Origin of the sequence: Streptomyces sp. NPDC048612, from assembly GCF_043199295.1 — a bacterium.
Classification (GTDB): Bacteria; Actinomycetota; Actinomycetes; order Streptomycetales; family Streptomycetaceae; genus Streptomyces.
Window position 1 is genome coordinate 66,163 of the sequence record NZ_JBICVV010000013.1, and the last position, 110,753, is coordinate 176,915.

A 110,753-nucleotide genomic window follows, 5' to 3' on the forward strand; every position below is an offset into this window, starting at 1 on the left:
CGGTGGGTTGTGGGACGTAAAGCGAAGCAGTCCCACAACCCACCGCCGGAGGCCCGCCACCGCCACCACGACGCAACCAAGCGCCGCGGCGTCGGCCCGCAAAAAACCCCTCCCCACCGAAGGTGGGGAGGGGCAACCACGGCGGTGCCACCCACGCACGTGGGAAGAAGGCCCCCACCGCAGGTGGTTTTCAGCCCGTGAACGACCCCAGATACGCCTCCGTCTTCTCCGGCTCGTAGAAGAAGTTCTCGAAGTCGGACGGGTCGTTGAAGCCGTTGGCGAAGCGGTCGGCGACCGGCTGCAGCTGGCCGGCCGCGCCGATGAGGTTCAGGATGTGCTCCGGCGGCGGCGCCAGCATCGCGTTCGTCCACTTGGTGACGTGCTGGGCGGTGTTCCAGTAACGCTCGAAGGCGGTGTGCATCCAGTCCCCGTCGAAGGGCTGGTCACCGCGCTCCACGATGGAGGCGAGGTAGGACGCGGCGCACTTGGACGCCGAGTTGGAGCCCTGGCCGGTGATCGGGTCGTTGGCGACCACGACGTCCGCGACGCCCAGGACCAGGCCGCCGGAGGGCAGCCGGCCGACGGGGTTGCGCACGGTGGGGGCGTAACGGCCGGCCAGCGTGGCGTTGGCGTCGGTCAGTTCGACCTTGGTGGCGCGGGCGTACTCCCAGGGCAGGAACTTCTCCAGGAGTTCCAGCGTCACGGCGAGGTGCTCGTCGGGGTCCTTGACCCCCTGGAACACGTCCAGCGGGCCGCCGGGTATGCCCTCCCAGAAGAGGATGTCGGCGCGGCCGGAGGTGGTGTACGTCGGCATGACGAACAGCTCGCCGACGCCGGGCACCAGGTTGCAGCGCACCGCGTCGAAGTCGGGGTGCTCGGGGCGCGGGCCCAGACCGTGCACATAGGCGACGGCCAGCGCGCGCTGCGGGGCGTCGTACGGGGAACGCTCGGCGTTGCGGCCGAACATGGACACCAGCTCGCCCTTGCCGGCCGAGACCAGCGTCAGGTCGTAGCGGCTCGCGAAGAAGTCCAGGTCGGAGACGGCCGCGCCGTGGATGACGAGCTGGCCGCCACGCTGCGCGAAGGTCTCCATCCAGCCGGCCATCTTCACCCGCTGGTCGACGGACTGGGCGTAGCCGTCCAGCCTGCCGACCCAGTCGATGGCGCGCTGGGAGCCCTCGGGCGCCTCGTGGCTGCCGGGCGCGGCGACCGAGACACCGAGGCCCTCGATGCGCGGGGCCTGGCTCTCCCAGAAGTTGATCTGGAGGTCGCGCTCGTGCTGGAGCGCGGTGTCGAACATGCACTGTGTCGACATGACCCGGCCGGCGCGGATCTCGTCGGCCGTGCGGTTCGACATGAGGGTGACCTCATAGCCCTGCGACTGGAGGCCCAGGGCGAGCTGGAGACCGGACTGGCCGGCTCCGACGATGAGTATTTTCCGCATGGCGGGGCTCTTCTCTGTTACTGCTGGTGTTCGGGGGAGAGTGTGAGGGGGAGCGCGACCTCGTGGTCCGGTTACTCCGGCGCGGTCTCCAGGGCGTGGCCGACCAGCGCGAGCAGCGACTGGATCACCGTGGTCCGCTCGCGTGCGTCCATGATCACCACGGGTACCCGCGGCGGCACGGTCAGCGCCTCGCGGACGTGCTCGACGGCGAACGCCTCGGTCCCCTCGAAGTGGTTGACCGCGACGACGTACGGCAGTCCGCAGCTCTCGAAGTAGTCGAGCGCCGGGAAACAGTCCTCCAGGCGGCGGGTGTCGGCCATCACGATCGCGCCGATCGCGCCGCGCACCAGGTCGTCCCACATGAACCAGAAGCGCTGCTGTCCGGGCGTGCCGAACAGGTACAGCACCAGTTCCTGGTCGAGGGTGATCCGCCCGAAGTCCATCGCGACCGTGGTCGTGGTCTTCTCCGGGGTGGCGGTCAGATCGTCCGTGTCGGCGCTGGCCTGCGTCATCACCGCTTCGGTCTGGAGCGGGGTGATCTCCGAGACCGAGCCGACGAACGTGGTCTTGCCGACGCCGAAGCCGCCCGCCACCACGATCTTGGTGGCGATCGGCGCCCGCGAACGGTCCGTCTGCCAGCTCTGCAGCCCCGCGTCGGCGGCGCCGGCCGCCGCGTCGGCCTGACCCACGGAACCGGCGGTCGCCGTCGATCCGGCCGATATCGTGTCAGAGCCTGTGAAGTCCACTCAGCACCCTTTCGAGCAGCGCGCGGTCGGGCCGGCCGGAGCCGTGCCCGGTGCCGTAGACGCGAATCTTTCCCTGGTCGGCGAGGTCGCTGAGGAGTACCCGGACCACGCCCAGCGGCATCTTGAGGAGTGCGGAGATCTCCGCGACCGAGCGCATCCGGCGGCAGAGTTCGACGATCGCCCGCATCTCCGGCATGACCCGGTCGCCCCAGCCGCCGGAGGTGAGCTCGCGCCGCTCTTCGGGCGCCTCCAGCGCGGCCACGAACGTCTCGACCAGCAGCACGTGCCCGAACCGCGTCCGGCCACCGGTGAGCGAGTACGGCCGTACGCGTGAGGGTTTCCGGTCCCCGCCTCGCACGGGGAGTTTCTTACTACTCACTTGGCGCTCTCCATCGACTTGCGCAATTCGCTGCGGAGTTCGGGGGTGAGGACATGGCCGGCCCGGCCGACGAACAGCGCCATGTGGTAGGCGATGACGTTCATGTCGCAGTCCGGGGTGGCGTGCACACCGAGCAGCGAACCGTCGCTGATCGACATGACGAACACGCTGCCCTCGTCCATCGTGATCATCGTCTGCTTGACCGACCCGCCGTCCATCAGCTTCGCCGCGCCGTTGGTGAGGCTGCCGAGTCCGGACACGATGGTGGCCAGGTCCGCGCTGGAGCCGCGCGGGCCGTCACCCCCGCCCGGCCGTGCCGCCTCTTCCGGCCGGTCCGGGTCGGACGACAGCAGCAACAGGCCGTCGGAGGAGACCACCGCGACCGAGCGGATGCCCGGCACCTCGTCGACCAGGTTGGTCAGCAGCCAGTGCAGATTCCGGGCCTGACTGCTCAGGCCCTGTCCGTAAGCAATGGGCGCTTGCGCCTTCAATCGCGTGCCTCCTCGACAACGTGGCTCTCTCCCGGGGCCCCCGCTCCGTCGGTGTCCGTCTGTGGGGTGGTCAGCTCCGTTGTGTGTTCGGCGATCTCGGCCTCGACCTCACGTCGGCCGACGCGCGCCCCCGCCTGAAAACCGCCGAGCCGGCGCCGCAGCGCCTCGGCGTTGGCCGCTCCGCTCTTGCGCGGGGCGGTGGGCGCCTGCTGCTGCGCCACGACCTTGGGCGTGCGCTTGGGCAGCCCCATGGAGGTCGTCCGCTGCTTCCCCTCGGACGGGGCGGCAGCGGTCTGTGGGTCGGCCGGTGTACCGGCCGGGGACGGGTCGGCGGGTGCCGCCGCGTCCGTGGGTGCCGCGTCGGTGGCACGGCTGTGCTGGTCCGGGCCGATGGCGTACGGGTCGGCCGCGGGCGCGCCGGACGCGTCGGGGCCGTCCGCCGGTGCCGGGTCGTCGGCCGGGCGCGGCTCCGCACCGGGCTGCACGTGGTCACCGGTGCCCGTGGTGGTGGCGCCGTACGGGCCGGGCGACTGCGGGCCGTACGGGCTCGGTTCGGCCGCGGCGTGGGTGGTCGGGCCGGCCGGCTGCTGCGCGGCGGGCTCCGGTGCCGGTTCGGCGGGGACACCGAGGCCGGCGGCGTCGATCGCGCGCTCAGCGGCGGCGACGAACGGGTCGGCGACGGGCTCGGCGGCGTCCGGGGTGCCGTCCCGGCCGGTGTCCGGTGCGGCGGCGGCCCCGGCGGTCCGCTCGGCGGCCGCGGGGGTGTCCTCGTCCGGGACCCGGCCGGTGTCCTGGACGGCTGCCGCGGCGGGGGCCGCCGGGCCGTCCGCCGGTTCGGCGCCCAGGGCCCGTACGGACCGCGACGGCAGCGCGTTGGAGTTCGCCTCGGCGACCGAGCCGGGCAGGCTCGGGGTGTGCGCCACGTCCTGGGGCGCGCCGGCCGGGGAGGCCGACGGGACCGGGCGGGTGGGCAGGATCGAGCCGGGCAGGACGACGACGGCGGTGACGCCGCCCTGCTTCGCGTCCCGCAGCTGGACCCGGACGCCGTGCCGGGCGGCCAGCCGCACCACGACGTACAGCCCGAGGCCCAGCGCCTCGTCGATGGTCTCCGAGGACGAGGCGGCCTCGACGTCGGTCAGCCGTTCGTTGAGCTCGGCCATCCGCTCCGAGGTCATCCCTATGCCCTCGTCCTGGACCGAGAGCATCACCTCGCCGCTCTCCAGCAGCCAGCCGGACAGCTCCACATGGGCGTTCGGCGGCGAGAACGCGGTGGCGTTCTCCAGGAGTTCGGCGACCAAGTGGCTGAGGTCGTCCGCGGCGAACCCGGCGACCTGGGAGTGCGGCGGCAGCGACTGGATACGGACCCGCTCGTACCGCTCGATCTCACTGATCGCGGCGCGCAGCACGTCCAGCAGCGGCACCGGGCCCTGGTGGTTGGTGCTGTGCTGCTCCGCGCCCGCGAGGACGAGGAGGTTCTCGCTGTTGCGGCGCATCCGCGCGGCGAAGTGGTCCAGCTTGAAGAGGGTCTCCAGCCGCTCCGGGTCCTGCTCGCTCTCCTCCAGCGACTCGATGACGCCGAGCTGGCGCTCCACGAGACCGAGGGTGCGCAGCGAGAGGTTGACGAACCGGCCGTGCACGCCGTTGTGGAGGGCCGCCAGCCGCTCGGTGAGATCGGCGATCTCCTCCTTGAGCGTCTCGCCCTGCTCCTGGAGCACCTCGCGCTCGGCGACCAGCCGCTGCCGGCCGCCGACCAGCCGCTTGCGCTCGCCCTCCAGCTCGGTGGTGCGCCGCGCCAGCTCGCCGACCTGGGCGTGCAGCGCGTTGACGGACCGTACGGCGGCGGCGAACTCGTCGTTGCGGCCCTTGTAGGTGATGGGCTCCTCGTGCGCGGGGTCAGCGGCGACCCGCCGGGCGCCGATCCGCAGCGCGGCGAGCGGCTGGGTCAGGGAGCGGGCGGCCCACACCCCGGCGCCGACGGCCAGCAGCAGGCAGAGCGCCTCCAGACCGATGCGGATCTCCAGCTCCGTGACCGCGTCGTCGCGCAGTCCGCCGAGCCGCTGGATGTCGGCGGTGGCCATGGCCGACTCGACGCCCCGCATCAGTCCGACGCGGTTGGTGAGGGTGCTCTGGACCCGCTGGCGGCTGAGGCGGAGGTCGAGGGCGTCCAGCCGGGGCTGGTCGGTCAGCCGGGTCAGGTAGCGCTCGGCGGTGTTGACGTCGGCGCCGGTGACGGTGCGGTCGTAGCGGTCCCGGGCGCGCTGGCTCGCGGCCTGCTGGAAGTCGCCCACCGCGCCCTGTTCCCGGAGGTGGGCGACCTGGGCGAGGGTGGTGAGCCGGGGCTGGCTGCCGCCCGCGCCGAGCCCGGCGAGCAGCAGCGCACGGGTGCCGGCGGCCTGTTCGGTGGCGCGGCCGAGGGCGGGCAGGGCGCGGGTGTCGGCGTTCGCGGAGTCCGCGCGGGCCGGCAGTCCGCGGGCGATGTCGTCACTGATCGCCCCGAGTGCCTGAATGGCCTCGGTGTAGGCGTTGTAGGCCTGCTCGGCCGATCCGGGCCCCGACAGGGCCTTCTGACGGGTTTGCGGCAGTGCGGCCAGCAGCTTGGCGGCGGCGCGGTACGCGGTGGTGTCGCCGGAGGCGTCCTGGGCCTCGGTGCGCAGCTCGCCGATCTGCCGGTCCACACGGACGCGCTGGGTCCGCGAGGGCGCGTCGCTTCCGGTGCCGCCCCGCCCCGCGGCGGTACGGCTGCCGCGGCCGGCGGCGGCATACGCGGTCATCCCGTCGCGTTCGTCGGCGAGGGAGTGCGCGAGCGCGATGGCGCGGGCGTTCAGCTCGGCGAGATCGACCAGTTGCTGGCCGGTGTTGGCGTCGTCCGCCGTCGCCGCCAGACCGGGGGCGCCGGCACCGAGGACGGCGGCGGCCACCACGGCCACCGCGCCGACGAGCCGGTGGCGCACCCGTGCGGGACGCCGTCCCGAGGGGGTCGTACCGTCCGTCGCGTCCGTTCCGTCCTTCGCGTCCGGGCCCTTGCCAGGAACCGAGCCCTTGCCCGGTCCCGGGACCGAACCGGCCGGTGAACCCGGCTTCCCTGCGCCGCCTCGAAGCCGCATCTTCCGCACCGCTGCTCGCATTCCTGTCTCGCCTGCTCACGCCCTGTGGCGTCGCGGACCCGGCTCGCTCTCCGCTCGCGGAGCGGATCTGCGCGAATGACCGCAGCGCGCACACTTCCGCGAAGGGAAACAGCCCGGCTCTGCGCGTCGCGACGAATGTCCTGACCTCACCCCAATGATCCGGGCAACGACCATTCCACCGGCGCCGCGCAGTGGCTCGGCAACACATGCCCGGCCACCTGAACGAGTGAACATCACTCGGAGTTTGGCCTTCAACTTCCGTGCGCCACCGTTTCCTGCCGCAACCCCGCGCAACCCCCGAACGGGTTTGGAGATGCGTCGCGCTCCTGGAAGGATGCCCGCCCGCACCCGGCCGGACCGGCACTCCTTACCCCCGGTAAACCCGTGGCCCGCCCGGCGCGGATGCGGCGGCGGGCGCCCGCCCGACGGGCCGCGGCCGCCGCCTCCGGCAGACTTCCGGGCATGCACATCGCACTCGCCACCGAGCCCGGCGATCCCCAACGCCCAAACGAGGACTACGCATCGGTAGCGCTGCCCGCTTCCGGTCAGGGCGGCGCCCTCGTCCTGCTGGACGGCGTGACACCCCCGGAGGGGGACGTCGGCTGCGCCCATGGGGTGCCCTGGTTCACCGCGCGGCTCGGGGGCGCAATGCTGGAACTGTCGGTTTCACACCGGGATATGACGCTCACTGAGGCGCTCGCCGCGGCCATCTCCCGGACGGCCGACGGCCACCGGGAGGCCTGTGACCTTTCTCACGTCCGTACTCCACAGGCAACCGTGATCGCCGCACGGTGGTCCGGGGAAACCGTCGAGCACCTCGTCCTGTCCGACTCGGTGCTCCTCCTGGAGCGGGCGGACGGCTCGGTGGAGCCGGTGCGCGACTCCCGGCTGGACGAACTGCCGCCCGCGGTCCGGGAGCTGCGGGCGGCCGTACGGGCGCTGCCCCGTGGTTCGGCGGAACGGGCCGCGGCGGGCCGGGAGTACGTCCGGGCGGTCGAGGCGCTGCGCAACGCGGAGGGCGGCTTCTTCACCGCGGCCGCCGACCCGGCGGTGGCCGCCCGCGCGGTGACCGGCAGCACCCTGCGCAGCGGCCTGCGCTCGCTGACCGCGCTCAGCGACGGCGCCGGGCGCTGGGTCGAGGTCTTCCGGGAGGGCTCCTGGGCGGACTGTGCGGCCCTGGTGTCCGGGCAGGGCCCGCAGGCGCTGATCGACCGGGTACGGGCCGCGGAGGCGGCGGACCCGGCGGGCACGGCGTTTCCGCGCGGCAAGGCGCGGGACGACGCGGCGGTGATTTTTGTGGCGCCGTGACAACCACGGACAGGCGGGGCATGTTTTCCCGCCGCGGGGGAACGGCCGCGCGGCGGTGCGCATCCGGTGACGGCCACCGCACCTGCGGGCAGGGGGATTTCCGCGGGACCCGGACGCCGTCAGGGGGCGGAGCCCGGGCCGTACTACAGCCCGGTTATCCCTCCTCGCCCTCCTTGTCCGCGTTCAGCCGGTGCAGCAGCCGGGCGAGTTCGGCGACCTCGCCGCGGTCCCAGGAGGCGAGGCGGCGGGCGTACCGGGCGCGGCGGCCGGTGCGGACGCGGGTGAAGCGCTCCCGGCCCTCGTCGGTGAGGCGCACCAGGACCGCGCGGCCGTCCGCCGGGTCCGGTTCGCGGGCGATGAGTCCGAGCTGCTCCAGGGCGTGCAGCTGACGGCTCATCGTGGCCTTGCCGACCCCGAAGTAGCCGGCGAGGTCGGTGGCGCGCTGGGCGCCGGCGTCCGCCAGCCGTACGAGGAGGCCGTACGCGGCGGGCTCCAGGTCGGGGTGCACCTCGCGTGCCAGTTCGCCGGACGAGGCACGGGCCCGGCGGAGGAACACCGCCAATTCACGTTCCAGGGCGAGGAACACGTGATCCACACCCGTCGGCTCGCCGGCCGCCGTCGTCCCGTCGGCTCCGGTGTCGTGCACGTCAGCGCCCATTCCCGCGTTTCCTCACCTGAAAGTTTCCGCCCTCGGCGGCCGAAGCCGCAGCTCGGCCAGTATTTCGCAGGATTAGACCAACGGCAGCCCGCCGCCCCTCTTCTGCCCCCTCGGTCTACGCGCGTATCGTCAGGTATGGCATGGCCATACCAAACGGCCGGGGTATCCGCCGCGGCGTCGTGCGCCCCGCCTCTCCGTGTCGGCACGCCGGTGCCATGCCTCAGCTCCTCCCCCCTCAGGTCATCCCACCGAGATCTTCGGAGGCACGTATGTCCGTGCTCAGATCCGGCTCCCCCCACCGCCCCGCACGCTCCCTCGCGACCGTGGCCGGGGTCCTGCTCGCCCTCGTCTCCCTCCTCCTCGGCCTGCCCGGCACCGCCGGCGCCGCGGCCGCACCGCGCGCACCGGAACCCACCCACCCCGGACAGGACTGGGCCGGTTCCCAGATCGCCCGGCACGAGGGCACGGCGGGCGGCGCACCGCCGGCCGCCCCGCTCGCGTCCGTCGAAGGCGTGGACGTCAGCAGCCACAACGGCAACGTCGCCTGGTCGACCCTCTGGAACAGCGGTGTCCGCTTCGCCTATGTCAAGGCGACGGAGTCCACCAGCTACACCAACCCGTACTTCGCGCAGCAGTACAACGGCTCGTACAACTCCGGGATGATCCGCGGCGCGTACCACTTCGCCACCCCCAACACCTCCAGCGGCGCCGCCCAGGCCAGGTACTTCGCCGACCACGGCGGCGGCTGGTCCAAGGACGGCAGGACACTGCCCGGGGCGCTCGACATGGAGTACAACCCCTACGGCGCGACCTGTTACGGGATGAGCGCGGCCGGGCTGGTCAACTGGATGAAGGACTGGTTCGCCACCTACAAGGCGCGCACCGGCCGGGACGCCGTCCTCTACACCTCCACCAACTGGTGGAAGCAGTGCACCGGCAACTCCGCGGCCTTCGGCTCCGTCAACCCCCTGTGGATACCCCGCTACGGCTCCTCGGCCGGCGAACTCCCGGCCGGCTGGGGCTTCCACACCATCTGGCAGTACACCTCCTCCGGCCCGACGGTCGGTGACCACAACCGCTTCAACGGCGCGATGGACCGGCTCCGGGCGCTGGCGAACGGCTAGCAGTCCCCGCAGACGCGACGACCGGCCCGGCTCCTCCGTGGGAGCCGGACCGGCCGTCGTGGCCGTCACACCGCGACCGGTACCTCCGGGGCGGCGCCGTTCGACGCGGGTGTCAGGGCGAGTTCCAGCACCTGGCGGACGTCGGCGACCGGGTGGACCTCCAGGGCTTCGAGGATCTCGGCCGGGACGTCGTCCAGGTCCGGTTCGTTGCGCTTCGGGATGATGACGGTGCCGATACCGGCCCGGTGCGCCGCCAGCAGCTTCTGCTTGACGCCACCGATCGGCAGCACCCGCCCGGTCAGCGAGACCTCACCGGTCATCGCCACGTCCGGCCGGACCTGCCGGCCCGACAGCAGCGAGGCCAGTGCGGTCGTCATCGTCACGCCCGCGCTCGGCCCGTCCTTGGGGACCGCACCCGCCGGTACGTGCAGATGCACACCGCGCTCCTTCAGGTCGGCGACCGGCAGCTCCAGTTCGGCGCCGTGGGAGCGCAGGAACGACAGCGCGATGTGCGCGGACTCCTTCATCACGTCGCCGAGCTGGCCGGTCAGCTGGAGCCCGGACGCCCCGGTTTCCGGATCGGCGAGCGAGGCCTCCACGTAGAGCACATCGCCACCGGCGCCGGTGACCGCGAGACCGGTGACCACGCCGGGCACCGCGGTGCGCCGCTCGGCCGGGTCCTGGGCCGACTCCGGGGTGTGGTGCGGCCGCCCGATCAGCGGACGCAGCTCCTCCGCACCCACCGCGAACGGCAGCTCCCGCTCCCCCAGTTCGTGCTGGGCCGCGACCTTGCGCAGCAGCCTGGCGACCGCGCGTTCCAGATTCCGCACGCCCGCCTCGCGGGTGTACTCCCCCGCCAGCTTGCGCAGCGCCTCGTCCGCCAGGGTCACCTCGCCGGGCTCCAGACCGGCCCGCTCCAGCTGGCGCGGCAGCAGATGGTCCCGGGCGATGACCACCTTCTCGTCCTCCGTGTAGCCGTCCAGCCGGACCAGCTCCATACGGTCGAGCAGCGGCTCGGGGATGGCTTCGAGGACATTGGCGGTGGCCAGGAAGACCACGTCGCTGAGGTCGAGTTCGACCTCCAGGTAGTGGTCGCGGAAGGTGTGGTTCTGCGCCGGGTCCAGGACCTCCAGGAGGGCGGCGGCCGGGTCGCCCCGGAAGTCGGAGCCGACCTTGTCGATCTCGTCGAGCAGCACCACCGGGTTCATCGTCCCGGCCTCCTTGACGGCCCGGACGACCCGGCCGGGCAGCGCCCCGACGTAGGTACGGCGGTGCCCCCGGATCTCCGCCTCGTCGCGGACGCCGCCGAGGGCGACCCGGACGAACTTCCGGCCCATGGCACGGGCGACGGATTCCCCGAGCGAGGTCTTGCCGACGCCGGGCGGGCCGACCAGCGCCAGCACCGCGCCCCCGCGGCGCCCGCCGACCAGTCCGAGGCCGCGTTCGGCCCGCCGCTTGCGGACGGCCAGGTATTCGGTGATCCGCTCCTTGACGTCCTCCAGGCCCGCGTGGTCGGCGTCCAGGACCTCCTTGGCGCCGGCGATGTCGTAGGCGTCCTCGGTCCGTTCGTTCCAGGGCAGTTCGAGGACGGTGTCCAGCCAGGTGCGTATCCAGGAGCCCTCGGGGCTCTGGTCGCTGGACCGCTCCAGCTTGTCGACCTCCTTGAGGGCGGCCTTGCGGACCTCCTCGGGCAGGTCGGCGGCCTCGACCCGGGCGCGGTAGTCGTCGCCCTCGTCCTCCGGGTCGCCGTTGAGCCCGGCCAGCTCCTTGCGGACCGCCTCCAGCTGCCGCCGCAGCAGGAACTCCCGCTGCTGCTTGTCGACGCCTTCCTGGACGTCCTTGGCGATGGACTCGGCGACGTCCTGCTCGGCGAGGTGCTCGCGCAGCGTCTCGGTGGCGTACTTCAGGCGTGCGACCGGATCGGTGGTCTCCAGCAGCCGGACCTTCTGTTCGGTGGTCAGGAACGGCGAGTAGCCGGAGTTGTCGGCGAGCGCCGGCACGTCCTCGATCTGCTGGACGCGGTCGACGACCTGCCAGGCACCGCGCTTGCGCAGCCAGCTGGTGGCCAGCGCCTTGTACTCCGTGACGAGTTCGGCCACCGAGCCGGGCAGAGGGTCGGGGACCGTCTCCTCGACGGTCGTGCCCTCCACCCAGAGCGCGGCCCCGGGCCCGGTCGTGCCGGACCCGATCCGCACCCGGCCCAGACCTCGGATCAGCGCGCCGGGATCACCGTCGGACAGCCGCCCGACCTGCTCTATCCGTCCGAGCGTGCCGAACGCCGCGTACTCCCCGTCGATGCGGGGCACAAGCAGCACCCGCGGTTTGTTACCCGAGGAGGCGGCGGCCTGAGCGGCCTCCACCGCTGCCCGTACGTCCGCGTCGGACAGGTCCAGGGGCACCACCATGCCAGGGAGCACGACCTCGTCATCGAGAGGCAGCACGGGCAGAGTGAGCGATGTGGACGTCGAAGCCATGATCTCCCCTTCGGCAAGCAAGTTGAGCTGTACTCACTCAATGCAGCCGGGGTGAGAGATGTTCCCCCGGGGACGTTCGCTGTGAGCGATCGGGGAGGGCGGGGGATGGGGCGCAGGGAGAAGGGGGTGTGGGAAGGGGTGCCGGCGGCGGGCCGGGGGCCGACGGGCGTGACCGGCGGGCCTGGGGCGCGCGGCGGTACGACTGGGCCGGGGCGCGCGGCGGTACGGCTTGTGCGCGGCGGGGCGCTGCGGTGTGGCTGGGCCCGGAGGGGGCACGGCGGTACGGCCGGCCCCGGGAGTGCGGCTTGGGCCCGGCGGGCGCGCGGCGGTACGGCTGGCCCCGGTGGGCACTCGGCGTTCACCCACCGTCCAGTGGCGGGACCGATCGTCCCGCCATCACCACTACCCCCAGTGGGCGGGGCGGCTCAGGTTCCGCGGCAGTACGGTCGCGGCGTCGCCCTTGGCCGCGTTGAGCTGTGACTGGGTGAGGAAGAGCGCCCCGGTGAGGTCGGCGCCGGAGAGGTCGGCGGCACGCAGGTCGGCACCGATCAGGTCCGCCGTACGGAGATCGGCGCCCTTCAGGTCGGCGGCGATCAGATAAGCCCCACGGAGATTGGCGCCCCGGAGGTTCGCACCCCGCAGGCGCGCCCCCATGAGGTCGGCGCCCCGCCGCTCCTTCTTCCGGCCCGGGACGCCGGCCCGGACGAGTTCGCTGGTGCGCAGCAGCAGGGCGTTGACCTCACCCCGATGGGCGGGCACATCCAGCTCCGTGAGCTCCTCGGCGCTGCCGCGGGTGAGGCGTTCGGTCTTCTCCAGGGCGGCACGCAGCTCGGCGTGGACCGGGCCGGCCGCCGGGCGGGTCAGCGCCTCGGCCAGGTACCAGAGGAGTTCGTGCAGCTGCCGCATGACGGGGAAGACGTCGAACATCCGCCGGGCGGACTCCGGTGCCTGCCGCCAGTCCTGTCCGCCGAAGGTGACCTGGGAGACCTTCTGGCCGGCGCCGAAGCAGTCGAAGACGGTGCAGCCGGTGAAGCCGCGCGGGCGCAGGTCGCGGTGGATGCCGCAGCGGAAGTCGGACTCCAGGTTGGGGCAGGGCGTGCCGGCGTCCTTGTCGATCGCGAAGTCCGCCGAGGCCGCGAACGGCAGCGCGACACAGCACAGTCCGAAGCAGCTGCCGCAGTCGGACTGCAGGCCGAGATCCTCGACGTCCGGGGTCGAGGGCGTGCGCTCTGAGGACACGGGGCGGGTACTCCTACGGCCGGCGGGCACCACAGGAGGCCGTGCCCGGAAGGGAACCCCATTCTCCCAGCCGCCGGGAGGACCGCCGCGCCGGGAGGGCCGCCGCGCCCGCCGGTCGGCTCACCACTCCCGGCCACCACCGCGTCGGGCACCCGGCGTTGTCAGTGGTCGCCCCTAACCTCGGGTGTATGAGCATGATCGGAGAGTACGCACGTGTCACTCCCGCCGAACTCGACCGCGCCCTGGGCGATCCCGAGTGGGCGCTGAAGCTGGTCTGCGGACGGATGGAGGCGGAGGCCGCGACGGCCCCGGAGCCCGCGGCGGCGCGCTGCCTGGACGTCGACAAGGTCTGGGACGCCCTCGGATTCCTGCTGCGCCGCAGGGACTTCCCGGTGGACATCGTCCACGGCGAGCAGGCCGTCCCCGACGCCGACGACTGGGGCTACGGTCCACCCCGCTACCTCACCCCCGAGCAGGTACGGAGCGCCGCCGAGGCACTGGCCGGGATATCCGCCGAGAGCCTGACGGCCGGCGTCGCCCCGGCGGACCTCGCCGCGGCGCGGGTCTATCCGCTGGTCATCTGGGAGCGGGGCGAGCCACTCGACTACGTCCGCGAGTACTACGAGCTGTTGCGGCCGTTCCTCCGCGCCGCGGCGGACGAAGGGGACGCCGTGCTCCTCTGGCTGGGCTAGGACTCGCCGTTCGGGATCACCGGACGGACCCGAGAGGCTCCAGTCGTGGCACGCCCTGAAGGTCACATACGAGCGGGGCAAACAGGGGTGACCCACCCACCAGCCGCCCCCGACGGGTGCGTTCACCGGACCGTCCGACATACTCGTGCCGCATGAACGAGCCATGGGAAACAGCCCTCATTGTCGGCCTTTTCCTTTTTATCGCCGCCTTCTTCGGATTGTTCATCTGGGTCTGGCGGTACGTGAACAAAAGGGATAACCGCAGCCCCCAACAGCTGGAAGAGCTTCTCCAGTTGGTGGAGAGCCGGGGGTGGAGCCACACCGCTTGGGCCCCCGGCGAGGGAGACCGCTACTGCGGGGGAGAGCCGCTCCCAGGGAGCGGCACCAACATCCCCATTTCGGACCAGATCGTCGGCGAATTCCGGGGTCGCGCCATCTGCTGCTTCGAATACAGCACGCAGGGCATGGACGTGGACGGTGCGAACGCGGCACAGCGCTCCACCGTGTTCGCCGTGACGTCGGCGATGTCCGTACCTCGCATGGTCGTCAAACGGCCGCAGGCGCTGGACAAGGCGAACGCACGCCTGGGTGCCCTGTTCGGAGGTGACAAGGTGATAGAGCTCGGCGATCCCGAATTCGACGAGAAATTTCGCGTGATCGCCAATGACGAAAAGGTCGCGCGCACAGTCCTGGCCGGCCCCTTGGCGCGGTTCCTCATGACCGACCCCCGCGCCAAGGACCACCCTCTCCGTTTCCAGGGAAACGATCTGCTCACCTGGCACCGGGGACGACTCCGGGCGGAACAGATCGAGCAGAAGCTGAACTATCTGTGCGACGTCCTGGACCACCAGCCGGCGCAGGTGTAACACACACCCTGAAGGACAGGCGCTCACGAGTGAGTCCCCGCGGATATGGACCGCGGGGACTCACTCGTGAGCGCCGATGTGCGGAGGACTTACGCCGTGTCAGGGCCCGCCGGACGAATGGACCGGACGAACTCCTCGAAGTCGTCCGCGACCTGATCCAGCTGGGACTGCTTGGCCGTCAATGCCAGCTCGATCACCGCATGCTTGGACGGGTCCTGAGCATCGTTCATGAGCAGGTAGACCTGGCTTTGGACCAACTCCACGGGCATCCCGCGCAAGGTGGTGGAGATGCGCAGCGTCTGGGTCAGCGCAGGCACTTCCTGGGTGCCCCCCTGGGCCTGCGTGGCGACGCTCACCGTCGCCCCCTCGCGCAGCCGCTGGACCGACTCGTGCGCGAGTGTGAGCAGGTTGGCTTCGTCCTGGACTTTACCCGCGATCGTGATATTCGCGGTGAACTTGTCCTGCGACTCGGAGTGAAGTGCGATGAAAGCCACTCCGGGAGCACCCACCTCATCGGGGGGTGCCGGCTGCCAGCCCTCCGGCAGTGAAAACTCAATCTTTACCGGCAGCGTGGTCGCCATCGTGGATCAACTCCCTAGTGTGCGAAATGCGAGGCCAGTGTCATCCGAAGGGATTGATGGACTCCAGTCCGTCACCCATTGCGTCGAGGCCGTCACCCACCTTGTCCCCTATGTCGCTGAACGAGTCCGCGACCTTTTGCGGGTCGATCTCGGCCTGGAAACCAACCTTGCCCCCGAGTCCGAGTCCGACGCCCACATCAGCGCCGATGACGAACTTCCCGTCCTTCATGCCGGCATCCGCATGTGCCGCAGCTCCAGCTCCGGCCCACCCTTCAGCAGTGGCGCCGGCCCCGATACCGGCCACGTCCGCGTGGGCACTCGCAGTCGCCTTGGCGCCCGCGAACGCCTCGGCGCCCGCGTGCACTCCATCCTTGCCCACGGATGTGTTCACTTGCGCCTCGGCACCGGCAAAGGCCGTGGCATCCGCCTTGGCAGCGGCCATGCCGTACTCGACGCCGCCCTCCGCGGAGGCCTGCGCCAGGTACGCCTTACCGCCGGCTCCGACCTGGAGTTTGCCGTCGGTCACGGACGCAGCCGCTGTACCCTCCGCCCCGAGAAGCTTGACGCCGGCTTTCCCGGAGACCTTCCCGTCGTCTCCGAACTGCGACTCGCCTTCGGCCTCTTTCTCCCAGGCATTCACCTCGGCCTTCCGCTCCCACAGCTTGACCTCGGAGGCTCGGGGTTTCTTGGCATTGGGATCTTCGGGGCCCGCCGCGCCGAAGTACTTCTTCTTGCTATTCGGCCTGTCCGTCAGTGGACTGGATTCGTGGAGTTCCCTGAGGCTGGCGCTGCTCTTTCCCGATTCCTTTTGCTGCTCGGCAGTCTTGCCCGCCCGTTGCAGCCAGGACGGTGCGTCGGAAGCGCCGCCGGCTGCGTCCTTGAGCTTCCCCGCAGCCGAATCAGCTTCGTCCCGCACATGCTGTCGGGCAGTCCGCAGGATCAGCTGGGCCTGGCTTTCATCGCCGCCGTCCCACAGCTCGATTGCCTCCCGAGCCTTCCCCTGCGCCGCGCTCAACGCCGTGGCGTAACTGCTGACTGCCGCGGCCGCGTCGGACAGCGCATCGGAAGCGTAGAGCCAGTTCTTCTTCTCGCCGGAAAGCTTTTCCCAGAACTGGTCGCTGGCCGCACCGTTCCAGCCGGATATTCGTACGGCGCCGAGCCCGTTTGCGACGGTCTCGAATTTTCCGGATTGTTTCTTCAGAGCCCGCGCGACGCCCTCGACGTCCCCTGCATCGCCCGGGATGAGCCCCTTGGGGTCCTTGGTTTCGCCCAACTCTTCGGTCATGCCCGTCCCCCGTTGTTACAGTCCCGAACCGTTCTTGTGCTGATCGATGTACTTCATGTAGTCGCCGGTATGGGCTTCGTTCTGCTCATAGGTGTCCGCTTGGCTCTTCAGCTTGTCCGAGATATCGCCCGTGCGGTCCCCGAGAACGAGATAGGCCACTTCCCATGTCTCACAGAAAGCTTCGAACTTGTCGGCGAGAATCTTGTCGCCCTGATCGGAACCATCGAATTCGTCATTCAGCGCCCCGAAATCAACCCCCTTGGCCGGGTCAAGGCATTTCAGTACATCCGAAGCCCCAGCCCTGAGCTCATCCGGATCGGCTTTAAAGCCGTCGCCGCTATTGGGCACTCTCGAACCATCCCTAGTGAACACGCGCTCATGACAGGTAAGTTGGCACTGTCGTCCGGCGAATCTATCACCATATGTCGACCCGTCAGCGCAGGGGTGATTCGAAACCCTCCGTCTATAACTAGCCCAAAAATGCCGCACGTTACCCGGATAGGGCTATCGGCAGAATGTCCGGTCCACCCCCTGTCGTGAACGAACGAGATGATCGACCTCAAGCCGATCAATTGGGCGGGCAGTTGGACAATTCCCTTGCCCGGGGTCGGAGAGGGCGAGGGTTGTCACCGGCCCAGTGGCTCCCGCCCGCCGGTCTCGCTTGACGGAGAAAAAGCTGGGCCCGTGCGATCCGGCCGCGCCACAACGCCGCCGAACTCCCCAGCAAATGCAGCGACTTACCCGGACAGCCCCTCAGGCGCCGGTGCTCGCCAAGAGTCGTCACACGAACTCGGTGAGATGCTCTGGTGGGCGTTACCGGTAGGACGAGTCGACGGTTCGCGAGGGTGCCGTACTCGACCGTGGATCGCGGACGATGAGCCGTGGGTGGGCGCCCCCTCCGGGCCTCGGGCGCCCGGGGCTACGGCACGCGGATGCGAAGAGACGCACCAGGCGGCACCTCCGCCCCGGCAGACCGTCGCGGAACGTCCCCTCGCTTCCCGCCTCACGCCCCGTCATGACTGCTACCTTCACGGCATGTTGCAGCGGATGTCCGGAGTTTTCATCGGCGCATTCTTCGGGACGGTGTTCGTCGTCGCCAATGCGCACGACCCGCTGAATCGGGCGGTCGGTATCGCCCTCCGGGTGCTCGCGGTGCTCACCTTTGCCGGGCTGCTCGCGCTCGCGCTGCGGGCGGGGCGGCGCGGACGGCCCGTGGTGGACGACTCGGAGGTGCCTCAGGCGGACTGGTTCCGGGGAAAGTTCGCGTTCGTCGTGGGGGCGGAGGCGGTGCTGCTGGTCGGCGGCAATCTCGCGCTGCGGGCGGCGGGGGCCCCCGAACAGACCGCGGTGGCCTGGATCGCGCTGATCGTGGGGCTGCACTTCGTCGCCCTGATGGCGGTCTGGAAGCGGCGCAGCATCGTCGTCCCCGGCGCCGCGCTGACCGCGCTCGGCGCGACCGGGCTGGGCATGGCGGCCACCTCCGCCGTGGTGTGGGTGCCGTTCGTCAGCGGGGTGCTCTCCGGTGTGGCGCTCCTGGGCGGCTGCGCCTACGCCATCACCCACACCTACCGGGCGACGGCGCGGCCGTAGGGCGTCCTCCCGGCCCGCCCGGGGCCGGGAGCTCAGTACGTCCGCGCGCCCCGCAGGGCGGGGTGGCCCAGGTCGCCGAGGAGCGGCGCGGGTGTGGTGTGGCGGGCGCGCCAGCGGCGCAGCAGCGGCCAGCTCGCCATGCCCAGGGCGAGCGAGAGCAGATGCCCCCAGTCCGTCAGCGGGTCGGCATAGGCGAGCAGATCGGTCACGGCCAGATAGCCGACACCGGCCAGCAGGGGCAGCCGCGACCAGACCGGCAGCAGCCCGGCCAGGGCGCCGGTGCAGGTCATCACGCCGAAGCTGATGCCGTAGTCGAGGCGGTGCAGCGAACTCTCCGGCAGACCGCCGGCGGCGACCGAGAAGGCGACGGGCAGTTCGGTGGCCAGCGTGGCGAGCACATGGCCGCCGAAGAAGACCGCGACGGTCTTCATGGCGCCGATCCGCCGCTCCAGCGCCGTCAGCACGAAGAGGAAGGCGAGGGCGTACGCGGAGGTCATCCCGCCGGCTATCCACAGGGCGCTGGCGACCAGCACCAGCAGCGGGGCCTGGGCGAGGTGCGCGACATCGGTGCTGGAGCCGCGCAGCAGCTCGGAGACCAGCCCCGGGTCGGCGTACTCGGCGAAGAGCGAGGTGAGCGCGAGGAGCACGGCGTAGCCGAGGGTGAAGGGCGTGCCGGCGGGGGTGGGCAGCAGCTGCCCGAGCCGTCGGGGCGCCGCCGCGGCGAGGGCGCCGGGCGCCGGCCCGGCGGCGGTCTCCCGGCCGCCGCGCTGCCGGGGGATACCGGGCAGCAGCCCCGGTGTCCCGGCCGGACCGGTGTCCGGTCGCGGTGCGGCGGCGGGCCGCTGACCGGCCCGTATCCTCTCGGCGGTTCCCAGCAAGCTCACAGTCCGAGGCCCCTTCCGTCCTGGCGCATCCGGTGAGCCACGCCCGTGTCCCTCGGCCGTGAATCTCTGCCTTGCCCTACGTCCCGGACCACCCTGCACGCTCAACCCATGAGGAAGCTGTGAGAGTGAGATCCGTCACATGGGGCAACCCTCGGCGGGGGCCGCACGTCCGGGTGGCCGGTGCCGGATGCGCCCCAAAGGGTTGGACCGGCGCAGGCCGCATTGGCCACCATGGCGCCATGGCTCCCGTGACACCGCTCCAGGTAACGGCCGGCGCCCCCGAGGCCCCGCGCACGCTCGACCGCCGCGAGGGTCCGTACGGCGAGGTGGTGCTGCGGCGGCGGGGCGGGCCCCCCGCGGCACCCGGGACCGACGGCGCCGGCGCCCCCGCGGCAGAGGCGATCTACGAGATCATCGCCAACGGCTGCTTCCTGATGGACACCTCCGACGGCCGGTCCGAGCGGCTGCTGGTCGACGCCGCGCTGGACGCCCTGCCGGCCGGCCGCACCCACCCCTGCGTCCTCATCGGCGGCCTCGGCGTGGGCTTCTCCCTGGCCCGTGCGGCCGGGCAGCCGCGCTGGGGCCGGATCGTCGTCGCCGAGCGTGAGGAGGCGGTCATCGACTGGCACCGCACCGGCCCGCTGTCGGCCGTCTCGGCGGAGGCGCTGGCCGACCGGCGCACCGAGATCCTGCACACCGACCTGATCGCCCACCTGCGCGCGGAGGCGGACCGGGACACCTACGACGCCCTGTGCCTGGACATCGACAACGGCCCCGACTGGACCGTCACCGAGGACAACGACAGCCTCTACTCCCCCGACGGGCTCGCCGCCTGCCGCGACCGCCTGACCCCCGGCGGAGTGCTCGCCGTCTGGTCCGCGCAGCCCTCGCCGGCCTTCGAGGAGGCGCTACGAAATGCCGGATTCAGCGGGGTACATACGGAAGAGATCCCCGTTGTCCGAGGCGTCCCTGACGTGGTCCATCTCGCGCGGAAGGGCGCGTAGCCGACAGTCGCGCCATGCCCGTACGCTGCTGCCCAGCAAGACGCGACCACGCGGGACATGCAGGGGCGGGCGATGGACCAGACTCAGACAACGCAGGGCGGCGCCGCCGCGGCCACGCCGGGAGCCCAGCGCCGGGTCCTGGTCGTGGAGGACGACCCGACGATTGTCGAGGCCATCGCGGCCCGGCTGCGCGCGGAGGGTTTCCAGGTACAGACGGCCACCGACGGCCCGGCCGCCGTGGACACCGCCGAGGCCTGGCAGCCCGATCTGCTGGTCCTCGACGTGATGCTGCCGGGCTTCGACGGCCTGGAGGTGTGCCGCCGGGTGCAGGCCCAGCGCCCGGTGCCGGTGATGATGCTCACCGCCCGGGACGACGAGACCGACATGCTGGTGGGCCTCGGTGTCGGCGCCGACGACTACATGACCAAGCCGTTCTCGATGCGGGAGCTGGCCGCCCGGGTGCATGTCCTGCTGCGCCGGGTCGAGCGGGCCTCGCTGGCCGCGCACACCCCGCGCAGCGGCATCCTCCGGCTGGGCGAGCTGGAGATCGACCACGCCCAGCGCCGGGTACGGGTGCGGAGCGCGGACGTCCATCTGACGCCCACCGAGTTCGACCTGCTGGTCTGCCTGGCGAACACCCCGCGCGCGGTGCTCTCCCGTGAGCAGCTGCTGGCCGAGGTGTGGGACTGGGCGGACGCCTCCGGGACCCGGACGGTCGACAGCCACATCAAGGCGCTGCGGCGCAAGATCGGCGCCGAGCGCATCCGCACGGTGCACGGCGTCGGCTACGCGCTGGAGACCCCGCCCGCATGAGGCGGTGGCCCCACTCCCCGCTGAACGCGCTGTGGCAGCGGATCTGGGAGGGCCTGCGCCCCCTGGACCCGTACCGCTCGGTGAAGGCCGCGCTCGGGGCGCTGGTCAGCGTCTCGGTGATCATCACGACGCTGCTCGTGTTCGTGGCGATGCACTCCGCGACCGAGCTGCGGGTGATCACGATCTTCTCGATCATCGCCTCGCTGCTGATCACCCAGTTCGTGGCCAACAGCCTGACCGCCCCGCTCGACGAGATGACGGATGTCACCCGGTCGATGGCGCACGGCAACTACCGGCGCCGGGTCCGCTCCGGGCGCCGTGACGAGTTCGGTGACCTGGCGAACGCCTTCAACCGGATGGCGGCCGACCTGGAAGCGGTGGACACCCACCGCAAGGAACTGGTCGCCAATGTCTCGCACGAGCTGCGCACCCCCATCGCCGCGCTCCGCGCCGTGCTGGAGAACGTCGTGGACGGCGTCTGCGAGCCGGACCCGGAGACGATGCGCACGGCGCTGAAGCAGACCGAGCGGCTGGGCCGCCTGGTCGAGCACCTCCTCGACCTGTCCCGGCTGGACAACGGGGTGGTGCCGCTGCACTCCCGCCGCTTCGAGGTCTGGCCGTATCTGTCCGGGGTGCTCAAGGAGGCCAATATGAGCCGGGGCGCCGCCACGCTGGCCGGCTCCGGCACCCATACCCGTACGGACGTCCATCTCCACCTCGACGTCTCGCCGCCGGAGCTGACCGCGCACGCGGACGCCGAGCGGCTGCACCAGGTCGTCGCCAACCTCATCGACAACGCGATCAAGCACAGCCCCCGGCACGGCCGGGTCACGGTGCACGCCCGGCGCGGCGAGGGGCCGCAGAGCCTGGTGCTGGAGGTGCAGGACGAGGGTCCCGGCATCCCCGAGGCGGAGCGCTACCGGGTCTTCGAGCGGTTCAACCGCGGCGGCCCGGCCGCCTCGGGCCCCGGCACCGACGGCGGCACCGGCCTGGGCCTGGCGATCGCGCGCTGGGCAGTGGACCTGCACGGCGGGCGCATCGGCGTCGCCGAGTCGCCCCGCGGCTGCCGCATCCGGGTCACCCTTCCGGGGCTGGAATCAGATCGGGGCTGACGGCCGCTGACGTAGGGTCGGTGGTGGAAGCACGTCCTCCGCCGGTGTGGTGGCGATCACTCCTACCCGCACCGAGGCAAACTTCGGGTGTTTCCCGCCCAGTCATGCCCTGAAACCCGACCGGGAATGTGACGTACGCGACGAGTGCCCCTCCCGGCCTGCACCAAGGGTCACAACAGGCGTAGCCTTTATTCCCGCTGTCCACCACCTTAGGAAGCGGAAGAGGGCGGTTGCCGCCGTGTCGCTACAGTCCCCCAACAGCTCGAGCATCTCGACCGACCAAGAGGGGCAGGGAAAGAACCCTGCTGCCGCGTTCGGTCCCAATGAGTGGCTCGTCGACGAGATCTACCAGCAGTACCTCCAGGACCCGAACTCGGTAGACCGAGCCTGGTGGGACTTCTTCGCCGACTACAAGCCGGGCGGCGCCACCGCGCCGGGCCAGGCGGCGGAGGGCTCCCCCGCCGCCCCGGCGCAGTCGTCCGCGCCCGCGGCCGAGCCGAAGCCTGCTGCCGCTGCGCCGGCCACCCCGGCGAAGCCCGCCGCGAGCGCTCCGGCACCGGCGAAGGCCGAGCCGGCCAAGGCCGCCGCCCCGGCGAAGGCTGCCCCGGCGAAGGCCGAGCCGGCGAAGCCCGCCGCGAAGCCGGCCGCCGACGCGGGCGCCGGCCCCGAGCTGGTCACGCTGCGCGGCCCCTCGGCCGCCGTCGCGAAGAACATGAACGCCTCCCTGGAGCTGCCGACGGCCACGTCCGTCCGTGCGGTCCCGGTGAAGCTGCTCTTCGACAACCGCATCGTGATCAACAACCACCTGAAGCGCGCCCGTGGCGGGAAGGTCTCCTTCACCCACCTCATCGGGTACGCGATGGTGCAGGCCCTCAAGGCCATGCCGTCGATGAACTACTCCTTCGCGGAGAAGGACGGCAAGCCGACGCTGGTCAAGCCCGAGCACGTCAACCTCGGTCTGGCCATCGACCTGGTGAAGCCGAACGGTGACCGCCAGCTCGTCGTCGCCGCCATCAAGAAGGCCGAGACGCTGACCTTCTTCGAGTTCTGGCAGGCCTACGAGGACATCGTCCGCCGGGCCCGCGACAACAAGCTGACGATGGACGACTTCACCGGAGTCACCGCGTCGCTGACCAACCCGGGCGGCATCGGCACCGTCCACTCCGTGCCGCGCCTAATGCCCGGCCAGTCCATGATCATGGGCGTCGGCGCGATGGACTACCCCGCGGAGTTCCAGGGCACCTCGCAGGACGCCCTGAACAAGCTGGGTGTCTCCAAGGTCATGACGCTGACCAGCACCTATGACCACCGGGTGATCCAGGGCGCCGCCTCCGGCGAGTTCCTGCGGATCATGAGCCAGCTGCTGCTCGGCGAGAACGGCTTCTTCGACGACATCTTCAAGTCGCTGCGGATTCCGTACGAGCCGGTCCGCTGGCTGCGCGACATCGACGTCTCGCACGACGACGACGTCACCAAGGCCGCGCGGGTCTTCGAGCTGATCCACTCCTACCGGGTCCGCGGCCACGTCATGGCCGACACCGACCCGCTGGAGTACCACCAGCGCAAGCACCCCGACCTCGACATCACCGAGCACGGGCTCACCCTGTGGGACCTGGAGCGCGAGTTCGCGGTCGGCGGCTTCTCCGGCAAGTCCATGATGAAGCTGCGCGACATCCTGGGCGTGCTGCGTGACTCGTACTGCCGCACCACCGGCATCGAGTTCATGCACATCCAGGACCCGCAGCAGCGCAAGTGGATTCAGGACCGGGTCGAGCGCTCGCACAAGTCGCCCGAGCGCGAGGAGCAGCTGCGCATCCTGCGCCGGCTGAACTCCGCCGAGGCGTTCGAGACGTTCCTGCAGACCAAGTACGTCGGCCAGAAGCGCTTCTCGCTGGAGGGCGGCGAGTCCGTCATCCCGCTGCTGGACGCGGTCATCGACGCCGCGGCCGAGTCGCGCCTGGACGAGGCCGTCATCGGCATGGCCCACCGCGGCCGTCTGAACGTCCTGGCGAACATCGTCGGCAAGTCCTACGCGCAGATCTTCCGGGAGTTCGAGGGCAACCTCGACCCGAAGTCGATGCACGGCTCCGGCGACGTGAAGTACCACCTGGGCGCCGAGGGCATCTTCACCGGTCTGGACGGCGAGCAGATCAAGGTCTCGCTCACCGCCAACCCCTCCCACCTGGAGGCCGTGGACCCGGTCGTCGAGGGTGTCGCCCGCGCCAAGCAGGACATCATCAACAAGGGCGGTACGGACTTCACCGTCCTGCCGATCCAGCTGCACGGTGACGCGGCGTTCGCCGGCCAGGGTGTGGTCGCGGAGACGCTGAACATGTCCCAGCTGCGCGGCTACCGCACCGGCGGCACGGTGCACGTGGTCATCAACAACCAGGTCGGCTTCACCGCAGCGCCGGAGTCGTCGCGCTCGTCCATGTACGCCACCGACGTGGCCCGCATGATCGAGGCGCCGATCTTCCACGTCAACGGCGACGACCCCGAGGCCGTCGTCCGCGTTGCCCGTCTGGCCTTCGAGTTCCGCCAGGCGTTCAACAAGGACGTCGTGATCGACCTGATCTGCTACCGGCGCCGCGGTCACAACGAGACCGACAACCCGGGCTTCACCCAGCCGCTGATGTACGACCTGATCGACAAGAAGCGCTCGGTGCGCAAGCTCTACACCGAGTCCCTGATCGGTCGCGGCGACATCACGCTGGAGGAGGCCGAGCAGGCGCTCCAGGACTTCCAGGGCCAGCTGGAGAAGGTCTTCACGGAGGTCCGGGACGCCACGACGGCCCCGGTGGCCCCCGAGGTGCCGCAGCCCAAGGCGGAGTTCCCGGTCCACGTCGACACCGCGATCTCCCAGGAGGTCGTCAAGCGGATCGCCGAGTCCCAGGTCAACATCCCCGAGGGCCGCACCGTCCACCCGCGTCTGCTGCCCCAGCTGCAGCGCCGTGCCGCCCAGATCGAGGACAACACCATCGACTGGGGCACCGGCGAGACCCTCGCCATCGGCTCGCTGCTGATGGAGGGGACCCCCGTCCGGCTCGCCGGCCAGGACTCCCGCCGCGGCACCTTCGGCCAGCGGCACGCGGTGCTGGTGGACCGGGAGACCGGCGACGACTACACCCCGCTGCTCTACCTCTCCGAGGACCAGGCCCGCTTCAACGTCTACGACTCGCTGCTCAGCGAGTACGCGGCGATGGGCTTCGAGTACGGCTACTCCCTGGCCCGCCCGGAGGCGCTGGTCATGTGGGAGGCGCAGTTCGGTGACTTCGTCAACGGCGCCCAGACCGTCGTCGACGAGTTCATCTCCTCGGCGGAGCAGAAGTGGGGCCAGACGTCCGGCGTCACCCTGCTGCTCCCGCACGGCTACGAGGGCCAGGGCCCGGACCACTCCTCGGCCCGGATCGAGCGCTTCCTCCAGCTGTGCGCGCAGAACAACATGACGGTCGCGATGCCGACCCTGCCGTCGAACTACTTCCACCTGCTGCGCTGGCAGGTCCACAACCCGCACCACAAGCCGCTGGTCGTCTTCACGCCGAAGTCGATGCTGCGTCTGAAGGCGGCGGCGTCGCGGACGGACGAGTTCACGACGGGCGGCTTCCGCCCCGTCATCGGCGACTCCACGGTCAAGCCCGAGGACGTCCGCAAGGTCATCTTCTGCTCCGGCAAGGTCTACTACGACCTGGAGGCGGAGCGCGAGAAGCGCGGCGCGACCGACACGGCGATCGTCCGCATCGAGCGGCTCTACCCGCTTCCCGGCAAGGAGCTCCAGGCGGAGATCGCCAAGTTCCCGAACGCCGAGAAGTACCTGTGGACCCAGGAGGAGCCGGCGAACCAGGGTGCGTGGCCGTTCCTCGGCCTCAACCTGATCGACCACCTCGACCTGGCCGTCGGTGCCGATGTGCCGCACGGCGAGCGGCTGCGCCGGATCTCCCGGTCGCACTCCTCGTCGCCGGCCGTCGGCTCCGCCAAGCGCCACCAGGCGGAGCAGGCCCAGCTGGTCGCGGAGGCCTTCGACGCCTGAGGCGTCGGGCCGCCGGTGACCGGTGGTGAAACAGCGGAAGGGCCCGTCCCCGGTGGGGGCGGGCCCTTCCGCTGTCCGCGGTTCTGACACAGGCCTTAGACCGGCTGCGGTTCGAAGTCCCAGTACGGGCGCCGGCGGCGCCGGGCGGACAGGGTGTGCGGGTGCTCGGCGCCCAGGGTCTCGGAGAGCTGCTGGATCGCCTCCTGTTCGAGCTTGGCCGCCTCCTGGCCGCGGCGCAGCGCCCGCAGGTCCTCGGACAGCGCCGTCTTCGCGGAGAGCGTCAGCGGATGGGTGTCGCCCAGCGCCGCCTTGGCCCGTTCCAGGGTGGTGCGGCCCAGCTCCACCGCGCCGTCCTCGTCGTCCACCCGGTTGCGGGCGGCGGCGGCGTTCAGCGCGCAGCCCAGCGTCCAGGGGTGACCGGGGCCCATGGCGTCGGTCATCCCGCGCAGCGCCCGCTCGGCGAGGTCCAGCGCCTCGGCCGGGTCCCCGAACTCCCCGCGGACCAGCCCGACGTTGCCCAGGGTGCCGACGGTGTACGGGTGGCGTTCGCCGGCCAGGGCGCGGTAGCGCTCGGCGACCTCCTCGGCGAGGTCGCGGGCGTGCCCGAGGTCGCCGTGCTCCCGCAGGAAGGTGGCGTGGTCCGCGCGCACCATCAGCGTCTCCGGGTGGCGGGGCCCCAGCACCCGGCGGGAGCGCTCGACGAGATCGGCCAGCAGGGCGGCGGCGCGGGTGACCTCGCCGGAGCGGCGCAGGCACAGCGCGAGGTTGTGCTCGGCGCGCAGGGTCTGCGGGGTGTGCGGGCCCATCACCTGCAGGTGCAGCCGGGCGTTGAGCTCCTGGCTGGAGGTGGCGTCGCGGTAGCGGCCGAGCAGGCGCAGGGTGCGGGCGTGGGCGGTGCCCGCGTTGAGCGTGAGGTGGTGGCGGGCGCGCAGCTCGCGCTCCCGGAAGGACAGCACCTCGCGGTGGGTGACCAGGGCTTCCCCGTAGCGGCCGAGCAGGGCCAGGACGCTGCCGAGGTTGTGCCGGGAGGAGAGGGTGCGGGGTGCCTCCGGGCCGAGCAGCTCGGTGTAGGCGCGCCAGACGGCGTCGAAGAGGTCGTAGGCCTGCTCGTAGGAGCCGAGCGCGATCAGCGTGCCGGCCAGCCCGTCCTGGGCCCGCAGCAGGTCGGCGTCGGAGGGGTCCCGCTCGGCGGCGAGCTGGTCGACGACGGCGCTGCCGACGGCCTCGGCCTCGCGGTAGCGGCCGAGCCGACGCAGCATGTTGGCGTGCTGGTGGGTGAGCACGAGCATGGTGCGCTGGGTGGGGGCGAGGCGGGTGCGCCAGCGGGAGATGAACTGTTCGCACAGCCGCAGGCCCATCCGGTACTCGCCGCGGACCCGCAGGTACTCCACGCAGTTGAGCAGCAGCTGCTGGACCGCGGGCTCGGGGCTGTCGAGGACGCCGGCCGGCTCCAGATGCGGGATGAGTTCGGCGTAGCGCTCCCAGTAGCGGGTGTCGGCGGGGTTCTGCGGGTCGGCGGTGACCAGCACCCGGCAGGCGCACGCCGCCATCAGGTCGCGCTCGTCCTCGGACATGTCGCTGCGCAGGAACCGGTGGTAGAGCCGGTGCATCAGCGCGGTCTCCACGGCCGGGTCGGCGTCCTGGGAGACCTGGTAGTCGAGGCGTACGGCGGTGGACTCGGTCAGCCGGCGCAGCGCGGTGTTCCAGCTGATCGGCTCGGCGGCGAGGTCCGCGAGGTGCTCGGGCAGGTCGCCGCGGCGGGCCCGGGCGAGCATCGGGACGGGGATGGTGTCCGGGGCGAAGAACGCGAACAGCTTGAGGAGTTCGACCGCGGCGGGGCTGCGTTCGCGCAGCGTGTTGAGGGTTATGGCCCAGCTGGTCTGGAAGGCCATCGGGTAGTCGGAGGAGATCCGGATGCCGACGAGGCTGGGTTCGCCGCGGCGGATCAGCTCGATGTACTCCTTGGGGGACATCGGGTTGGCGTCGAGCCAGGCGGCGGTCTGGGCGAGCAGCAGCGGCAGGTCCTGGACCGCGTCGGAGAGCAGGTCGGCTTCCATCGGCGTCAGCCGCGGGGCCCGCCGCCGCGCGTAGGCGACGCTCTCGGCGCGGTCGAAGGGCGGCACCTCGATCTCCTGGGCGCTGCCGGAGCCCGACCAGTCGCGGGTGAGGGTGGTGATCAGGACATGGCCGCGGCCGTCGGGGACCAGGTCCTCGATCGACTCCATGTCGTCGGCGCTGTCGAAGATCAGCAGCCAGCGGCGGTAGGGGCGGCCGATGCGGAGGGCTTCGTGGACGGCGCGGATGCGGTCGCCCAGCTCCCGGCCCACGGGGAGGCCGAGGCGGGTGGCGAGGTCGGCGAGCTGTTCGCGGGCGGCGCCGCGGTTGGTGGCGCTGATCCACCACACCACGTCGTAGTCGTTGCCGAAGCGGTGGGCGTACTCGGCGGCGATCTGGCTCTTGCCGACGCCGGAGGTGCCGTACAGCGCGATCCGGGTCTCCAGCGGCGGCCCGGCGCCCGCGCCGGAGCCGGCCAGCTTGCCGTGCAGCGCTTCGAGCACCTGGTCGCGGCCGGTGAAGCGGTTGTTGCGGCGCGGGATGTTCCACACCTCGGGCGGGTTGTTCGGGAAGCGGGGGGCGCCGGGCTCGTCCTCGTCGACGGTCCGCCCCGGGCCCCCGATGCCGAGCCGTTGCAGCACCCGGCGGTTGGCCTCCTGGGCGTCCAGGTCGCGCAGGTCGGCGGGGCGCAGCAGGGACGCCGTGGCGGGCAGGCTCTGGGTGGCCACGCTCACCGCGGCGAAGCGGTCGGCGTGCACGGGCACCACCTCCCGCAGCGCCGCCGTCCACTCCTCCTGCGTCTTGGGGCCCAGCCGGAAGTACCAGTCGTCCAGCACCATCAGCAGCCGGCCCTCGGCCTCCAGCAGCCCCGACAGCTCCGCCACCAGCGCGGTGTCCGCCCGGGGGTCCCAGCGCAGCATGGTCGTGCCGTGGCCCTGCTGCTCCAGTTGGTGGGCGATCCAGGCGGCCCAGGGCCGGGTGAAGCCAGCGTAGCTGATGGTGATGTGTTCGGTGGAGCCGGCGGTACCGGTGGAACCGGAGAAATGGGCCTGATCGACCATGCGACCGTCTCCCTGGGATGCGATGGTGCGCGCGCGGAGAGGCTGTCTCACCAGGCACGCCCTGGCTTTTTGGCACGATAGCCCAAGTGTCCCTCCATATGACGACAGTGCGTCAGGTCATCTCGGGTGCCCGTCAGTTGAGGGCGACCGCGGCGTCCAGGCGGGCCGCGATGTGGCGGATCAGGCGCTCCAGGTCGGCGCAGTAGACGGACGGGTTGCGGAAGCCGCCGGTGTCCGCGCGGTAGCGGTGGGCGTAGTTGCCGCCGCCGCACACCTCGACCAGGGCGCAGCCGCGGCACTGTGCCCCGAGGCCGTCGCGGCCGCTGCGGCGGGCGGCCATGCCGGGGTGCGCCAGGGCCTCGTCGAAGCTGTGGCGGAAGACGTCGAGACCGGTGGCGGCGGCGCCCTCGTAGGTGGACTTGAGCGAGTCGACCTGCTCGATGGCGCCGTCGGTGTCCACGACCAGGGCGACGACCGGGGAGAGCCCGACCGCCTCGCTGGAGCTGGGGCGGCCCAGGAGGAGGCCGAGGATCTCGGTGAACACCCGCACCCGGGGACCGGGGCCGCCGTCCCACCACAGGTCGAAGACGGTGCACAGCCAGTCGCCGTACGGGGTGCGGCCGACGGGGGCCGCCGGGAGGCCGTTCCCCGTGGTGGCCGGGGGCGGGCTGGACCAGTTGGCGTGCGGAAGGAGGAAGTCGACCATCGGGGGGTCGAGGGCGCGCAGCGACTCGTAGACCTCGGCGGGCCCGGCGGTGATGTCGATGGTGCAGAGGATGCCGGCGAACACCTCGGGGCGCGTGCGGAGCAGGCGTACGGCGCGGGAGACCGCGGGCCAGGAGGGCCGTCCGGCGTGGTCGACGCGGCGGCGGTTGAGGCCGGGGCTGCCGCCGTCCAGGCTGAGGCCGAGCCGGAACCCCGCGGCGCCGAGGGTGTCGAGGGTGTCTGGGGTGAGCAGCGTGCCATTGGTCTGCACCCCGAACTCCGCGGTGCAGCCGGCGGGCAGCGCGGCGCGGACGGCGGCGGCCTGGGCCAGCAGCGGTCCGGGGCCGGTGAGCAGCGGCTCGCCGCCGTGCAGATCGATCCGGACCTCGCGCAGCCGGTGGGTGCGGGCGTGTTCGGCGATCCGCAGGGCGGTCTGGCGCATGGTGGCGGCCGGGACCGCCGGCGGCCGGGTGCGCCAGCTGTGGTCGGGCCCGGCGTAGATGTAGCAGTAGGTGCAGGCGAGGTTGCAGCGGCTGTGGATCTTGAGCACGAACTGCCGGAAGGGCACGACAGCGGTCGGGCCGGTCTTCTCCCCCGCCACGGGTCGCCCCCTGCTCTCGTCTGCCTGCGTCGAGGTACGGGCCCGCCAACTGGCGCCCGCTGTCTGGTACATGGCTCCGCTCCCGGGCGAGGAACCAATTTCCCCGGGCAACTGGCCGGTTCCCGTGCACGTTTGCCCAAAAAACGTCCGTGCCCGACCGTCAGTGCAGGACCTTCTCCGGGCCGTCCTCGTAGTAGGCGACGGCGTCCTCCGCCGCCGGCCAGTTGCGCAGCAGCAGCGCCGCCACCTCGCGCAGCACCGCATGGTCCGTCCGTGCCGCCAGAACGCCCACGTCGACCCCGGCGAAATCCGGCAGCCTCTCGGCCGACGGCCCCGGCGGGGCGGCCACCGCCGGTTCGGTGCGGGGGGTAGTCGCCACGCTGCTCTCCTCTGGCCGGCTGGACGGGTGTGTTCCCGAACTGCCGTCCACAGAAACACGGTCCGGTGCGGACGGCAGACAGCCGGACGGGTGCTCGGGGCGGTCAGGCGGTGGATTCGAGGGCGCGCATACGGGCGCGGGTGCGCTGGGCCTCGGGGCCGGTGTCCTCGCCGGCCCGCTGCCACTGCTCCCAGCTCTCGCGGTAGGCGTGGAGTGCGGGCCGGGGGCCGGCGGTGGCCTCCAGGACCTCGCCGCGGCGGTGGTGGGCGCGGGCGGCCAGGAGCGCGCTGTCGGCCCGGCGGGCGGCCGCGGCGGCCCGCCGGTAGCAGGCGGCGGCCCGGTCGTGGCGCTCACGGGAGTCGAGACGGCGGTCCAGCAGCAGCTGGACGTCGCCCACTTCCAGCCAGGCCTCGGCGGCGACCGCGTCCGGTACGTCAGCGCCGCGGGCGGCCAGCTCCAGAATCCAGTCGGCCTCGTGCAGATCGGCGAGCGAGGGCCGGCGTTCATGGCGCAGTCGCAGCGCGCGGCCGAACAGCAGCCGGTGGCTGCCCAGGTCGGGGTCGTGCGGCGCGACCCGGCCCAGCGCCTCGCGCAGGACGTGCACCGCCTCGTTGGCCAGCCGCCGGCCCGGCTCCTCGGCCGGCTCCAGCCGGGCCCGCAGCAGCAGCGCCGCACCGCGCTCGGCGAGCAGCGCGCTGTGCTCGGGCGAGTCGGGGGTGGTCAGCCGGAGGGCGGCAGCCAGCGCGGCGATGGCGGCGTCGAGGGCGTCCAGGTCGCCGGTGCGGGTGTGGACGGCGCGCTGCGCGGCGGCCGTGTGGCGCAGGCTGTCCGCCTCCAGGGCCCGGTCGTCGAGGGCCTGGGCCAGTGCACGGGCCCGTTCGAGGGTGGGCAGTACGGACGGCAGGCCGGCGCCGCCGTTGAGCCGGCGGGCCGCCGCGAGGTCGAGCAGGGTCTCGCAGACCAGCCGGTCGGCCGTGCCGCCGCGGCGGCGCAGCAGCACGGTGGCGGTGTCGAGGTCGTCGGCGGCGCGCACGGCGAGCGCCTCGGCGGGGTGGGGCCCTCCGGTGTCCCCGCGGGCGGCCCGCCGGGCCTGGTCGAGCAGGACGCCGCCGCGCGCGGCGTACACCTCGCCCGGCACCTGCTCCCCGCTGGGCCACTGGTCGAGGAGGGTGGTGAGGGAGCGCTCCGCCTCGTCGAGGGGGTCGGGGGCGCCCGCCCCGTCGCTGTCCGGTACGGCCGGCAGGGCGGCCAGGCGGCGCAGGACCTCGGTGCGTAACACCATGCTCTCCAGAACGCGGGGGTCCAGCAGGCTCATCAGCCCGCAGGCGGTGTGCAGATGGCGGGCGGCGTCGGCGAGCGCGGCGCGCTCCTCGGCGAGGGTGCCGGCCGCCCGGCGCTCCCGGGCGCGGGCGTGGCCGACCCGGCCGAGCACGATCAGCGCCCGGGTGCGCTCGGCCTCCCGGCCCGCCGTGGCGCCCTCCCGGTCGTCGGCAGGTTCGCCCGCGCTCGCCCGTTCCGCGGCGCGGGCGGCGCGCTCGGCCTCGTCCAGGGCGTCCGGCTGGCCCCAGGTCGCCCAGGCGTGCAGCAGCGCGCGGGCGAGGTCGGTGCCGGCCACCGGCAGGCGTTCGGTGGCAGCGCGCAGCAGCCGGACCGCCTCGATCAGATCGCGGCCCGCGCGGTCCTGTTCGTAGCGCTCCAGGAGGGCCGCGCCCTCCGCGGCGGGCCCGTCGGACGCGTACGGCCGCCGGGCGGGCGGGCGCAGCGCCGGTTCGAAGCGGCGCAGCACGCGTTCGGAGACCCGGGCGAAGGGCTCGGGGACGGCCCGCCGGCCGGTCTCGGGCTCGCGTCCGCTGCCGGAGAGCATGGCGACCGCGACGGCCGGGAAGTTGCGGGCGCTGCGGCCGAAGGTGCGCTCGACGTAGAGCGAGCAGTGCTTGAGGACCAGCGCGGCCTCGCCCGCGCTGAGCCGGGCGAGGAGTTCGTCGCGCACCCCGGGCGCGAAGTCGTACCAGGGGCCGCTCACCCCGGACGGCTCCCCCGACGGCAGCCCGTCCGGCGGGAGTTGTGTGACCAGCCCGCTGAGCAGCACCTCCGCCAGCTCGGCCGGTCCGGTCTGGGGCAGCATCGCGCGCTGGACGAGCTGGATGACGGGCAGGGCGAGCGGGACGGCGGAGAGGTGGACGGCGAGCAGCCGGGCGGCCGGTGAGGCCTGCTGGTCGAACTCGCGGACCATACGGGCCGGGGCGGCGGGCCCGGTCGCGGGCGGCGGGCCGGCGGGAAGCCCGGCGCCGTGGTCGGCGCGGACGACGGAGGCCGCGCCGCGCAGCGAGAGACCGGCGTCGGCGGCGGCCAGCCGGGCCCAGGAGCCCAGGGCGGAGGGGGTGGCGGACAGGACCGGGACGGCGCGCTCGCGGGGTGGCTCGGACGGGGCGCCCGGCGGGCCCTGGGGACGGCGGCGCCGGGCCGGCCGGAAGCCGAGGGCCTGGAAGGGGCCCTGGCGGCGGACGAGGGTCCCGGCGACGGCGGGCAGGAGGGTGCGCGCCCACATCCGCTGCGGCAGCGGCTGGACGACGGCGAGCGGGGCGTCGGCCGCCCAGCGGTAGAGCAGCCGCTGCATCCGGCCGTCCCGCCAGAGGGGGCCGGCGCAGTCGCTGACGACGAGGGTGAGGTGATGGCCCGTCGGGTCGTGCAGCTGGTCGGCGGGGCGCAGCGGGCGGCCGGGCCCCGGGGCCGCCGCGACCCCGATGTCCTGGCCGTGCGGATGGAGGTAGTGCACCGTGACGTCGCGGAAGGCGCCGACGCGTTCGCAGACCTGGCGCAGGTCGTGCAGCATCTGCTCCCAGACGGCCATCGAGGACGAGCCGTCCATCAGGAGCCGCAGCGCGGCCGCCCTGCGGTGCACCCCGCGCAGCACCGGGATGATCATTTCGGCGTGGGCGGAGAGCTCGGCGGTGGCGGGCTCGTCGAGCTTCCGGGGGACCGGGGCGACCGGCGGGCGGTAGCGCTGGATGGGCCGCAGGGCGCGTTGCAGCGGCAGCAGTCCGGGGAACGCGGAGGCGATCGGGACCGCGACCTCGCCCAGGCGCTGCCGGTCCGGGTCGGGGAACCTCGTGGGGCTCTCCCCCAGGTCATGGGTGGGCAGCAGCTCCGCGACCCGGCGCCGGGCGCTGTCCTGGAGCGCGGAGGGCGCGGGGTCCCCGTCCGCCGGCCCGGCCGCGCCGCCGGGCGCTGCCGTCCCGTCCGCGCCCGCGGGTCCGGCGGATACGGCCGGTCCCACCCGGAAAGTGGCCGGATCTGTACGGTCCGGACGGTCGGTGCGGGCGGTACCGGGGTCAGCGGCGCCCTCGGCCCGGGGTGCGCCCGGGGTGATCCACTGGGCGAGCCAGAGGGCGTCGGCCATCCCGCGGGCGTCGGCCGGCAGCCCCGCCGCGGTCAGCCGGGCGACGAGTTCGTCGAGGGGGCCCGGGCCGGGCTCCCCGGGGGGCACCGGTCTCACCTCGTCCGGTCGAGAGGCCGCATCAGCTCCGCCGTCAGACGCCGCCGCGTCTCCTCCTCGTCCTCGTCCGTCCAGCCCGCGCGCTGCGTCAGGTGGATGGCGTTGAAGAGCTGGTCGACGGCGCGGACATCGCCGGGCTCGCGGTCCAGGAAGCGGTCGATCACCGCTTCGTAGCGCTCGGCGGCGCCCTCGCCGAAGTGCGCCCGCACCATGGCGGCGAGGCGCTCCTTGTCGGGCACCGGGATGTGGAGGTGGATACAGCGGCGCAACAGCGGTGCCGGGAAGTCCCGTTCGCCGTTGCTGGTGAGGACGATGAAGGGGAAGGCGTGGCAGCGCACCCGGCCGTCGCGGACCGTGACCCGGGTGCCGTCGTCGCTGAGCACCTCCACCTCGGGGGCAGATCCGGCCAGCCGCTCCAGCTCCGGAATCCGGAACTCCCCTTCCTCCAGCACATTGAGGAGGTCGTTGGGCAGGTCGATGTCGCTCTTGTCCAGCTCGTCGACGAGCAGCACCCGGGGCCGGGCGGCCGGCAGCAGGGCCGTGCCCAGCGGGCCCAGGCGGATGTAGCGGCCGATGCCGCCGCCGGGTTCGTCGGTGGGGTCCGGACCGGCCGGCACCCCGTCCTCCCCGCCGGCCGGGGCGGCGCGGGCGATCTGGAGGTCCTGGAGGCGGCCGATGGCGTCGTAGTCGTAGAGACCGTCACGGAGCGTGCTGCGGCTGACGACCGGCCAGCCGAGCACCCGGCCGAGGCCGAGTTCATAGGCGACCGAGTGGGCCAGGGTGCTCTTGCCGCTGCCCGGCGCGCCGGTCACCAGCAGCGGACGGCGCAGATAGAGGGCGGCGTTGACCAGCTCCCGCTCGGTCTCGCCGGGGCGGTGGTGGCTGGCCTCCCGGTGCTGGACGCCGAGCCTGCGCTCGGAGGAGGGGTCGAGGGCGGCCGGCGGCGCCACGAGGGGGCCGCCGTCGAAATCGCGCCAGGGGGGTGGCGGCGGAAGTTGCTCAATTCCGTCGTGCGGTGCCCCCGCGCCACGGTAGATGAGCCAGTCGCTCACGTCGGAACTCCTCGTCGCCGGCCAGGCCTCGGTCAGGAGCGATGGTCATGGCGGAGCACCGGAGATGTCGGCATCCGCTCGCCCTCCCCCCGTGTCCGCCACCCGCCATCACGCGGTCACGTCCTCACGAACAAGTCTTCCACGACGCTATGACAGTACCCACCCGGACGGAAGCACACGGGGCGGTTTCCGGTCTCCCCCGTGGGCGCCACGGGAGCCCAAGTACCAGGTACGGGGCGCGACTTGCCGCACGAGGGCGGCCGCGGCCGGGGTGGACACCGGGCGCGTGCGAGGCGTGCGGGGAGCGTGCGCGGCGGATGGCGCCTCAGGGGGCGGCGCCCCCGTGCCGCTCATCGCGGGGACACCTGGGGGCAGTCCGCGAAGAGCGGCGGAATCGGGTCCTCCGGGTCGTCGTAGAGGAGCACCAGATCGCGCGCCCAGTGGGTGCCCTCCTCCGCGGCCTCGGCGGCCTTGGCCCGCAGCTGCCGGACCAGTTCGGGGAGCCGGGCCACCCCGCCCGACCCCTGGAGCAGCTCCCGCACCCCGCGGTGGAACTCCTCGCAGCCGGCGTCGCAGTCCTGCTCCTCGCCGTGCCCGTGGGCCGGCCACAGCCCGGCCGGGAAACCGGTGTCCAGGGCGACGCCGACCGCGTCCCGGCCGAAGCCGTCCGCGACGGCGTGGCACAGCGCCGGCAGCGCGCCCTCACCGGCCGTCTCCAGCAGCCGCCAGATCGCCTCGGCGGAGCCGGACCGGGCGTCGGTGCCCGGCCGCGGCGGGAGGCGCAGGGCGTGCAGTTCGCGGGCGGCGGCCAGGCCCTGCCAGCGGCGCAGCCAGGCCGGGTCGACCTGTTCCCGGCGCCCCTGGTCCCGCAGGATCACCGCGCGCCCGGGGCCCACCGGCCGCAGCCGGGCGGTGCGCCGGGGCGACGCCGCGACCTCCCACTGGCCGGCGGCGGTGTCCCAGCGGCCCTCGGGGACGGCGACCTCCAGGCGTACCCGGGCGCCCGGCCCGGCGTCGCCGTCGGCCCGCAGCAGCCGTCCGCCGAGCCGCCGCAGCACCTGCTCGCGCGCCTGCTCGAACGGCACCCCGCCGGCCGTCTCCTGGACGTCCACCCGCAGCCACTGCCCCCGGCCGTAGCCCTCGCTGACCGACCAGTTGAACAGCTCCGGCCCGCCCTCGTCGTAGAAGAGCGGCTCGAACTCGACGAGCACGGAGCGCGGACGGCGCCGGACCGGCCCTATCCTCCGGCGGTCCTGCGGCTGCAGCACCACCGCCTTGGCCTGGACGAACTCAGTGAGGCGGGCGGCCTGTTCGCGCACCCCGGCGGCCTCGTCGCCCGGGACGTCGCGTACCTCGTCGGCGGTCAGCTGCGCCACGATCCGCAGATAGTGCACGAAGGCGCGCAGCTCCGTGTACGGGTCGCTGCCCTGGTAGAGCGCGCCGTGGCCGTCCCGCCAGGTACGCAGCAGCCAGGCTCCGGGCCGCTCGCCGCGCTCCAGCACCTCACCGACCGCGGCCTCCACGACCAGCGGATCGCGCGGTGCGGGCAGCCGGGCGAGCAGGTCCAGGGCCTGCAGCCGCTCCTGCACGCCCCACAGGCGGCCCCGGCCTGCCATGATCGCGTGCTGCGCGTCGAACCAGGTGGGCCCGGCCGTGCTGCCGAGACCCTGGCCGGCCCAGTGCCAGCGGTCGTGCGCGCTCATCAGCGCGTGGTACGGGTCGGGTCCCAGGCCCTCGGCGCCCTCGGCCAGGTGTTCCGGGCCCAGCCCGCGCAGCGCGGTGACCGGTACCGCCAGCCCGACGTGGTCCTGCTGGTGGCGGCCCTTGACGATGCCGACCACCTCGCCGCGGTCGCAGTCGAGCAGCGGGCCGCCGGAGGCGCCCGGTGTGACCCGGACGTCGCTGCCGAACTGGAGGCCCCGGGCGTCGCGGGCACCGAAGCGGACCGCGATGAAGGGGTCGACGGGGGTGGTGAGGGGGGCGCGCGGACCGCCGGGGGCGCCGCGCCGGCCGCCCGGCCCGGACCCGGCGCGTAGGTCCCGCGGGCCGCGGCCGTCCCGCACGTCCCGTACGGGGTCCGCTCCCTGTGGGCCCGCGCCCCCGCCGACGTCCTCCTCGGTGCCCGCGCCCGGCTGGTCGTGCCCGCGGAAGATGTACGCGTCCTCCAGGAGCGTCGCCGGCTGATCGCTGAGCCAGGCGCAGGGGTGCTCGGTCACCGGGTCGAGCAGCCGGACCAGGGCGAGGTCGGCGCGGGCGGCGGCGGGCCCGGCGTCCGGACGGGGGCGGCTGAGGTCGTAGGCGAGCCGGGCGGGCAGCACCCCACCGCCGTAGGTCACCCCGAACACCCCGTCCGGGCCGGTGTCCCGGCGCCGCCCGTCGCTCGCCGCGAGCACATGGGCGCAGGTCAGCACCCACCCCGGGGCGACCAGCACCCCGCTGCCCCACAGCCGGGCGGTGGCACCGCCCGGGGCGGCGCGCAGGCCGACGGTGGTGCGTCCGGCGTGGTCGAGGAGCTGTGTGTGGCGGGCGCGGTCGTCCCGGCCGGCGGCCCGGCGCTCGGAGGTCGCCATCAGCGGTCCGAATCGTCCGGCTCCCGGGGGCCGGGTGTGGGCGTCCCGTGCGGCGCCTCGCCTTCTGGCGCCCGGTCCGCGCGCCAGGTGAGGGTGACGGAGAGGTTGGTCTTCGCCTCGCCGTCCGCGAGCAGGGCGACGGCCTTGCCCGGCTTGGCCGAGAGCTCCACGCCGAAGGTCACACTGGTCTCGTGCGGCGCGACCCGCTCGGCGGCCTGCCGGACGCTGGCGGCGACCCCGCCGATCACCTCGCGGAGCCCCTCGACCCGGGCCCCCAGCGCGTCCCAGGCGCCGACGTCCTCGAATTCCGCGTCGGCGTCGTCCGTCCCGTCGGGCTCCGGGGTGTCGAGCCGGGAGACCCGGGCCCAGACCTCCGTGCCGTCGGGGAGTTCGATGCGCTGTGCGCGCTCGTGCATCACGGCCTCCCGCGCCCCGTGGGCGGCAATGTCCCCATTGCCGCAGGACCGTTGACAGGTGATCAGGCTAGCCGCCGGCCGTCTGTGGCGCGAGAGGTCCGTGAGCCTGCCTATCCTGGCCGGGAATGACCCATGACCCCTGGTGGAGAGCGCGTGTATTTCACTGACCGTGGCATCGAGGAGCTGGAGAACCGGCGCGGCGAGGAAGAGGTCACCCTCGCCTGGGTGGCCGACCAGCTGCGGACGTTCGTCGATCTCAATCCGGACTTCGAGGTACCGGTGGAGCGGCTGGCCACGTGGCTGGCCCGGCTGGACGACGAGGACGAGGACGAATAGGAGCCATCGAGGAACGGGCCGGACCGGAAGCACGGTGCCCCCGTCCCCGGCGGCCGGGTCATGCGCGGACGGTCCGCCCCCGTAAGGGCGGCGGACCGTCGTGACCGATCCGGAGATCAGGAGCGGCTGAGCGCCTTGCGCAGGTAGCTCTTCACGTCGTACTCGGCGTTGAGGGCCGCCTGACCGGCCCGCCGGTCGTGCTCGATGTACGCCTTCTTGTTGTGGTGCTCGGCGGCCTCGGTACCGCCCGCGGCGCCGTCGAGGGCCCCGCGGATCTCGTCCCGGTGGCGGGCGTTCCGGCACGCCCCCTTGGCGTTGACGATCTTCCCCTGCACCGAGTGGTTGTACTTCGCGGCCTTCTTGTAGCTGCGGCCGCGGTCCGCCGAGATGGCCTTGTCGTTGAGCGAGTAGGCCTTCGCGATCAGCCCGTGGCACGACGCGGCAGCGGCGGCCGGGGCGGCGGGAGCGGCAGGAGCCGCGTGGGCGGCGGTGACCGGCAGGCTCAGGGCGGCGCCGAGCACCAGCGTCGAGATCAGCCCCGTGGAGGTACGCACAGTTTCAACTCCCCTATGGCATACGCCATGACAACAGTGGTCACCGGCCAGGACACCGCTTTCCGGGTGCGCGGTTGCACCCCCGGCGGCGTCGACGGACCCCTCACAACCGGATGCTTGACTTCCACAATCCGCGATATATCGTGTTCCCAAGAGACGCGATATATTGCGTTGCAGGACTATCCAGGGGAGGCCAGGAATGTCAGCCCGGAGCGAGTGGTCGCAGCCGATGCAGGTGGCCGAGCCACGCACACTGGAGATCCCGGACCCCTTCGACGCCGTGAACGTGCGCGTGGTCGGCGGCACCGTCAACGTCGTCGGCACCTCGGAGGGCGGTCCGGCCCGGGTGGAGATCAGCGAGCTGCACGGCCCGCCGCTGACCGTCGCCTGCGAGGACGGCACCCTCTCGATCGTCTACGACGACCTCCCCTGGAAGGGCTTTCTGAAGTTCCTGGACCGCAAGGGCTGGAACCGCAGCGCGGTGATCTCGGTGACGGTGCCGGCCGGCACCCGTGTCGAGGTCGGCGTGGTGGGGGCCGGCGCGGTGATCTCCGGCATCTCGGGGCGTACGGACGTCCGCGGGGTCTCCGGTGACGCCACGCTCGTCGGGCTGACCGGCAGGGTGCGCGCCGACACCGTCTCCGGCAACGTCGAGGTGCAGTCGGTCACCGGCGATCTGCGCTTCCACTCCGTCTCGGGGGATCTGACGGTCATCGACGGGGCGGGCGGGGCGGTGCGCGCGGACTCCGTCAGCGGCGACATGGTCCTCGACCTGGACCCCGGCCGGGCCGCGGACATCGCCCTGACCACGGTCTCCGGGGAGGTCGCCATCCGGCTGCCGGACCCGGCCGACGCCAGGGTGGAGGCCAACACCGCCAGCGGCACGGTCTCCAACGCCTTCGACGACCTGCGGGTCACCGGCCAGTGGGGCGCCAAGAAGATCACCGGTGCGCTCGGCGCGGGCACCGGCACCCTCAAGGTCACCACCGTCTCCGGCGGACTGGCCCTGCTGCGCCGCCCCTCCTACGGGGACGGGGACGAGGAGCACCGGCCGGGCGGCCCCGGCGACAGCCCGGCCCCCGGCCCGCAGGGGGACTCCCCCACCGACCCGCCCGCCCGGAAGAAGGTGCTCTGAGCATGCCCCCCGTCTTCGCCCATGGCCGCCTCCGCCTCTACCTCCTCAAGCTGCTGGACGAGGCGCCGCGGCACGGCTACGAGATCATCCGCCTCCTGGAGGAGCGCTTCCAGGGCCTCTACGCCCCCTCCGCCGGCACGGTCTACCCCCGGCTGGCCAAGCTGGAGGCCGAGGGCCTGGTGACCCACACGACCGAGGGCGGCCGCAAGGTCTACTCGCTCACCGACGCCGGCCGCACCGAACTCGCGGACCGCGGCGGCGAGTTGGCCGATCTGGAGCTGGAGATCCGGGAGTCGGTCGCCTCACTCGCCTCCGACATCCGGGAGGACGTGAGCGGTTCGGCGCGGGATCTGCGCCGCGAGATCCGGGAAGCCGCCCAGCAGGCCCGCAGGGACGCGCGAGGCGACGGTACGGCCGGGCGAGCCGGCGACGGGACCGCGGACGGCGCCGACGAGCGGCCGTTCCCGGGCGCCGGCTCCTTCGAGGGCGCGTTCCGCGACAAGGAGTCCTGGCAGCAGGCGAAGGAGGAGTTCCGGCGCGCCAAGGAGGAGTGGAAGGAACAGGCCCGCCGGGCCAAGGAGGAGAGCCGGCGCGCCAAGCAGGACGCCCAGCGGGCCCGTAAGCAGGCCAGGGACGCCCAGGACGTCGCCCGCGAGGAGGTCCAGCGGGTCATCCGGCACGTCCAGGAACAGGCCCAGGGGGCGGTGCGGTCGGGCGACTGGGCGGGCGTGGTGCGCGAGGCGCTGTCCGAGGTGTCCCGCGAGGTCGGCCGCTTCACCGGCGGCCCGTCCGACGCCCGGCGCGAGGCCGGTGAGCCGGGCGGGGCCGGGCGGGCCGGCGCGGACGACGGGACCGGGGTGAGGGTCGAGCGCGCCGACCGGCCGGGGGACGGTGCCGGACCGGACGCGACGGCCGGAGCGGCCGGGGCGGACGCGGCGGCCGAAGCCCCGCCGGCCCCGGAGTGGGCGCGGGAACCAGCCGGCGAGGACCCCGCCCGCGACTTCGACCGGCTGCTGGACCGCTTCCGCGACGACCTGCGGGACGCGGCCCGCGATCACGGCGTCACCGCCGCACAGCTCACGGAGTCCCGCGACCGGCTGTCGACGGCCGCCGCCCACATCGGCGCGCTGCTGCGCCACCCGGAGCGGTACGCCGCGCGCGCTGACGGGGACGACTGACGCCGCCGGGGCGGGGCCGGCGGGTGGCCACCGTGGCGGAGCGGGTGCCTCAGGGCGCGCCCGCCCCGCCGCGGCCGTGTGCTCAGGCCCCGGCCGCGGGCTCCACGGGCTCCGGGGCCCCGACGCAGCTCCGCAGCGCACCGATGAGCCGGTCGGCCCGCGGGTCGCCCCCGGCCCCCATCCGGTTCGCGGTGTAGGCGAAGCCGACGCCGAACTCGTCGTCGCCGAAGGCGAACTGGCCGCCCGCCCCGCTGTTGCCGAAGGAGCGCGTGCCGAGCAGCCGGCGGAACGGCGAGTCGACGAGGAAGCCGCTGCCCCAGCGGGCGCCGAGGTCCGGGAACCCCGACCATGACGGACCGCCCGACAGCTGCCGGACCGCGTCGGTCACGGTGTCGGCGCCGAGCAGCCGCGGCCCGCCGTCCACCCCGGTCGCGACCGCCGCATAGAGGGCCGCCAGCCCGCGGGCGCCGGACACCGCGCCCGCACCGGGGAATTCGGCGGTCAGCAGGTCCGGGGAGTTGTAGCCGTGCGGATCGTCGAGGCCGGGGAAGGGCAGGACGCCGTTCATCGTCAGGGCCCGCATGGGCAGCAGGTCGGCGCTCGGCAGCGGGGAGCGCCCCTCGGCCTCGGCCAGCCGGGCCAGCCGCGGCACCTCCTCCCGCGGCATCCCGATCCAGGTCCGCAGCCCCAGTCCGTCGCCGACGGCCTCGCGGAAGTACCCGCCGGGCGTCCGGCCGGTGAGCCGCCGGATGAGTTCGCCGACGATGAAGCCGAAGGCGTGCGCGTGGTACTCGTAGGCGGTGCCGGGCTCGTACAGCACCGGCTGCTCCTCCAGGGCGCGGATCACCGGCGTCCACCGGGTCAGCTCCGTGAAGTCCAGCCGCCGCTCGGCGAGCGGGATTCCGGCGGTGTTGGCGAGCACCATCCGGGTGGTGATCCCCTCCTTGCCCCCTTGGGCGAACTCCGGCCAGACGTCGGCCACCGGGGCGTCGAGATCCAGCGTCCCCTGCTGGGCGAGCAGATGGGCGCAGACGCTGATCAGGCCCTTGGCGAGGGACATGACGGGAAGGACGGTGTCCTCGTCCCAGGCGCGCCCGGTCCGGTCGTCGGCGGTCCCGCCCCACAGGTCGACGACCTTGCGCCCGTGCGCGAACACCGCGACGGCGGCGCCGAGTTCCCGGTCCTCGGCGAAGTTCCGGGCGAACGCGTCCGCGACGGCCCCGAATCCCTCGTCGGCCCATCCCTGCTGTGTCATCTGCGGCTCGCTTCCTCGCGTCGTGCGGCCCCGGCCCCCGTGGGCCGCCGCCGGCCGGGTCACCGTACGTGTGCGGCCGCCCGTGTTCGACTCAATTTCCGCCGCACGAGGGGGTTTGGGCCACCCGGGGCTGCGGCGTCCGGAAGCGGAATCCCCCAACCCGCCTTCTGTTACCCACAGTTGCCATCTGCGGTCCGGATTCACGCGGCGTAATCGGGGAAGTGACTACTTCGCACGGCTTTTCGTTCGGCACCGGGTACCGGGGAGCCCCACTGCCCGGTTCCGCGGGCCGGCGGCCGTGGTCCGGACCACCGTCCGACTCTCCCGTCTGCGCACGCATCGTGAAGGCCATGAGGTAAAGCGATGTCGGAATACCTTTCGGTCGCCCGCCGGATGTGGCACCTGCTGGAGCCACTGCACGCCACGCTGTACTTCGCCCCCGAGGCCCGCCGGGTCGCCGCCGGCCTCGGCCATGACGTCGCGTCCCGCTGGCCCAGCTATTTCGCCTGGCGTACGGCTCCGCTGGGCGCCGCCGGACCCGAGCTGGTCGCCGCGACGTACTACACCTTCAGCCCGCGGATGGTCGCCCGCCACGTCCCGCGGATCTGGAGCGTCGCCGCACCGTCCGTGGTGCTGGAGGCCCGGCTGCTGGCGATGGACCGTGCGCTGACCGCCCTCGTCGCCGGCCGGCTGACCACCGCGCAGCTCATGGAGGCGGCGCGGCTCGCCCGGCAGGCCGCCGAGAACGCCGGTTCCGCCGCCCGCCCGCTGGCCGCCGCCAACCGCGATCTGCCCTGGCCGGACGCCCCGCACCTGGTGCTCTGGCAGGCCGCGACGGTGCTCCGCGAACACCGCGGGGACGGCCATCTGGCGGCCCTGCTGACCTGCGAACTCGACCCCTGCGAAGCCCTGGTGTCCTGTGTCGTCACGGGTGCCGCGCCGGCCGCCGACTTCGTGGGACGCGGCTGGAGCGCACAGGAGTGGAGCGACGCCCGGCACCGTCTCGCCGCCCGTGGCTGGATCGCCCCGGACGGCACCGCGACCGACCGCGCCCGCACGGAGCGCGAGGCGATCGAGCGGACGACCGACCGGCTGGCGGCCGGGCCGTGGCGGGCACTGGGCCACTCCCGCGCCGAACGGCTGGCGCACCTGCTCCACCCGGTGCTCGGCGCGGTCTCCGAGGCGGGGTATCTCCCCCGGCGCAGCACACCGGGCCTCGGGAGGGTGCGGGCCGGTCAGCCGTAGGGGCGGTCCGGCCGGGCGACGCCAGGAGATCCGCCCCGCCGGGCGGTCACGAGGCGGTCCCGTGGACCCACGAAGCCGCCCCGCCCGGCTCAGCTCGCGCGCCGGCCCCGCGCCTCGCCCAGCGACCGCACCACCTCGTCGTGGGTCACCCCGATGCCGGCGAGCACCGCAGCGGCCGGTCCGGAGCCGGTGGTCAGCGCGAGCAGCAGATGCTCGTCGCCGAGGTGGCGCTCACCGCGGCCGGCCCCGATGCGCAGCGCGCGCTCCAGTACGGCCTTCGCCTCCGGGGTGAAGGGCCGGCGCACCCGTTTCCGGCGCCCGGCCGTCCCGTCGGCGGCCAGCGCGCCCACCCCGTGGGTCTCCTCCACCCGCGCCACGACCGCGTCGATGTCGATCCCCAGCCCAGCCAGCGCCGCCGCGTCCGCCGCGGTCACCCCGCCCCGGCGGCGCACCTCCGCCAGGGCCTGCGCCACCGACTCCCGCCGTTCGTGGGCCCCGAGTGCGGCGAGCACCCCGGCGGCCGGTGACTGCCTGCGCTCCAGCAGTGCGAGCAGCAGCTCCGGTTCGCCGATCGTCCCGGTGCCCGTACGGTCCGCCTGCTCGGCCGCGCCGCGCACCACCGCGCGCGCCTCGGCCGTGAACTTCTCGAACATCAGCGCCTCCCGTGCTTCTTGTGCACTGCCTGCCTGCTGACACCCAGCTCCGCCGCGATCTCCTGCCACGACCAGCCCTTCGCGCGGGCGCTGCGCACCTGCACGGCTTCGAGCTGCTCCAGGAGCCGGCGGAGCGCGGCCACGGCGCGGAGCCCCACCCGGGGGTCCCGGTCACCGGCCCGCTCGGCGAGATCCGTTGCTTCGGTCATGGATGTCAATGTACGTTGACGCCCCGCGGGCGTCAACCATCATTGACAGACATGGCACAACTCGGCCCGGGGTGAGCACACTTGAGGAGCCCGCGGGCCGGGCGGTTCAGCCCTGGGGTCGGGCAGTGGGAGCGGCCGCGGACAGGGTGATCAGCGCCGCGGTGCCGTCCGTCCGCACCTCGGCGGGCGCCGCCTGCGGCCCCGTCAGCAGCGCGGCGTCGAAGCGGGCCAGCGGCACCGCGGGCCCGCCGGGCGTCCGGACCCGGGTCTCCCCCTCGACGGCCACGACCAGCACGGCCTCCGGGCCGTCGCCGCGCTCGGCGCCACCGGCCGGCCGCCCTGCCGGCTCCACCGTCCGGCGGCCCCGCAGCATCTCCACCGTCGCGTCCGCCCGCCCCTCCCGCAGCATCACATTGAGGTTGACGACCGGGCCGTCCAGCAGCCGGGAGCCGGTCTCCGCGCCGCCGGGGAAGGCGAACGGGCGGCCGCGGTCCGGGAGGAGCCGGGTGGTGCCGTCCACCGTCAGCTCCAGCCCGGCCCCGGCGACGACGGTGAGGACGCGCCGGACGCCGGGCAGCGGCGAGTACGGCCCGTCCCGGGTGACGTCCGCCAGGCTGACCCGCCAGACGAAGGTGTCCCAGCCGGCGCCCGGCGGGTGGACGGCGACCTCCCGGGTCACCCCGCCGCCGTTGCTCCACGGCATGGCGGGGCGCCCCTCCGCCCGCAGAATCCGCACGGTCCGCAGCCTTCCGAAGAGAAGTGGGTGTCCGTCAGCCGTCAGACGGTCAGTACGATCTTGCCGAACAGCTCACCCTCGGCCATCTTGCTGAAGCCCTCGCGCGCCCGGTCCAGCGGCAGCGTCGAATCGATGACCGGCCGGATGCCCTTGGCCGCGCAGAAGCTGAGCAGCGACGCCAGCTCCGTCTTGTCGCCCATGGTGGAGCCGACGACCTTCAGCTCCAGGAAGAAGATCCGGTTGAGCTCCCCGCTCTTGGGGGTGTAGCCGCTGGTGGCGCCCGAGATGACCAGGGTGCCGCCGGGGCGCAGCGACTTGACGGAGTGCGACCAGGTGGCGGCGCCGACCGTCTCGATCACCGCGTCCACCCGGTGCGGCAGCCGCTCCCCGGACGCGAACACCGCCTCGGCGCCCAGCTCCAGGGCCCGCTTGCGCTTGGCCTCGTCCCGGCTGGTGGCGAAGACCCGCAGCCCGGCCGCGGCGCCCAGCACGATGGCGGCGGTCGCCACACCGCCGCCCGCGCCCTGCACCAGGACGCTGTCGCCGGGCCGTACGCCCCCGTTGGTGAACAGCATCCGGTACGCGGTCAGCCAGGCGGTCGGCAGACAGGCGGCCTCCTCGAAGGACAGTTCCTTCGGCTTGGGCAGCACGTTCCAGGAGGGGACGGTGACCTGCTCGGCGAAGGTGCCCTGGTAGCGCTCGGTGAGGATGGAGGGCTTCTCCTTCGGGCCGACACCGTGGCCGGTCTGCCCGATGACGGAGTGCAGGACGACCTCGTTGCCGTCCTCGTCCACCCCGGCGGCATCGCAGCCGAGGATCATCGGCAGCGCCTCGTCGGTGATCCCCACCCCGCGCAGCGACCACAGGTCGTGGTGGTTGAGGGAGGCGGCCCTCACGTTGACGGTCGTCCAGCCGGGGCGTGCGCCGGGGGCCGGGCGCTCCCCCAATTCGAGGCCGTTCAGCGGCTGGTCACGGTCGATGCGGGCGGCATAGGCAGCAAACATGAGCCCAACGTAGGCCGCTGCCGGGCGCTTCGGTACCGCGTACGGGTGTGACACGCACCGCGTCGGCCCGGCGGTGCACCGCGCTCACGACGGGCCGGGCCCGCACCCCTGGAGGTGCGGGCCCGGCCCGTCGGCGTGGAAACGCGGCGGCGCGGTCAGCGGCGCGCCACGCCCTCGGCGCGGGCGGCGGCCGCGACGGCGGCGGTGACGGCCGGGGCGACCCGCTCGTCGAACGGCGAGGGGATCACCCGGTCGGCGCCGAGTTCGTCGGCGACCACGGCGGCCAGCGCCTCGGCGGCGGCGAGCTTCATGCCCTCCGTGATCCGCGAGGCCCGCACCTGCATGGCACCGGCGAAGATGCCCGGGAAGGCCAGCACGTTGTTGATCTGGTTGGGGTAGTCGCTGCGCCCGGTGGCGACCACGGCCGCGTACTTGTGCGCGATGTCCGGGTGGATCTCCGGGGTCGGGTTGGCCATCGCGAAGATCAGCGAGTCCTTCGCCATCTTCGCCACCGCCTCCTCCGGCACCGTGCCGCCGGAGACACCGATGAAGACATCGGCCCCGGCCAGCGCGTCCTCCAGCGAACCGGTCAGCCGGCCCTTGTTCGTGAAGCCGGCCACGTCGCGCTTGACGTCGGTGAGGTCGCCGCGGTCGGTGGAGACGATGCCCTTGCGGTCGCAGACCGCGACGTCTCCGATGCCCGCCTCGATGAGGATCTTGGCGATGGCGACACCGGCCGCGCCGGCGCCCGAGATGACCGCCCGCAGCTGCCCCAGCGAACGGTCCGTGAGCTTGGCGGCGTTCCGCAGCGCGGCCAGCGTGACCACGGCGGTGCCGTGCTGGTCGTCGTGGAAGACCGGAATGTCCAGGGCCTCCTGGAGCCGGCGCTCGATCTCGAAGCACCGCGGCGCCGAGATGTCCTCCAGGTTGACGCCGCCGAAGGACGGGGCCATCCGGACGACGGTCTCGATGATCTCGTCGGTGTCGGTGGTGCCGAGCGCGATCGGCACCGCGTCGACGCCGCCGAACTGCTTGAAGAGGATGGCCTTGCCCTCCATCACGGGGAGCGAGGCCTCCGGACCGATGTCACCGAGGCCGAGCACCGCGGTTCCGTCCGTGACCACGGCGACGACCTGGGACTTCCAGGTGTAGTCGTGCACCAGCTCGGGCTGCTCGGCGATGGCGCTGCACACCTTGGCGACGCCCGGCGTGTAGGCGAGGGACAGGTCGTCCTTGTCCCGGACCGGCACGGTCGCCTGAATGGCCATCTTGCCGCCGCGATGCAGCGCGAACGCCGGATCGAAGGCATTGTCGGGCGCGCTGTTCGCGTCCGTACCGGTATTGCTGTCGCTGCGAGGATTGACGATCTCCGCTGCCACTTGTCTTACCCCTTTTATTCGTGAATCTGCTGAGGGTGGCCACTCCCTGGTTGAGGGGTGGGCGGGCACCGCGTCCGTGCCCTGCGCCGCAGATGACTGCCGCGCGGGGGGAGGTACGGACGCCGGGCGCGCCGCACACGCGCCCTGAGCCCCGGATGAGGGGTGTAACGCACCTTTCTACCTGACGGGCGCGCGCCCCGACGAGTCAGATTCATTACCCTCGGGTTCAAGGCTCCGACAATAACGGCGAAATGCACAAAAAACTCAGAAGAGCCCTCTGCCTCCGTCCGGATTCCGAGATGCCCGGAGCCGGGCCGGGCCACCGGGTGCCCGCCGGGACGGCGCGGGACCTCCCCGGCGGCATCCGCCCGTCACTCCGGTGCCGCCGTCCGTTATCCGATTTTGACCTGAACGAGAGTCCGAATACCGGAGCGCGGATGGCAGGATTCCGTCACCGACCGAGGTCACGACGCTCGAAGGTGTGCCCCGGCCCTTTGTCGCGTCGGCTTCTCCATCCGCAGGAGGCTCAGCATGACCGCACGCACCACCCGTCGCACGGCCGCCGGCAGGTCTCGTACAGCCGCGGCCGCAGCGACCGCGGTCGCCGCCTCGCTGCTGCTGCTCAGCGCCTGCGGTGACCAGACGAACGAGGCCATCGCCAAGCGTGAGGCGAAGAAGAGCCGGAACGTCAACGCACCGCTGTTCAAGAAGCTGCCCAAGGACGTCCAGGAGAAGGGCTTCCTCCAGGTCGGCTCGGACATCACCTACAAGCCGGTGGAGTTCCGCTCCAGCGGGAAGATCGAGGGCATCGACCCGGATCTCGCGGCGGCGATGAGCAAGGAGCTGGGCATCAAGCTCAACTTCAACAACGCCACCTTCGACACCCTCATGGGCGGCCTGAAGTCCAGGCGCTACGACATCGCGATGTCGGCGATGACGGACACCAAGGAGCGCCAGGAGGGCATCGACAGCAACACCGGCAAGAAGATCGGCAAGGGCGTCGACTTCATCGACTACCTCAACGTCGGCGTCTCGCTCTACACCCGCAAGGGCAAGACCAACGGCGTCGACGGCTGGGAAACGCTGTGCGGCAAGAAGATCGCGGTGCAGCGTGGCACCGTCTCGCACGACCTGGCCAAGGACAAGTCGAAGGCCTGTGAGTCCAACGACGCGGAGCCGATCTCGATCGAGGCGTTCGACAACGACTCCGAGGCCCAGACCCGGCTGCGTACCGGCGGCGTGGACGCCGTCTCCAGCGACTACCCGGTCGCGGCGTACGCGGTGAAGGTCTCCGGGGGCGGCAAGGACTTCCAGATGGTCGGCGGCGCGCCGCTGAAGGCGGCCCCGTACGGCATCGCGGTCCCCAAGGGCCAGGACCGGCTGCGCGACGCACTGAAGGCCGCCGTGGAAAGCGCGATCAAGAACGGCACGTACGCCAAGGTCCTGGACAAGTGGGACGTCAAGGACGCCGCGGTCAAGAAGGTGCAGATCAACAGCGGCTCCTGAGCCGCCGCCCACCGCACTCTCCGCCCGCGCACCTCCCGCCGAATGCTGAAAGGCAACACCCGTGTCAGTTGACGTCGACAAGTCGGCCCAGCCGCCGGCAGATGCTCCGCCGCCCCAGTCCCTCAAAGCCATCCCCGTACGCCATTACGGACGCTGGGTGGCGGCACTCGTCGTCATCGGGCTGGTCGCCCTGCTCGGCAGGGCCTTCGCCACCGCGGACGTCAACTGGGACGCCATCCCCCAGTACATGTTCAACGCGGACATCCTCAAGGGCCTGCGCAACACCCTGCTGATCACCGTGCTCTCGATGATCATCGGCATCGTCGGCGGTGTGGTCCTGGCCGTGATGCGCCAGTCCAAGAACCCGGTCACCTCGACGGTCGCGTGGTTCTACGTCTGGTTCTTCCGCGGCACTCCGGTCTACGTCCAGCTGTTCCTCTGGTTCAACCTGGGCCTCGTCTTCCAGTACATCGACATCATGCCGATCTACAAGGACGAGTGGTCGGACTTCATGACCCCGTTCCTGTGCGCGCTGCTGGGCCTGGGGCTCAACGAGGCGGCGTACATGGCGGAGATCTGCCGGGCCGGCCTCAACGCCGTCGACGAGGGCCAGACCGAGGCGGCGCACGCGCTGGGCATGAGCCACGCCAAGACGCTGCGCCGGATCATCGTGCCGCAGGCGATGCGGGTGATCGTGCCGCCGACCGGCAACGAGGTCATCAACATGCTGAAGACCTCGTCCCTGGTGGCCGCCGTCCAGTACTACGACCTGCTGCAGGCCGCCCAGAACATCGGCCGGGACTCCGGTGTGGTGGTCGAGATGCTGATCCTCGCCGCCACCTGGTACCTGATCGCCACCACGGTGCTGAGCATCGGGCAGTACTACCTTGAGCGGTACTACGCCCGTGGTGCCAGCCGCCAGCTCCCGCCCACTCCGCTCCAGCGCGCCAAGGCGAAGCTGACCGGCGGCTTCAACCGCTCCGCCGGAGGTGCCGGATGACCAGCAAGATCACCACTGAGAAGTCCGCGGGCAGCAGCGGCGGCCCGATGGTCAAGGCCGAGGGCGTCCACAAGTCCTTCGGCGCGGCCCACATCCTCAAGGGCATCGACCTGGAGGTCGCGCCGCGGGAGGTCTTCTGCCTGATCGGCCCGTCCGGCTCCGGCAAGTCGACGTTCCTGCGCTGCATCAACCACCTGGAGAAGGTCAACGCCGGCCGGCTCTCGGTCGACGGCGAACTGGTCGGCTACCGCGAGCACAACGGCAAGCTCTACGAGCTGCGCGACAAGGAGGTCGCCGCGCGCCGCCGGGACATCGGCATGGTCTTCCAGCGCTTCAACCTCTTCCCGCACATGACCGCGATCGAGAACGTCATGGAGGCGCCGATCCAGGTCAAGGGCGAGTCCAAGGCCGCGGCGCGGGAGCGGGCGGTCAGGCTCCTGGACCGCGTCGGCCTCGCCGACAAGGCCAGGAACTACCCCTCGCAGCTCTCCGGCGGCCAGCAGCAGCGCGTCGCCATCGCCCGTGCGCTGGCGATGGAGCCGAAGCTGATGCTCTTCGACGAGCCGACCTCGGCGCTGGACCCGGAGCTGGTCGGTGACGTCCTGGACGTCATGAAGGACCTGGCCGCGGACGGCATGACGATGATCGTCGTGACCCATGAGATGGGCTTCGCCCGGGAGGTCGGCGACTCGCTGGTCTTCATGGACGACGGTGTGGTGGTCGAATCCGGCCACCCGCGCGAGGTACTCGGCAATCCGCAGCACGAGCGGACGAAGTCGTTCCTGTCGAAGGTGCTGTAGCGCGCCCGCCGCGGACGCGGTGGCGGTGAGGGGCGGTCCGGTGGGTGCGTACGACAGCACCGCCGGACCGCCCCTCACTGCGGGGCCGCCCTACTTCAGGCCCAGTACCAGGGCGTCGGTGGGCGAGGCCCATACCGGCCGGGCCTCCGCGAAACCCGCCTCGCGCAGCACGGCGGCGTGCCACGCGGCCGACGGGGTGTCGCCGTCGGCGTGCTCGCCGTAGATCTCGAAGCGCTCGGCGGTCGGCGCGGCCAGCCGCGGGTCGGCGGCCGCCAGCTGCCACCACTCGGCCCAGTCCACGGCGCCCTTCGCCTTCGCCGCGTCCATCCGCGCGTGCCGGAAGGCCCGCTCGGCGGCGTTGATCCGCGGGGTGCCCTCCTCGGGCATCCGGTCGGCGTTCATGAAGACCCCGCCGTCCCGCACCAGTCCGCCGAGCTGCCCGTAGAGCCCGCGCAGGTCCTCGCTGTGCAGCCAGTGCAGCGCGGTGGCGGTGAGCACCGCGTCGTAGGAGTCGTGCGGCAGCTTCGCCGTCCACTGCGGGTCCTTGAGATCGGCCCGTACGAAGCGGACCCGGGACTCGCCTTCGAAGTACCCTTCCGCGATGGCCAGCAGCGCGGGATCGAGATCGACGCCCACACTCTCGGCCTCGGGGAACCGCGTGAGCAGCCGGTCGGAGATACTGCCCGTGCCGCATGCCAGATCCAGGACCCGGGGCGCCGGACCCACCAGCGCCTCGACCATGTCCAGCATCACCCGGAACCGCTCCTCGCGGTCGGGGAGGTACCACTCCTGCTGGCGGTCCCAACTGTTCTGCCACGCTTGCCAATCGGCGCCGACGACGGTCTCGGTCATCGCTTCCTCTCCAGGCCGTAATACCCTCGTAGTGAGGACACCCCTTACTACAAGGTCGTACCCGCACACTAGCCTCCGCCCGTAAGGACTACAAGTGGAACTGGCCTATTACTCGGACTATGCCGTGCGACTGGTCAACACCGAGCAGCCCGAACGCGGCACCGACACCCTGACCTCGGTCGACGTCGTACGGGAGCTGTTCGGTCCCGCCCAGCAGGCCGCTCGGCGCGCGACCGACAGCGACGTCACACGGCTGCGCACGGTCCGCTCCCGGCTGCGCGCCGTCTTCGAGGCCGCCGACACCGGCGACGAGGTGCTGGCCGTGGACCTGCTCAACGCCCTGATGATGGAGTTCCCGGTCAGCCCGCAGATCTCCGGCCACGAGTTCCGGGACGACGACGGCCGCCCCGACTGGCACATGCACATCGCCGACCACGCCGCCAACGCGACCGCCGGCTACACCGCGACCGCCTGTATGGGCCTGGCCTTCCACCTCACCGAGCTGGGCGTGGACCGGCTGGGCATCTGCGAGGCGCGGCCCTGCCGCAACGTCTACCTGGACACCTCGACCAACCGCTCCCGGCGCTACTGCTCCGACCGCTGCGCCACCCGCGCCAACGTCGCCGCCTACCGCGCCCGCAAGCGCCTGGAGAACGAGCGCGCGGCCCGTACCGGCCGGACCGCCGACACCGCCCAGGAGAGCACCCCGGTGACCGAGCGCTGAATCCCCCGCGGCGGCCGCACCCGCACCCAGGCGCGCGCGAGGACCAGCTCGTCCGGGACCACCCCGAACTCCCGGCTGTCGTTCTCGACGAACGGATTGTCCCCCTGGACCCACCAGCCGCCGTCGCGCCGCTGCACCGCCCGCTTGACGATCAGCAGGTCCTGCCGGAACGGATGCCGCAGCACGACCACGTCACCGGGCCGGACCGCCGCCCCGTACCGCACCACCAGCTGGTCGCCGGGCCGCAGCGTCGGCACCATCGACGGGTTGTACACCTCGGCCAGCCCGAAGGCACGAAGGAGCCCGCCCCGTTCCTGCCCGGCGTCCGCGTCCCCGTCCCGCTCCGGCTCGCGCTCGTGCACCCGCTCCGGCATCCCGTACCTCCCGGTCCAGCCCCGGTCCGACCCGTTCACGGGCCCATCCTCCACCAGTCCCACCGTGACACCGGACTTTTGCCCTAAGACCCCCGGCCCGCCCGAGAAAAGCCTTCCCGCACCGAGTAATCTCGCACCTGAGAAGACGATCACGAGGAAGGACTGAACATGCTTTCGCGCCTGTTCGCCCCCAAGGTCAAGGTCAGCGCCCACTGCGACCTGCCCTGTGGTGTGTACGACCCCGCCCAGGCCCGCATCGAGGCCGAGTCGGTCAAGGCCGTCCAGGAGAAGTACCAGGCCAACGAGGACGCCGACTTCCGCACCCGCGCCGTCCAGATCAAGGAGCAGCGCGCCGAGCTGGCCAAGCACCACGTCTCGGTGCTGTGGAGCGACTACTTCAAGCCCCCGCACTTCGAGAAGTACCCGGAGCTGCACCAGCTGGTCAACGACACCCTCAAGGCCCTCAGCGCCGCCAAGGGTTCCCACGACCCGGCGACCGGCCAGAAGGCCCTGGACTACATCGCCCAGATCGACAAGATCTTCTGGGAGACCAAGAAGGGCTGACCCGGGCCCGGCGTCCCGTCCCGTACGCCGGGGCGTAGCGCCGCACCAGGTGTCCCGCACCCGTTCCACCCCCTCCGCCGATCGCGGAGGGCGGCGGGACGGGTGCGGTCTTTGGGGGCGGGGTCAGGTCGGTGACGGGCCGCGGCGGCCGCGGTTCCGGTGGAAGCCGCCGGCCGCCATGCCCCGGACGGGCAGGTCCTGGGACGGTGCGCCGGCGGGGGCCGCGGGCCCGGCCGCCTTGCCGTAGCGGTTCGCCAGCGGGGCGGAGGTGAGGCCGTGGGCGAGGACGCTGAGGAGGACGGTGCAGGCGATCACCGGGAGCACCGGCCGGGCACCGGCGGGGGTGAGTTCCTCGACCGCGAGCAGCCCGAAGATGATCGAGGCCAGTCCGCGGGGGCCGAACCAGCCGATGAAGCCCACCGTCCTGGCGTCCAGCCCGCTGCCGGCCAGACACAGTGCCACCGGCACCATACGGATCACGGTCAGGCTCAGCACGGCGTAGACCACGGCCTGCCAGGTGACGTGGGCGAACACCTCCGGGAGCAGCACGGCGCCGAAGGCCAGCCAGACCAGCACGGACAGCAGCGCCCCGGTCTGCTCGACGTACAGCAGCACCCGCGGGGGCGCGCCGTGCGTCGTGCCGAACGCCAGGCCGGCGACGAAGGCGGCGACGAAGCCGTTGCCGCCGATCGCCAGGGCGGAGGTGTAGCCGAGCAGGGAGAGGGCCAGCACGCCCGCGCCGGCGAAGTCCTCGGCCGCCCAGCCGTTGCGGAGCGCGGTGCGCAGCAGCCAGCCGGCGGCGAGGCCGACCGCGGCGCCGTACGCGGCGCCGACGGCCAGCTCCACCAGGGCGTGGCCGGTGGCGTCCGGCCCGGCGGTGTGTTCGGCGGCGGACACCCCGGCCAGCGCGAGCACCACCAGCGGGGTGGCGATGCCGTCGTTGAGGCCGCTCTCCACGTTGATCAGCCGGCGGATGCGCGCGGGCACCACGGGGTTGACCATCATCGTGGCGCCGAGCGCGGCGTCCGTCGGCGCGAGCGCGGCTCCGACGTAGAGCGCGGACCAGCCGGACACACCGGGCAGGAGGGCGGCGGCGACCAGCGCGCCGAGGCCCACGCACAGCGGCAGGCCGATGCCCAGCAGCCGTACGTAGAGGCCGAGTTCCTGGCGCAGGGCGCGGAAGGAGAGCCGCGCGGCGTCGGTGAAGAGCACCCAGACCAGGGTGGTCTCCGCGAGCGCCTTGACCGTCTCGTGCGGGAGGTCGAGGTCGAGGACCCCGGTGCCCTCGCCCAGCAGCAGGCCCAGCAGGACGAAGGCGGCCGGGGCGGTGAGTTCGAAACGCTCCATCCGCCGCGAGCACAGGCACCACAGGAACAGCAGGAGCAGAACCAGGGAAAGGGTGCCGTCCACAGGGTCTCCAGGCTTGGCCGCGCCGGCGCTCGGGCGTCCCACTCTCGGCCATCACCCCGCCGCCCGGCCGCTCCCGTCAGCCCGGACCCGCCCCTTTCACACGGTTGGCGGAGGGCGCCGCGGGCCCGCGGCGGCCGTCGTACCCGTCGCCCCGGCCTCAGGTCCCCACGGTCAGCGGGCCGTCGTGCCGCACCAGCCACGCCCGGTAGGCATCGCTCGCCCAGGCGATCTCCATGTAGGAGGCGGTCAGATCGGCGAAGAGGTCGTCCGCCGAGGCGGCGGGGATGTCGTCCTGACGGCAGGCCATGAACAGCCGGACGGCGAGCGGGTCGCCGTAGAGGGGGCGGATCGCCATGCCGTGGCGCGAGCGGGCGGTCGGCTGGCAGGGGGTGACCACCTCGCCGGCCGTGACGAGGTCCACGGTGGTGAGGTAGTCGCCGTGCACGACCCGGGGGTTGATTCCGGCCGCGGCCCAGATGCGGCGCAGTCCGGCCCACTCGCCGTCGACGGTCGGGTCGACCATCCACTGGTCCTCGGCGAGGTCGGCGACCCGGATGACCTCCCGGGCGGCCGCCGGGTGGGTGTCCGACAGGGCGATGAACTGCGGCTCCCTGGCGATGAGTTCATACGCGGCCAGGCCGTCGGGGACCCGCAGGGGCGCGCCCTCGACCTCGTGGACGAAGGCGGCGTCGAGCTGTCCCGTGGAGACCATGTGCAGCAGGGCGTTGGCGGACACATCGGTTCTTATCGTGGTGTCCGTTTCCGGCAGCCGGACCCGTAGCCGGCGCAGCCAGCCGGCGACGGCGGGGCTGTTGGTGCTGCCGATGTGCAGCCGTGCGCCCTGTTCGCGCTGCGAGGCCGAGGCAACCTCGTCAATAAGTGCCCGCATTTCGGCCACTATCGGCCGGGCCCGGCAGAGCACCGAGTGCCCCAGGGGCGTGGGCCGGCTGCCGCTCGGCTCACGGAAGAAGAGCTGGCCGCCCAGGGCTTTCTCGATGCGGTGGAGCTGAGTGGTCAGGGAGGGCTGGGTCATGCCGAGGTGCCGGGCAGCCTTGCGTACGCTGCCGGTGTCGGCGATGGCGCACAATGCGCGAAGATGCCTTACCTCAAGCTCCACGTCCGGAGCATAACGACGTCGGCATCCGTCACACCAGACTCTCAAACCTGTCTGAACTCCGTTTTTCGCGCAGGGTATTGGCTCGTGCTATCGCCGCCTGACATCTCTGCCTTCCGGGTGAACTCCGTCCAGACTCAACGGCACCAAGAAATCCGCAGGGCCCCGGTCGCCGCCCCACACGGCGACCGTACGGCCCTCCGGAAATTAAGGAGCCCCCACATGAGATCTCCCAAGACGGCGCTGTCGGCGGCGCTCGGTCTGGGCCTCGTCGCCGCGCTCGCCGCTGCGGCGCCGGTTTCGGCAGCTTCCCCCTCCCCCACCAACTCCTCCCACAGCACCGCCGCTTCGATCGCGGCGTACAACGGCTCGGCCGCCGAGAAGGCCGACACCAAGGCGTTCTTCGAGGCCGTGATCAAGTCGGCCAGGGCCAAGATGAAGGCGCACCCCGGCGCGGCCTCGGTCACCGTCACCTACGACGCGAGCAAGGCCCCGAAGTTCGCTGACCAGATAGCGCAGAGCACCTCCATCTGGAACGGCGCCGTGCAGAACGTGAAGCTGCAGGAAGGCAGCGGCGGCGACTTCGAGTACCGCGAGGGCGACGACCCGCGCGGCTCGTACGCCAGCACCGACGGCCACGGCAAGGGCTTCGTCTTCCTGGACTACAAGCAGAACCAGGAGTACAACTCCACCCGCGTGACCGCGCACGAGACCGGCCATGTGCTCGGTCTGCCGGACCACTACGAGGGTCCGTGCAGCGAGCTGATGTCCGGCGGCGGCCCCGGCACCTCGTGCCAGAACGCCCAGCCGGACGCGAACGAGACCGCCAAGGTGGACCAGCTCTGGGCCAACGGCCTGGCGGGCATCCGCTTCGGCAAGACCTCCTGACGGACGCACCGTCCCGCTGAAGCACCGAAGTTCGGCGGAGGCCGGCGGACCGGCCGGGCTGACGGTGGCCGGTCCGCACGCCTGGGGCTGTCGAGTGCCGGAACCTGGCGGCCGGCGCTCGTACCCCACCAGCCCTCGCATCTCCTGCGCCGTCCCCGCGGTGGGGCTCCCCCCGGAGCCCCACCGCTTTCGTCCGTCCGGGCCGCCCTGCTCAGCCCCACAGCGCGTGGGCGATCGCCACTCCGGCGAAGGCGGCCGCGACCCCTGCGGCGACGCTCGCCACGGCGTTGGCGGCGGCAGCGCCCCGCGCCCCGTCGGCGGCCAGCCGGAGCGTCTCGTACGAGAAGGTGGAGTAGGTCGTCAGCGCTCCGCACAGGCCGGTGCCGAGCAGCAGTCGGAGGTGCGGGCCGGCGGCGCCCGCTGCGGCCGCGCCGGTCAGCAGGCCCAGGATCAGCGAGCCGACGGCGTTGACGGCGAACGTCCCCCAGGGGAAGACCGTGTCGTGCCGGGACTGCACATAGCGGTCGGTGAGGAAGCGCAGCGGCGCCCCGACCGCCGCACCGGCCACCACCAGCAGCCAGTTCATCCGCGGCTGCCCTGCCCGGGGGCGGTGTCCGCGGTGCGGGGGTAGGTGATCCGCTCGCACGGGTCGAGGGTGACCAGGCCGCCGCCCGCGAGGAGTTCGTCGAGCCGCGGGAGGAAGGAGCGGACCTGTTCCGCGGTGTCGACGACGACGATCGCGACCGGCAGCTCCTCGCTCAGCGACAGCAGCCGCTGGGTGTGGATGAGGGAGCCGGCGCCGAAGCCCTCGATGCCGCGGAAGACGCTGGCACCGGCCAGTCCGGCTTCCCGGGCACGGTGCACGATCTCCGCGTAGAGCGGCTTGTGGTGCCAGGTGTCCTGTTCGCCGACGAGGACCGTGAGCCGGAGCGCCGGAGCGCCGCCGGGGTGTGCCGTGCCGTCCGTCATGCCGTCCGCCGCCTCAGTCGGAGAAGTGCGCGAGTGCCGGTCACCCCGCCCCATACGGCCGCGAGCGCGGCGCACAGGGTGCCCGCGAGACAGGCCAGGGCCTCGGCCGGGTGCCCGGCGTCGATCAGCCGCTGGATGTCCACGGCGTAGGTGGAGAAGGTGGTGAAGCCGCCGAGGATGCCGGTGCCGAGGAACGGCCGCACCAGCCGGTGGGCCGTTCCGGCCTCGGTGATCAGCACCATCAGCACGCCCATCAGCGCGCAGCCGACGACGTTGACGCCCAGGGTCGTCCAGGGGAAGGCGCCGTTGCCGGTGGGCCAGAGGAGAGCGGCGCCGTAACGGGCCGTGGCGCCGACGGCACCGCCCATGGCCACCACGCCGATCACCGGCCACTGCCCCTGCCAGGGGGCGGCCCGGCGACGTCGCCCGTTCATGTGTCTCCCGAGATCATCAGCGATCTCAGGCTACCGCCGTCCGGTCGCCGGTGCCCTGGCGGGCGGCGGGGCGGGACCGCGGCGGGACGGCCCCACCGTCCGGGTCACGCGGGGACGGCCGGGCGTGCGGGGTGCGGCCGGCCGATGTTGCGGGCCAGTAGTTCGGTGGCCTCCTTGACCCCGACCTCACCGCCGGTGCCGCCGGTGTCCGGCAGCCGGCCGTCCGCGTACTTCAGCTCGGCCAGCGCGGTCTCCATCGCCCGGTGCGCGGCGAACAGGCACGGGGTGCTGTAGATGGCCGCGTCGACCCCGAGCGCGGTCAGCTCGGTCAGCGAGAGCCGCGGGGACTTCCCGCCCGCGATCTGGTTGAACAGCAGCGGCTTGTCGCCGGTCACCTCGCGAATCCGGCGCAGCCGGTCGACGCTGCGCACCCCGTCGACGAGCACCACGTCCGCCCCGGTCTCCGCCAGCGCGGCCGCCCGCCGCAGCATCTCGTCCTCCTCCGTGGCGTCCGTACGGGCCACGACGAGCAGGTCGGTACGGCCGGCGAGCACCCGGTCGAGCTTCTCCAGGTACTCCTCCAGCGGCAGCACCAGCTTGCCGTCCGCGTGCCCGCACCGGCGCGGCCGCCGCTGGTCCTCCAGGATCACCCCGGAGGCCCCGGTCCGCTCCAGGCGCCGCACCACGTGGCAGGCCACCTCGGGGGCGCCGTAGCCGTCGTCGATGTCCACCAGCAGATGGTGGTGCGGGAAGGCGCCGCGCAGCCGCTCGACGAACGCGGCCATGTCGGGCCAGGCGATGAAGCCGATGTCCGGCAGGCCGTAGTAGGAGGCGGCGAAGCCGAAGCCGGAGACGAAGAAGCCGTTGTAGTGGCCGGCGGCGAGGGAGGCCGCATACATGTCGTGGACGCCGATCAGGGGCGTCGTCCCCGCGGCCGCGATCTCGTCACGCAGTGCCTGTCCGTACCGCAATGTGCTGCTCCTGTCAGAACCGGCGGGACCGCGGTCCGGCGTCCGGCGCGTACCGGGGGCGCCGGACGCCCGGCGCCGCGACCACCCGCTCACCGGAGGAACGGGTCAGGGGCATGTCTATCGGGCACTTCGCCGAAATCCCCTCAACACGCCATACGTCACCGGGGATTTCCCGACAGGGGCGAGGCGGACGGGGCGGTGCGGACGCTCCCTGGGGAGTCCCCCTAGAGCCAGCCGTTCCGCTTGAAGCCGCGGTGGATCACCCAGCAGAGGCTCAGTATCACGGCCATCACCAGCGGATAGCCGAAGGTCCAGTGCTTCTCCGGCATATGGTCGAAATTCATGCCGTACACACCGCAGATCATGGTCGGCACGGCCAGGATGGCGACCCAGGCGCTGATCCGGCGCATGTCCTCGTTCTGGGCGACGGTGACCTGGGCGAGGTGGGCCTGGAGTATCGAGTTGAGCAGTTCGTCGAAGGCGGTGATCTGCTCGGTGACCCGGTCCAGGTGGTCGGCGACATCCCGGAAGTAGGTCTTGATCCGGGCGTCGACCTCGGACATCGGGCGGGTCGCCAGCTCCTGCATCGGCCGGTCCAGGGGGGCCACGGCCCGCTTGAGTTCCAGCAGCTCGCGCTTGAGCTGGTAGATCCGGCCGGCCCCGCCGCTGCCGCGGACGGAGAAGACCTCGCTCTCCACGTCGTCGATGTCGTCCTGGACGGCCGCCGTGACATCGAGGTAGTCGTCCACGACGAGGTCGGCGACGGCGTGCAGCACGGCGGACGGGCCGAGCGCCAACTGCTCCGGCTCGCACTCCAGTTGCTCACGCAGCGGCCCCAGCGAGCCATGGCCGCCGTGCCGCACCGTGATCACGAAGTCGGCGCCGGTGAAGACCATGATCTCGCCGGTCTCCACGACCTCGCTGGAGTCGGTGAGCCGGTCGTGATCGACGTAGCAGACGGTCTTGAAGACGGTGAACAGCGAGTCGTCGTAGTGCTCCAGCTTCGGCCGCTGATGGGCGAGCACCGCGTCCTCGACGGCGAGCGGATGCAGCCCGAACAGCTCGACGATTCCGGCGAATTCCTTCTCGGACGGCTCATGCAGCCCGATCCAGACAAATCCCCTGCCGGTCCTGCGGACCCGGCGGATCGCCACATCGGCCGGGTGGTCGCCCTTCTGTCGTACACCGTCCACGTACACCGCGCAGTTCACCACGGCGGTACCGAGCGGCGATCGCGCCGGGTGGCTGAGGTCGACTCCCCGGCTGCGCGGCTGCGGCAGCCGGACGGCCTTGCGGAGGTTGCTGATCATCGACACCGGGCCAGTATGGCCCGCGGGAGGCGGTGAACGGTACGGCGAAGCGGCCGTTTTCACACAGCGCGGCGGTGCGGGGACCCTGGGTCGCACGGAGAGCAGCAAGGGGGAGAAAGCGGGCGCCGCTCCGCGACCACACCCCGGGGAATACCCTAGGGGGGTATATGGTTCTCCTGGGAGACGGAGACTCGCACCAGACCGAGGAGCAGGCATGACCACCGCGATCGGAGCGCACGGCGTCGAGTTGGAGATCGGCGGGATGACCTGCGCCTCGTGCGCCGCCCGCGTCGAGAAGAAGCTCAACCGTATGGACGGCGTCACCGCCACCGTCAACTACGCCACCGAGAAGGCGCAGGTCACGGTCGCGGAGGGCAGCGGCGTCGGGACCGCGGATCTGATCGCCACCGTGGAACGGACCGGCTACACCGCGACGGTCCCCGCGCCGCCGGCCGCCGAGCCCTCCGACGGCGGCGGGGACGCGGCGGACGGCCGGGACGACGAGGCGTCGGCCGCGCTGCGGCAGCGGCTGCTGGTCTCCCTCGTCCTCACCGTCCCGGTGGTGCTGATGGCGATGGTGCCGGCCCTGCAGTTCACCAACTGGCAGTGGCTCTCGCTGACCCTGGCCGCCCCGGTGGTCGCGTACGGCGCCTGGCCCTTCCACCGGGCCGCCTGGACGAACCTGCGGCACGGCGCCGCCACGATGGACACCCTCATCTCGATGGGCACCCTCGCGGCGCTGGGCTGGTCCGTGTGGGCGCTGTTCTTCGGCACCGCGGGCATGCCGGGGATGACCCACCCCTTCGAGCTGACCTTCACCCGCACCGACGGCAGCGGCGCCATCTATCTGGAGGCCGCCGCGGGCGTCACCACCTTCATCCTGGCCGGCCGCTCCTTCGAGGCGCGCGCCAAGCGCAAGGCGGGCGCGGCGCTGCGGGCGCTGCTGGAACTGGGCGCCAAGGACGTCGCCGTGCTGCGGGACGGCCGTGAGGTGCGCCTCCCGGTGGACGCGCTGCAGACCGGGGACCGCTTCGTGGTGCGGCCCGGCGAGAAGATCGCCACCGACGGGACGGTGGTCGAGGGGGCCTCCGCCGTGGACGCCTCGATGCTCACCGGTGAGTCGGTCCCGGTCGAGGTCGCCCCCGGCGACACCGTCACCGGCGCCACCGTCAACGCGGGCGGCCGGCTGGTCGTCGAGGCCACCCGGGTCGGCGCGGACACCCAGCTCGCCCGGATGGCGCGGCTGGTCGAGGACGCCCAGAACGGGAAGGCCGCGGCGCAGCGGCTGGCCGACCGCATCTCCGCCGTCTTCGTCCCGCTGGTGATCGCGCTCGCCCTGGGCACCCTCGGCTACTGGCTCGGCACCGGCCACGGCGCGGTGGCCGCCTTCACCGCGGCCGTCGCCGTCCTGATCATCGCCTGCCCGTGCGCCCTGGGGCTGGCCACCCCGACCGCGCTGATGGTCGGGACCGGGCGCGGCGCCCAGCTCGGCATCCTGCTCAAGGGGCCGGAGGTGCTGGAGTCGACCCGGCGGGTGGACACCGTCGTCCTGGACAAGACCGGCACGGTCACCACCGGAGCGATGACGCTGACCGAGATCCACCTCGCGGACGGGGTGAGCGAGCCGGAGGCGCTGCGGCTGGCCGGCGCGCTGGAACACGCCTCCGAGCACCCCATCGCCCGCGCCGTCGCCACCGGCGCCGAGTCCCGTGGCGTCTCGCTGCCAGGCGCGCAGGACTTCACCAGCGTCCCGGGCCTGGGCGTCCGGGGAGTGGTCGAGGGCCATGACGTCCTGGTGGGCCGCGAGCAGCTGCTGCGGCAGGCGGGCCAGCCCCTGTCGGCCGGGCTGGCGGCGGCCAAGGAGGCGGCCGAGGCGGCGGGCCGTACCGCGGTCACCGTCGGCTGGGACGGCGCGGCGCGCGCGGTGCTGGTGGTGTCCGACGCGGTGAAGCCCACCAGCGCCGAGGCCGTGCGCCGGCTGCGCGCCCTGGGCCTGACCCCGGTCCTGCTGACCGGCGACCACCAGGCCGTCGCCGAGGCGGTGGCCGCCGAGGTCGGGATCGACGAGGTGATCGCCGAGGTGCTCCCCGAGGACAAGGTCGCGGTCGTCGCCCGGCTCCAGTCCGAGGGCCGCTCGGTCGCCATGGTCGGTGACGGCGTCAACGACGCGGCCGCGCTGGCCCGCGCCGACCTGGGGCTGGCGATGGGCACCGGCACCGACGCCGCCATCGAGGCCGGGGACCTCACCCTCGTCCGGGGCGATCTGCGCGCCGCGGCGGACGCCATCCGCCTGGCGCGGGCGACGCTCGGCACCATCCGGACCAACCTGTTCTGGGCCTTCGGCTACAACGTCGCTGCGCTGCCGCTGGCCGCCGCCGGACTGCTCAACCCGATGATCGCCGGGGCCGCGATGGCCTTCTCCTCGGTCTTCGTCGTCGGCAACAGCCTGCGGCTGCGGCGCTTCCGGGCACTGCCGTAAGGGAGCGCCGGGGCGGTGCCGTAAGGGGTGCCGGGCGTCGCCGTCAGGGTGCCGGGGCGGTGGCCCGTAACGGGGAGTGTCCGGGCGCCGTCTCTGAGGCGGCGCCCGGATGTCCGTCCGGCGACGGGACACGTCCGCCGGGCCCGGAACACGCCGGTTCTGACAACTGTCTCCAGTTCTGGCGACAGAACATTGGCAGTTCACGCAGCCGCCCTCCGGCAGCGTCGGGTGAGACTGGTGGACATACCGACCACCCACGTACAGGGGAACTCATGACCGGGTCACGCGTCCTGGCCCTCGGCCATTACCAGCCCTCCGGCGTGCTCACCAACGACGACCTCGCCAGGATCGTCGACACCGACGACGCCTGGATTCGCAGCCGGGTCGGCATCCGTACCCGCCATGTCGCCGCTCCGGACGAGACCGTGGACGCGATGGCGGCGGCCGCCGCGGCCAAGGCCCTGGCCGCCAGTGGCCTGGCCCCGCAGGACATCGACCTGGTGCTGGTCGCCACCTGCACCGCCCAGGACCGCAGCCCGAACGCCGCGGCCCGGGTCGCCGCCCGGCTCGGCCTGCACGCGCCCGCCACCATGGACATCAACGTCGTCTGCTCCGGCTTCACCCATGCGCTGGCCACCGCCGACCACGCCATCCGCGCCGGTTCCGCGACCCACGCCCTGGTCATCGGGGCGGAGAAGTTCACCGACGTCGTCGACTGGACGGACCGCTCGACCTGTGTGCTGGTCGGCGACGGGGCCGGCGCCGCGGTCGTCGGGGCCGCGCCGGAGCCGGGCATCGGCCCGGTGCTGTGGGGCTCGGTGCCGGAGATGGGCGCCGCGGTGCGCATCGAGGGCGAGCCGGCCCGGTTCGCCCAGGAGGGCCAGACCGTCTACCGCTGGGCCACCACGCAGCTGCCGGCCATCGCCCGTACGGTGTGCGAACGCTCCGGGATCACCCCCGCCGATCTCGCCGGTGTGGTGCTGCACCAGGCCAACCTGCGGATCATCGAGCCGGTCGCGGAGCGCATCGGCGCGGTCAACGCGGTGGTCGCCAAGGACGTGGTCGACTCCGGCAACACCTCAGCGGCCTCCGTCCCGCTCGCGCTGTCCAAGCTGGTCGAGCGGCGCGAGATCGCCTCCGGCGCCCCGGTGCTGCTGTTCGCCTTCGGCGGCAACCTCTCGTACGCCGGACAGGTCATCCACTGCCCGTGACGCGGGCCCGGCCCTGACACGGACCCGGCGCGCGTCCGATTCGTTCAAGACGCGGCCCGGCGCGCTGCCTACGCTCGCCGTATGACCACTTCACCGTCCCCCGCCACCCCGTCCGCCCCGCGGTTCGCGGCCCTCGGCATGGTCGTCGCCGACATGCCCGCCGCGCTCGCCTTCTACCGCCGCCTCGGCCTGGACATCCCCACCGAAGCGGACACCGCCCCGCACGCCGAGGCACCGCTCCCCGGCGGGCTGCGGCTGATGTGGGACACCCACGAGACCGCACGGGCCATCGACCCGGACTGGACCCCGCCCGAGGGCGGCACCCCCACCGGGCTGGCCTTCGAGTGCGCCGGTCCCGCCGGCGTCGACAAGCTCTACGCGGACCTCACCGGCGCCGGCTACACGGGCGAGAAGCCGCCGTGGGACGCCTTCTGGGGCCAGCGCTACGCCGTCGTCCAGGACCCGGACGGCCACGGGGTGGACCTGTTCGCCCCGCTGCCCTAGGGGACGACGGCCGGGGGCACGCCACCTAGCCGATGTCGCCGGGGTGCTCGCGCAGGTACAGCGCGCCGCAGGTGTGGCAGAAGGGCTCTCCCTGGGCCGTGCCCCAGACCTCGGCCGACTGGGTGGCGGCCGCCGGGGGCAGATCCCGTCCGCACATCGCCGTGGTGCCTTCCAGCCGCACCATGTGCCAGATCTTCACCGGCGTGTCCGCGTGCGGCAGAACGCCTTCCTCGTACTCAGCGCGCATCTCGTGCTCCATGGCGGTGCACCTCCTACGCCCACGATGCGCCAGCGGTACGGAGCCCACAACGGCAACCCGGGGGTGAGGCGGACGGCCCCGCTCCCCCGCTCAGAACACCGACCACCCGGTAAGCGTCGTACTGCATCCCCCGGGGGCCAACCCCCGAACCCCCGGCCGGAAACCCCGCTCCCCCGCTCAGAACACCGACCACCCGGTAAGCGTCGTGAAGTGGTCCAGGGCGGCCGCGCCCGCCACGGAGTTGCCGCGGGCGTCGAGTCCGGGGCTCCAGACGCACAGCGTGCAGCGGCCGGGGATGACGGCGATGATGCCGCCGCCGACGCCGCTCTTGGCGGGCAGTCCGACGCGGTAGGCGAACTCCCCGGCCGCGTCATACGTCCCGCAGGTCAGCATCACCGCGTTGATCCGCTTGGCCTCGCGGGCCTCCAGCAGCCGGCTGCCGTCGGCACGCAGTCCGTGGCGGGCGAGGAAACCGCCGGCCACGGCCAGGTCCCGGCAGCTCATCTCGATCGAGCACTGCCAGAAGTAGTGCTCGATGACGCTGGGGACGGGGTTCTCCAGGTTGCCGAAGGACGCCATGAAGTGCGCCAGCGCGGCATTGCGGTCGCCGTGCTCGGCCTCGGAGTCGGCCACCGCCTGGTCGAAGGCCAGGTCGGGGTTGCCGCTCTCCTCCCGCAGGAAGTGCAGCATCGAGGTGCTGGCGTCGCCGGTGAGGGTCTGCAGCCGGTCGGTGACCACCAGCGCGCCGGCGTTGATGAACGGGTTGCGCGGGATGCCGTTCTCCGCCTCCAGCTGGACCAGCGAGTTGAACGGCGTACCGGACGGCTCACGGCCCACCCGCCGCCAGATGCCGTCGTCGGCGCTGCCGTGGCTCTGCGCCATCACCAGCGCCAGCGAGAAGGTCTTGGAGATGGACTGGACGGAGAACGGGACCTCCCAGTCGCCGACCCCGTAGACGTCGCCGTGGATGTCGGCCACGGCGATCCCGAAACGGTCCGCGGACACCTGCTCCAGCGCCGGTATGTAGTCGGCGACCCGCCCCTGTCGCACATACGGCCGGGCATGGGCCGCTACCTCCTCAAGAACGGCCTGGTAGTCCATGACGGACACGCTAACCCGGGGCGAGCAGCACCCCCATCGGGGCCCCCGCCAGCGACTTCACCTCACGCGCGAGATGCGCCTGGTCCGCGTACCCGGCCCGCGCGGCCACCTGTGCGTAGGGCATTCCGGAGCGCGCCAGGTCGAGCGCGCGCACCAGGCGGAGCACCCGGGTCAGGGTCTTGGGGCCGTAGCCGAACGCGTCCATGCTGAGCCGGTGCAGCTGGCGTTCGCTGAGCGCGGTGGCGCGGGCGACCTCGGCGACGGGGCGGCCGCGGGCCAGCGCCGCGGCGACGGCGGCGGTCCGGCCGTCCTCCCCGGCGCCCTCCCGGAGGCGGCCCGCCGCGGTCTCCTCCAGCAGGCGGGCGACACCGGCCACGCCGCCCGGCGCCCCGGCGGCAGCCAGCCGCTCGGTCAGCTCCCGCACCCGGCCGGCGGGCCACAGGTCCGCCAACGGCACCCGCCGGTCGCGCAGTTCCCGGGCCGGTACACCGAAGACGGCGGGCCCCTGGCCGGGCGCGAAGCGCAGCCCGACGAGGGTGGTGCCCGGCGGCAGGCCGTCCACCGGCTGTGGCCCGGTGTCCGGGCCCGCCACCAGCAGCCGGCCCCCGCTCCAGATCAGGTCCGTGCACCCGTCGGGCAGCACCGGCCGGGCCGGGAGCCGCAGAGTGCGGGCCCACAGCACCGCGCCGGCCACCCGGGAGGCCCGCTCCCGGTAGCCGCCGGATACGCCGGGTGGCCCCTTCATGTCGCGCGATTCGCCCACATGCCCCAGCCTGGCACGGGAACCCCACGGCCGTCCGCGCCGTTGATCCCTTACGACACGGACCCCACGGAGGTGGCACATGTCAGGGTTTCTCGACCGCGCCAAGGAGCAGGCACGGCAAGGGCTTGCCCAGGGCAAGCAGAAGGTCGACGAGGTGCAGCAGAACCGCGCCGGCAGCGAGCTGCTGAGAAAGCTGGGCGCCGCGTACTTCGCCGAGCGGCGGGGCAGCGGAACACCCGAGGCGACCCAGGACGCCCTCAACGCCCTGGAGGCGCACGTCAACGCCCACGGGGACGCGTTCCTGCACGGCTAGCCGGGCCCGTCGTCCGGCACCTCGCCGGGCGGCCGAAACGGCTCGCACACTCCCCGAACGAATCGTCCGCTTCGCGCCGTTCGGTTCCCTCCGTCCGGCCTCGTCCCGTACAAGCGAGACATGAGGCGGCCCGCGCTCGGCGGCCGCCGTGTCCGCATCGGAGTGGGCCATGTCCGAACCCCTTTCCGCAGCCCGGTTCCGCCGCGCGCTCGTCTCGGAAGGACTCCGGATCGCCGAGGTCGCCGGCTGGGAGACGCACAACCGCAACGAGAAGGGGCCGTGGGGCCCGGTGCACGGCGTGATGGTGCACCACACCGTCACCTCCGGCGCGGAGAGCACCGTCCGGCTCTGCCATGACGGCCGCCCCGACCTCCCCGGCCCGCTGTGCCACGGCGTGATCACCAAGGACGGCACGGTGCATCTGGTCGGCTACGGCCGCGCCAATCACGCGGGCCTCGGCGACGGCGACGTCCTGCGCGCGGTGATCGCCGAGAAGCGGCTGCCGCCCGACGACCAGGCCGACACCGACGGCAACCGCGCCTTCTACGGCTTCGAGTGCGAGAACCTCGGCAACGGCACCGACCCCTGGCCGCTCGCCCAGTTGGACGCACTGGAACAGGCCGCGGCCGCGGTGTGCCGGGCGCACGGCTGGACCGGCCGCTCGGTGATCGGCCACCTCGAGTGGCAGCCGGGCAAGGTCGACCCGCGCGGCTTCCCGATGGACTGGCTCCGCGACCGGGTCACCGCACGGCTGAAGTGAGCGGGCGGGGACGGAGCGGGCCCGCTCCCCCGGCACCCGGGACAATGGACCGCGTGACCAGCACCGCCCCCGGCCCGGCCCCGGACCCGCGCGCCCTGCGCCCGCGCCTGCCCTCCCCCCTCCAGGAGATCGACGACGCCGCCTTCACCCGCCGCGGGGTGCGGCTGCTGCTGAAGCGGGACGACCTGATCCATCCGGAGCTTCCGGGCAACAAGTGGCGGAAACTGGAGCCGAATCTGCGGGCCGCGGCCGCGGCGGGTGAGCGGGCGCTGCTGACCTTCGGGGGCGCGTACTCCAACCACCTGCGAGCCACCGCCGCGGCCGGGCGACTGCTCGGCTTCGCCACCGTCGGCGTGGTCCGCGGCGACGAGCTGGCCGGTGCGCCGCTCAATCCGTCGCTGGCGCGCTGCGCCGCCGACGGGATGCGGCTGCACTTCATCGACCGGGCGCGCTACCGCCGCCGGGCCGACCCGGAGGTGCGCGACGAGCTGCGCGCACGCTTCGGCGCCTTCCGCCTGATACCGGAGGGCGGCAGCAACGCCCTTGCCGCCCGGGGCTGCACCGAACTGGGCCGGGAGCTGCACGGTGCCGCGGACACGGTCGCGGTGGCCTGCGGCACGGGCGGCACCCTCGCCGGACTCGCCGCGGGGCTGGGCCCGGGGCAGCACGCCCTGGGCTTCCCCGTATTGAAGGGCGGCCGCCCGCACTTCCTCCAGGAGGCGGTCGAGGAACTCCAGCACGAGGCGTTCGGCGGACCGCGCGGCGACTGGCGGCTGGAGGACCGCTTCCACTGCGGCGGCTACGCCCGCCGCACCCCGGAACTCGATGCCTTCGCCGCCGCCTTCGAGGACCGGCACGGGCTGCCGGTGGAACGGATCTACGTCGCCAAGCTGCTGTACGGGCTGACGACGCTGGCCGGGGAGGGCGCCTTCGCCCCCGGCACCACCGTGGCCGCGGTGATCACGGGCACCCCGTGAGCGGCCGGGGACCCCACCGGCCTAGGAAGCGCTCTCCCGGTAGGCCGTCGCCTCCTCCAGGTCCAGCCGGCGCAGCAGCGTCCGCAGCATCTCGTCGTCGATCCGCCGGGTGTCCCGCAGCTGGACGAACACCCGCCGCTCGGCGTCGATCATCTCCCGGGCCAGCCGCCGGTAGGTCTCGTCGGCGGACTCCCCGGTGATCTCGTTGGCCGCGCCGAGCCGCTCCCACACGGAGTTGCGGCGGCGCTCCATGACGCTGCGCAACCGGTCGACGAGCGGCCCCGGGAGCGCGTTGCGCGGGTCCCGGAGCAGCTCTTCCAGCCGCTCCTCCGCGGCCTGCGAGGCCTCGTTCTGCGCCTGCGCCTCGGCGAGCGTCTCGGCCTGCGCGTCCCGGCCGGGCAGCTTCAGCGCACGGATCAGCGGCGGCAGCGTCAGCCCCTGGATCACCAAGGTGGCGATGACGGTGGTGAAGGTCAGGAAGAGCACCAGGTTGCGCGCCGGGAAGGAGTCGTCGCCGTGCAGCGCGGAGGGGATGGAGAACGCGATGGCCAGCGACACCACCCCGCGCATCCCGGCCCAGCCGACGATGACCGGCGCGGTCCAGTTCGTGTCCGGCTCACGGGTGCGGATACGGGACGACAGCAACCGCGGCAGATAGGTCGCGGGAAAGACCCACACGAACCGCGACACGACCACGATCACGAACATCACGGCCGCGTAGAGGAGCGCCTCCCCCGCCCCGAAATCCCCCAGCCCGCGCACCACGACCGGCAACTGCAACCCGATCAGCGCGAACACCGCGGACTCCAGGATGAAGGAGACCATCTTCCAGACCGCGTCCTCCTGGAGCCGGGTCTCGAAGTCGACCTGCCAGGAACGGTGCCCCAGGTAGAGGCCGACCACGACGACGGCGAGCACCCCGGAGGCGTGCAGCTGCTCGGCGGCCGCGTAGGCGAAGAACGGGATGAGCAGCGAGAGGGTGTTCTCCAGCAGCGCCGACTCCCGCAGCCGGACGCGCAGCCAGTGCAGCGGCACCATCAGGACGACGCCGATGCCGATGCCGCCCAGGGACGCGATCGCGAACTGCCGGGCCCCGTCGCCCCAGGTGGCACCGGCCCCGAGCGCCGCGGCCATCAGCACCTTGTACGCGGTGATCGCGGTGGCGTCGTTGAACAGCGACTCGCCCTGGAGGATCGTGGTGATCCGGTGCGGCAGCCCGAGCTTGCGGGCGATGGCGGTGGCCGCGACGGCGTCCGGCGGGGCGACGACGGCCCCCAGCACCAGGGCGGAGGTCAGCGGCAGCCCCGGGACGAGGAGATAGGCCGCGTAGCCGACCACGAACGTCGCGAACAGCACGTAGCCCACCGACAGCAGCGCCACCGGCCGCAGGTTGGCCCGCAGCCCCAGGTACGAACTGTCCAGCGCCGCGGTGTGCAGCAGAGGGGGCAGCACCAGCGGCAGCACGATGTGCGGGTCGAGGGGGTAGTCGGGGACACCCGGGACGGAGGAGGCCGCGAGCCCCGCGGTGACCAGGAGCAGCGGCGCGGGGACCGGGGTGCGGCGGGCCAGCCCGGCCACCGCCGCGCTTCCGGCGACCAGCAAAAACAGCGGCATGACAGCCATCGGCCCGTCCCGTCCCCGTACCTTCACCGAGCATCCCGGCGATCTAACCTGGCCATCATGAGCGAGTGCACGCACGTTGCCGAATTGCCGCGCCCCGAACCCGCCCCGCTGAGCGTCACCTGCCTGGAGTGCCTGGCGGCCGGCAGCCACCCCGTACAGCTGCGGCTGTGCCTGGCCTGCGGCCATGTCGGCTGCTGCGACTCCTCGCCGTTCCGGCACGCGACCAGGCACTTCGAGGAGACCGGCCACCCCGTGATGCGGACCTTCGAACCGGGCGGCTCATGGCGCTGGTGCTTCACCGACCAGAAACTGGTGTGAAGCGATCACCGGCGTCCGTTTAACCTTCACTCATGATCCGTGAAGCGACGCCCGAGGACGTCCCGGTCATCCTCGCCATGATCGGCGAGCTGGCCGCGTACGAGCGCGCCCCCGAGGCCGCGCAGGCCACCGAGCCGCAGCTGAAGGATGCGCTGTTCGGCCCCCAGCCGGCCGCCTTCGCACTGATCGCGGAGGAGGGCGGCGCCCCGGTGGGCTTTGCCCTGTGGTTCCGGAACTTCTCCACGTGGACGGGCACACACGGTGTCTACCTGGAGGACCTGTACGTCCGCCCCGAGGCGCGCGGCGGCGGCCACGGCAAGGCGCTGCTCGCAGCCCTCGCGGAGATCTGCGTGGCCCGCGGGTACGAGCGTTTCGAGTGGTCGGTCCTGGATTGGAATGAACCGTCCATCGGTTTTTACCGGTCGATCGGCGCTCAGCCCATGGACGAATGGACGGTCTTCCGGCTCACTGGAAAGGCACTGCACAACCTCGCGGACGCTTCGCGGGTCAACGGAGCGTAATCGGAATCGATTTGACAGTGCACACCTCTAGCCACTGTCCGTACCCGTGGCTTTACAATCAGTGACAGCGGAAGCGCCGGGCGACGCGGGGCCGGATCGTCGTGCGGAGTTCCGTCGTGCAGCTTGCGGGCGACACCGGCCCACAGATCGCGATAGCGTCACAGCCGAACCATGTGTCGCGCCGAATCGTTCTCCTTTCGACCGAGGGGAGAAAAGTCCGGCGCGAATATCCCGAACAACGCGAATATCGCGCATTCCAGCTCAACCAGCTTGTGCCACCTTGGAGGTGAGGGTGTCCCAGATCGCAGGCGAGCCCGGGACTCAGGACTTCGTGGAAGTCCGTCTGCCCGCTGCGGGTGCCTACCTGTCCGTGCTGCGTACGGCCACGGCCGGGCTCGCAGCCCGCTTGGATTTCACCCTCGACGAGATCGAGGATCTGCGCATCGCTGTCGACGAGGCCTGCGCGATCCTGCTGCAACAGGCCGTCCCCGGCAGTGTGCTGAGCTGCGTCTTCCGCCTCATCGACGACGCACTGCAGGTCACCGTGTCGGCTCCGACGACCGACGGCCGCGCCCCGGAGCGCGACACCTTCGCCTGGACGGTGCTCTCCGCACTGGCCGGCAAGGTCGATTCCACCGTCGCCGAGGACCAGACGGTCACCATCAGTCTGTACAAGGAGCGCGGCGCCGGTCCCGGACCGTCATGACCGAACAGGGGGCCCCGTGAAAGATCTCGAACGCGGCGGGAGGATGGCGTCCAGCGCGACCATCCCCGAGCAGCAGGCCCGGCCGCATCCGGTGGGCGTAGACGACCACGGCGGCCGGTTGGACGCGGCGGAGCAGGCAGAGCGGGCGGACCACATGGAGCAGAGCGAGCAGCCGGGGCAGCAGGCGCATCAGCACGGTGCGCCGGCCCCCGACGACAAGCTGCAGGATCAACAGCATCACCCGGAGCCGCAGGACCGCAGCGGCGCCCGGGCGATGTTCTACGAGCTGCGCAAGCTGCCCGACGGCTCCCCGGAGCGTGCGGAGCTGCGCAACACCCTCGTCCGTATGCACCTCCCGCTCGTCGAGCACCTGGCCCGGCGCTTCCGTAACCGCGGCGAGCCGCTGGACGACCTGACCCAGGTCGCCACCATCGGTCTGATCAAGTCCGTGGACCGCTTCGACCCGGAGCGCGGCGTCGAGTTCTCCACGTACGCCACCCCCACCGTCGTCGGCGAGATCAAGCGGCACTTCCGCGACAAGGGCTGGGCGGTCCGCGTCCCGCGCCGCCTCCAGGAGCTGCGGCTGTCGCTGACCACGGCGACCGCCGAGCTGTCCCAGCGGCACGGCCGGGCTCCCACGGTCCATGAGCTGGCCGAGCATCTGGCGATCTCCGAGGAGGAGGTCCTGGAGGGCCTGGAGTCCGCCAACGCCTACAGCACCCTCTCGCTGGACGTGCCGGACACCGACGACGAGTCCCCGGCCGTCGCCGACACCCTCGGCGCCGAGGACGAGGCGCTGGAGGGCGTCGAGTACCGCGAGTCCCTCAAGCCGCTGCTGGAGGATCTCCCGCCGCGGGAGAAGAAGATCCTGCTGCTGCGCTTCTTCGGCAACATGACCCAGTCGCAGATCGCCCAGGAGGTCGGCATCTCCCAGATGCACGTCTCCCGCCTCCTGGCCCGCACCCTCGCCCAGCTGCGCGACAAGCTGCTCGTCGAGGAGTGAACGCCGCATGAGCGGGGTGGGCGGGGCCGTCGAAGGCTCCGCCCACCGTGCGTTTCCGGGACCTGCGCCCCAGGGGCCTCGCCCTCAAAGGCGCGCCACCCCGGCGGGTCTCCCCGTCAGGGCGTCTCGCGCGGCCCGATGCCCAGCGCCTCGGTGGCCGTCGGGTTGACCAGCAGTACGAGCACCACGAGCGCGGCCACGGCCAGCCCGATGCCGGCCGCGATCAGCGCACCGCCGCCGTTGACCAGCGTCCAGGCCACCGGCAGCGCCACGATCTGGGTGATCAGCGAGGGTCCCCGGCTCCAGCGGCGGCGCAGCCACAGCCCCCGGGCGGCCACCAGCGGCAGCGCGGCGAGCGCGAGGACGGTGAGCCCGCCCATCTCCGCCTGCTGCGGACTGTCCGGCGAACCGGCGAGGCCCATGATCAGCATGTAGGCACCGAGGGCGGCCAGGGCGAGCCCCTCGACCGCGGTGAGCGCCGCCGCGGCACTCAGCCGGGCGGGGCGCGGACCGGTCGGCGCGGTGGACGCGGCAGCGGCGGGGGTGCGGGACGCGGACTGCTTCTGCTGACTGCTCACCCCAGCAGGGTAGCGCCGCCCTCCCGGCCTCCCGATATCCCCCGGAACCGGACGGGGCGTGAGGCCGGTAACAGCAGGTAGGTACGCTGCTCCACATGCGCGCACTCCTCGTGGTCAACCCCGCAGCAACCACCACCAGTGCCCGCACCCGAGAGGTGCTGACCCACGCGCTCGCCAGCGACCTCAAGCTGGAGGTGGCGCAGACGCAGTACCGCGGGCACGCCCGGGACCTCGCCCAGGAGGCCACCGAGGCCGGCGAGACCGACCTGGTCGTGGCCCTCGGCGGCGACGGCACGGTCAACGAGGTCGTCAACGGTCTGCTGGCCGGCGGCCCCGACCCGGACTCGCACCCCCGGCTGGCGGTCGTCCCCGGCGGCTCCACCAATGTCTTCGCCCGCGCGCTGGGCCTCCCCAACGACGTCGTGGAGGCCACCGGCGCCCTGCTCGACGCCCTGCGCGACGGCACCGAGCGCACCATCGGCCTCGGGCTGGCCGCGGGCACCCCGGGCAGTGCGGACGAGGGCGTCCCGGAACGCTGGTTCACCTTCTGCGCGGGCTTCGGTTTCGACGCCGGTGTCGTGGGCCGGGTCGAGCAGCAGCGCGAACGCGGCAAGCGTTCGACCCACGCCCTGTACGTGCGACAGGTCGTACGGCAGTTCCTGATCGAGGCGAACCGCCGGCGAGGCGTCCTCACCCTCGAACGTCCGGGCGGGGCCGAGGGTGGCGCGGAGAGCGTCGAGAACCTGGCGCTGGCCATAATCTGCAACACCGCCCCGTGGACCTACCTGGGCAATCGGCCGATCTATCCGTCCCCGGACGCCTCGTTCGACACGGCACTGGATCTGTTCGCACTGAGCAAGCTCTCACCGTCCGCTGTGACCCGTTATGCGACCCAGCTGCTGACGTCAACACCCCAGCGCGGACCCCACGGCAAACACGCCCTCTCACTTCACGACCTCACGAACTTCACCTTGCATTCGCAGGTTCCCCTGCCCTTCCAGATGGACGGCGACCACCTGGGACTGCGTACGAGTGTGACGTTCACAGGCGTACGCCGTGCACTGCGTGTGATTGTGTGAGCAGTAGGGCCCAAAGTCCTTTCACTCGAACGTTTAGACTGGTTTCCACCCCCTGGAATGACGGCTGTGAGCTAGGCGACACCAAGGATTCAAAAAAAAGTTTCCGGAAGGGGTTGTATCCGCCGCCGAGGTTTGCGAGTCTCTTCATGGCGATCGGGACGGCCGCTTTACCGGCCCCCTTGAGAGCCCGAATCCCCCTCCTCATTCCACAGGACCGCGCCAGTTCATGACTGGAGTACGGCCCTTCCCTTGCGGAGGGATTCGTGAAAGCGTTCACATTCACAAGCAACGATCCCGTCATCACGAGGAGATGGAGCAGCCATGGACTGGCGTCACCGCGCCGTTTGCCGCGAAGAAGACCCCGAGCTCTTCTTCCCCATCGGCAACACCGGTCCTGCGCTGCTGCAGATCGAGGAAGCCAAGGCCGTCTGCCGCCGCTGCCCCGTCATGGAGCAGTGCCTGCAGTGGGCGCTCGAGTCCGGCCAGGACTCCGGCGTCTGGGGTGGTCTGAGCGAGGACGAGCGCCGCGCGATGAAGCGCCGTGCAGCTCGCAACCGGGCGCGCAACGCCAGCGCCTGAGCCAGTAGCCCCGTGGCCCCCGAGCCGCAGCGCGCAGTATCCCCGATGCATCATCGGCGCTGAGAAGCCCGGTCGTTATCGCATCGCAACAGCTTTGAGCCCCGGACCGTACGGTCCGGGGCTTCCTGCTGTTCGGGCCGGGCACCGGCGGCGGCCGCCCGCCGCCGGCCCGGATCTCAGTGCTGCTTCTCGGCGCGCACGGGGACGTCGAGGATGACCTGCGTACCGCGTTCGGGCGCCCGCACCATGTCGAACTTTCCGCCCAACTCCCCCTCGACCAGGGTCCGTACGATCTGCAGCCCCAGGTTTCCGGTGCGATGCGGATCGAATCCCTCGGGCAGGCCGCGGCCGTTGTCCTGGACGGTGACCAGCAGCCGCGGCTCGGTCCGGCTGCCGCCGCGCACCGCGCCGACCTCGACCACACCCCGCTCCACCTGGTCGAAGGCGTGCTCCAGGGCGTTCTGCAGCACCTCGGTGAGCACCATCGACAGCGGGGTGGCCACCTCGGCGTCCAGGATGCCGAAGCGCCCGGTGCGGCGGGTGGTCACCTTGCCCGGTGAGATCTCCGCCACCATGGCCAGCACCCGGTCCGCGATCTCGTCGAACTCGACCCGCTCGTCGAGGGTCTGGGACAGCGTCTCGTGCACGATCGCGATCGAACCGACCCTGCGGACGGCTTCGTTGAGCGCCTCGCGGCCCTGCTCGGAATCCATCCGGCGGGACTGCAGCCGCAGCAGCGCGGCGACCGTCTGCAGGTTGTTCTTCACCCGGTGGTGGATCTCCCGGATGGTGGCGTCCTTGGTGATCAGCTCCCGCTCGCGGCGCCGCAGCTCGGTCACATCGCGCAGCAGGACCAGTGAACCGATGTGGCCGCCCTTGGGCTTGAGCGGGATGGCGCGCAGCTGGATCACCCCGTCGTTGCCCTCGACCTCGAACTCCCTGGGGGCCCAGCCGCTGGCCAGCTTGACCAGTGCCTCGTCCACCGGGCCGCGGGCGGGGGCCAGTTCGGCGGTGGCCTGGCCCAGGTGGTGGCCCACCAGGTCGGCGGCGAGACCGAGCCGGTGATAGGCGGAGAGTGCGTTGGGGCTGGCGTACTGGACGACGCCGTCCGCGTCCAGCCGGATCAGTCCGTCGCCGGCGCGCGGTGAGGCGTCCATGTCGACCTGCTGGCCGGGGAAAGGAAACGTTCCGGCAGCGATCATCTGGGCGAGGTCGGAGGCGCTCTGGAGGTAGGTCAGCTCCAGCCGGCTGGGGGTGCGTACGGTCAGCAGGTTGGTGTTGCGGGCGATCACACCGAGCACCCGGCCCTCGCGGCGTACCGGGATGGACTCGACCCGCACCGGGACCTCCTCCCGCCACTCCGGGTCGCCCTCGCGCACGATGCGGCCCTCGTCCAGCGCGGAGTCCAGCATCGGACGGCGGCCACGGGGAACGAGATGGCCGACCATGTCGTCCTGGTAGGAGGTGGGGCCCGTGTTGGGCCGCATCTGGGCCACCGACACATAGCGGGTGCCGTCGAGGGTGGGGACCCACAGCACCAGGTCGGCGAAGGAGAGGTCGGAGAGCAGCTGCCACTCCGAGACCAGCAGATGGAGCCACTCGAGGTCGGTGTCGCTCAGAGCGGTGTGCTGGCGTACGAGATCGTTCATGGAGGGCACGTCTTGGAGCCTACCGGCGTACGCTGTATGTGTTGTGCCTGCACGGGCATGGACAAGTAAGAATGGTCTAGTCCACAATTCAGCAAAGGCCTCCGCTCTCCCCGCACAGGAGAGCGGAACGAGGCCGGCGGCGCTCTCTGCCCTGACTGCGCCCAGGCCTCCTATCGACCGGTCCCGGGACGGGTTGCTCCCCCACCGCACACAGGGGGAAGATCCGCCCGCACAAACGGGGTCGGCCGATGTCAGCTCCGGGCTGCGGTGCCGGACAGGTTGAGGGTCCTGTCCCGGCGCCGCGGCCCGCGGGTGTTTCCGGGGGGCTTCAGCGGGCCGCTTCGTCCGGCCTCCGCGGCCACGCCTTGAGCGCCAGCTCGGCGACCGCCTCCAGCTCCGTCCGCTCCGCGCCGTCGCGCGCCTGCTGGGACATGCCCTGGATGACGGCGTCGGTGTAGGCGGCCAGTGCGGCGGCGTCCGTGTCGGGGGGCAGCTCACCGGCGGCGATGTCCGCGCGGACGGCGTCGGCGATCCCCCGGACGTTCGCCAGCCTCATCTCCCGCAAGGAGTCGGCGACTTCGGCCGATGCGGGCGCGACGTTCAGGGCGGCACTGATCACCAGGCAGCCGCGGGGGCGGCCGGCCAGGGTGTATTCGGCCGCGGCCTCGCGCAGCGCCCGTTCGACGCCCCGGCGGGCGGTCGGCTCCTCCGTCACCGCACGGGCGAGGAAGCCTCCGTAGAGCCGCCCGTACTCCGCCACCACCTCGTCGAACAGGGCCCGCTTGTCGCCGAAGGCCGCGTAGAGGCTGGGGGCGCTGATGCCCATGGCGCGGGTGAGGTCGGAGATCGAGGTGGCCTCGTAGCCCCGCTCCCAGAAGGACCGGACCGCCTGCTCCAGGGCCGTCTCACGGTCGAAGGACCGGGGCCGCCCGCGCTGTTTCGTCTCCTTGGTCGCCATGGGAGGAATTTTATAGCGGACGGTACGGAACACGTGCTACGGTTTTTCTGTAGCGAGCGATACAGAAAGTTCGGTAACGCTCGGTGCGAGAGGTGCGCGCGTCGGTGCAGGTCGGCGTTGCACGCAGGTGGCCCCGGACATCCGGTCCGGGACATCCAGATATCCACACATGCAGAACATCCGCATGCGGATCAGGGAGGGGCAGGGGCATGAGTGCGCTCGACGGCAAGACGGCGCTGGTGACCGGTGGCAGCAGGGGGATCGGCCGGGCGGTCTCGGAACGGCTGGCGAGGGAGGGTGCGCGGGTCGGTGTGCACTACGGCTCGGACGGGGCCGCGGCCGAGGAGACCGTCACGGCGATCGAGGCCGCAGGGGGCCGCGCCTTCGCGGTCCGGGCCGAGCTGGGGGTGCCGGGAGACACCGATGCACTGTGGGCAGAGTTCGACAAGCAGGCCGAGGGGCTCGACATCCTGGTCAACAACGCCGGGATCAACAAGGCCGTCGACGGCACGCTGAAGCGGATCGAGGCGGTGACGGCGGAGGACTTCGACCGCCTCTTCGCGGTCAACACCAAGGCGCCGTTCTTCCTCACGCAGCAGGCGCTGCCGCGGCTGCGGGACGGCGGGCGGATCATCAACACCTCGACCGGTCTGACCCGGGGCGCGGCCAAGCCCGAGTTGATCGCCTACGCCATGGCCAAGGGCGCGATCGACGTGTTCACCTCGACACTGGCCAAGGAGCTGGGCCCGCGCGGCATCACGGTCAACGCGGTGGCGCCCGGGGCGGTGAACACCGATATGAACGCCGGCTGGCTGCGGGGCGCGGCCAATGCCGCGGCGCGGCAGTGGGTCAGCGAGATATCCCCGCTGGGCCGGGTCGCGGAGGCCACCGACATCGGCGACATCGTGGCCTTCCTCGCCTCGGACGACAGCCGTTGGGTGACCGGCCAGTGGATCGACGCCACGGGTGGCGCGCTGCTCTGACGGAAGGTGTCCGGCGGTAGGTCCGATGTCCTGATGCCTGACGGTGCGGCGGGTGGTGTGGCAATGGCGGCGGACAGGCACCGGGGCGGCATGGATGGACCCCGGAAAACTTGTCCGGCCGTTCGGATGTGCCAACGAGTTCCGGGGGTCGCGCTCTGCTAGATTGGTCTATACCACATGGATCATTCTCCAGAACGGCAGGCCAAGCGTGGAAGTTGTCATCGTTCCGGATGCTGTGGCAGGCGGCGAGCTGATCGCGGAGGCCATCGCCACCCTGGTGCGCCGTAAGCCCGACGCACTGCTCGGAGTGGCCACCGGCTCCACCCCGTTGCCCATTTACGAGGCGCTGGCGGCGAAGGTCCGGGCCGGCGCGGTGGACGCCTCACGGGCGCGCATCTGCCAGCTCGACGAGTACGTCGGTCTGCCGGCCGGGCACCCCGAGTCCTACCGTTCGGTGGTCCTGCGCGAGGTGGTCGAGCCGCTCGGTCTGGGCGAGGAGTCCTTCATGGGCCCCGACGGTGCGGCCAAGGATGTGCAGGGCGCGTGTGAGGCGTATGACCGTGCGCTGCGGGAGGCGGGAGGTGTGGACCTCCAGCTGCTCGGTATCGGCACGGACGGGCACATCGGCTTCAACGAGCCCTGCTCGTCGCTGGCTTCACGTACCCGGATCAAGACCCTGACCCAGCAGACCCGGGAGGACAACGCCCGGTTCTTCGACAGCCTCGACGAGGTGCCGCACCACGTCATCACCCAGGGCATCGGCACCATCCTGGAGGCCCGCCATCTGGTGCTGCTCGCCACCGGCGAGGGCAAGGCCGACGCGGTGGCCCATGCCGTCGAGGGCCCGGTCGCCGCGCTGGTCCCGGCCTCGGCGCTACAGCTCCACCCCCATGCGACGGTCGTCGTCGACGAGGCCGCCGCCGCCAAGCTGAAGCTCGCCGACTACTTCCGCGCCACGTATGCGGCGAAGCCGGACTGGCAGGGGCTCTGACCGGCAGGGGTTCCGGGGGTGCCGGAGGCGCGGTTCGCCGGGTGTGAGGTCCGGGGCCGTTCGGCGAAGCGGTCCGGAGGGCTGTCCGGGTGGGCCCGTTCGGTGGGCCTGCGAAGGGCCGGGCAACTGGTCCTGTACCGGGCGGGCGGGTGAGAGACACCCGCTGGTGAGCCCGGCCAGGGAGCCCGACCGGACGGCCCGACCGTAGAGCGCGACCGGAGGTCCCGGTCGTAGAGCCCGACCGTGGCATCCCCGTGGCCACACCACCCCAGGGGCGGCCCTGCCCGCCGGCCGGTCGACCGCGCCCGGCCCTAAACAGGCAGCAGTGGGCGCCGAAGAACAGCACCCGCCCACCTGCTCACTCGACCGGAAACGGTCCCCGGCCCGTGAGGGCTTCGGCTGCGGCCTGGGCGCAGACTCGGGCGGCGCCGTGGGTGGCGATGTGGAGGGCGCCTCGGGGCGGGGCCTGGGGGACGCCCATCTCGACGACCGCGGTGTCGGGGCGGGCGGCGAGGAGGCGGTGGAGCGCGTCGGCCATCCAGGGGTGGCGGTGGACGTCGCGGACCACGGCGACGAGACGGCGGCCGGCGGCCGCGGTGAGCAGGCCGTCGACCAGCGCCGCGGGGTCGGCCGCGGCGGCGGCTTCGGCGGTGCGGGTGGCAGTCTCGGTGCCCGGGAGGAGACGAGCCAGTTCGGCGGCGACGCCCCAGGGGGTCTCGTCGCCCACGGCGATGTTGGCGAGGGGGGTGAAGGCGGCGACGTAGGCGGGACCGGCCAGCGGCTCGTACGGGCCGGTGACGGTGAGGCGCAGGGCGCGCCGGGCCGCGGTGAGGCCGATGCCGGGCGCGGGCCCGGCCCCCTCCCCCGCGTCCGCGCCCGGGGGCCGGCCGGCCAGGGCGCGCACCCGTGCCGCGGCGTCGGCGAGCCGCTGCTCCGGCAGTTCACCGTCGCGCACCGCCCGGACCAAGGCGTCGCGCAGCCGCAGCACGATGTCCTCGTCCGCCAGTCCGCCGCCCACGCAGATCGCGTCGGCACCGGCCGCGAGGGCCAGCACGCTGCCGCGTTCGATGCCGTAGGTGGCGGCGATGGCCCGCATCTCCATGCCGTCGGTGACGATCAGCCCGTCGAAGCCGAGGCCGCCCTCGGCGGCGGGGGCCCGCAGCAGGCCGTGCAGCGCCGCCGGGCTGAGGGTGGCCGGGTGCTCGCTGTCCAGGGCGGGCAGCAGGATGTGGGCGCTCATCACGGCCCGGGTGCCGGCGGCGACGGCGGCGCGGAACGGCACCAGTTCGCGTGCCCGGAGAGTGGGCAGATCGGCGGTGATACGCGGCAGGTCGTGGTGGGAGTCGACGGCGGTGTCCCCGTGGCCGGGGAAGTGCTTGGTGCAGGCGGCGACACCGGCGGACTGGAGGCCCTCGACATAGGCGGCGGTGTGCCGGGCGACCAGCTGCGGATCGGCGCCGAAGGAGCGGACGCCGATCACCGGGTTGGCGGGGTCGGAGTTGACGTCGGCGGAGGGGGCCCAGTTGAGGTTGATGCCGCAGTCGGCGAGCCGGCGGCCGAGTTCGCGGGCCACCGCGCGGGTCAGGGCGGGGTCGTCGACGGCGCCGAGCGCGTGGTTACCGGGGAAGGAGGAGCCGCCCCGCACTTCGAGGCGGGTGACATCGCCGCCCTCCTCGTCGATGGCGACGAGCAGTTCCCCGCGTTCGGCGCGCAACCGGCCGGTGAGGGCGGCGAGCTGGGCCGGGTCGGCGACGTTGCGGCCGAAGAGGCCGACCGAGACCAGGCCCTCGCCGAGCCGGCGCAGCAGCCAGTCGGGCGCGGTGGTGCCGGTGAAGCCGGGCTGGAGGACGGCGAGGGCATCGCGGGTGACGGTGCCGGCGGAGCGTGCGGAAGGCGCAGGAGGCGTCATGAGCTGTGTTATCCCTTCACTGCGCCGGAGGTGAGACCGCCGACCGCCTTGCGTTGCAGGATCAGGAAGAGGACCAGGACCGGGAGGGCGAAGGTCGAGGCCGCTGCCATGGTGGCACCCCAGTCGTCCCCGAACTGGGTCTGGAACTGCGAGAGCCACAACGGCAGGGTGCCCGCAGCGGGTTCCTTGTTGAGGACCAGCACCAGCGGAAACTCGTTCCAGGCGGTGATGAATCCGAAGAGCGAGGTGGCCATCAGGCCGGGCGCCAGCAGCGGGAAGACGACCTTGAGGAACGCCTGGCGGCGCGAGCAGCCGTCGACCATCGCGGACTCCTCCAGCTCCCTGGGCACCGCGGCGACATAGCCCCGGAGCGTGAGCAGGGTGAAGGGCAGCACCATCACCATGTAGAAGCAGGTGAGCGGCAGCAGGCTGTTGAGCAGGTCCGCGTCCCGGACGATCAGGTAGACCGAGATCACCATCACCTCCCAGGGAGCCATCTGGGCGACCATGAAGGTCAGCAGGATGCCCCGTCGGCCCCGGAAGCGCATCCGGGTCAGGGCGAACGCGCCGCAGAGGGCGATCACCAGTGAGAGGCCGACGGCGAGCACGGTCACCAGCACCGAGTTCCCCGCCAGGGTCCAGAAGTGCGGGGCGTGCACCGCCGTCGCGAAGTGTTCCAGGGTGCCGTGGACGGGGAACCACACGGGGTCCTCGGTGATGATGTCCCGGGTCGGCTTGAAGGCCGTGTTGAACATCCAGTAGACCGGGAAGACGAAGCCGAGGGCGAGCACGGCCGCCGTCGCGTTGGGCCAGACACGGCCGGCGAGAGAGCGCTTCACAGCTCGTCCTCCTCCTGCTGTTCCTGCTTGACCGTCAGACGCAGGTAGTACGCGGTCATGGCCAGCAGCACCGCGATCGTCAGCAGGGAGATCGCGGCGCCCATCCCGAAGTGGAGGTTGCCGACGCCCTCGGTGAAGGCGTAGATCGGCAGTGTCTCGGTGAGCCGGTCGGGGCCGCCCTCGTTGATCGCGAAGATCTGCGGGAACGCCTTGAAGACCCAGATGACCTCCAGGAACGTCGTGGCGAGGAAGAACGGCTTGAGGAAAGGGAAGGTCACGGAGGTGAAGACCTGCCAGGCGCCGGCGCCGTCCATCCGGGCCGCTTCGTAGAGCTCCCTGGGGATGGTCGTGGTGGCGGCGTAGAGGTTGAGGGCCACGAACGGCAGCGACTGCCAGACGATCAGCACGGTGATGACGAAGAACGTCGACAGCTGGCTGCCGACCCAGTCGTAGTGGGCCATGGAGTGCCATCCGAGTTGGTCCAGGAGCCAGTTGACGACGCCGTAGCGGGAGTCGAAGAGCCACTGGAAGACGGTGGTGGCGGCGATCACCGGCATGGCCCAGGCCAGCACCAGCGCGGCGGAGAGCGTGAGGCGCATCGTCGTGCCGAGCCGCGCCAGCAGCAGTCCGATCAGCACCCCGAGGAGCATGATCAGGGCGACGTTGACCGCAGTGAAGACGAGGGTGCGCAGGGTGACCCGCCAGAACTGCTCACTGCCCAGGATCTCCTGGTAGTTGCCGGCCCCGCGCCAGTCGGTGAGGCGCTGGATCAGCTCCTTCATGTTGAGGTTCTGGAAGGAGAGCAGGAGGTTGCGGACCATGGGCCAGCCCAGGAGGACGGCGGTCGCGAGCAGGGCCGGCAGCAGCAGGAGGTAGGGGGCGCCGCGCGCGGCCCGCCGGCTGCCTCCGCCGCGCCGGGTGGGCGGTGCGCCGCCCTTGCCGGTCCGCGGCGCGGCCCGTTCCACCGCGCCGTCGAGCTGCACTGCCATCGGCCCTGCTCCCCCTCGTGTCCGGTGTGCCTGGTTTCGCGCCGGCCCCCGGCGCACCCGCGGTGCACGGGCCGGCCGGTCCGGTGGCGCCGGCAGGGTCTCGCGCCGGCACGACCGGTTGTCCGCTACTGCTTGGCGAGCCGTGCGTTGATCTCGGGCTCGATGTCCTTGGCGGCCTCGGCCGGGGACTTACCGTTCAGCACGGCGGTCATATAGCTCTTGATCGGGTTCGGCACGTTCTCCACGGCGGCCCACTGGGGAATCAGTGGTGTGGTCCCCCCGGATTTCTCCGCCGCGGGTGCGGCGGCCGCCACGGCCGGATTCTCCTTGCCGGCGCCCGCCATCTCGGCGGACTTCGGAGTCCAGCCGGACTCCTTCACCATCTGCCGGTCGTTCTGCTTCGACAGCGCCACCTTCAGGAATTCCTTGGCGAGTTCCTGGTTCTTGCCCATTCCTGCGACGGCGAAGTTGGAGCCGCCGAGGAACACGCCCTCCGGCTTGTCCGCGGTCTCCCCGGGGATGGTGAAGAAGCCGATGTCCTCCTTGATGTCCGGGTTGGCCTTGACGGCGGTGGCGGCCTCGTACCCCATGGCGATGAGGGCGCCGGTGCGGCCCTTGGCGAAGATCTCGGCCTGCTGCGGGGTGGCCTCGTCCTTGTTCTTGGGGGCGGTGCTGAAGGACTGGTACCGCTTGTAGAGGTCCATGGCCTTGGCGACCTTCGGGTCACCGAGGTTGGAGACCCATTTCCCGCCCTGGCGCTTCACCAGGTCGGCGCCGGTGCCGAGGGTCAGTCCGTCGAGGAAGTACCAGTTCTGGCCGGGGAGATAGAGCGGTTCGGCGTCGGTCTTCTTCTTGATGGCGGCGAAGGCCTTGAAGAGTTCACCACGGGTTCGGGGCGTTCCCTTGAGTCCGGCCTGCGCCCAGATCCGCTTGTTGTACATCACCACGCGGTTTCCGGCGAACCACGGCAGGGCGTACTGCTTTCCGTCCACGAGCGACGCCTTGTTGAAGGCGTCGTTCCAGCCGGCGCCGATCTCCTTCTTCAGATCGCCGAGTTCGGCCAGCGCGCCCGCCTCGGCATAGGCGGCGGTCTGGGTGTTGCCGATTTCGACGACGTCCGGCGGGGAGTCCTCGGACAGTGCGGTGCTCAGCTTCTGCTGAATGCCGTTCCACTGCTGGACCTTGAATTCGACGGTGGCGCCGGTCTTCTTCCTGAACTGCGCGGAGACCTGCTCGGTCCACTGCGCCGGATTGGAACCGCTCATCACCCAGACGGTCAGCTTCTGCCCCTTGAAGCCGTCCGCACCCGCGTTCCCGCCGCCGGACCCACAGGCAGCGACCCCCACCAGCATCCCCGCGACCGCCGTCGCCGTTATGAGCCCACGCTTCATTGCGCTCTCCCCCCAAGGCCGGGTGTGGTCTTTAATGGTTTAGACCAGCGCCCGCAGCTTGGCCTAGACCTTTTGGGGTGTCAAGGGTGTATAAGAGTCGCTGTCAGGTCCGTTACCGGACCGACATCTCGCGGGCCGGGACCTGCAAGCGAGCGCGGGAAAGCCACCCGTGCCACGATGTGAGCCGCTATGTACGGAGGAGCCGGTGACGGCAGCGCGACAGGAGTCGGAGAGGCGGGTCATGGACACGGACGGGGGCAGCGGCGCCGAGAGCGGCGGCACACGGACCGCGCGGGTGCCGAAGTACTACCGCCTGAAGCGGCACTTGCTGGACATCACCGAGACCCTGCCGCCCGGCACCCCGGTCCCGCCCGAACGCACGCTCGCCACGGAGTTCGACACCTCGCGCACGACGGTGCGTCAGGCCCTCCAGGAGCTGGTCGTCGAGGGCCGCCTGGAGCGCATCCAGGGCAAGGGCACCTTCGTCGCCAAGCCCAAGGTTTCCCAGGCCCTGCAACTGACCTCCTATACGGAGGACATGCGGGCCCAGGGCCTGGAGCCGACCTCCCAGCTGCTGGACATCGGCTATGTCACCGCGGACGACCGGCTCGCCGAGCTGCTGGACATCGCGACCGGCGGCCGGGTGCTGCGCATCGAGCGGCTGCGGCTGGCCAGCGGCGAGCCGATGGCCATCGAGACCACCCATCTGTCGGCGAAGCGCTTCCCCGCACTGCGCCGGAACCTCGTCAAGTACACCTCGCTCTACACCGCGCTGGCCGAGGTGTACGACGTCCGTCTGGCGGAGGCCGAGGAGACCATCGAGACCTCCCTCGCCACCCCGCGCGAGGCCGGTCTGCTGGGCACGGACGTCGGGCTGCCGATGCTGATGCTCTCCCGGCACTCGCTCGACGCGCAGGAGCAGCCGGTGGAGTGGGTGCGCTCGGTCTACCGCGGCGACCGTTACAAGTTCGTCGCCCGGCTGCGCCGCCCCGCGGACTGACCCGCCGCCCGGCCGGGCGGCGCGCCCTCCGGCCGGGCTTCTCCCCGTCCCGCCGCCCGGTCCGCCGCCGAAAGGCCGACGGCGCAGGTCGCGGCCGGGTGGATTCTTGATACCGATATGCGGACAGCTAGTGACGCCTGCCACTGCCCTGCCTTAGATTCCACCGATCACAGGAGACAGCCAGGGGACGGAGCCACGGTCATGACCCAGTCAGCCGCACCACCGGATCGCAGACAGGTCGTCACGCCCACACGGGTGGTGGCCGGGCTCTGCCTGATCGCTCCGTTCGTGGCGATGCTGTGGGTGAGTTCGTACGCCAGGATCGAGCCGACGTTCATCGGTATCCCGTTCTTCTACTGGTACCAGATGCTGTGGGTCGTGATCTCGACCGCGCTCACCACCCTCGCCTACAAGCTCGTGCAGCGTGAGCAGCGTGCCCGCAAGGGGGGTGCGGACCAGTGACCGCGACCCTGAACGCCGCGGGCACCCCGCTCGCCGCTTCCCAGACACACGGCGTCAACGGCGTCGCACTGGCCGTCTTCGTCTTCTTCTTCCTGGCCGTGACGGTCATGGGCTTCCTGGCCGCCCGCTGGCGCAAGGCCGAGCAGTCCGAGAACCTCGACGAGTGGGGGCTCGGCGGACGCAGCTTCGGCACCTGGATCACGTGGTTCCTGCTGGGCGGCGACCTGTACACCGCCTACACGTTCGTGGCCGTTCCGGCGGCGATCTACGCGGCGGGTGCGGCCGGCTTCTTCGCCGTGCCGTACACGATCCTGGTCTACCCGCTGATCTTCACCTTCCTGCCCCGCCTGTGGTCGGTCTCGCACAAGCACGGGTACGTCACCACCTCCGACTTCGTCCGCGGCCGCTTCGGCTCCAAGGGCCTGTCGCTGGCCGTGGCGCTCACCGGCATCCTCGCCACGATGCCGTACATCGCCCTCCAACTGGTCGGCATCCAGGCCGTCCTGGACGTGATGGGCATCGGCGGCGGCGAGCACACCAACTGGTTCGTCAAGGACCTGCCGCTGCTGATCGCGTTCGCGGTGCTGGCCGCCTACACCTACTCCTCCGGGCTGCGCGCCCCGGCGCTGATCGCCTTCGTCAAGGACGGGCTGATCTACCTGGTCATCGCCGTGGCGATCATCTACATCCCGATCAAGCTGGGCGGCTTCGACGCGATCTTCGACTCGGCCGGCAAGGCCTTCGCCGAGCCCGGCCCGGTCGCGGGCAAGCCGCGCGGTGAGCTGACCAGCGGGCCCAACGCGCAGTGGGCGTACGCCACCCTGGCGCTCGGCTCCGCGCTGGCGCTCTTCATGTACCCGCACTCGATCACCGCGACGCTGTCCTCGCGCAGCCGCAACGTGATCCGCCGCAACACCACCATCCTCCCGCTCTACTCCCTGATGCTGGGCCTCCTGGCGCTGCTCGGCTTCATGGCGATCAAGGCCGGTACGGACATCCAGGGCAACCCGCAGCTGGCCATCCCGCAGCTGTTCGAAGACATGTTCCCGAGCTGGTTCTCCGGGGTGGCGTTCGCCGCGATCGGTATCGGCGCGCTGGTGCCCGCGGCCATCATGTCGATCGCCGCGGCCAACCTCTTCACCCGCAACGTCTACAAGGACTTCCTCAAGCCGGCCGCCACTCCCGAGCAGGAACACAAGGTCGCCAAGCTGGTCTCGCTGCTGGTGAAGGTCGGCGCGCTGGCCTTCGTCCTCACCATGGACAAGACCGTCGCGATCAACTTCCAGCTGCTGGGCGGCATCTGGATACTGCAGACCATGCCGGCCCTGGTCGGCGGGCTGTTCACCCGTTGGTTCCACCGCTGGGCGCTGCTCACCGGCTGGGCGGCCGGCATGCTCTACGGCACCCTCGCCGCCTACGGCGTCGCCAGCCCGACCCAGGCGCACTTCGGCGGCTCCAGCAAGGAGATCCCCGGCATCGGTGAGATCGGCTACATCGGTCTGACCGCCTTCGTCCTGAACGTGGTCGTCACGGTCGTGCTCACCGTCGCCCTGAAGGCCGCGAAGGTCCCCGACGGCATCGACGAGACCAGCCCCGCCGACTACACGGCGGACGCCGGCGACAAGGGCGTCACCGTCGACCTCCCGCCCGCCGCCGCGGAGGCACCGGCCGGACACTGAGCCACCGGCCGTCCGGCTACCGGCCCCGGGCCGTCGCATCCTTCGGGACGCGGCGGCCCGTTGCCGTGCGCGGGTTCAGTTCACCCAGTTCTTCAGCTGCTCGGTTTCGAGGGTGATGCCGACGGGGTCGGGGAGGTGCAGCTTCCTGCCGCACGACACGGTGGCCATGACCGTGTAGCGGCCGCCGCTGGGCTCGCTGTGGACCGTGACCTGACCGGCTTCCCGGTCGACCAGGAGGTAGAGCGGGATGCCGGTTCCGGCGAACACCCGGGGCTTCTCCGTCCGATCGCGCTGATCGGTGTCCGCGTCATGGCAGGTAACGGCGACGACCATGAGCACCGGGTCGGGATCGGCCCATATCCCCTGGCCCACGAAGGCGCCGCTGGGGGCGAGTTCGCCGTCAGGACGGGCGCGGCCGCGGCGGTCTGCCTGCACCTTGAGCCCCTGGTCCAGGTGGAGGCGCAGCTCGGGACGGGCCTGAGCGCAGTGGCGGGTCAGCCACTCCAGGATGCGACCATGGTGCGCGTCCGGGACGGCCTTGCTCCTGATCTTGCCGTCGATGAACTCCAGCCGCGCGCGCGGTTCCCGGCTGGTGAGTATCCGGGCGAACTCTTCGAAATGCGCGGTCTCCGCGACATGCGGCCGGTCGACGAGCGTCGTCATGGGGCCTCCTCCCCCTCCTCCCGGCAGGGCCGGGAACGTCCGACCGACCATAGCCGAGGCCACTGACAGGCACTGTGTGATCACTCACGACACACTAGATATGGGGGTGCGCTTGAGGGGCCACCACCACATGTATGCTCGTCCTCGCTGTCGCCGCAGGGGAATCCGGTGGGAATCCGGAACTGTCCCGCAACGGTGTAGGAGCGCGCCCGGCCGGCCGGAATCACGGTGCCGGGGGCGCGCCCGTGCAGTCCGAGGACCTGCCGACGGTACGCCCGCGCCCGCCATGGGTGCGGACGTCGATACGTCCGGGCCCCGAGGGTTGGGCCGGTGGACGCCGCGCGGTGTGCCCGCGCACCCCTGCCGTCACGGGGTGCCGCACGCTCGCGTGCGCCCGTCGCGCCCGCCCCTCCCGGCCCCCGCCGAGTGAGGGAGAGCATCACGTGACCATCGCGCCAACGGAGCCCGCGTCAGACGCCGAGGTCGTGCCGCCCGTGGTGGCCACGCCTCCCGGCTCCGCCGACGGCGGACCGGGCGAGGACGGGCCGGGGGTCGCCCTGCTGCGCACCCTGACCCGGCTGACCGAGGACCTGACCGCGACCGACCCCGGCAAGGTGGCCGCCGCCGCCCTCCGCGGCCGGCACGCCGGCTCCGACGAGGCCGAACTGCGGTCGCTGGCCATCGATGCCGCGGCCGGTCTGATCGGTGACGAGCCCCAGTACTCCCGGCTCGCGGCGCGGCTGCTCACCCTCGCGATCGCGGAGGAGGCGGCCGGACAGGGGGCGGTCTCCTTCTCCGCCTCCGTGGAGACCGGCCACCGTGAGGGGCTGATCGCCGACGAGACCGCCGAGTTCGTCCGGGCGCACGCCGCCCGGCTGGACGCGCTGGTCGACCAGGCGCTCGCCGACGGGGCCGACGACCGCTTCGGGTACTTCGGGCTGCGGACGCTGCACTCGCGCTACCTGCTGCGCCACCCCACCACCCGTCAGGTCGTCGAGACCCCGCAGCACTTCCTGCTCCGGGTGGCCTGCGGTCTCGCCGAGGACCACAGCGACCGCGCGCTGGACGACGTCGCCGAGCTCTACCGGCTCACCAGCTCGCTGTCCTACCTGCCCTCCTCCCCCACCCTCTTCAACTCCGGCACCCGCCACCCGCAGATGTCGTCCTGCTACCTGCTGGACTCGCCGCTGGACGAGCTGGACTCGATCTACGACCGCTACCACCAGGTCGCCCGGCTCTCCAAGCACGCGGGCGGCATCGGTCTGTCGTACTCCCGCATCCGTGCCCGCGGTTCGCTGATCCGCGGCACCAACGGGCACTCCAACGGCATCGTGCCGTTCCTGCGCACCCTGGACGCCTCGGTCGCGGCCGTGAACCAGGGCGGCCGGCGCAAGGGCGCCGCCTGCGTCTACCTGGAGACCTGGCACGCGGACATCGAGGAGTTCCTGGAGCTGCGCGACAACACCGGTGAGGAGGCGCGCCGTACGCACAACCTGAACATCGCGCACTGGATTCCGGACGAGTTCATGCGCCGGGTGGCGGCGGACACCGACTGGTCGCTGTTCTCGCCGTCGGACGCCCCGGAGCTGGTGGACCTGTGGGGCGAGGAGTTCGACGCCGCCTACCGCAAGCTGGAGGCCGACGGGCGGGCGCTCAAGCAGATCCCGGCCCGGGTGCTGTACTCCCGGATGATGCGCACCCTGGCGCAGACCGGCAACGGCTGGATGACGTTCAAGGACGCCGCCAACCGCACCGCCAACCAGACCGCCGAGCCCGGCCAGGTCGTGCACTCGTCCAACCTGTGCACGGAGATCCTGGAGGTGACGAACGACGGGGAGACCGCGGTCTGCAACCTGGGGTCGGTCAACCTCGCCGCGCACCTCGGTGACAACGGGGAGATGGACTGGGAGAAGCTGGACGCCACGGTCCGCACCGCCGTCACCTTCCTCGACCGCGTCGTCGACATCAACTTCTACCCGACCGACCAGGCGGGCGCCTCCAACTCCCGCTGGCGCCCGGTGGGTCTGGGCCTGATGGGCCTGCAGGACGTCTTCTTCCGGCTGCGGCTGCCCTTCGACTCGCCCGAGGCGCAGCAGCTGTCGACCCGTATCTCCGAGCGGATCATGCTCGCCGCCTACGAGGCGTCCGCCGACCTCGCCGAGCGGCACGGCCCGCACCCGGCGTGGTCCGCGACCCGCACCGCCCGCGGTGTGCTGCACCCGGACCACTACCCGGACGCCGAGCCGCGCTGGGCGGACCGCTGGGCGGCCCTGCGCGCCCGGATCGCCACGACCGGCATGCGGAACTCGCTGCTGCTGGCGATCGCGCCGACCGCGACCATCGCCTCGATCGCGGGCGTGTACGAGTGCATCGAGCCGCAGGTCTCCAACCTCTTCAAGCGCGAGACGCTGTCCGGCGAGTTCCTCCAGGTCAACGCGTATCTGATCGAGGAGCTCAAGGCGCTGGGGCTGTGGGACGCCCGGACCCGGGACGCGCTGCGCGAGGCCAACGGCTCGGTGCAGGACGTCGCCTGGATTCCGGAGGAGGTCCGGGCGCTGTACCGCACGGCGTGGGAGATCCCGCAGCGCGCGCTGATCGACATGGCCGCGGCGCGTACGCCCTACCTCGACCAGAGCCAGTCGCTGAACCTCTTCATGGCGTCGCCGACCATCGGCAAGCTCAGCTCGATGTACGCCTACGCCTGGAAGCGCGGCATCAAGACGACGTACTACCTGCGTTCCCGGCCGGCGACCCGGATCGCCCAGTCGGCGCGCGGCGGCGCGGCCGCCGCCACCGCCCCCGTACCGCAGCAGGCCACCGACCCCGAAGCGGTCGCCTGCTCCCTGGAAAACCCCGAGTCCTGCGAGGCCTGCCAGTAATGACCACCGCACCCGAGAAGAACGCCGCCGCCGCGCACACCGCCACCACCGGCACGAAGAACCTCCTCGACCCGGGCTTCGAGCTGACCCTGCGTCCGATGCGGTACCCGGACTTCTACGACCGCTACCGGGACGCCATCAAGAACACCTGGACCGTGGAGGAGGTCGACCTCCACTCCGACGTCGCCGACCTCGCCAAGCTCTCCGCGGGTGAGCAGCACATGATCGGCCGGCTGGTGGCGTTCTTCGCGACCGGTGACTCGATCGTCGCCAACAACCTCGTGCTGACGCTCTACAAGCACATCAACTCCCCCGAGGCGCGGCTGTACCTGAGCCGTCAGCTGTTCGAGGAGGCCGTGCACGTCCAGTTCTATCTGACGCTGCTGGACACCTACCTCCCCGACCCGGACGACCGTGCCGCGGCCTTCGCTGCGGTGGAGAACATCCCGTCCATCCGCGAGAAGGCCCAGTTCTGCTTCAAGTGGATGGACTCGGTCGAGAAGATGGACCGGCTGGAGTCCAAGGCCGACCGGCGCCGCTTCCTGCTCAACCTCATCTGCTTCGCGGCCTGCATCGAGGGGCTGTTCTTCTACGGCGCCTTCGCGTACGTGTACTGGTTCCGCTCGCGCGGGCTGCTGCACGGGCTGGCCACCGGCACCAACTGGGTCTTCCGCGACGAGTCCATGCACATGGAGTTCGCGTTCTCGGTGGTGGACACCGTCCGCGAGGAGGAGCCCGACCTCTTCGACGACAAGCTGGAGCAGCAGGTCACCGAGATGCTCAAGGAGGCCGTCGAGGCGGAGCTGCAGTTCGGCCGCGATCTGTGCGGTGACGGGCTGCCGGGCATGAACACCGCGTCGATGCGCGAGTACCTCCAGTGCGTCGCCGACCAGCGGCTGCAGCGGCTCGGCTTCGCCCCGGTCTACGGCTCGGAGAACCCGTTCTCCTTCATGGAGCTGCAGAACGTCCAGGAGCTGACCAACTTCTTCGAGCGCCGGGCGTCCGCCTACCAGGTCGCCGTCGAGGGGTCGGTCTCCTTCGACGACGACTTCTAGGAAGCGTCCGCACGCAGCACGTGCGACGCCCCTTCGCCGCGGCGACACGCCGTTTGTGAGCGTTCTGTTACCTCGGCAACCGGAGCCGGTGTCACCGGGTCTATCCGGGCATGAAGGGAACGAAGGGGCGTCGCCGGTTCCTCGACTATCCGCGGCAGGGGCGAGTCGGCCCGCGCCGCTGGCTGCCGTCATGGCGCCAGTGGCTCGGCGCCGTCTCGCTCTGTGTGCTCGCTCTGGCCGGGCTGTTCGCCGTGGTGTACGCGAAGATCGACGTGCCCGGCGAGAACGAACTGGCGGGCCAGGAAGCCACCGTCTACTACTGGGCGGACGGCAGCGAGATGGTGAGCGTCGGCGCCGTCAACCGGCAGAGCGTCACACTCGACAAGGTGCCCGACTCGGTGGAGAACGCCGTGATCGCGGCGGAGAACGCCACGTTCTACAGCGATTCCGGTGTCTCCTTCAAGGGCATCGGCCGCGCCCTGGTCAGCGCGGTCTCCGGCGGGGAGACCCAGGGCGGCTCGACCATCACCCAGCAGTATGTGAAGAACACCTATCTCTCGCAGGACCAGACGCTCACCCGCAAGGTGCGGGAATTCATCATCTCGCTGAAGGTGAGCAACCAGAAGACGAAGCACGACATTCTGCGCGGCTATCTCAACACCAGCTGGTTCGGGCGGGATTCCTACGGCATCCAGGCCGCCGCCCATGCGTATTACGGCGTGGACGCCGGCCGGCTGAACCCCAGTCAGGGAGCCCTGCTGGCCGCCGTGCTGAAGGGGTCGGAGCAGTACGACCCGGGGCTGAGCAAGGCCAATCACCAGCGGGCCGAGGCCCGTTGGAAGTGGATTCTCGACCGGCAGGTCACCACCGGGAAGATGAGCCGGCAGGAGCGCGCGAAGTACCGCACCTTCCCCGAGCCCCGGGAGCTGTCGAAACCCACCAGCCAGGCCGGGCAGACCGGTTATCTCGTCGATGTCGCCAATAAGTTCATCAAGGCCGGCACCGGGCTGACCGACAAGGACCTGGCGCTCGGCGGTTACCGCATTCACACCACGTTCGACAAACAGCGCACGCACCGCCTGGAAAAGGCCGTCAAGGACGTCCGCCGGGAGAACATCGACCCGAAACACCGCAGCGCCGACACCTTCGTGCAGTTCGGTGCGGCTTCCGTGCGTCCGAAGGACGGCGCCATCGTCGCGGTGTACGGCGGCGCCGACGCCACCGAGCACTTCAGCAACAACGCGGACACCATGGCGGTCCCGGCCGGGTCCGCCTTCAAGCCGTTCGTGCTGGCGGCCGCGCTCCAGAAGCAGGTCTACGCCACCGACACCACCGACACCAAGGACGGCGAGGACGGTGGGACGGCCCCGGGCGACGGTCGGGAAGCCGGGGACGACACGCTGCGGGCGGCGCTGGTCAAGGGCCAGAGCGCGCCGTTCGTGCAGGCCGGGCCGCGCATCGGGCTGGAGCGGATACGGGACGTCGCGGTGGACACGGGGATGCGCAAGGAGAGCATGGCGCAGCTGGAGCAGACCTTCCCGCTGGGCACCTCGGCGCCCAGCGCGATCCGGATGGCGAGCGCCTACACCACCTTCGCCAACGGCGGGCTGCACATCGAGCCGTACGCGGTGTCCCGGATGACCCACGACGGCAAGAAGGTGTCCGGGTTCGCACGTCCCGAGCCCGAGCAGGTCCTCGACGCCGGGGTCGCCCAGGAGGTGACCTCCGCCCTCCACTCGGTGGGCCGGCGCACGCTGGGCGGGCCGGACGGGGCGGCCCTGGACATGCCGGTGGCGGCCGGCCGCACGGAGCCGGACGACCGGATGAAGTCGGCGTGGTTCATCGGCAGCCCGTGGGCCGCCCCGGACCCGGGTGCGGTCACCGGTGGGGACGCCTGGAGCCGCGTCCGCCCCGACAGGGTGCCCGGCGCGGCGGACGGCAACGAGCCGACCACCGCCGTCACCATGTTCCGCAACAAGGCGGGCACCCCCGCGCTGCTGCCGATGCAGGGCGTGGGCGGTGCCAGGAGCGGGCTGGGGACGGCCCTCCCGCCGAAGGTCTGGCAGGCCTACCAGAGCCCGTCCTGACGCGGCCGGGCGCCCGGCGGTCCGCCGGGCGCCCGCGCCGTCTCAGTCGTTGGCGACGACGGGGTAGCGGGGCTCCCGCTCGGACATCTGCTTCAGCGCGTCCTTGCGGTCCCGCTTGCTGAGCCGGTCGATGTAGAGGTAGCCGTAGAGGTGATCGGTCTCGTGCTGGAGGCAGCGGGCGAAGTAGCCGGTGCCCCGGACCGCGATCGGCTCGCCCTTGGCGTCCTGGCCGCGGACCACGGCGTAGTCGGGGCGGGCCAGCTCGGCGTAGGCGCCGGGCACGGACAGGCAGCCCTCGTTGGAGTCGTCGAGAATCCGGCGCTCGGCGGGCAGCTCGTCCAGGACCGGGTTGCAGACCGCGCCGACGTGCCGGACGCCCTCGTCGTCCAGGCAGTCGTAGACGAAGACCTTCAGGTCCACACCGATCTGGTTGGCGGCCAGGCCCACGCCCTCGGCGGTGCGCTGGCTGGCGAACATGTCGTCGATGAGCTGCGCGAGCTCGTCGTCGAACGCCGTGACGTCCTTGCACTCCTTGTGGAGCACCGGGTTGCCGACGACCGTGATGGGCCGCGAGGTGCCGCGCTCACGGTGGGCGGTCTCCCGCTCCTCGGTGTCCGTGACGTCGTCGACGAACTCCTCGTCCACGCGCCGGTCACCGTCTTGATCAAACACAGGCTGCTGGGCCATCTCCGCCGTACGCCTTCCTGAAAACCCTGATAGTCGCCCTACAGCCTACGGGGACGCGGCGGGCCCCTCAGCAGACCTCTTCAAGATCCCGCCATTCCCGGGTGTCCGGGCTGTCCGCGACCCAGCCGTCCAGCAGGCCGCGCACCAGGGCGGACGGCGCCGCGATCCCGCACTCGCGCTCCGGCACCCACAGCGAACCGGAGCCCGCGGTGCGGTGGCCGAGCGGTCCGGGGTGGCCGGGCTCACTGTGGTCGTGCGGGTCGAGGTGCTCGCCCTCGCCCTCGTCGCTGGGCATCCGGCTCTCCGAGCACGTACGGCACAGCAGCCGCACGGAGGAGGACCAGTCCTCGGCGGCGAAGCCCGCGTCGGCCGCCAGCCGCTCCAGGGCGTCCCGGTCGGCCTCCGTGGCGGCCTCCAGGAGCACCACCCAGGTGGGGACCGGGGAGGGCGCCCACAGCTCGATCTCGTCGAAGACCGGGTACGAGGGGCCCGCCGCGGTGGTCCGCTCGCCGTGCGGGACGCCGTCGTGCAGCACCACCTCGCCCCAGCGCCGCCCGGAGGACGGCAGCGGGATCGACAGCACCTCGATACGGGCCGGGTCCAGCCGGCGGCCCCAGACGACCTCGGCCTCGCCCTCGGGGGAGAGCCGCACCGCGGCGCTGCCCAGGGCCATACCGAGCGGTTCGCCGGACGGGGACCCGCCGCTGGGGACCTTGAGGCCGTACGCCTGCCAGGCGCGGCGGGCCAGCGGCCAGTCCTGGAGGGCGGTGGCGGCGATGCCGACGTTCCACCAGTCGGGCGCCCCGGCCTCGCGGTCCAGCAGCGCGACCGCGCGCAGCCCGGCGGCCCGTGCCTGCTCCCAGTCGTGCCGGAACTTGTGCAGCAGGGCGAGGTTGAACCAGGACTCCGAGAGCCACGGTTCCATGTCGGCGGCGCGGGTCAGCAGCGCTCCCGCGTCCTCGTAACGGCCGTCGCCGATCAGCGTGAAAGCGCGGTCGGTCGCCTGGCGCCACGAGGCGGAGGGCCGGTGCCGTACCTTGCCGAAGATCCTCACGATTCCCGCCTGCTGGTTGCTCTTGATGCCGCTCCGGAGGTGTCCCGAGAGGCGTCCGGGGCCTTCTGGGGCGCCTACTCGACAACCTGCCACAGATTGCCGTCGGGCTCAGCCCGGTTTGCCGCCCCCTGCGGCTCCTTGCCCTGTTCCGGCCCCCTGAATCCCCTGAGAGGGACTCCCTTCGCATCCAACCATGCCCATCTCGGAGGCCGCTCATTACCCATGGGTTCCCTCACGTACGGGGCCGTGCGGAGGCTCAACGACGGGGGTGTGACGGCTGGGGCGGATGGGACGCGGGTGGGACTCGGGTGGGATGCCGCCGGGAGTCCGGCATCCCCAGACCATCGACCTTTACGGCCTTGGCGGACATAAGCGACCACAAGGGCGCGGCGGGCGAGGCAGCGCGGGCACGGCCCCGGCCGCTCGGTGTCGGCCGCCTCACCCGGCGCCACCTCCCGCGGCGCCGCCACCGCAGGCCAGCACCCTGGCCAGCGCCTCGACGACCCGGGGCTCGTGGTCGTGCGCGGTGGACAGCCGCAGTCGCTCCAGGGCGCGCAGCGGGCCGCCCGGTCCCGCGGTCTCCCCCGCCAGGTCGTCGTAGGCGTTGACGGTGCGCACGATACGGGCCGTGACCGGCTGCTCGCGGTACGGATCGGCCTGCCGCTCGACGATCACCGCGACCTCGGCGGGGACACCGGTCTGCCGGACCACGGCGCCGCCCAGCAGCGCGATCCGGCGCTGCCGGTCGGGCGGCAGCGGCGCGGTCGCCCCGTCCGGCACCGGGTCCAGCAGCGAGAGCTGGCCGATGTCGTGCATCAGCGCGGCGTATTCGAGGACGTCCAGCTCCGGTGCGTTCAGGCCGAGTTCACGGCCCACGGCGCGGCTGAGCGCGGCCACCCGGCGGGCATGGCCGTGCGGGGTGTAGCCGGCGATCTCGGTGGCACGGGCCAGCGAGGCGATGGTCTGGCGGTAGGTGGCGCGGACCGCCGCGAACCGGCGGACGGCGAACTGGGTCAGCAGCAGCGGCAGACAGAGCACCGGCAGCGCCCAGAGCCCGGCGACCGCGGTGCCCAGCGAGATGACCACCCCGGTGGCGCAGACCGCCGAGCCGATGCCGGGCAGCGCCCGCAACTCGTCGCGCAGCAGCGGCCCGTACGGCCAGCCCGTACGGGCCCGGACGAGCGCGGCCACCAGGACCGCGTCACACAGCGCGGTCAGCGCGAGCAGGGCGATCAGGACGAACGGGTAGACCGGCCCGGAGGCGCCCCAGGAGCCCAGCGTCCCGGTGTTGTAGAGGGGCTGGAAGCAGGTGGCGGCGAAACCGGTGGTCAGCACCCGGCGGGCGAGGCGGTCGAGCGCGGGTCCCTGGCCGCGCGCGAGCCGCGGGACGAGGCCGACCAGCCCGGCCGCCAGGACCACGGCCACGGTCTGCGGGACACCATGGGTGGTCGGCTGTCCGCCGGCCTCGCCGAGCAGGGCGTACGCGAGGGCACCGGCCGCGCCGAGCGGGGCGCCTTCCCGCGCCCCCGGCCCCCGTGCGCCCCCGGCCGCGGGGGCGGGGCCCCGGCCCACCAGTTCGCCGACCGTGATCAACACCCCGAAGGCCAGCGCGAGCCCTGGCTCGGCCAGCCCGTCCCACAGCGTCCGCCCCAGTGACCAGGCCGCCAGCGCGCCGGCCGGGATGTGGACCGCGGCGACCACCCCGCGGCCGCACCGGCCCGGCGGCACGGTGCGCGGGGCGCCGTCCCCGCGCGCCTCCGCCGCGCGGCGCCCGGCCGGACGGCCGCGCCGGGGCTCCTGTGCGGCGCCGCTCACCGTGTGCCGTCCCGCCCGGCCCGTTCCGGATGCGGCACGGGGGGCACCCGTACGGGCACCACCGGCGCGGGCAGCCCGTCCCCGGCGTCCGCCGGCGGGACGTATCCCGCGCCGGACTCCGGGCCCGCCGCCGTCACCAGGTCCGGCTGCCAGCCGTGGCGGTCCAGGGAGGCCGCCAGCGCGCGGACCATCCGCGGGTCGAACTGCGCGCCGGCGCACCTGCGCAGCTCCGCCACGGCCGCCGGCACCGGCCGGGCCCGGCGGTAGGAACGGGTCGAGGTCATCGCGTCGAAGGCGTCAGCGACCGCCACCACCCGTGCGACCTCCGGGATGTGATGGCCCCTCAGCCCGTAGGGGTAGCCGCTGCCGTCCAGCCGCTCGTGGTGGTGCAGGATCGCCGCCCGCGCCTCCTCCAGGAAGCCGATGCCGCGCACGATCTCGTGCCCGTACTCGGGGTGCAGCTCGATGACCCGGCGTTCCTCCGGCGTCAGCGGGCCGTCCTTGCGCAACAGCCGGGTGGGGACGCCGAGTTTGCCGACGTCGTGCAGGATGCCGGCGAACCGCAGCGCCTCCATCCGGTCCTCCGGCAGGCCCAGCTCCCGGGCGATCATCACCGAGGCGCGCCCCACCCGCTCGCTGTGGCCGCGGGTGTAGCGGTCCTTGATGTCCACGGCCTGGACGAGGGCGCGGATGGTCGCCTGGTGGGCGGCGCGTTCCCGGTGGTAGCGGTCGAAGACCCAGCAGGAGAGGTACATCGGCAACAGCACCAGCAGCGCCGCCGGCGGCCCGTACGGACTGCGCCACAGGACCACCATCATCAGCCCGGCCAGGCCGTGCACCAGGTGCGGCCCCAGCGAGCGGGTCAGCAGCCCGCGCCAGGCGGTGCGGACGGGGTGCCGCTCGGCGGTGGCCAGCACCCCGCCGTCGAGTGCCGCGAGCACCGCGCAGAAGGCGGCCGCGGCCGCCACCGCGGGCAGCAGCAGGAGGGGGAACCGCGGTGCGGACAGCGGGTGGGGGCCGAGCAGCCGGAACACCTCGGCGGCCGCGCAGCAGGCCAGCGCCAGTTCGGCGGCGTGCCACAGCCTGCGGGTGGCGGCCGAGCGCGGCGCGGCCGGGGCGATCAGCGCACCGGGGACGGCGGCCAGCGCGGCCAGCGGCGGCGGCAGCAGGAAGACCCCGGCGAGCAGGACGGGGCCGGCCCAGCCGGCGGGGAAGCCGCCTGACGCCCCAGGGCCCGTGCCGTGCGGGGCCCGGCCGCCCGGCGGCGGGCTGCGGCGCAGCTGTTCGCACAGTCCGTACAGGAGGGCCAGGGCGAGGGCGCTGCTCCAGGGGGCGTCGGCGCCCAGTCCCGCGGCGGGTGCGGCACACAGCGCCGCGGCCAGTGCGGCGCAGCCGATATAGCCCCGTGCGGCCGCCGGAAGTCCTCGCATCGCGCCCTCCTCGCCCTGCCCACCGCTCCCCCGGGCTCGTGCGGAGCCGGGGACCCCCGTCGCACCGCATCGGCAGTGCGCTCGGGTCGGTGAGAATAGAGGCGCGGGGGCGCCGGGGAAGGCGGATCAGCGGATCGGGCGGGACGAGCGCCCCAGCCCTCACCCCTTGGGGTGATGTGCCGCGTTATTCGGCCCGTGCGGCCTCGGTACGTGCATCGGTGGAGCCGGTGGCGCCGGCCGGACCGGTCGCCTCCTCCGCGGCGGCATCCGACTGCTCGCGCTCGGCCTGTTCCCTGGTGGCCTGTTCGAGCACGCTCACCTCCGGGACGGTCTCCCCGGCCCGGATGAGCTCGATCCGGCCCATCACCTTGGAGCGCAGATCGCTGGGGACGTCGTCATGGCCGCAGCAGCGCTTGACGAGCTTCTTGACGGCCTGCTCCAGGCCGTACTTCTCCAGGCACGGCGAGCACTCGTCGAGATGCACCTGGAAGTCTGCGCACTCCCCCGCGGGCATCTCCCGGTCGAGATACTCGTAGAGGTGGTCGAGGACCTCTGAGCAGTCCTTCTCGTGCGGCTCTCCGCAGCTCATGATCCCGAGCCTTTCCGGTCGTGCGCGTCCGACGTCTGCGCGGCCTCCGGGTCACCGGCCGCCGCCCCCGCCGGGACCAGCCCGCGGTCACGGGCGTAATCCTCCAGCATGCCCCGCAGTTGGCGCCGGCCGCGGTGCAGACGGGACATCACCGTGCCGATGGGTGTCCCCATGATGTCCGCGATCTCCTTGTACGCAAAGCCCTCCACGTCCGCCAGGTAGACCGCGATGCGGAATTCCTCGGGGATCGCCTGGAGCGCGGCCTTCACGTCGGAGTCGGGGAGGTGGTCGAGCGCCTGTGACTCGGCGGAGCGCAGCCCGGTCGACATGTGCGACTCGGCGCGCGCCAGCTGCCAGTCCTCGATCTCCTCGGCGGCGCTGCGCTGGGGCTCACGCTGCTTCTTACGGTAGGAGTTGATGAAGGTGTTCGTGAGGATGCGGTAGAGCCACGCCTTGAGGTTGGTGCCCTCCCGGAACTGGTGGAAGGACGCGTACGCCTTGGCGTACGTCTCCTGCACCAGGTCCTCCGCGTCGGCCGGATTGCGCGTCATGCGCAGCGCGGCGGAGTACATCTGGTCCAGGAAGGTGAGCGCGTCCCGCTCGAAGCGTGCGTTGCGCTCGACAGCGCTCTCCTGGGCCTTGTTCTCAGCCGTGCCGTCGGTCCCTGCGTCGGTACCGGTGACCGGACCCACCTCCTCCAACACCGTCCGGGGTCCGGATGCGGACCCACCCGATTCGGAGAATAGACGACGATCCGGTGCGGCCGCCGCTCCAGCCAGGGCGGGCTGCGTGACCTGCATCTGCGACCACGGCAGGTCGGCGGCCGGGCGGGCCGGGCAAGCGATTCCCATGCGGCGGACTCCCATTCCTCGTGCTTCACCGGACGTACTCGGGCGGTACGTATGGCACAACAGCCGCGCCCGCCACGGCATTCCCGCCGCGCTGTCAAGGTTTCGGACGGAATTCCGTCCGGCGTGCGGCGGCCTCCCGTGCCGACCGTGCGAGCGGCTTCCGGGCGGACTCCCCAGGCTGCCCCCGAGGGCTTGACAAAGCGGCTTGCCGCTTCAGCAATAGAAAGGTGGACGACACCGCGTACGAACGCGTACTGGCGGAGGTGGGCCCGCGGCTGCGGCGGATGCGCCAGGAGCGCGGGGTGACACTGACCGCGCTCTCCGAGGCGACCGGCATTTCGGTCAGCACCCTGTCGCGCCTGGAGTCCGGCGGCCGCAAGGCCACCCTCGAACTGCTGCTGCCGCTGGCACAGGCCCATCAGGTACCGCTGGACCAGCTGGTGGGGGCGCCGGAGGTCGGCGATCCACGGGTGCGGGCGGCGCCGATCCGGATGGGCGACAGGACCGCGGTTCCGCTGACCCGCCAGCCGGGCGCGCTCCAGGCGTTCAAGCTGATCCTGGACCCGGTCGGCGGCCCGCGTGAGCAGCGCACGCACGAGGGCTACGAGTGGTTCTACGTGCTGTCCGGGCGGCTGCTGCTCCTGCTCGCCGACCGCGAGGTGGAGCTGCGGGCCGGGGAGGCGGCGGAGTTCGACACCCGGCTGCCGCACTGGTTCGGGCCCGCGGGCGACGAGCCCGTGGAGCTGCTGAGCCTCTTCGGCAGGCAGGGCGAGCGGATGCACGTCCGGGCCCGCCCGCGCGGCCGGGGCGACTGAGCCGGCCGGGCCGCGGCGCGGGGCCCGGCGCCCCGCCGGACAGCGCCCCGGCCCACGGGTTCCCGGCCCGCACGGCCGCCGCCCCGGCCGCCCGGTCCGTCAGCCGAACATCCCGTCCAGCCAGTCCGCCACCGCGTCCGTGAGGACGGCCATCGACCCCGCCTCGTCCACGCCCGCCTTCTTCGGCACCGCGAAACCGTGATCGCCGTGCGCCACCTCGGTGATCTCCGTCCCCGCCGGGAACTCCGCCGGCCGGCCGAACGGATCGCGCCCGCCCTGGACGACCAGCGTCGGCACCCCGGCGCCGGTCAGCTCGTCCGCCCGGGACTTCTCCGGGCGGCCCGGCGGGTGCAGCGGGAAGCTCAGCGCCACCACGGCCCGCGCGCCCAGTTCGCGCGCGGTACGGCAGGCCACCCGGGCCCCGGCGCTCCGGCCGCCGGCGACCACCGGCAGCCCCGGCTTCTCCAGCGCCGGCCACAGCGCGGTCCAGCCGGTGTCCAGGGTCTTCGGCGCGGGCGCCACCTTCTTGCCGGCCACCCGCCACGGCTGCTCGACCAGCGCCACGGGGTAGCCGCGGTCCGGCAGCACGGCCGCCAGGGCCCGCAGGTCACGCGCCTCGATACCGCCGCCGGCGCCATGGCTCAGCGCCACCACGGCCCGCGCCGGCCGCGCCGCGCGGTACCAGGTGATCCGGGCGTCGCCCGCCGGTGTCCCGACCGTCTCGGTCTCTTTCGCCGCAGTGCTCATACGCCCATCCTGCCCGCACCGCACCGGGAAGGGCGGCGCGGCGGTCCGGGCGCGGCGGCTCAGAACAGCGTGCCCACCTCGGGCCCGTCGAGTTCGGTGAGCAGCTCGGGCCCGTTGTTGCGGACGTTGCTGACACCGGTCGGGACGGGGTGGGCGCGCAGCAGCCCGGCCGGCGGCGGCGTCAGCAGCTCGCGCACCGCGTCCGGGTCGGTACGGGCCGGGTCGAGCCAGGCGTCCCAGCGGTCCGGGGTCAGCACCAGCGGCATCCGGGGGTGGATGTCGGCCAGCGCCTGCGGCCCGCTGCCGCCGTCCGCCCCGGCCAGCGGGGTGGTCTCGGCCTCGGTGGTGACGACGGTGCAGGTCACCCACCAGGCCAGCGGGTGGTCGCCGGGCAGCGTCCGGTCCCGCCAGAACTCGTACAGCCCGGCCATCGCCATCACGGAGCCGTCCGCGGGCGTCACGAAGTACGGCTGCTTCCGGGGCCGCTTCTTCTTGCCCTGCTCCTCCAGCTGCCGCTCCGCGGCGTCGGTGACCCACTCGAAATAGCCGTCACCGGGCAGCAGGCAGCGGCGGGTCGCGAAGGCCTGCCGGAACGACGGCTTCTCGTGCACCGTCTCGGACCGCGCATTGATCATCTTCGCGGCGCCCTCGGGTGATTTCGACCACGAGGGGACCAGGCCCCACTTCAGCGCCCGCAGCTGGCGCACCGGACCGCCCGGCGGAAAGGTCTCGGCCGCCGCGCCCTTGAGGGGACGTTCGAGCACCACGTGCACCGGGTCGGTCGGGGCCACGTTCCAGTTGGGCGCCAGGGTCTCCGCCGGCTCCCACTGCCGCACGCCGAAGAGCCCCACCAGTTCCTCGGGGCGACGACTCGCTGCATACCTACCGCACATGCATGCCACACTGCCATGCCACACGAAGGGGAGACATGGACACCGACCACCTCACGGACATATGGAGCCGCGTGTTCGGGACCCAGCCCGATCCCTCGGTCTGGCTGGTGATCGCCACGGCGGTGCTGGCGCTGGGCGCGGTCGTCCCGCGCACCCCCTGGCGGCTGTCGCGGAACGCCGTCACCATCGCCCACGAGGGCGGGCACGGGCTGATCGCGCTGCTCACCGGCCGCCGCCTGGACGGCATCCGGCTGCACTCCGACACCTCGGGGCTGACCGTCTCGCGCGGCAAGCCGACCGGTCTGGGCATGGTGCTGACCGCAGCGGCCGGCTACATCACGCCGTCCCTGCTCGGTCTTGCGGGCGCCGCGCTGCTCGCCGCGGGGCACATCACCGCGCTGCTGTGGGGCGCCACCGCGCTGCTCCTGGCGATGCTGGTCATGATCCGTAACGCCTACGGCGTGCTCACGGTCGTGCTGACCGGCGCCGCGTTCGTGCTGGTCTCCTGGCTGACGACGGCGGACGTGCAGGCGGCGTTCGCGTATCTGGTGGTGTGGTTCCTGCTGCTGGGCGGGGTGCGGCCGCCGTTCGAGCTCCAGGGGAAGCGGCGGCACGGAGGGGCCGTGGACTCCGATCCGGACCAGCTGGCGCGGCTGACGCACGTCCCGGCGTTCGTCTGGCTCGGCCTCTTCCACGTGGTGACGCTGTGCTCGCTGATCGGCGGCGGGCGCTGGCTGCTCGGGGTCTGACGTCAACCGCCCCGCGCCGTAGGCCGGTTCGCGCACCGGCCCGGCCGGTGCTCCCGCCCTGCGGGCGCTTCCGGCACGTGAGCGCCCCGACCGTGCCGCGTTTCCCCGGGGTGTACGCCGCTTTTGATCAAGATCGGCACCCTTGCTCAGCCATTAAAGTAAGGGCATGACCGAGAGCCCCGCACATCCCGCCCTGTGGCCCGCCCCCCTCGCCTCCGGGGCCGTCGATGCAACCGTCACCGTGCCCGGCTCCAAATCGGTCACCAACCGCGGTCTGGTCCTGGCCGCCCTCTCCGCCGAGCCCGGCTGGCTGCGCCGCCCGCTGCGCTCCCGTGACACGCTCCTGATGGCCGAGGCCCTGCGCACCCTGGGCGTCGGCATCGAGGAGACCGCGTCCTCCAGCTCCGCCGGTTCCGCGGACGCCGCCGGGCCGGGCGGCGGCGGGGAGGCCTGGCGGGTGATCCCGGCGGGGCTGCACGGCCCGGCCACCATCGACGTCGGCAACGCCGGAACGGTCATGCGCTTCCTGCCGCCGGTCGCCGCCCTCGCCGACGGCCCGATCCGCTTCGACGGCGACCCGCGCTCCTACGAACGCCCCCTCGGCGGGGTGATCGACGCGCTGCGCGCCCTGGGCGCCCGCATCGACGACGACAGCCGCGGCGCGCTGCCCATGACGGTCTTCGGCAGCGGCGGCCTGGACGGCGGCCGGGTCGAGATCGACGCGTCCTCCTCCTCCCAGTTCGTCAGCGCGCTGCTGCTGTCCGCGCCGCGCTTCAACCAGGGCGTCGAGGTACGGCACGTGGGCGCGGCGCTGCCCTCCATGCCGCACATCCGGATGACCGTCGACATGCTGCGCAGCGTCGGCGCGCAGGTGGACACCCCGGAGGCGGGCGGCGAGCCCAACGTCTGGCGGGTCACTCCGGGCGCCCTGCTCGGCCGCGACCTGGTGGTCGAGCCGGACCTGTCCAACGCCCAGCCGTTCCTGGCCGCGGCGCTGGTCACCGGCGGCCGGGTCACCATCCCGGACTGGCCCGAGCACACCACGCAGCCCGGTGACGCGCTGCGCGAGATCTTCACCACCATGGGCGGCTCCTGCGAGCTGACCGACCGCGGGCTGACCTTCACCGGCAGCGGCCGTATCCACGGCATCGACGTCGACCTGAGCGAGGTCGGCGAGCTGACCCCCGGCATCGCCGCGGTCGCCGCGCTGGCCGACTCCCCCTCCACGCTGCGCGGGGTGGCGCACCTCCGGCTGCACGAGACCGACCGGCTGGCCGCACTCACCAAGGAGCTCAACGAGCTCGGCGGCGACGTCACCGAGACCGCGGACGGTCTGCACATCCGGCCGCGCCCGCTGCACGGCGGGGTCTTCCACACCTACGAGGACCACCGGCTGGCCACCGCCGCCGCGATCATCGGCCTGGCCGTCGACGGCGTGCGGGTGGAGAACGTCGCCACCACCGCCAAGACGCTGCCGGACTTCCCGGCGATGTGGTCGGACATGCTCGACCCGGCGGCCGTGTCCGCCCGGAGAGGCTGAGGGCTGACGCCACCATGCGCCGCTACGGAAAGAACCCCGACGAGGACGACATCCGCGTCCGCCCCAACCCCAAGGGCAACCGCCCCCGCACCAACATCCGCCCCAAGCACGAGGACGCCGGCGAGGGCCTGGTCCTGACCGTCGACCGGGGCCGGCTGACCTGTCTCATCGAGGGCCGTACGGTCACCGCGATGAAGGCCCGCGAACTGGGCCGCAAGAGCGCGGTGGTCGGCGACCGGGTCGCCGTCGTCGGTGACCTGAGCGGCACCAAGGACACCCTCGCCCGCATCGTCCGGGTCGAGCCGCGCTCCTCGACGCTGCGCCGTACGGCCGACGACGACGACCCGTTCGAGCGGGTCGTCGTCGCCAACGCCGACCAGCTCGCGATCGTCACCGCGCTCGCCGACCCCGAGCCGCGCCCCCGGCTCATCGACCGCTGCCTGGTGGCCGCCTACGACGCGGGCCTCGACCCGCTGCTGGTGCTCACCAAGTCCGATCTGGCCTCCGCGGACACTCTGCTGGAGTCCTACGGCGCGCTCGGCGTCCCCTACCTCGTCACCAACCGCGACGAACTCGCCGACGGCAGCGCCGCCGAACACATCCGGGCCTCGCTCGCGGGCCGTATGACGGCCTTCGTCGGGCACTCCGGCGTCGGCAAGACCACCCTGGTCAACGCCCTGGTCCCGGAGCGCCGCCGGGCCACCGGGCACGTCAACGCGGTCACCGGCCGCGGGCGGCACACCACCACCTCCGCCCTGGCGCTGCCGCTGCCCGACGACTCGGGCTGGGTCATCGACACCCCCGGCGTCCGGTCCTTCGGACTGCACCACGTCGACCCGTCCCGGGTCATCCACGCCTTCCCCGACCTGGAGCCGGGCACCGCGGACTGCCCGCGCGCGTGCAGCCACGACGAACCGGACTGCGCGCTGGACGCCTGGGTCACCGACGGCCACGCCGATCCGGCCCGCCTCTACTCCCTGCGCCGGCTCCTGGCCACCCGGGAACGACGCGAGGGCGACTGATCGCCGAAGTTTGCCCCCGCCCCTCCGACGTAAAGGCATAATCACACCAAGGTCGGCGCAGCGGTCCATCACGCCCTGATCGCCCGGAAGGGGCCGTAGGGAGTGATTCTGACGCCCCGTCGTCGCTCACCCGGGACAGGCCCCAAGGTCTGTCCGCCGGACAGGCCCTGGCTGACGGAGGCAATGGGACATGGCGATGGCGTGGCTGCTGGTCGTGGTGGCGGGGATTCTGGAGACCGGCTTCGCGGTCTGCCTCAAGCTCTCGCACGGCTTCACCCGCCTCTTCCCCACCATCGCGTTCGCGGCCTTCGCCCTCGGCAGCTTCGGTCTGCTGACGCTGGCGCTGCGCCGCCTCGACGTCGGCCCGGCGTACGCGGTGTGGACCGGCATCGGTGCGGCCGGTACGGCGATCTACGGCATGGTCTTCCTCGGCGACGTGGTCTCCACCCTGAAACTCGTCTCCATCACGATGGTGATCGTCGGGGTGGTCGGACTCCAGCTGTCGGGTTCGGCGCACTGACCCGGCCCCCCGCGCACCGGCCCTTCACCCCCGCCTCCGTGAAAGCCCGTCAGCGGCACTCCCCCGGCGGCACGCCGCCCGGCATCCGGGCGAAGGCACCCCGTACGAGCCGGGACACCGCCTCGGTCTCCAGCTCCCGGCGCGACCGGGCCGGGACGCGCCCCGGGGCCGGCCCCGCCCCGGGCGTCACCGGCGCGACCACACAGGCCAGGGTCAGCCGCGCCGCGGTCTCGCAGGCGGTGCACAGGGCGGGCAGCGCCTCCTCGGGCCAGTCGGGCTCCAGCGCCGCGACCGCCTGAGCGCAGAACCGGCCGACGAGTTCGGCGGGCCCCGGCAGCGGCCCGTTACCCGGCGGCGCGGCCCGCTGCGCGGGGATGCCGGCCCCGGCGGCCCGGGCCGGCGCGGCCTCGGCGGCCGCCGAAGGGGCCGGCAGCCGGTCGTTCCAGCAGCCGGTGAGTGCGGCCCTGACCAGAGGGTTGGCGCGCGCGGTCCGCAGCGTCCAGGCCGCCGCGGCCGCCACCCGGCCCGCCGCGTCACCCCGGGCACCGGCGGCCGTGGACCTCGGGTCCAGCGCCCGCGCGACCCCGGCGAGGTAGTTGTCGGTCTCCCGGCGGACCAGGGCGCGGGCCAGCCCCTCCTTGCTGCCGAACTCGTTGTAGAGCGTCTGCCGGGACACCCCGGCCGCGGCCGCGACATCGACCATCCGCACGGCCGGCCAGGCCCGTTCGGTCAGCGCCGCGTAGGCCGCGTCCAGCAGGGATTCACGCGCTGCGGGCATCCGTCGCCTCCCCGGCCGCCGGCCCCGGGTGACCGGTGTGGGCACAGAATTGACGCACCGCCAGATACTGTCAAGGGCCGCCGCAGCGGGGGCGCACCGGCGGCGCACGGACCGCCACACGCCGGGCGGCGCACGGCCGTGTGACTCCGGCGTATACCAATGGATACTGTTCGCCCATGCCCGACTATCACGATGATCTTCGTCTCGGCCATGTGCTCGCGGACGCCGCGGACGCCGCCACCATGGAGCGCTTCAAGGCACTCGACCTCAAGGTCGAGACCAAACCGGACATGACGCCGGTGAGTGAAGCGGACAAGGCCGCCGAGGAGCTGATCCGCGGCCAGCTCCAGCGGGCCCGGCCACGGGACGCGGTGCTCGGCGAGGAGTTCGGCAGCGAGGGCGCGGGGCCGCGCCGCTGGATCATCGACCCGATCGACGGCACGAAGAACTACGTCCGCGGGGTGCCGGTCTGGGCGACGCTGATCGCGCTGATGGAGCGCGGGGAGGGCGGCGACCGCCCGGTGGTCGGCATCGTCTCGGCACCGGCACTCAACCGCCGCTGGTGGGCCGCCGACGGCCTGGGGGCCTTCACGGGCCGCAGCCTGACCTCCGCGACCCGGCTGCGGGTCTCCCAGGTCGGCCGCATCCAGGACGCCTCGTTCGCGTACTCGTCGCTGACCGGCTGGGAGGAGCGCGGCAAGCTGCCCGGTTTCCTCGACCTGAGCCGGGACTGCTGGCGCACCCGGGGCTACGGCGACTTCTGGCCGTACATGATGATCGCCGAGGGCTCGGTGGACATCTGCGCGGAGCCGGAGCTGTCGCTGTGGGACATGGCGGCCTGCGCGGTGGTGGTGAAGGAGGCCGGCGGGCAGTTCACCGGCCTGGACGGCAAGCCGGGCCCGCACAGCGGCAACGCGGCGGCCTCGAACGGCCTGCTGCACGAGGACCTGCTCGGCTACCTCGGCGACTCCCCGCACTGACCTGCGACGGAGCGCATCCTCGGACAACCGTCCAACAGTTCCCCCTTGTTGCATCGGCGGAGGCATGTGAACATGAGAATCCCCCACTTTGTGAACTTGTGAATTCCTTCGCAAGCACATTCACCAAGGAGGTGGCTCCACTCCATGCCCATGTACGTCAAAGACGCCATGAGCACGGTGGTCCTCACCATCGGGCCCGCTCACACCCTCCGTCAGGCGGCGCAGCTGATGGCGGCCCGCCGCATCGGCGCGGCCGTGGTCCTCGACAACGACAACAGCGGCATCGGCATCCTCACCGAGCGCGACATCCTCAACTCCCTCGGCGCGGGTGAGAACCCCGACCGGGAGACCGCCCAGACCCACACCACCCCGGACGTGGTCTTCGCCGCTCCGGACTGGACCCTGGCCGACGCCGCGGACGCGATGGTGCGCGGCGGCTTCCGCCACCTGATCGTGCTCAACGACCAGGAACCGGTCGGCGTGGTGTCCGTACGCGACATCATCCGCTGCTGGTCCCCCGCCACGGAACGAGCCCGCGCCGTGCCCGCCTGAGACGGGGCACACCGACAGCACACACGGAGAGGCCGGAGCCCCATGGCATCCGGCCTCTCCGCCTGTTACGGCAAGCGGCAATCGAGCAACCCCACGGCGCGCAACCACCTCCGCGAGAGCGGCTGGGGAGGCTTGGCCGCAAAGGCAGCCCGTCAGCCGCGCAGGGCCTGGACCGCGGCGTCGAGCCGCTTGCCGTAGTCCGCGTCCGCCTTGCGGAAGTTCTCGACCGCCCGCTGGGCGATGTCGTCGCGGGAGACCTGGGAGATGAAGCCCGCCAGGTTGTTGATCAGGCGCTCCTTCTCGTCCTCGGCCATCAGCCGGTAGAGGGTGCCGGCCTGGACGAAGTCGTCGTCCTCCGCGTGCGAGGGCGCGACGTGCTCGCCGGTGGGGCCGGTCACGGTGGCCGGCTGCCACAGGGGGCGGCCGGTCTCGTTCGGACCGCCGAAGCTGTTGGGCTCGTAATTCTTGGCGCCCGCGTGACGGCCGTCGTACATCACGCCGTCCCGTCCGTGGCTGCGCGCCTCGGTGGCGTGCGGGCGGTTCACCGGCAGGTGGTCGGCGTTGATGCCGACGCGGTAGCGGTGGGCGTCGCCGTACGCGAAGAGGCGGCCCTGGAGCATCTTGTCGGGGGACGGACCGATGCCCG

At 72.3% G+C, this 110,753-nt stretch carries 103 protein-coding genes and 1 riboswitch (1 of these 104 running past the window's edge); of the genes, 46 read left to right on the plus strand and 57 right to left on the minus strand.

Going from position 1 to position 110,753, the window contains the following annotated elements; translation table 11 throughout:
• Window positions 1-190 precede the first annotated feature (190 nt).
• From ACGFN2_RS20920 to ACGFN2_RS20940, 5 genes are all read right to left on the minus strand, one after another.
• Window positions 191-1,444 carry a styrene monooxygenase/indole monooxygenase family protein gene (locus tag ACGFN2_RS20920; RefSeq protein ID WP_393362517.1) on the minus strand — a complete coding sequence of 418 codons (1,254 nt, stop codon included), beginning with the start codon at window positions 1,442-1,444 and terminating at the stop codon, window positions 191-193.
• A gap of 71 nt (window positions 1,445-1,515) precedes the next feature.
• On the minus strand, window positions 1,516-2,133 hold the full coding sequence (locus ACGFN2_RS20925; RefSeq protein WP_362604571.1) for an ATP/GTP-binding protein: 618 nt from the start codon (window positions 2,131-2,133) through the stop codon (window positions 1,516-1,518).
• A gap of 37 nt (window positions 2,134-2,170) precedes the next feature.
• On the minus strand, window positions 2,171-2,569 hold the full coding sequence (locus ACGFN2_RS20930) for a DUF742 domain-containing protein (RefSeq protein WP_362604573.1): 399 nt from the start codon (window positions 2,567-2,569) through the stop codon (window positions 2,171-2,173).
• Window positions 2,566-3,060, minus strand: coding sequence for a roadblock/LC7 domain-containing protein (locus ACGFN2_RS20935; protein ID WP_362604574.1), 495 nt, complete (start codon window positions 3,058-3,060; stop codon window positions 2,566-2,568). The genes ACGFN2_RS20930 and ACGFN2_RS20935 overlap by 4 nt, the downstream gene beginning before the upstream one ends.
• A complete protein-coding gene (locus tag ACGFN2_RS20940) occupies window positions 3,057-6,011 on the minus strand; it encodes a nitrate- and nitrite sensing domain-containing protein (RefSeq protein WP_393362522.1) in 2,955 nt (984 codons plus the stop codon). The genes ACGFN2_RS20935 and ACGFN2_RS20940 overlap by 4 nt, the downstream gene beginning before the upstream one ends.
• 636 nt (window positions 6,012-6,647) lie before the next feature.
• Between ACGFN2_RS20940 and ACGFN2_RS20945 the strand changes: the two genes are divergently transcribed.
• Window positions 6,648-7,493, plus strand: a complete 846-nt coding sequence (locus tag ACGFN2_RS20945; protein ID WP_393362525.1) for a hypothetical protein — start codon at window positions 6,648-6,650, stop codon at window positions 7,491-7,493.
• A 154-nt stretch (window positions 7,494-7,647) separates the two neighbouring features.
• On the opposite strand, the gene ACGFN2_RS20950 is transcribed toward ACGFN2_RS20945, so the two are convergent.
• The gene (locus ACGFN2_RS20950) at window positions 7,648-8,151 is read right to left on the minus strand and encodes a MarR family transcriptional regulator (protein ID WP_362604580.1); all 504 of its coding nucleotides are present in this window, start codon (window positions 8,149-8,151) and stop codon (window positions 7,648-7,650) included.
• Window positions 8,152-8,420: 269 nt separating this feature from the next.
• Between ACGFN2_RS20950 and ACGFN2_RS20955 the strand changes: the two genes are divergently transcribed.
• Window positions 8,421-9,275, plus strand: a complete 855-nt coding sequence (locus ACGFN2_RS20955) for a lysozyme (RefSeq protein WP_362604582.1) — start codon at window positions 8,421-8,423, stop codon at window positions 9,273-9,275.
• Between the two features lie 65 nt (window positions 9,276-9,340).
• On the opposite strand, the gene lon is transcribed toward ACGFN2_RS20955, so the two are convergent.
• On the minus strand, window positions 9,341-11,749 hold the full coding sequence (lon, locus tag ACGFN2_RS20960; protein WP_393362528.1) for an endopeptidase La: 2,409 nt from the start codon (window positions 11,747-11,749) through the stop codon (window positions 9,341-9,343).
• A gap of 402 nt (window positions 11,750-12,151) precedes the next feature.
• Window positions 12,152-12,988 carry a pentapeptide repeat-containing protein gene (locus ACGFN2_RS20965; protein ID WP_393362531.1) on the minus strand — a complete coding sequence of 279 codons (837 nt, stop codon included), beginning with the start codon at window positions 12,986-12,988 and terminating at the stop codon, window positions 12,152-12,154.
• A 188-nt stretch (window positions 12,989-13,176) separates the two neighbouring features.
• Between ACGFN2_RS20965 and ACGFN2_RS20970 the strand changes: the two genes are divergently transcribed.
• The gene (locus ACGFN2_RS20970) at window positions 13,177-13,680 is read left to right on the plus strand and encodes a YfbM family protein (protein WP_393362534.1); all 504 of its coding nucleotides are present in this window, start codon (window positions 13,177-13,179) and stop codon (window positions 13,678-13,680) included.
• 152 nt (window positions 13,681-13,832) lie between these two features.
• Window positions 13,833-14,546: a hypothetical protein gene (locus tag ACGFN2_RS20975; RefSeq protein ID WP_393362537.1), complete on the plus strand. Its 714-nt coding sequence runs from the start codon at window positions 13,833-13,835 to the stop codon at window positions 14,544-14,546.
• Between the two features lie 89 nt (window positions 14,547-14,635).
• Here ACGFN2_RS20975 and ACGFN2_RS20980 read toward each other — a convergent pair whose 3' ends face one another.
• From ACGFN2_RS20980 to ACGFN2_RS20990, 3 genes are read right to left on the minus strand one after another with little or no spacing between them, the layout of a single operon-like run.
• A complete protein-coding gene (locus ACGFN2_RS20980; RefSeq protein WP_393362540.1) occupies window positions 14,636-15,127 on the minus strand; it encodes a hypothetical protein in 492 nt (163 codons plus the stop codon).
• Between the two features lie 40 nt (window positions 15,128-15,167).
• Entirely contained in the window at window positions 15,168-16,412 is a 1,245-nt protein-coding gene (locus tag ACGFN2_RS20985) for a putative T7SS-secreted protein (RefSeq protein ID WP_393362543.1), read from the minus strand.
• A 15-nt stretch (window positions 16,413-16,427) separates the two neighbouring features.
• Window positions 16,428-16,760, minus strand: coding sequence for a hypothetical protein (locus tag ACGFN2_RS20990; protein ID WP_393362546.1), 333 nt, complete (start codon window positions 16,758-16,760; stop codon window positions 16,428-16,430).
• Window positions 16,761-17,447: 687 nt separating this feature from the next.
• Between ACGFN2_RS20990 and ACGFN2_RS20995 the strand changes: the two genes are divergently transcribed.
• On the plus strand, window positions 17,448-18,002 hold the full coding sequence (locus ACGFN2_RS20995; protein WP_393362549.1) for a hypothetical protein: 555 nt from the start codon (window positions 17,448-17,450) through the stop codon (window positions 18,000-18,002).
• Between the two features lie 32 nt (window positions 18,003-18,034).
• On the opposite strand, the gene ACGFN2_RS21000 is transcribed toward ACGFN2_RS20995, so the two are convergent.
• Window positions 18,035-18,886, minus strand: a complete 852-nt coding sequence (locus ACGFN2_RS21000; protein WP_362604594.1) for a rhomboid-like protein — start codon at window positions 18,884-18,886, stop codon at window positions 18,035-18,037.
• A gap of 239 nt (window positions 18,887-19,125) precedes the next feature.
• Between ACGFN2_RS21000 and ACGFN2_RS21005 the strand changes: the two genes are divergently transcribed.
• From ACGFN2_RS21005 to ACGFN2_RS21020, 4 genes are all read left to right on the plus strand, one after another.
• Entirely contained in the window at window positions 19,126-19,890 is a 765-nt protein-coding gene (locus ACGFN2_RS21005) for a spermidine synthase (protein WP_393362552.1), read from the plus strand.
• A gap of 72 nt (window positions 19,891-19,962) precedes the next feature.
• Window positions 19,963-20,703: a response regulator transcription factor gene (locus ACGFN2_RS21010; RefSeq protein WP_362604597.1), complete on the plus strand. Its 741-nt coding sequence runs from the start codon at window positions 19,963-19,965 to the stop codon at window positions 20,701-20,703.
• The gene (locus tag ACGFN2_RS21015) at window positions 20,700-21,815 is read left to right on the plus strand and encodes an ATP-binding protein (RefSeq protein WP_362604599.1); all 1,116 of its coding nucleotides are present in this window, start codon (window positions 20,700-20,702) and stop codon (window positions 21,813-21,815) included. The genes ACGFN2_RS21010 and ACGFN2_RS21015 overlap by 4 nt, the downstream gene beginning before the upstream one ends.
• A gap of 238 nt (window positions 21,816-22,053) precedes the next feature.
• Window positions 22,054-25,842 carry a multifunctional oxoglutarate decarboxylase/oxoglutarate dehydrogenase thiamine pyrophosphate-binding subunit/dihydrolipoyllysine-residue succinyltransferase subunit gene (locus ACGFN2_RS21020; protein WP_362604601.1) on the plus strand — a complete coding sequence of 1,263 codons (3,789 nt, stop codon included), beginning with the start codon at window positions 22,054-22,056 and terminating at the stop codon, window positions 25,840-25,842.
• A gap of 95 nt (window positions 25,843-25,937) precedes the next feature.
• Here ACGFN2_RS21020 and fxsT read toward each other — a convergent pair whose 3' ends face one another.
• The 7 genes from fxsT to ACGFN2_RS21055 all read right to left on the minus strand — a co-directional run bounded on the left by fxsT (window position 25,938) and on the right by ACGFN2_RS21055 (window position 38,177).
• Window positions 25,938-28,958, minus strand: coding sequence for an FxSxx-COOH system tetratricopeptide repeat protein (gene fxsT, locus ACGFN2_RS21025; RefSeq protein WP_393362557.1), 3,021 nt, complete (start codon window positions 28,956-28,958; stop codon window positions 25,938-25,940).
• A gap of 133 nt (window positions 28,959-29,091) precedes the next feature.
• Window positions 29,092-30,264, minus strand: a complete 1,173-nt coding sequence (locus tag ACGFN2_RS21030; protein WP_393362735.1) for an FxsB family cyclophane-forming radical SAM/SPASM peptide maturase — start codon at window positions 30,262-30,264, stop codon at window positions 29,092-29,094.
• A gap of 160 nt (window positions 30,265-30,424) precedes the next feature.
• The gene (locus tag ACGFN2_RS21035) at window positions 30,425-30,643 is read right to left on the minus strand and encodes a YxD-tail cyclophane-containing RiPP peptide (protein ID WP_362604605.1); all 219 of its coding nucleotides are present in this window, start codon (window positions 30,641-30,643) and stop codon (window positions 30,425-30,427) included.
• 103 nt (window positions 30,644-30,746) lie between these two features.
• Window positions 30,747-34,130, minus strand: a complete 3,384-nt coding sequence (locus tag ACGFN2_RS21040; RefSeq protein ID WP_393362560.1) for an SAV_2336 N-terminal domain-related protein — start codon at window positions 34,128-34,130, stop codon at window positions 30,747-30,749.
• Window positions 34,131-34,135: 5 nt separating this feature from the next.
• Window positions 34,136-35,191 (minus strand): MoxR family ATPase, encoded by a 1,056-nt coding sequence (locus ACGFN2_RS21045; protein ID WP_362604609.1) that lies wholly within the window; start codon window positions 35,189-35,191, stop codon window positions 34,136-34,138.
• A 350-nt stretch (window positions 35,192-35,541) separates the two neighbouring features.
• Window positions 35,542-37,761 (minus strand): trypsin-like peptidase domain-containing protein, encoded by a 2,220-nt coding sequence (locus ACGFN2_RS21050; RefSeq protein WP_393362563.1) that lies wholly within the window; start codon window positions 37,759-37,761, stop codon window positions 35,542-35,544.
• Complete coding sequence (locus ACGFN2_RS21055; RefSeq protein ID WP_362604613.1) at window positions 37,761-38,177, minus strand: CU044_2847 family protein; 417 nt, start codon at window positions 38,175-38,177, stop codon at window positions 37,761-37,763. The genes ACGFN2_RS21050 and ACGFN2_RS21055 overlap by 1 nt, the downstream gene beginning before the upstream one ends.
• Window positions 38,178-38,330: 153 nt before the next feature.
• Between ACGFN2_RS21055 and ACGFN2_RS21060 the strand changes: the two genes are divergently transcribed.
• Window positions 38,331-38,513, plus strand: a complete 183-nt coding sequence (locus tag ACGFN2_RS21060) for a DUF6104 family protein (protein WP_018087464.1) — start codon at window positions 38,331-38,333, stop codon at window positions 38,511-38,513.
• 116 nt (window positions 38,514-38,629) lie between these two features.
• On the opposite strand, the gene ACGFN2_RS21065 is transcribed toward ACGFN2_RS21060, so the two are convergent.
• A complete protein-coding gene (locus tag ACGFN2_RS21065) occupies window positions 38,630-39,067 on the minus strand; it encodes a hypothetical protein (RefSeq protein WP_362604614.1) in 438 nt (145 codons plus the stop codon).
• A gap of 199 nt (window positions 39,068-39,266) precedes the next feature.
• Between ACGFN2_RS21065 and ACGFN2_RS21070 the strand changes: the two genes are divergently transcribed.
• Both ACGFN2_RS21070 and ACGFN2_RS21075 read left to right on the plus strand, forming a co-directional pair.
• Window positions 39,267-40,202, plus strand: coding sequence for a DUF4097 family beta strand repeat-containing protein (locus ACGFN2_RS21070; RefSeq protein WP_362604616.1), 936 nt, complete (start codon window positions 39,267-39,269; stop codon window positions 40,200-40,202).
• 2 nt (window positions 40,203-40,204) lie between these two features.
• Window positions 40,205-41,380 (plus strand): helix-turn-helix transcriptional regulator, encoded by a 1,176-nt coding sequence (locus ACGFN2_RS21075; RefSeq protein ID WP_393362568.1) that lies wholly within the window; start codon window positions 40,205-40,207, stop codon window positions 41,378-41,380.
• Between the two features lie 82 nt (window positions 41,381-41,462).
• Here ACGFN2_RS21075 and ACGFN2_RS21080 read toward each other — a convergent pair whose 3' ends face one another.
• A complete protein-coding gene (locus ACGFN2_RS21080) occupies window positions 41,463-42,635 on the minus strand; it encodes a serine hydrolase domain-containing protein (RefSeq protein WP_393362571.1) in 1,173 nt (390 codons plus the stop codon).
• A 363-nt stretch (window positions 42,636-42,998) separates the two neighbouring features.
• Here ACGFN2_RS21080 and ACGFN2_RS21085 point away from each other — a divergent pair, with 363 nt between their 5' ends.
• Window positions 42,999-43,880, plus strand: coding sequence for a hypothetical protein (locus tag ACGFN2_RS21085; protein ID WP_393362574.1), 882 nt, complete (start codon window positions 42,999-43,001; stop codon window positions 43,878-43,880).
• A gap of 89 nt (window positions 43,881-43,969) precedes the next feature.
• Here ACGFN2_RS21085 and ACGFN2_RS21090 read toward each other — a convergent pair whose 3' ends face one another.
• The 5 genes from ACGFN2_RS21090 to ACGFN2_RS21110 form a co-directional block, all read right to left on the minus strand.
• Window positions 43,970-44,533: a Clp protease N-terminal domain-containing protein gene (locus ACGFN2_RS21090; protein ID WP_393362577.1), complete on the minus strand. Its 564-nt coding sequence runs from the start codon at window positions 44,531-44,533 to the stop codon at window positions 43,970-43,972.
• A complete protein-coding gene (locus tag ACGFN2_RS21095; protein ID WP_009718008.1) occupies window positions 44,533-44,742 on the minus strand; it encodes a helix-turn-helix domain-containing protein in 210 nt (69 codons plus the stop codon). The genes ACGFN2_RS21090 and ACGFN2_RS21095 overlap by 1 nt, the downstream gene beginning before the upstream one ends.
• 106 nt (window positions 44,743-44,848) lie before the next feature.
• Window positions 44,849-45,445 (minus strand): HutD family protein, encoded by a 597-nt coding sequence (locus tag ACGFN2_RS21100; protein ID WP_393362580.1) that lies wholly within the window; start codon window positions 45,443-45,445, stop codon window positions 44,849-44,851.
• A 74-nt stretch (window positions 45,446-45,519) separates the two neighbouring features.
• Window positions 45,520-46,482 (minus strand): zinc-binding dehydrogenase, encoded by a 963-nt coding sequence (locus tag ACGFN2_RS21105; protein WP_362604627.1) that lies wholly within the window; start codon window positions 46,480-46,482, stop codon window positions 45,520-45,522.
• A gap of 155 nt (window positions 46,483-46,637) precedes the next feature.
• Window positions 46,638-47,861, minus strand: a complete 1,224-nt coding sequence (locus ACGFN2_RS21110; RefSeq protein WP_362604629.1) for an NADP-dependent malic enzyme — start codon at window positions 47,859-47,861, stop codon at window positions 46,638-46,640.
• Window positions 47,862-48,392: 531 nt separating this feature from the next.
• On the opposite strand from ACGFN2_RS21110, the gene ACGFN2_RS21115 reads away from it, so the two are divergent.
• From ACGFN2_RS21115 to ACGFN2_RS21125, 3 genes are all read left to right on the plus strand, one after another.
• Window positions 48,393-49,367 carry an ABC transporter substrate-binding protein gene (locus ACGFN2_RS21115; RefSeq protein ID WP_362604631.1) on the plus strand — a complete coding sequence of 325 codons (975 nt, stop codon included), beginning with the start codon at window positions 48,393-48,395 and terminating at the stop codon, window positions 49,365-49,367.
• Window positions 49,368-49,428: 61 nt separating this feature from the next.
• Complete coding sequence (locus ACGFN2_RS21120; protein WP_362604633.1) at window positions 49,429-50,367, plus strand: amino acid ABC transporter permease; 939 nt, start codon at window positions 49,429-49,431, stop codon at window positions 50,365-50,367.
• A gap of 47 nt (window positions 50,368-50,414) precedes the next feature.
• Window positions 50,415-51,167, plus strand: coding sequence for an amino acid ABC transporter ATP-binding protein (locus ACGFN2_RS21125; RefSeq protein ID WP_362604770.1), 753 nt, complete (start codon window positions 50,415-50,417; stop codon window positions 51,165-51,167).
• A 90-nt stretch (window positions 51,168-51,257) separates the two neighbouring features.
• On the opposite strand, the gene ACGFN2_RS21130 is transcribed toward ACGFN2_RS21125, so the two are convergent.
• The gene (locus tag ACGFN2_RS21130; RefSeq protein WP_362604635.1) at window positions 51,258-52,019 is read right to left on the minus strand and encodes a class I SAM-dependent methyltransferase; all 762 of its coding nucleotides are present in this window, start codon (window positions 52,017-52,019) and stop codon (window positions 51,258-51,260) included.
• Window positions 52,020-52,113: 94 nt separating this feature from the next.
• On the opposite strand from ACGFN2_RS21130, the gene ACGFN2_RS21135 reads away from it, so the two are divergent.
• The gene (locus ACGFN2_RS21135) at window positions 52,114-52,743 is read left to right on the plus strand and encodes a CGNR zinc finger domain-containing protein (RefSeq protein ID WP_362604637.1); all 630 of its coding nucleotides are present in this window, start codon (window positions 52,114-52,116) and stop codon (window positions 52,741-52,743) included.
• Here ACGFN2_RS21135 and sodX read toward each other — a convergent pair.
• Entirely contained in the window at window positions 52,647-53,117 is a 471-nt protein-coding gene (gene sodX, locus ACGFN2_RS21140) for a nickel-type superoxide dismutase maturation protease (RefSeq protein WP_393362739.1), read from the minus strand. The genes ACGFN2_RS21135 and sodX overlap by 97 nt on opposite strands.
• Before the next feature lie 168 nt (window positions 53,118-53,285).
• Between sodX and sodN the strand changes: the two genes are divergently transcribed.
• Window positions 53,286-53,681, plus strand: a complete 396-nt coding sequence (gene sodN / locus ACGFN2_RS21145; RefSeq protein WP_362604638.1) for a superoxide dismutase, Ni — start codon at window positions 53,286-53,288, stop codon at window positions 53,679-53,681.
• Between the two features lie 123 nt (window positions 53,682-53,804).
• Here the strand turns inward: sodN and ACGFN2_RS21150 are convergent, their stop codons facing one another.
• Window positions 53,805-55,091 (minus strand): cation:proton antiporter, encoded by a 1,287-nt coding sequence (locus ACGFN2_RS21150; RefSeq protein ID WP_393362586.1) that lies wholly within the window; start codon window positions 55,089-55,091, stop codon window positions 53,805-53,807.
• Window positions 55,092-55,248: 157 nt separating this feature from the next.
• Window positions 55,249-56,208, minus strand: coding sequence for a LysR family transcriptional regulator (locus ACGFN2_RS21155; protein WP_393362589.1), 960 nt, complete (start codon window positions 56,206-56,208; stop codon window positions 55,249-55,251).
• 219 nt (window positions 56,209-56,427) lie between these two features.
• Here ACGFN2_RS21155 and snpA point away from each other — a divergent pair, with 219 nt between their 5' ends.
• A complete protein-coding gene (gene snpA, locus ACGFN2_RS21160; protein ID WP_393362592.1) occupies window positions 56,428-57,093 on the plus strand; it encodes a snapalysin in 666 nt (221 codons plus the stop codon).
• A gap of 211 nt (window positions 57,094-57,304) precedes the next feature.
• On the opposite strand, the gene crcB is transcribed toward snpA, so the two are convergent.
• From crcB to ACGFN2_RS21185, 5 genes are all read right to left on the minus strand, one after another.
• On the minus strand, window positions 57,305-57,679 hold the full coding sequence (gene crcB / locus ACGFN2_RS21165; RefSeq protein ID WP_393362595.1) for a fluoride efflux transporter CrcB: 375 nt from the start codon (window positions 57,677-57,679) through the stop codon (window positions 57,305-57,307).
• Window positions 57,676-58,062: a DUF190 domain-containing protein gene (locus ACGFN2_RS21170; RefSeq protein WP_393362598.1), complete on the minus strand. Its 387-nt coding sequence runs from the start codon at window positions 58,060-58,062 to the stop codon at window positions 57,676-57,678. The genes crcB and ACGFN2_RS21170 overlap by 4 nt, the downstream gene beginning before the upstream one ends.
• Window positions 58,059-58,496: a fluoride efflux transporter FluC gene (locus ACGFN2_RS21175; protein WP_393362601.1), complete on the minus strand. Its 438-nt coding sequence runs from the start codon at window positions 58,494-58,496 to the stop codon at window positions 58,059-58,061. The genes ACGFN2_RS21170 and ACGFN2_RS21175 overlap by 4 nt, the downstream gene beginning before the upstream one ends.
• A gap of 104 nt (window positions 58,497-58,600) precedes the next feature.
• Window positions 58,601-59,467 (minus strand): oxaloacetate decarboxylase, encoded by an 867-nt coding sequence (locus ACGFN2_RS21180; RefSeq protein ID WP_393362604.1) that lies wholly within the window; start codon window positions 59,465-59,467, stop codon window positions 58,601-58,603.
• 224 nt (window positions 59,468-59,691) lie between these two features.
• On the minus strand, window positions 59,692-60,777 hold the full coding sequence (locus ACGFN2_RS21185; RefSeq protein ID WP_362604774.1) for a magnesium and cobalt transport protein CorA: 1,086 nt from the start codon (window positions 60,775-60,777) through the stop codon (window positions 59,692-59,694).
• 214 nt (window positions 60,778-60,991) lie between these two features.
• On the opposite strand from ACGFN2_RS21185, the gene ACGFN2_RS21190 reads away from it, so the two are divergent.
• The 3 genes from ACGFN2_RS21190 (at window position 60,992) to ACGFN2_RS21200 (ending at window position 64,971) form a co-directional block, all read left to right on the plus strand.
• A complete protein-coding gene (locus tag ACGFN2_RS21190; RefSeq protein ID WP_393362606.1) occupies window positions 60,992-63,256 on the plus strand; it encodes a heavy metal translocating P-type ATPase in 2,265 nt (754 codons plus the stop codon).
• Window positions 63,257-63,528: 272 nt separating this feature from the next.
• Window positions 63,529-64,467, plus strand: a complete 939-nt coding sequence (locus ACGFN2_RS21195) for a beta-ketoacyl-ACP synthase III (RefSeq protein ID WP_362604655.1) — start codon at window positions 63,529-63,531, stop codon at window positions 64,465-64,467.
• Between the two features lie 81 nt (window positions 64,468-64,548).
• The gene (locus ACGFN2_RS21200; RefSeq protein WP_393362609.1) at window positions 64,549-64,971 is read left to right on the plus strand and encodes a VOC family protein; all 423 of its coding nucleotides are present in this window, start codon (window positions 64,549-64,551) and stop codon (window positions 64,969-64,971) included.
• A gap of 25 nt (window positions 64,972-64,996) precedes the next feature.
• Here ACGFN2_RS21200 and ACGFN2_RS21205 read toward each other — a convergent pair whose 3' ends face one another.
• The 3 genes from ACGFN2_RS21205 to ACGFN2_RS21215 form a co-directional block, all read right to left on the minus strand.
• Window positions 64,997-65,230 carry a hypothetical protein gene (locus ACGFN2_RS21205; RefSeq protein ID WP_362604659.1) on the minus strand — a complete coding sequence of 78 codons (234 nt, stop codon included), beginning with the start codon at window positions 65,228-65,230 and terminating at the stop codon, window positions 64,997-64,999.
• Between the two features lie 177 nt (window positions 65,231-65,407).
• The gene (locus ACGFN2_RS21210) at window positions 65,408-66,331 is read right to left on the minus strand and encodes a glutaminase (protein ID WP_362604661.1); all 924 of its coding nucleotides are present in this window, start codon (window positions 66,329-66,331) and stop codon (window positions 65,408-65,410) included.
• Between the two features lie 10 nt (window positions 66,332-66,341).
• Complete coding sequence (locus tag ACGFN2_RS21215) at window positions 66,342-67,094, minus strand: helix-turn-helix domain-containing protein (RefSeq protein WP_393362612.1); 753 nt, start codon at window positions 67,092-67,094, stop codon at window positions 66,342-66,344.
• A 79-nt stretch (window positions 67,095-67,173) separates the two neighbouring features.
• Here ACGFN2_RS21215 and ACGFN2_RS21220 point away from each other — a divergent pair, with 79 nt between their 5' ends.
• From ACGFN2_RS21220 to ACGFN2_RS21230, 3 genes are all read left to right on the plus strand, one after another.
• Entirely contained in the window at window positions 67,174-67,407 is a 234-nt protein-coding gene (locus ACGFN2_RS21220) for a hypothetical protein (protein ID WP_362604663.1), read from the plus strand.
• 169 nt (window positions 67,408-67,576) lie between these two features.
• A complete protein-coding gene (locus tag ACGFN2_RS21225) occupies window positions 67,577-68,167 on the plus strand; it encodes an N-acetylmuramoyl-L-alanine amidase (RefSeq protein WP_362604665.1) in 591 nt (196 codons plus the stop codon).
• A gap of 44 nt (window positions 68,168-68,211) precedes the next feature.
• Window positions 68,212-69,144 (plus strand): 1-aminocyclopropane-1-carboxylate deaminase/D-cysteine desulfhydrase, encoded by a 933-nt coding sequence (locus ACGFN2_RS21230; RefSeq protein ID WP_393362616.1) that lies wholly within the window; start codon window positions 68,212-68,214, stop codon window positions 69,142-69,144.
• 21 nt (window positions 69,145-69,165) lie between these two features.
• On the opposite strand, the gene ACGFN2_RS21235 is transcribed toward ACGFN2_RS21230, so the two are convergent.
• Window positions 69,166-70,767 carry a Na+/H+ antiporter gene (locus ACGFN2_RS21235; protein WP_393362619.1) on the minus strand — a complete coding sequence of 534 codons (1,602 nt, stop codon included), beginning with the start codon at window positions 70,765-70,767 and terminating at the stop codon, window positions 69,166-69,168.
• A 57-nt stretch (window positions 70,768-70,824) separates the two neighbouring features.
• Between ACGFN2_RS21235 and ACGFN2_RS21240 the strand changes: the two genes are divergently transcribed.
• From ACGFN2_RS21240 to ACGFN2_RS21255, 4 genes are all read left to right on the plus strand, one after another.
• Entirely contained in the window at window positions 70,825-71,085 is a 261-nt protein-coding gene (locus ACGFN2_RS21240; protein WP_362604670.1) for a UBP-type zinc finger domain-containing protein, read from the plus strand.
• 32 nt (window positions 71,086-71,117) lie between these two features.
• Window positions 71,118-71,606 carry a GNAT family N-acetyltransferase gene (locus tag ACGFN2_RS21245; RefSeq protein WP_393362622.1) on the plus strand — a complete coding sequence of 163 codons (489 nt, stop codon included), beginning with the start codon at window positions 71,118-71,120 and terminating at the stop codon, window positions 71,604-71,606.
• A gap of 292 nt (window positions 71,607-71,898) precedes the next feature.
• On the plus strand, window positions 71,899-72,312 hold the full coding sequence (locus ACGFN2_RS21250; protein WP_006603191.1) for an anti-sigma regulatory factor: 414 nt from the start codon (window positions 71,899-71,901) through the stop codon (window positions 72,310-72,312).
• Between the two features lie 43 nt (window positions 72,313-72,355).
• Entirely contained in the window at window positions 72,356-73,315 is a 960-nt protein-coding gene (locus tag ACGFN2_RS21255) for an RNA polymerase sigma factor SigF (protein ID WP_362604778.1), read from the plus strand.
• 116 nt (window positions 73,316-73,431) lie between these two features.
• Here ACGFN2_RS21255 and ACGFN2_RS21260 read toward each other — a convergent pair whose 3' ends face one another.
• A complete protein-coding gene (locus ACGFN2_RS21260; protein WP_362604674.1) occupies window positions 73,432-73,893 on the minus strand; it encodes a hypothetical protein in 462 nt (153 codons plus the stop codon).
• A gap of 95 nt (window positions 73,894-73,988) precedes the next feature.
• Here ACGFN2_RS21260 and ACGFN2_RS21265 point away from each other — a divergent pair, with 95 nt between their 5' ends.
• Together ACGFN2_RS21265 and ACGFN2_RS21270 are read left to right on the plus strand one after the other, a co-directional pair.
• Window positions 73,989-74,972: a diacylglycerol/lipid kinase family protein gene (locus ACGFN2_RS21265; protein ID WP_393362627.1), complete on the plus strand. Its 984-nt coding sequence runs from the start codon at window positions 73,989-73,991 to the stop codon at window positions 74,970-74,972.
• 321 nt (window positions 74,973-75,293) lie between these two features.
• Complete coding sequence (locus ACGFN2_RS21270) at window positions 75,294-75,551, plus strand: WhiB family transcriptional regulator (RefSeq protein WP_003983230.1); 258 nt, start codon at window positions 75,294-75,296, stop codon at window positions 75,549-75,551.
• 176 nt (window positions 75,552-75,727) lie between these two features.
• On the opposite strand, the gene ACGFN2_RS21275 is transcribed toward ACGFN2_RS21270, so the two are convergent.
• Complete coding sequence (locus ACGFN2_RS21275; protein ID WP_362604780.1) at window positions 75,728-77,200, minus strand: PAS domain-containing sensor histidine kinase; 1,473 nt, start codon at window positions 77,198-77,200, stop codon at window positions 75,728-75,730.
• 328 nt (window positions 77,201-77,528) lie between these two features.
• A complete protein-coding gene (locus tag ACGFN2_RS21280; RefSeq protein WP_393362630.1) occupies window positions 77,529-78,158 on the minus strand; it encodes a TetR/AcrR family transcriptional regulator in 630 nt (209 codons plus the stop codon).
• Window positions 78,159-78,367: 209 nt separating this feature from the next.
• On the opposite strand from ACGFN2_RS21280, the gene ACGFN2_RS21285 reads away from it, so the two are divergent.
• Window positions 78,368-79,141: an SDR family oxidoreductase gene (locus ACGFN2_RS21285; RefSeq protein ID WP_393362633.1), complete on the plus strand. Its 774-nt coding sequence runs from the start codon at window positions 78,368-78,370 to the stop codon at window positions 79,139-79,141.
• Window positions 79,142-79,349: 208 nt separating this feature from the next.
• Window positions 79,350-80,132, plus strand: a complete 783-nt coding sequence (nagB, locus tag ACGFN2_RS21290; RefSeq protein WP_393362636.1) for a glucosamine-6-phosphate deaminase — start codon at window positions 79,350-79,352, stop codon at window positions 80,130-80,132.
• A 358-nt stretch (window positions 80,133-80,490) separates the two neighbouring features.
• Here nagB and ACGFN2_RS21295 read toward each other — a convergent pair whose 3' ends face one another.
• The 4 genes from ACGFN2_RS21295 to ACGFN2_RS21310 all read right to left on the minus strand — a co-directional run bounded on the left by ACGFN2_RS21295 (window position 80,491) and on the right by ACGFN2_RS21310 (window position 85,260).
• Entirely contained in the window at window positions 80,491-82,041 is a 1,551-nt protein-coding gene (locus ACGFN2_RS21295) for a glycoside hydrolase family 3 protein (protein ID WP_393362639.1), read from the minus strand.
• Window positions 82,042-82,049: 8 nt separating this feature from the next.
• Window positions 82,050-82,880 carry a carbohydrate ABC transporter permease gene (locus tag ACGFN2_RS21300; protein WP_393362642.1) on the minus strand — a complete coding sequence of 277 codons (831 nt, stop codon included), beginning with the start codon at window positions 82,878-82,880 and terminating at the stop codon, window positions 82,050-82,052.
• Window positions 82,877-83,869 carry a carbohydrate ABC transporter permease gene (locus tag ACGFN2_RS21305; RefSeq protein ID WP_393362645.1) on the minus strand — a complete coding sequence of 331 codons (993 nt, stop codon included), beginning with the start codon at window positions 83,867-83,869 and terminating at the stop codon, window positions 82,877-82,879. The genes ACGFN2_RS21300 and ACGFN2_RS21305 overlap by 4 nt, the downstream gene beginning before the upstream one ends.
• Window positions 83,870-83,994: 125 nt before the next feature.
• Window positions 83,995-85,260 (minus strand): extracellular solute-binding protein, encoded by a 1,266-nt coding sequence (locus ACGFN2_RS21310; protein ID WP_393362648.1) that lies wholly within the window; start codon window positions 85,258-85,260, stop codon window positions 83,995-83,997.
• Between the two features lie 241 nt (window positions 85,261-85,501).
• Between ACGFN2_RS21310 and ACGFN2_RS21315 the strand changes: the two genes are divergently transcribed.
• The 3 genes from ACGFN2_RS21315 (at window position 85,502) to mctP (ending at window position 88,401) form a co-directional block, all read left to right on the plus strand.
• Window positions 85,502-86,260 (plus strand): GntR family transcriptional regulator, encoded by a 759-nt coding sequence (locus tag ACGFN2_RS21315; protein ID WP_362604782.1) that lies wholly within the window; start codon window positions 85,502-85,504, stop codon window positions 86,258-86,260.
• A gap of 201 nt (window positions 86,261-86,461) precedes the next feature.
• On the plus strand, window positions 86,462-86,722 hold the full coding sequence (locus ACGFN2_RS21320; protein WP_362604692.1) for a DUF3311 domain-containing protein: 261 nt from the start codon (window positions 86,462-86,464) through the stop codon (window positions 86,720-86,722).
• Window positions 86,719-88,401, plus strand: coding sequence for a monocarboxylate uptake permease MctP (mctP, locus tag ACGFN2_RS21325; protein WP_393362651.1), 1,683 nt, complete (start codon window positions 86,719-86,721; stop codon window positions 88,399-88,401). The genes ACGFN2_RS21320 and mctP overlap by 4 nt, the downstream gene beginning before the upstream one ends.
• 75 nt (window positions 88,402-88,476) lie before the next feature.
• Here mctP and ACGFN2_RS21330 read toward each other — a convergent pair whose 3' ends face one another.
• On the minus strand, window positions 88,477-89,064 hold the full coding sequence (locus tag ACGFN2_RS21330; RefSeq protein WP_362604696.1) for a Uma2 family endonuclease: 588 nt from the start codon (window positions 89,062-89,064) through the stop codon (window positions 88,477-88,479).
• A 157-nt stretch (window positions 89,065-89,221) separates the two neighbouring features.
• Window positions 89,222-89,326, plus strand: a riboswitch (cobalamin riboswitch).
• 181 nt (window positions 89,327-89,507) lie between these two features.
• On the opposite strand from ACGFN2_RS21330, the gene ACGFN2_RS21335 reads away from it, so the two are divergent.
• The 3 genes from ACGFN2_RS21335 to ACGFN2_RS21345 all read left to right on the plus strand — a co-directional run bounded on the left by ACGFN2_RS21335 (window position 89,508) and on the right by ACGFN2_RS21345 (window position 95,085).
• Entirely contained in the window at window positions 89,508-91,943 is a 2,436-nt protein-coding gene (locus ACGFN2_RS21335; RefSeq protein ID WP_393362655.1) for a ribonucleoside-diphosphate reductase subunit alpha, read from the plus strand.
• Entirely contained in the window at window positions 91,943-92,998 is a 1,056-nt protein-coding gene (locus ACGFN2_RS21340; protein WP_393362658.1) for a ribonucleotide-diphosphate reductase subunit beta, read from the plus strand. Before ACGFN2_RS21335 ends, ACGFN2_RS21340 begins: the two co-directional genes overlap by 1 nt.
• 110 nt (window positions 92,999-93,108) lie before the next feature.
• On the plus strand, window positions 93,109-95,085 hold the full coding sequence (locus ACGFN2_RS21345) for a transglycosylase domain-containing protein (protein ID WP_393362661.1): 1,977 nt from the start codon (window positions 93,109-93,111) through the stop codon (window positions 95,083-95,085).
• A gap of 42 nt (window positions 95,086-95,127) precedes the next feature.
• Here ACGFN2_RS21345 and def read toward each other — a convergent pair whose 3' ends face one another.
• The 6 genes from def to ACGFN2_RS21375 form a co-directional block, all read right to left on the minus strand.
• Window positions 95,128-95,772: a peptide deformylase gene (gene def / locus ACGFN2_RS21350; protein ID WP_362604702.1), complete on the minus strand. Its 645-nt coding sequence runs from the start codon at window positions 95,770-95,772 to the stop codon at window positions 95,128-95,130.
• Window positions 95,773-95,839: 67 nt separating this feature from the next.
• Window positions 95,840-96,826, minus strand: a complete 987-nt coding sequence (locus ACGFN2_RS21355; protein WP_362604704.1) for a hypothetical protein — start codon at window positions 96,824-96,826, stop codon at window positions 95,840-95,842.
• Between the two features lie 438 nt (window positions 96,827-97,264).
• Window positions 97,265-98,554, minus strand: coding sequence for an HD-GYP domain-containing protein (locus ACGFN2_RS21360; RefSeq protein ID WP_393362744.1), 1,290 nt, complete (start codon window positions 98,552-98,554; stop codon window positions 97,265-97,267).
• Between the two features lie 83 nt (window positions 98,555-98,637).
• Window positions 98,638-100,071: an HD-GYP domain-containing protein gene (locus ACGFN2_RS21365; protein WP_393362665.1), complete on the minus strand. Its 1,434-nt coding sequence runs from the start codon at window positions 100,069-100,071 to the stop codon at window positions 98,638-98,640.
• A gap of 184 nt (window positions 100,072-100,255) precedes the next feature.
• Window positions 100,256-100,660, minus strand: a complete 405-nt coding sequence (gene rsrA, locus ACGFN2_RS21370) for a mycothiol system anti-sigma-R factor (RefSeq protein ID WP_362604708.1) — start codon at window positions 100,658-100,660, stop codon at window positions 100,256-100,258.
• On the minus strand, window positions 100,657-101,352 hold the full coding sequence (locus ACGFN2_RS21375) for a sigma-70 family RNA polymerase sigma factor (RefSeq protein WP_362604788.1): 696 nt from the start codon (window positions 101,350-101,352) through the stop codon (window positions 100,657-100,659). The genes rsrA and ACGFN2_RS21375 overlap by 4 nt, the downstream gene beginning before the upstream one ends.
• A 386-nt stretch (window positions 101,353-101,738) precedes the next feature.
• On the opposite strand from ACGFN2_RS21375, the gene ACGFN2_RS21380 reads away from it, so the two are divergent.
• Window positions 101,739-102,326, plus strand: a complete 588-nt coding sequence (locus ACGFN2_RS21380; protein ID WP_362604710.1) for an XRE family transcriptional regulator — start codon at window positions 101,739-101,741, stop codon at window positions 102,324-102,326.
• A 99-nt stretch (window positions 102,327-102,425) separates the two neighbouring features.
• Here the strand turns inward: ACGFN2_RS21380 and ACGFN2_RS21385 are convergent, their stop codons facing one another.
• A complete protein-coding gene (locus tag ACGFN2_RS21385) occupies window positions 102,426-103,073 on the minus strand; it encodes an alpha/beta family hydrolase (protein ID WP_393362670.1) in 648 nt (215 codons plus the stop codon).
• 59 nt (window positions 103,074-103,132) lie between these two features.
• A complete protein-coding gene (locus ACGFN2_RS21390; protein ID WP_393362673.1) occupies window positions 103,133-103,966 on the minus strand; it encodes an SOS response-associated peptidase in 834 nt (277 codons plus the stop codon).
• Between the two features lie 35 nt (window positions 103,967-104,001).
• On the opposite strand from ACGFN2_RS21390, the gene ACGFN2_RS21395 reads away from it, so the two are divergent.
• From ACGFN2_RS21395 to ACGFN2_RS21410, 4 genes are all read left to right on the plus strand, one after another.
• Complete coding sequence (locus ACGFN2_RS21395) at window positions 104,002-104,715, plus strand: M50 family metallopeptidase (protein ID WP_362604716.1); 714 nt, start codon at window positions 104,002-104,004, stop codon at window positions 104,713-104,715.
• Between the two features lie 166 nt (window positions 104,716-104,881).
• A complete protein-coding gene (gene aroA, locus ACGFN2_RS21400; RefSeq protein WP_393362676.1) occupies window positions 104,882-106,255 on the plus strand; it encodes a 3-phosphoshikimate 1-carboxyvinyltransferase in 1,374 nt (457 codons plus the stop codon).
• A 14-nt stretch (window positions 106,256-106,269) separates the two neighbouring features.
• On the plus strand, window positions 106,270-107,277 hold the full coding sequence (rsgA, locus tag ACGFN2_RS21405; protein ID WP_362604720.1) for a ribosome small subunit-dependent GTPase A: 1,008 nt from the start codon (window positions 106,270-106,272) through the stop codon (window positions 107,275-107,277).
• 196 nt (window positions 107,278-107,473) lie between these two features.
• Window positions 107,474-107,797, plus strand: coding sequence for a multidrug efflux SMR transporter (locus ACGFN2_RS21410; RefSeq protein ID WP_362604790.1), 324 nt, complete (start codon window positions 107,474-107,476; stop codon window positions 107,795-107,797).
• A 49-nt stretch (window positions 107,798-107,846) separates the two neighbouring features.
• On the opposite strand, the gene ACGFN2_RS21415 is transcribed toward ACGFN2_RS21410, so the two are convergent.
• Entirely contained in the window at window positions 107,847-108,575 is a 729-nt protein-coding gene (locus tag ACGFN2_RS21415; RefSeq protein ID WP_393362679.1) for a TetR/AcrR family transcriptional regulator, read from the minus strand.
• 176 nt (window positions 108,576-108,751) lie between these two features.
• Here ACGFN2_RS21415 and hisN point away from each other — a divergent pair, with 176 nt between their 5' ends.
• Both hisN and ACGFN2_RS21425 read left to right on the plus strand, forming a co-directional pair.
• Window positions 108,752-109,555 carry a histidinol-phosphatase gene (gene hisN / locus ACGFN2_RS21420; protein WP_362604723.1) on the plus strand — a complete coding sequence of 268 codons (804 nt, stop codon included), beginning with the start codon at window positions 108,752-108,754 and terminating at the stop codon, window positions 109,553-109,555.
• 150 nt (window positions 109,556-109,705) lie between these two features.
• Window positions 109,706-110,107, plus strand: a complete 402-nt coding sequence (locus ACGFN2_RS21425) for a CBS domain-containing protein (protein WP_362604792.1) — start codon at window positions 109,706-109,708, stop codon at window positions 110,105-110,107.
• A 152-nt stretch (window positions 110,108-110,259) separates the two neighbouring features.
• Here the strand turns inward: ACGFN2_RS21425 and ACGFN2_RS21430 are convergent, their stop codons facing one another.
• Window positions 110,260-110,753, minus strand: the 3' portion of a protein-coding gene (locus ACGFN2_RS21430; RefSeq protein WP_362604724.1) for a catalase. The gene runs 970 nt beyond the window's last position; only the last 494 of its 1,464 coding nucleotides appear in the window; its start codon lies beyond the right edge, outside the window; its stop codon occupies window positions 110,260-110,262.

What these genes read in the sequence shown, in the direction of transcription:
- ACGFN2_RS21095 (WP_009718008.1), bottom strand. Translation starts at nt 44,742, where the DNA reads ATGACCGAAGCAACGGATCTCGCCGAGCGGGCCGGTGACCGGGACCCC.
- ACGFN2_RS21340 (WP_393362658.1), top strand. Translation starts at nt 91,943, where the DNA reads ATGACCACCGCACCCGAGAAGAACGCCGCCGCCGCGCACACCGCCACC.
- hisN (WP_362604723.1), top strand. Translation starts at nt 108,752, where the DNA reads ATGCCCGACTATCACGATGATCTTCGTCTCGGCCATGTGCTCGCGGAC.
- lon (WP_393362528.1), bottom strand. Translation starts at nt 11,749, where the DNA reads ATGGCTTCGACGTCCACATCGCTCACTCTGCCCGTGCTGCCTCTCGAT.
- ACGFN2_RS21280 (WP_393362630.1), bottom strand. Translation starts at nt 78,158, where the DNA reads ATGGCGACCAAGGAGACGAAACAGCGCGGGCGGCCCCGGTCCTTCGAC.
- fxsT (WP_393362557.1), bottom strand. Translation starts at nt 28,958, where the DNA reads ATGGTCGATCAGGCCCATTTCTCCGGTTCCACCGGTACCGCCGGCTCC.
- ACGFN2_RS21305 (WP_393362645.1), bottom strand. Translation starts at nt 83,869, where the DNA reads ATGGCAGTGCAGCTCGACGGCGCGGTGGAACGGGCCGCGCCGCGGACC.
- sodX (WP_393362739.1), bottom strand. Translation starts at nt 53,117, where the DNA reads ATGCCGGAGCGGGTGCACGAGCGCGAGCCGGAGCGGGACGGGGACGCG.
- ACGFN2_RS21285 (WP_393362633.1), top strand. Translation starts at nt 78,368, where the DNA reads ATGAGTGCGCTCGACGGCAAGACGGCGCTGGTGACCGGTGGCAGCAGG.
- ACGFN2_RS20945 (WP_393362525.1), top strand. Translation starts at nt 6,648, where the DNA reads ATGCACATCGCACTCGCCACCGAGCCCGGCGATCCCCAACGCCCAAAC.
- ACGFN2_RS21270 (WP_003983230.1), top strand. Translation starts at nt 75,294, where the DNA reads ATGGACTGGCGTCACCGCGCCGTTTGCCGCGAAGAAGACCCCGAGCTC.
- snpA (WP_393362592.1), top strand. Translation starts at nt 56,428, where the DNA reads ATGAGATCTCCCAAGACGGCGCTGTCGGCGGCGCTCGGTCTGGGCCTC.
- ACGFN2_RS21210 (WP_362604661.1), bottom strand. Translation starts at nt 66,331, where the DNA reads ATGGACTACCAGGCCGTTCTTGAGGAGGTAGCGGCCCATGCCCGGCCG.
- ACGFN2_RS21005 (WP_393362552.1), top strand. Translation starts at nt 19,126, where the DNA reads ATGGCTCCCGTGACACCGCTCCAGGTAACGGCCGGCGCCCCCGAGGCC.
- ACGFN2_RS21125 (WP_362604770.1), top strand. Translation starts at nt 50,415, where the DNA reads ATGGTCAAGGCCGAGGGCGTCCACAAGTCCTTCGGCGCGGCCCACATC.
- ACGFN2_RS21315 (WP_362604782.1), top strand. Translation starts at nt 85,502, where the DNA reads ATGGACACGGACGGGGGCAGCGGCGCCGAGAGCGGCGGCACACGGACC.
- ACGFN2_RS21320 (WP_362604692.1), top strand. Translation starts at nt 86,462, where the DNA reads ATGACCCAGTCAGCCGCACCACCGGATCGCAGACAGGTCGTCACGCCC.
- ACGFN2_RS21385 (WP_393362670.1), bottom strand. Translation starts at nt 103,073, where the DNA reads ATGAGCACTGCGGCGAAAGAGACCGAGACGGTCGGGACACCGGCGGGC.
- ACGFN2_RS21010 (WP_362604597.1), top strand. Translation starts at nt 19,963, where the DNA reads ATGGACCAGACTCAGACAACGCAGGGCGGCGCCGCCGCGGCCACGCCG.
- ACGFN2_RS21230 (WP_393362616.1), top strand. Translation starts at nt 68,212, where the DNA reads ATGGACCGCGTGACCAGCACCGCCCCCGGCCCGGCCCCGGACCCGCGC.
- def (WP_362604702.1), bottom strand. Translation starts at nt 95,772, where the DNA reads ATGGCCCAGCAGCCTGTGTTTGATCAAGACGGTGACCGGCGCGTGGAC.
- ACGFN2_RS21100 (WP_393362580.1), bottom strand. Translation starts at nt 45,445, where the DNA reads ATGCCGTGGAGCAACGGCGGCGGGGTGACCCGGGAGGTCGCCGTCCAC.
- ACGFN2_RS21170 (WP_393362598.1), bottom strand. Translation starts at nt 58,062, where the DNA reads ATGACGGACGGCACGGCACACCCCGGCGGCGCTCCGGCGCTCCGGCTC.
- ACGFN2_RS21295 (WP_393362639.1), bottom strand. Translation starts at nt 82,041, where the DNA reads ATGACGCCTCCTGCGCCTTCCGCACGCTCCGCCGGCACCGTCACCCGC.
- ACGFN2_RS21090 (WP_393362577.1), bottom strand. Translation starts at nt 44,533, where the DNA reads ATGTTCGAGAAGTTCACGGCCGAGGCGCGCGCGGTGGTGCGCGGCGCG.
- ACGFN2_RS21265 (WP_393362627.1), top strand. Translation starts at nt 73,989, where the DNA reads ATGCGCGCACTCCTCGTGGTCAACCCCGCAGCAACCACCACCAGTGCC.
- ACGFN2_RS21055 (WP_362604613.1), bottom strand. Translation starts at nt 38,177, where the DNA reads ATGCACGAGCGCGCACAGCGCATCGAACTCCCCGACGGCACGGAGGTC.
- ACGFN2_RS21255 (WP_362604778.1), top strand. Translation starts at nt 72,356, where the DNA reads ATGGCGTCCAGCGCGACCATCCCCGAGCAGCAGGCCCGGCCGCATCCG.
- ACGFN2_RS21310 (WP_393362648.1), bottom strand. Translation starts at nt 85,260, where the DNA reads ATGAAGCGTGGGCTCATAACGGCGACGGCGGTCGCGGGGATGCTGGTG.
- ACGFN2_RS21185 (WP_362604774.1), bottom strand. Translation starts at nt 60,777, where the DNA reads ATGATCAGCAACCTCCGCAAGGCCGTCCGGCTGCCGCAGCCGCGCAGC.
- aroA (WP_393362676.1), top strand. Translation starts at nt 104,882, where the DNA reads ATGACCGAGAGCCCCGCACATCCCGCCCTGTGGCCCGCCCCCCTCGCC.
- ACGFN2_RS20970 (WP_393362534.1), top strand. Translation starts at nt 13,177, where the DNA reads ATGAGCATGATCGGAGAGTACGCACGTGTCACTCCCGCCGAACTCGAC.
- ACGFN2_RS21345 (WP_393362661.1), top strand. Translation starts at nt 93,109, where the DNA reads ATGAAGGGAACGAAGGGGCGTCGCCGGTTCCTCGACTATCCGCGGCAG.
- ACGFN2_RS21190 (WP_393362606.1), top strand. Translation starts at nt 60,992, where the DNA reads ATGACCACCGCGATCGGAGCGCACGGCGTCGAGTTGGAGATCGGCGGG.
- ACGFN2_RS21220 (WP_362604663.1), top strand. Translation starts at nt 67,174, where the DNA reads ATGTCAGGGTTTCTCGACCGCGCCAAGGAGCAGGCACGGCAAGGGCTT.
- ACGFN2_RS21330 (WP_362604696.1), bottom strand. Translation starts at nt 89,064, where the DNA reads ATGACGACGCTCGTCGACCGGCCGCATGTCGCGGAGACCGCGCATTTC.
- ACGFN2_RS21105 (WP_362604627.1), bottom strand. Translation starts at nt 46,482, where the DNA reads ATGTTTGCTGCCTATGCCGCCCGCATCGACCGTGACCAGCCGCTGAAC.
- ACGFN2_RS21410 (WP_362604790.1), top strand. Translation starts at nt 107,474, where the DNA reads ATGGCGTGGCTGCTGGTCGTGGTGGCGGGGATTCTGGAGACCGGCTTC.
- ACGFN2_RS21425 (WP_362604792.1), top strand. Translation starts at nt 109,706, where the DNA reads ATGTACGTCAAAGACGCCATGAGCACGGTGGTCCTCACCATCGGGCCC.
- ACGFN2_RS21275 (WP_362604780.1), bottom strand. Translation starts at nt 77,200, where the DNA reads ATGAACGATCTCGTACGCCAGCACACCGCTCTGAGCGACACCGACCTC.
- crcB (WP_393362595.1), bottom strand. Translation starts at nt 57,679, where the DNA reads ATGAACTGGCTGCTGGTGGTGGCCGGTGCGGCGGTCGGGGCGCCGCTG.
- ACGFN2_RS20980 (WP_393362540.1), bottom strand. Translation starts at nt 15,127, where the DNA reads ATGGCGACCACGCTGCCGGTAAAGATTGAGTTTTCACTGCCGGAGGGC.
- ACGFN2_RS20985 (WP_393362543.1), bottom strand. Translation starts at nt 16,412, where the DNA reads ATGACCGAAGAGTTGGGCGAAACCAAGGACCCCAAGGGGCTCATCCCG.
- ACGFN2_RS20975 (WP_393362537.1), top strand. Translation starts at nt 13,833, where the DNA reads ATGAACGAGCCATGGGAAACAGCCCTCATTGTCGGCCTTTTCCTTTTT.
- ACGFN2_RS20920 (WP_393362517.1), bottom strand. Translation starts at nt 1,444, where the DNA reads ATGCGGAAAATACTCATCGTCGGAGCCGGCCAGTCCGGTCTCCAGCTC.
- ACGFN2_RS20950 (WP_362604580.1), bottom strand. Translation starts at nt 8,151, where the DNA reads ATGGGCGCTGACGTGCACGACACCGGAGCCGACGGGACGACGGCGGCC.
- ACGFN2_RS21050 (WP_393362563.1), bottom strand. Translation starts at nt 37,761, where the DNA reads ATGGCGACCTCCGAGCGCCGGGCCGCCGGCCGGGACGACCGCGCCCGC.
- ACGFN2_RS21130 (WP_362604635.1), bottom strand. Translation starts at nt 52,019, where the DNA reads ATGACCGAGACCGTCGTCGGCGCCGATTGGCAAGCGTGGCAGAACAGT.
- ACGFN2_RS21115 (WP_362604631.1), top strand. Translation starts at nt 48,393, where the DNA reads ATGACCGCACGCACCACCCGTCGCACGGCCGCCGGCAGGTCTCGTACA.
- ACGFN2_RS21070 (WP_362604616.1), top strand. Translation starts at nt 39,267, where the DNA reads ATGTCAGCCCGGAGCGAGTGGTCGCAGCCGATGCAGGTGGCCGAGCCA.
- ACGFN2_RS21175 (WP_393362601.1), bottom strand. Translation starts at nt 58,496, where the DNA reads ATGAACGGGCGACGTCGCCGGGCCGCCCCCTGGCAGGGGCAGTGGCCG.
- ACGFN2_RS20955 (WP_362604582.1), top strand. Translation starts at nt 8,421, where the DNA reads ATGTCCGTGCTCAGATCCGGCTCCCCCCACCGCCCCGCACGCTCCCTC.
- ACGFN2_RS21245 (WP_393362622.1), top strand. Translation starts at nt 71,118, where the DNA reads ATGATCCGTGAAGCGACGCCCGAGGACGTCCCGGTCATCCTCGCCATG.
- ACGFN2_RS21195 (WP_362604655.1), top strand. Translation starts at nt 63,529, where the DNA reads ATGACCGGGTCACGCGTCCTGGCCCTCGGCCATTACCAGCCCTCCGGC.
- ACGFN2_RS21200 (WP_393362609.1), top strand. Translation starts at nt 64,549, where the DNA reads ATGACCACTTCACCGTCCCCCGCCACCCCGTCCGCCCCGCGGTTCGCG.
- ACGFN2_RS21235 (WP_393362619.1), bottom strand. Translation starts at nt 70,767, where the DNA reads ATGGCTGTCATGCCGCTGTTTTTGCTGGTCGCCGGAAGCGCGGCGGTG.
- ACGFN2_RS21390 (WP_393362673.1), bottom strand. Translation starts at nt 103,966, where the DNA reads ATGTGCGGTAGGTATGCAGCGAGTCGTCGCCCCGAGGAACTGGTGGGG.
- ACGFN2_RS21205 (WP_362604659.1), bottom strand. Translation starts at nt 65,230, where the DNA reads ATGGAGCACGAGATGCGCGCTGAGTACGAGGAAGGCGTTCTGCCGCAC.
- sodN (WP_362604638.1), top strand. Translation starts at nt 53,286, where the DNA reads ATGCTTTCGCGCCTGTTCGCCCCCAAGGTCAAGGTCAGCGCCCACTGC.
- ACGFN2_RS21415 (WP_393362679.1), bottom strand. Translation starts at nt 108,575, where the DNA reads ATGCCCGCAGCGCGTGAATCCCTGCTGGACGCGGCCTACGCGGCGCTG.
- ACGFN2_RS21240 (WP_362604670.1), top strand. Translation starts at nt 70,825, where the DNA reads ATGAGCGAGTGCACGCACGTTGCCGAATTGCCGCGCCCCGAACCCGCC.
- ACGFN2_RS21395 (WP_362604716.1), top strand. Translation starts at nt 104,002, where the DNA reads ATGGACACCGACCACCTCACGGACATATGGAGCCGCGTGTTCGGGACC.
- ACGFN2_RS21075 (WP_393362568.1), top strand. Translation starts at nt 40,205, where the DNA reads ATGCCCCCCGTCTTCGCCCATGGCCGCCTCCGCCTCTACCTCCTCAAG.
- ACGFN2_RS21365 (WP_393362665.1), bottom strand. Translation starts at nt 100,071, where the DNA reads ATGCGAGGACTTCCGGCGGCCGCACGGGGCTATATCGGCTGCGCCGCA.
- ACGFN2_RS21085 (WP_393362574.1), top strand. Translation starts at nt 42,999, where the DNA reads ATGTCGGAATACCTTTCGGTCGCCCGCCGGATGTGGCACCTGCTGGAG.
- ACGFN2_RS20995 (WP_393362549.1), top strand. Translation starts at nt 17,448, where the DNA reads ATGTTGCAGCGGATGTCCGGAGTTTTCATCGGCGCATTCTTCGGGACG.
- rsgA (WP_362604720.1), top strand. Translation starts at nt 106,270, where the DNA reads ATGCGCCGCTACGGAAAGAACCCCGACGAGGACGACATCCGCGTCCGC.
- ACGFN2_RS21225 (WP_362604665.1), top strand. Translation starts at nt 67,577, where the DNA reads ATGTCCGAACCCCTTTCCGCAGCCCGGTTCCGCCGCGCGCTCGTCTCG.
- rsrA (WP_362604708.1), bottom strand. Translation starts at nt 100,660, where the DNA reads ATGAGCTGCGGAGAGCCGCACGAGAAGGACTGCTCAGAGGTCCTCGAC.
- ACGFN2_RS21015 (WP_362604599.1), top strand. Translation starts at nt 20,700, where the DNA reads ATGAGGCGGTGGCCCCACTCCCCGCTGAACGCGCTGTGGCAGCGGATC.
- ACGFN2_RS21080 (WP_393362571.1), bottom strand. Translation starts at nt 42,635, where the DNA reads ATGACACAGCAGGGATGGGCCGACGAGGGATTCGGGGCCGTCGCGGAC.